Source organism: Streptomyces sp. SCUT-3 (assembly GCF_014083985.1).
GTDB classification, from domain to species: Bacteria; Actinomycetota; Actinomycetes; order Streptomycetales; family Streptomycetaceae; genus Streptomyces_H; species Streptomyces_H thermolineatus.
In genome coordinates, this window is the sequence record NZ_CP046907.1 from 5,716,575 (window position 1) to 5,830,327 (window position 113,753).

The 113,753-nt window shown below is 75.6% G+C and carries 98 protein-coding genes and 7 pseudogenes (1 of these 105 only partly in view); 71 read left to right on the forward strand and 34 right to left on the reverse strand.

The window, feature by feature from the left end; genetic code table 11:
* The 3 genes from GQS52_RS25265 to GQS52_RS25275 all read right to left on the reverse strand — a co-directional run.
* A protein-coding gene (locus GQS52_RS25265; protein WP_182315824.1) for a lycopene cyclase family protein crosses the window boundary here: on the reverse strand, positions 1-793 show its 5' portion. It extends 425 nt beyond the left edge of the window; 793 of the gene's 1,218 nt are visible here — the first part of the coding sequence; the start codon lies at positions 791-793; the stop codon falls past the left edge of the window.
* Positions 794-891: 98 nt separating this feature from the next.
* On the reverse strand, positions 892-1,149 hold the full coding sequence (locus tag GQS52_RS25270) for a DUF5133 domain-containing protein (protein WP_182315826.1): 258 nt from the start codon (positions 1,147-1,149) through the stop codon (positions 892-894).
* Between the two features lie 88 nt (positions 1,150-1,237).
* Positions 1,238-2,668 carry an amino acid permease gene (locus tag GQS52_RS25275; protein WP_182315828.1) on the reverse strand — a complete coding sequence of 477 codons (1,431 nt, stop codon included), beginning with the start codon at positions 2,666-2,668 and terminating at the stop codon, positions 1,238-1,240.
* A 345-nt stretch (positions 2,669-3,013) separates the two neighbouring features.
* On the opposite strand from GQS52_RS25275, the gene GQS52_RS25280 reads away from it, so the two are divergent.
* Complete coding sequence (locus GQS52_RS25280; RefSeq protein ID WP_182316725.1) at positions 3,014-3,742, forward strand: CBS domain-containing protein; 729 nt, start codon at positions 3,014-3,016, stop codon at positions 3,740-3,742.
* An 86-nt stretch (positions 3,743-3,828) separates the two neighbouring features.
* Here GQS52_RS25280 and GQS52_RS25285 read toward each other — a convergent pair whose 3' ends face one another.
* Positions 3,829-4,020, reverse strand: coding sequence for a hypothetical protein (locus tag GQS52_RS25285; protein WP_182315830.1), 192 nt, complete (start codon positions 4,018-4,020; stop codon positions 3,829-3,831).
* Entirely contained in the window at positions 3,987-4,391 is a 405-nt protein-coding gene (locus tag GQS52_RS25290; protein WP_182315831.1) for a flavodoxin domain-containing protein, read from the reverse strand. Before GQS52_RS25290 ends, GQS52_RS25285 begins: the two co-directional genes overlap by 34 nt.
* Before the next feature lie 237 nt (positions 4,392-4,628).
* Here GQS52_RS25290 and GQS52_RS25295 point away from each other — a divergent pair.
* A pseudogene (locus GQS52_RS25295) lies at positions 4,629-4,808 on the forward strand (DUF1918 domain-containing protein); the annotation flags it as partial.
* Positions 4,809-4,905: 97 nt separating this feature from the next.
* Positions 4,906-7,281, forward strand: coding sequence for a phosphoenolpyruvate synthase (ppsA, locus tag GQS52_RS25300; protein ID WP_182315833.1), 2,376 nt, complete (start codon positions 4,906-4,908; stop codon positions 7,279-7,281).
* A 92-nt stretch (positions 7,282-7,373) separates the two neighbouring features.
* Here the strand turns inward: ppsA and GQS52_RS25305 are convergent, their stop codons facing one another.
* The 3 genes from GQS52_RS25305 to GQS52_RS25315 form a co-directional block, all read right to left on the reverse strand.
* The gene (locus GQS52_RS25305; RefSeq protein ID WP_182315835.1) at positions 7,374-7,664 is read right to left on the reverse strand and encodes a dsRBD fold-containing protein; all 291 of its coding nucleotides are present in this window, start codon (positions 7,662-7,664) and stop codon (positions 7,374-7,376) included.
* 41 nt (positions 7,665-7,705) lie between these two features.
* Positions 7,706-8,587: a universal stress protein gene (locus GQS52_RS25310; RefSeq protein WP_182315837.1), complete on the reverse strand. Its 882-nt coding sequence runs from the start codon at positions 8,585-8,587 to the stop codon at positions 7,706-7,708.
* A 132-nt stretch (positions 8,588-8,719) separates the two neighbouring features.
* Positions 8,720-9,598: a universal stress protein gene (locus GQS52_RS25315; RefSeq protein WP_182315839.1), complete on the reverse strand. Its 879-nt coding sequence runs from the start codon at positions 9,596-9,598 to the stop codon at positions 8,720-8,722.
* Between the two features lie 303 nt (positions 9,599-9,901).
* Between GQS52_RS25315 and GQS52_RS25320 the strand changes: the two genes are divergently transcribed.
* From GQS52_RS25320 to GQS52_RS25330, 3 genes and pseudogenes are all read left to right on the forward strand, one after another.
* Complete coding sequence (locus GQS52_RS25320) at positions 9,902-10,906, forward strand: nitroreductase family protein (RefSeq protein WP_182315841.1); 1,005 nt, start codon at positions 9,902-9,904, stop codon at positions 10,904-10,906.
* 63 nt (positions 10,907-10,969) lie between these two features.
* Positions 10,970-11,815, forward strand: coding sequence for a hypothetical protein (locus tag GQS52_RS25325; RefSeq protein WP_182315843.1), 846 nt, complete (start codon positions 10,970-10,972; stop codon positions 11,813-11,815).
* A gap of 201 nt (positions 11,816-12,016) precedes the next feature.
* Positions 12,017-12,769: pseudogene (locus GQS52_RS25330) on the forward strand (Cof-type HAD-IIB family hydrolase); the annotation flags it as partial.
* 173 nt (positions 12,770-12,942) lie between these two features.
* Here the strand turns inward: GQS52_RS25330 and GQS52_RS25335 are convergent.
* Both GQS52_RS25335 and GQS52_RS25340 read right to left on the reverse strand, forming a co-directional pair.
* Positions 12,943-13,476: a GNAT family N-acetyltransferase gene (locus tag GQS52_RS25335; protein ID WP_182315845.1), complete on the reverse strand. Its 534-nt coding sequence runs from the start codon at positions 13,474-13,476 to the stop codon at positions 12,943-12,945.
* 91 nt (positions 13,477-13,567) lie between these two features.
* On the reverse strand, positions 13,568-13,954 hold the full coding sequence (locus tag GQS52_RS25340) for a hypothetical protein (protein ID WP_182315846.1): 387 nt from the start codon (positions 13,952-13,954) through the stop codon (positions 13,568-13,570).
* Positions 13,955-14,242: 288 nt separating this feature from the next.
* On the opposite strand from GQS52_RS25340, the gene GQS52_RS25345 reads away from it, so the two are divergent.
* The 16 genes from GQS52_RS25345 to hypE all read left to right on the forward strand — a co-directional run bounded on the left by GQS52_RS25345 (position 14,243) and on the right by hypE (position 30,951).
* Positions 14,243-16,066, forward strand: coding sequence for a thiamine pyrophosphate-requiring protein (locus tag GQS52_RS25345; RefSeq protein ID WP_182316726.1), 1,824 nt, complete (start codon positions 14,243-14,245; stop codon positions 16,064-16,066).
* Positions 16,067-16,082: 16 nt separating this feature from the next.
* Entirely contained in the window at positions 16,083-16,616 is a 534-nt protein-coding gene (locus GQS52_RS25350; RefSeq protein WP_182315848.1) for a flavodoxin domain-containing protein, read from the forward strand.
* A 141-nt stretch (positions 16,617-16,757) separates the two neighbouring features.
* Entirely contained in the window at positions 16,758-17,249 is a 492-nt protein-coding gene (locus GQS52_RS25355; RefSeq protein ID WP_182315850.1) for a general stress protein, read from the forward strand.
* 180 nt (positions 17,250-17,429) lie between these two features.
* A complete protein-coding gene (locus GQS52_RS25360) occupies positions 17,430-18,518 on the forward strand; it encodes a hydrogenase expression protein HypE (protein WP_182315852.1) in 1,089 nt (362 codons plus the stop codon).
* 85 nt (positions 18,519-18,603) lie between these two features.
* Positions 18,604-20,385 carry a nickel-dependent hydrogenase large subunit gene (locus tag GQS52_RS25365; protein WP_182315854.1) on the forward strand — a complete coding sequence of 594 codons (1,782 nt, stop codon included), beginning with the start codon at positions 18,604-18,606 and terminating at the stop codon, positions 20,383-20,385.
* Positions 20,382-20,990, forward strand: a complete 609-nt coding sequence (locus GQS52_RS25370) for a hypothetical protein (RefSeq protein WP_182315856.1) — start codon at positions 20,382-20,384, stop codon at positions 20,988-20,990. The genes GQS52_RS25365 and GQS52_RS25370 overlap by 4 nt, the downstream gene beginning before the upstream one ends.
* Entirely contained in the window at positions 20,987-21,652 is a 666-nt protein-coding gene (locus GQS52_RS25375) for a DUF5947 family protein (protein WP_182315858.1), read from the forward strand. Before GQS52_RS25370 ends, GQS52_RS25375 begins: the two co-directional genes overlap by 4 nt.
* Complete coding sequence (locus GQS52_RS25380) at positions 21,649-22,305, forward strand: DUF6084 family protein (RefSeq protein WP_182315860.1); 657 nt, start codon at positions 21,649-21,651, stop codon at positions 22,303-22,305. The genes GQS52_RS25375 and GQS52_RS25380 overlap by 4 nt, the downstream gene beginning before the upstream one ends.
* Complete coding sequence (locus GQS52_RS28070; protein WP_259370968.1) at positions 22,302-23,744, forward strand: hypothetical protein; 1,443 nt, start codon at positions 22,302-22,304, stop codon at positions 23,742-23,744. Before GQS52_RS25380 ends, GQS52_RS28070 begins: the two co-directional genes overlap by 4 nt.
* Positions 23,741-24,304, forward strand: a complete 564-nt coding sequence (locus tag GQS52_RS25385) for a hydrogenase maturation protease (protein WP_259370969.1) — start codon at positions 23,741-23,743, stop codon at positions 24,302-24,304. The genes GQS52_RS28070 and GQS52_RS25385 overlap by 4 nt, the downstream gene beginning before the upstream one ends.
* Before the next feature lie 302 nt (positions 24,305-24,606).
* Positions 24,607-25,044, forward strand: coding sequence for a hydrogenase maturation nickel metallochaperone HypA (gene hypA / locus GQS52_RS25390; protein WP_182315863.1), 438 nt, complete (start codon positions 24,607-24,609; stop codon positions 25,042-25,044).
* Between the two features lie 2 nt (positions 25,045-25,046).
* A complete protein-coding gene (hypB, locus tag GQS52_RS25395; protein WP_182315865.1) occupies positions 25,047-25,838 on the forward strand; it encodes a hydrogenase nickel incorporation protein HypB in 792 nt (263 codons plus the stop codon).
* Positions 25,835-28,285 (forward strand): carbamoyltransferase HypF, encoded by a 2,451-nt coding sequence (hypF, locus tag GQS52_RS25400; RefSeq protein WP_182315867.1) that lies wholly within the window; start codon positions 25,835-25,837, stop codon positions 28,283-28,285. The genes hypB and hypF overlap by 4 nt, the downstream gene beginning before the upstream one ends.
* Positions 28,286-28,341: 56 nt before the next feature.
* The gene (locus GQS52_RS25405) at positions 28,342-28,698 is read left to right on the forward strand and encodes a HypC/HybG/HupF family hydrogenase formation chaperone (RefSeq protein ID WP_259370970.1); all 357 of its coding nucleotides are present in this window, start codon (positions 28,342-28,344) and stop codon (positions 28,696-28,698) included.
* Entirely contained in the window at positions 28,695-29,819 is a 1,125-nt protein-coding gene (gene hypD / locus GQS52_RS25410) for a hydrogenase formation protein HypD (RefSeq protein ID WP_182315869.1), read from the forward strand. Before GQS52_RS25405 ends, hypD begins: the two co-directional genes overlap by 4 nt.
* A gap of 142 nt (positions 29,820-29,961) precedes the next feature.
* Positions 29,962-30,951 carry a hydrogenase expression/formation protein HypE gene (gene hypE, locus GQS52_RS25415; protein ID WP_182316727.1) on the forward strand — a complete coding sequence of 330 codons (990 nt, stop codon included), beginning with the start codon at positions 29,962-29,964 and terminating at the stop codon, positions 30,949-30,951.
* A gap of 250 nt (positions 30,952-31,201) precedes the next feature.
* Here the strand turns inward: hypE and GQS52_RS28470 are convergent.
* Positions 31,202-31,615 (reverse strand): annotated as a pseudogene (locus GQS52_RS28470) (transposase); the annotation flags it as partial.
* Positions 31,616-31,717: 102 nt separating this feature from the next.
* A complete protein-coding gene (locus tag GQS52_RS25420) occupies positions 31,718-32,551 on the reverse strand; it encodes an alpha/beta hydrolase (RefSeq protein ID WP_182315871.1) in 834 nt (277 codons plus the stop codon).
* A 62-nt stretch (positions 32,552-32,613) separates the two neighbouring features.
* On the opposite strand from GQS52_RS25420, the gene GQS52_RS25425 reads away from it, so the two are divergent.
* The gene (locus tag GQS52_RS25425; protein WP_182315873.1) at positions 32,614-33,069 is read left to right on the forward strand and encodes a MarR family transcriptional regulator; all 456 of its coding nucleotides are present in this window, start codon (positions 32,614-32,616) and stop codon (positions 33,067-33,069) included.
* Positions 33,070-33,456: 387 nt separating this feature from the next.
* Here GQS52_RS25425 and GQS52_RS25430 read toward each other — a convergent pair whose 3' ends face one another.
* Positions 33,457-34,344: a LysR family transcriptional regulator gene (locus GQS52_RS25430; RefSeq protein ID WP_182315875.1), complete on the reverse strand. Its 888-nt coding sequence runs from the start codon at positions 34,342-34,344 to the stop codon at positions 33,457-33,459.
* 95 nt (positions 34,345-34,439) lie between these two features.
* On the opposite strand from GQS52_RS25430, the gene GQS52_RS25435 reads away from it, so the two are divergent.
* The gene (locus tag GQS52_RS25435; protein WP_259370971.1) at positions 34,440-35,303 is read left to right on the forward strand and encodes a PhzF family phenazine biosynthesis protein; all 864 of its coding nucleotides are present in this window, start codon (positions 34,440-34,442) and stop codon (positions 35,301-35,303) included.
* 148 nt (positions 35,304-35,451) lie between these two features.
* Here GQS52_RS25435 and GQS52_RS25440 read toward each other — a convergent pair whose 3' ends face one another.
* From GQS52_RS25440 to GQS52_RS25450, 3 genes are read right to left on the reverse strand one after another with little or no spacing between them, the layout of a single operon-like run.
* Positions 35,452-38,265: a multicopper oxidase domain-containing protein gene (locus GQS52_RS25440; RefSeq protein WP_220472803.1), complete on the reverse strand. Its 2,814-nt coding sequence runs from the start codon at positions 38,263-38,265 to the stop codon at positions 35,452-35,454.
* A complete protein-coding gene (locus GQS52_RS25445; RefSeq protein ID WP_220472804.1) occupies positions 38,262-39,527 on the reverse strand; it encodes a hypothetical protein in 1,266 nt (421 codons plus the stop codon). Before GQS52_RS25445 ends, GQS52_RS25440 begins: the two co-directional genes overlap by 4 nt.
* Entirely contained in the window at positions 39,524-40,315 is a 792-nt protein-coding gene (locus GQS52_RS25450) for a helix-turn-helix domain-containing protein (protein WP_182315879.1), read from the reverse strand. The genes GQS52_RS25445 and GQS52_RS25450 overlap by 4 nt, the downstream gene beginning before the upstream one ends.
* Before the next feature lie 70 nt (positions 40,316-40,385).
* Between GQS52_RS25450 and GQS52_RS25455 the strand changes: the two genes are divergently transcribed.
* From GQS52_RS25455 to GQS52_RS25500, 10 genes are all read left to right on the forward strand, one after another.
* Positions 40,386-41,204 carry a DUF2249 domain-containing protein gene (locus GQS52_RS25455; protein WP_182315881.1) on the forward strand — a complete coding sequence of 273 codons (819 nt, stop codon included), beginning with the start codon at positions 40,386-40,388 and terminating at the stop codon, positions 41,202-41,204.
* Positions 41,205-41,564: 360 nt separating this feature from the next.
* Positions 41,565-42,011, forward strand: a complete 447-nt coding sequence (locus tag GQS52_RS25460; protein WP_259370972.1) for a hypothetical protein — start codon at positions 41,565-41,567, stop codon at positions 42,009-42,011.
* A gap of 330 nt (positions 42,012-42,341) precedes the next feature.
* Positions 42,342-43,499 (forward strand): MFS transporter, encoded by a 1,158-nt coding sequence (locus tag GQS52_RS25465; protein ID WP_220472868.1) that lies wholly within the window; start codon positions 42,342-42,344, stop codon positions 43,497-43,499.
* A 93-nt stretch (positions 43,500-43,592) separates the two neighbouring features.
* Positions 43,593-44,066 (forward strand): hemerythrin domain-containing protein, encoded by a 474-nt coding sequence (locus GQS52_RS25470; RefSeq protein ID WP_182315885.1) that lies wholly within the window; start codon positions 43,593-43,595, stop codon positions 44,064-44,066.
* Positions 44,067-44,408: 342 nt separating this feature from the next.
* Positions 44,409-48,134, forward strand: coding sequence for a nitrate reductase subunit alpha (locus GQS52_RS25475; RefSeq protein ID WP_182315886.1), 3,726 nt, complete (start codon positions 44,409-44,411; stop codon positions 48,132-48,134).
* Position 48,135: 1 nt separating this feature from the next.
* A complete protein-coding gene (gene narH, locus GQS52_RS25480; protein WP_182315887.1) occupies positions 48,136-49,875 on the forward strand; it encodes a nitrate reductase subunit beta in 1,740 nt (579 codons plus the stop codon).
* Positions 49,872-50,558, forward strand: a complete 687-nt coding sequence (narJ, locus tag GQS52_RS25485; protein WP_182315888.1) for a nitrate reductase molybdenum cofactor assembly chaperone — start codon at positions 49,872-49,874, stop codon at positions 50,556-50,558. Before narH ends, narJ begins: the two co-directional genes overlap by 4 nt.
* Positions 50,555-51,289, forward strand: a complete 735-nt coding sequence (narI, locus tag GQS52_RS25490; protein ID WP_182315889.1) for a respiratory nitrate reductase subunit gamma — start codon at positions 50,555-50,557, stop codon at positions 51,287-51,289. The genes narJ and narI overlap by 4 nt, the downstream gene beginning before the upstream one ends.
* 125 nt (positions 51,290-51,414) lie before the next feature.
* A complete protein-coding gene (locus GQS52_RS25495) occupies positions 51,415-52,413 on the forward strand; it encodes a nitroreductase family protein (protein WP_182315890.1) in 999 nt (332 codons plus the stop codon).
* 110 nt (positions 52,414-52,523) lie between these two features.
* Entirely contained in the window at positions 52,524-54,263 is a 1,740-nt protein-coding gene (locus tag GQS52_RS25500; RefSeq protein WP_182315892.1) for a GAF domain-containing protein, read from the forward strand.
* A gap of 9 nt (positions 54,264-54,272) precedes the next feature.
* On the opposite strand, the gene GQS52_RS25505 is transcribed toward GQS52_RS25500, so the two are convergent.
* Positions 54,273-54,719 carry a YbhB/YbcL family Raf kinase inhibitor-like protein gene (locus GQS52_RS25505; protein ID WP_182315894.1) on the reverse strand — a complete coding sequence of 149 codons (447 nt, stop codon included), beginning with the start codon at positions 54,717-54,719 and terminating at the stop codon, positions 54,273-54,275.
* A gap of 230 nt (positions 54,720-54,949) precedes the next feature.
* Between GQS52_RS25505 and GQS52_RS25510 the strand changes: the two genes are divergently transcribed.
* The gene (locus GQS52_RS25510; RefSeq protein ID WP_182315896.1) at positions 54,950-56,218 is read left to right on the forward strand and encodes a cytochrome P450; all 1,269 of its coding nucleotides are present in this window, start codon (positions 54,950-54,952) and stop codon (positions 56,216-56,218) included.
* On the opposite strand, the gene GQS52_RS28285 is transcribed toward GQS52_RS25510, so the two are convergent.
* On the reverse strand, positions 56,172-58,760 hold the full coding sequence (locus GQS52_RS28285) for a tetratricopeptide repeat protein (protein WP_182315898.1): 2,589 nt from the start codon (positions 58,758-58,760) through the stop codon (positions 56,172-56,174). The two genes, GQS52_RS25510 and GQS52_RS28285, sit on opposite strands and share 47 nt — an antisense overlap.
* Positions 58,761-58,765: 5 nt before the next feature.
* Entirely contained in the window at positions 58,766-59,218 is a 453-nt protein-coding gene (locus GQS52_RS25520; RefSeq protein WP_182315899.1) for a hypothetical protein, read from the reverse strand.
* Between the two features lie 393 nt (positions 59,219-59,611).
* On the opposite strand from GQS52_RS25520, the gene GQS52_RS25525 reads away from it, so the two are divergent.
* Positions 59,612-60,955, forward strand: a complete 1,344-nt coding sequence (locus tag GQS52_RS25525) for a nicotinate phosphoribosyltransferase (protein WP_182315901.1) — start codon at positions 59,612-59,614, stop codon at positions 60,953-60,955.
* A 20-nt stretch (positions 60,956-60,975) separates the two neighbouring features.
* On the opposite strand, the gene fdhF is transcribed toward GQS52_RS25525, so the two are convergent.
* From fdhF to GQS52_RS25535, 3 genes are read right to left on the reverse strand one after another with little or no spacing between them, the layout of a single operon-like run.
* Positions 60,976-63,759 (reverse strand): formate dehydrogenase subunit alpha, encoded by a 2,784-nt coding sequence (fdhF, locus tag GQS52_RS25530; protein ID WP_259370973.1) that lies wholly within the window; start codon positions 63,757-63,759, stop codon positions 60,976-60,978.
* Positions 63,756-64,148 (reverse strand): NADH-ubiquinone oxidoreductase-F iron-sulfur binding region domain-containing protein, encoded by a 393-nt coding sequence (locus tag GQS52_RS28085; protein WP_259370974.1) that lies wholly within the window; start codon positions 64,146-64,148, stop codon positions 63,756-63,758. Before GQS52_RS28085 ends, fdhF begins: the two co-directional genes overlap by 4 nt.
* Entirely contained in the window at positions 64,085-65,476 is a 1,392-nt protein-coding gene (locus GQS52_RS25535; protein WP_259370975.1) for an NAD(P)H-dependent oxidoreductase subunit E, read from the reverse strand. The genes GQS52_RS28085 and GQS52_RS25535 overlap by 64 nt, the downstream gene beginning before the upstream one ends.
* Positions 65,477-65,712: 236 nt before the next feature.
* Between GQS52_RS25535 and acsA the strand changes: the two genes are divergently transcribed.
* Genes acsA through GQS52_RS25565 form a run of 6 tightly spaced genes read left to right on the forward strand, consistent with a single transcriptional unit; the run spans position 65,713 to position 72,273 of the window.
* On the forward strand, positions 65,713-67,506 hold the full coding sequence (gene acsA, locus GQS52_RS25540; RefSeq protein ID WP_182315903.1) for an acetate--CoA ligase: 1,794 nt from the start codon (positions 65,713-65,715) through the stop codon (positions 67,504-67,506).
* Entirely contained in the window at positions 67,503-68,573 is a 1,071-nt protein-coding gene (gene pdhA / locus GQS52_RS25545) for a pyruvate dehydrogenase (acetyl-transferring) E1 component subunit alpha (protein WP_259370976.1), read from the forward strand. The genes acsA and pdhA overlap by 4 nt, the downstream gene beginning before the upstream one ends.
* Positions 68,570-69,601 carry an alpha-ketoacid dehydrogenase subunit beta gene (locus GQS52_RS25550; RefSeq protein ID WP_182315905.1) on the forward strand — a complete coding sequence of 344 codons (1,032 nt, stop codon included), beginning with the start codon at positions 68,570-68,572 and terminating at the stop codon, positions 69,599-69,601. Before pdhA ends, GQS52_RS25550 begins: the two co-directional genes overlap by 4 nt.
* A gap of 2 nt (positions 69,602-69,603) precedes the next feature.
* Positions 69,604-71,298: a 2-oxo acid dehydrogenase subunit E2 gene (locus GQS52_RS25555; protein WP_259370977.1), complete on the forward strand. Its 1,695-nt coding sequence runs from the start codon at positions 69,604-69,606 to the stop codon at positions 71,296-71,298.
* Positions 71,295-71,540, forward strand: a complete 246-nt coding sequence (locus GQS52_RS25560; RefSeq protein WP_182315907.1) for a phosphopantetheine-binding protein — start codon at positions 71,295-71,297, stop codon at positions 71,538-71,540. Before GQS52_RS25555 ends, GQS52_RS25560 begins: the two co-directional genes overlap by 4 nt.
* Positions 71,541-71,580: 40 nt before the next feature.
* Positions 71,581-72,273 carry an alpha/beta hydrolase gene (locus GQS52_RS25565; protein ID WP_182315909.1) on the forward strand — a complete coding sequence of 231 codons (693 nt, stop codon included), beginning with the start codon at positions 71,581-71,583 and terminating at the stop codon, positions 72,271-72,273.
* Positions 72,274-72,322: 49 nt separating this feature from the next.
* Here the strand turns inward: GQS52_RS25565 and GQS52_RS25570 are convergent, their stop codons facing one another.
* Positions 72,323-72,592, reverse strand: coding sequence for a hypothetical protein (locus GQS52_RS25570; RefSeq protein ID WP_182315912.1), 270 nt, complete (start codon positions 72,590-72,592; stop codon positions 72,323-72,325).
* Between the two features lie 14 nt (positions 72,593-72,606).
* Entirely contained in the window at positions 72,607-72,927 is a 321-nt protein-coding gene (locus GQS52_RS25575) for a hypothetical protein (protein WP_182315914.1), read from the reverse strand.
* Positions 72,928-73,169: 242 nt separating this feature from the next.
* On the opposite strand from GQS52_RS25575, the gene GQS52_RS25580 reads away from it, so the two are divergent.
* From GQS52_RS25580 to GQS52_RS25595, 4 genes are all read left to right on the forward strand, one after another.
* The gene (locus GQS52_RS25580; RefSeq protein WP_182315916.1) at positions 73,170-74,189 is read left to right on the forward strand and encodes an NAD-dependent epimerase/dehydratase family protein; all 1,020 of its coding nucleotides are present in this window, start codon (positions 73,170-73,172) and stop codon (positions 74,187-74,189) included.
* Between the two features lie 497 nt (positions 74,190-74,686).
* Positions 74,687-76,450 carry a cytochrome c oxidase subunit I gene (gene ctaD / locus GQS52_RS25585; protein WP_182315918.1) on the forward strand — a complete coding sequence of 588 codons (1,764 nt, stop codon included), beginning with the start codon at positions 74,687-74,689 and terminating at the stop codon, positions 76,448-76,450.
* 39 nt (positions 76,451-76,489) lie between these two features.
* Positions 76,490-76,825 carry a hypothetical protein gene (locus GQS52_RS25590; RefSeq protein WP_182315921.1) on the forward strand — a complete coding sequence of 112 codons (336 nt, stop codon included), beginning with the start codon at positions 76,490-76,492 and terminating at the stop codon, positions 76,823-76,825.
* Positions 76,826-77,110: 285 nt separating this feature from the next.
* Positions 77,111-80,056, forward strand: a complete 2,946-nt coding sequence (locus GQS52_RS25595) for an MXAN_6230/SCO0854 family RING domain-containing protein (protein ID WP_182315923.1) — start codon at positions 77,111-77,113, stop codon at positions 80,054-80,056.
* 79 nt (positions 80,057-80,135) lie between these two features.
* Here the strand turns inward: GQS52_RS25595 and kynU are convergent, their stop codons facing one another.
* Complete coding sequence (gene kynU, locus GQS52_RS25600; RefSeq protein WP_182315925.1) at positions 80,136-81,347, reverse strand: kynureninase; 1,212 nt, start codon at positions 81,345-81,347, stop codon at positions 80,136-80,138.
* 84 nt (positions 81,348-81,431) lie between these two features.
* On the reverse strand, positions 81,432-82,295 hold the full coding sequence (locus GQS52_RS25605; RefSeq protein ID WP_182315926.1) for a tryptophan 2,3-dioxygenase family protein: 864 nt from the start codon (positions 82,293-82,295) through the stop codon (positions 81,432-81,434).
* Positions 82,296-82,432: 137 nt separating this feature from the next.
* Here GQS52_RS25605 and GQS52_RS25610 point away from each other — a divergent pair, with 137 nt between their 5' ends.
* On the forward strand, positions 82,433-82,897 hold the full coding sequence (locus tag GQS52_RS25610) for an Lrp/AsnC family transcriptional regulator (RefSeq protein WP_259370978.1): 465 nt from the start codon (positions 82,433-82,435) through the stop codon (positions 82,895-82,897).
* A 24-nt stretch (positions 82,898-82,921) separates the two neighbouring features.
* Here the strand turns inward: GQS52_RS25610 and GQS52_RS25615 are convergent.
* A pseudogene (locus GQS52_RS25615) lies at positions 82,922-84,092 on the reverse strand (DUF6596 domain-containing protein).
* Positions 84,093-84,100: 8 nt separating this feature from the next.
* Entirely contained in the window at positions 84,101-84,508 is a 408-nt protein-coding gene (locus GQS52_RS25620; protein ID WP_182315928.1) for a YciI family protein, read from the reverse strand.
* Positions 84,509-84,685: 177 nt separating this feature from the next.
* On the opposite strand from GQS52_RS25620, the gene GQS52_RS25625 reads away from it, so the two are divergent.
* Complete coding sequence (locus GQS52_RS25625; protein ID WP_182315929.1) at positions 84,686-85,396, forward strand: TetR/AcrR family transcriptional regulator; 711 nt, start codon at positions 84,686-84,688, stop codon at positions 85,394-85,396.
* Between the two features lie 84 nt (positions 85,397-85,480).
* The gene (locus tag GQS52_RS25630) at positions 85,481-85,915 is read left to right on the forward strand and encodes a VOC family protein (RefSeq protein ID WP_182315930.1); all 435 of its coding nucleotides are present in this window, start codon (positions 85,481-85,483) and stop codon (positions 85,913-85,915) included.
* A 59-nt stretch (positions 85,916-85,974) separates the two neighbouring features.
* Here the strand turns inward: GQS52_RS25630 and GQS52_RS25635 are convergent, their stop codons facing one another.
* Positions 85,975-87,153: a Cmx/CmrA family chloramphenicol efflux MFS transporter gene (locus GQS52_RS25635; RefSeq protein ID WP_182315931.1), complete on the reverse strand. Its 1,179-nt coding sequence runs from the start codon at positions 87,151-87,153 to the stop codon at positions 85,975-85,977.
* A 615-nt stretch (positions 87,154-87,768) separates the two neighbouring features.
* Here GQS52_RS25635 and GQS52_RS25640 point away from each other — a divergent pair.
* The 8 genes and pseudogenes from GQS52_RS25640 to GQS52_RS25675 all read left to right on the forward strand — a co-directional run bounded on the left by GQS52_RS25640 (position 87,769) and on the right by GQS52_RS25675 (position 95,726).
* Positions 87,769-89,283, forward strand: a complete 1,515-nt coding sequence (locus tag GQS52_RS25640) for an ATP-binding protein (RefSeq protein WP_259370979.1) — start codon at positions 87,769-87,771, stop codon at positions 89,281-89,283.
* Positions 89,280-89,678, forward strand: coding sequence for a roadblock/LC7 domain-containing protein (locus GQS52_RS25645; protein ID WP_182315932.1), 399 nt, complete (start codon positions 89,280-89,282; stop codon positions 89,676-89,678). The genes GQS52_RS25640 and GQS52_RS25645 overlap by 4 nt, the downstream gene beginning before the upstream one ends.
* Positions 89,675-90,034, forward strand: coding sequence for a DUF742 domain-containing protein (locus tag GQS52_RS25650; RefSeq protein WP_182315933.1), 360 nt, complete (start codon positions 89,675-89,677; stop codon positions 90,032-90,034). The genes GQS52_RS25645 and GQS52_RS25650 overlap by 4 nt, the downstream gene beginning before the upstream one ends.
* Positions 90,012-90,617 (forward strand): ATP/GTP-binding protein, encoded by a 606-nt coding sequence (locus GQS52_RS25655; protein ID WP_182315934.1) that lies wholly within the window; start codon positions 90,012-90,014, stop codon positions 90,615-90,617. The genes GQS52_RS25650 and GQS52_RS25655 overlap by 23 nt, the downstream gene beginning before the upstream one ends.
* Positions 90,614-91,831, forward strand: coding sequence for a cytochrome P450 (locus GQS52_RS25660; RefSeq protein WP_182315935.1), 1,218 nt, complete (start codon positions 90,614-90,616; stop codon positions 91,829-91,831). The genes GQS52_RS25655 and GQS52_RS25660 overlap by 4 nt, the downstream gene beginning before the upstream one ends.
* Positions 91,832-91,931: 100 nt before the next feature.
* Positions 91,932-93,205, forward strand: a pseudogene (locus GQS52_RS25665) (cytochrome P450).
* A 192-nt stretch (positions 93,206-93,397) separates the two neighbouring features.
* Positions 93,398-93,925: a hypothetical protein gene (locus tag GQS52_RS25670; protein ID WP_182315936.1), complete on the forward strand. Its 528-nt coding sequence runs from the start codon at positions 93,398-93,400 to the stop codon at positions 93,923-93,925.
* A 103-nt stretch (positions 93,926-94,028) separates the two neighbouring features.
* Positions 94,029-95,726 carry an MFS transporter gene (locus GQS52_RS25675; protein WP_182315937.1) on the forward strand — a complete coding sequence of 566 codons (1,698 nt, stop codon included), beginning with the start codon at positions 94,029-94,031 and terminating at the stop codon, positions 95,724-95,726.
* Positions 95,727-95,801: 75 nt separating this feature from the next.
* Here the strand turns inward: GQS52_RS25675 and GQS52_RS25680 are convergent, their stop codons facing one another.
* A complete protein-coding gene (locus GQS52_RS25680) occupies positions 95,802-97,397 on the reverse strand; it encodes a hypothetical protein (RefSeq protein ID WP_182315938.1) in 1,596 nt (531 codons plus the stop codon).
* 297 nt (positions 97,398-97,694) lie between these two features.
* Between GQS52_RS25680 and GQS52_RS25685 the strand changes: the two genes are divergently transcribed.
* The 6 genes from GQS52_RS25685 (at position 97,695) to GQS52_RS25710 (ending at position 102,510) form a co-directional block, all read left to right on the forward strand.
* Complete coding sequence (locus tag GQS52_RS25685; RefSeq protein WP_182315939.1) at positions 97,695-98,378, forward strand: triacylglycerol lipase; 684 nt, start codon at positions 97,695-97,697, stop codon at positions 98,376-98,378.
* A 259-nt stretch (positions 98,379-98,637) separates the two neighbouring features.
* Positions 98,638-99,843 carry an RNA-guided endonuclease TnpB family protein gene (locus GQS52_RS25690; protein WP_182315940.1) on the forward strand — a complete coding sequence of 402 codons (1,206 nt, stop codon included), beginning with the start codon at positions 98,638-98,640 and terminating at the stop codon, positions 99,841-99,843.
* Positions 99,844-99,999: 156 nt separating this feature from the next.
* Positions 100,000-100,389 (forward strand): VOC family protein, encoded by a 390-nt coding sequence (locus GQS52_RS25695; protein ID WP_182315941.1) that lies wholly within the window; start codon positions 100,000-100,002, stop codon positions 100,387-100,389.
* A 192-nt stretch (positions 100,390-100,581) separates the two neighbouring features.
* Complete coding sequence (locus tag GQS52_RS25700; protein ID WP_182315942.1) at positions 100,582-101,403, forward strand: rhomboid family intramembrane serine protease; 822 nt, start codon at positions 100,582-100,584, stop codon at positions 101,401-101,403.
* Positions 101,404-101,581: 178 nt separating this feature from the next.
* Positions 101,582-102,082 (forward strand): GreA/GreB family elongation factor, encoded by a 501-nt coding sequence (locus tag GQS52_RS25705; RefSeq protein WP_182315943.1) that lies wholly within the window; start codon positions 101,582-101,584, stop codon positions 102,080-102,082.
* Positions 102,083-102,117: 35 nt separating this feature from the next.
* Positions 102,118-102,510 carry an RNA-binding S4 domain-containing protein gene (locus GQS52_RS25710; protein ID WP_182315944.1) on the forward strand — a complete coding sequence of 131 codons (393 nt, stop codon included), beginning with the start codon at positions 102,118-102,120 and terminating at the stop codon, positions 102,508-102,510.
* A gap of 36 nt (positions 102,511-102,546) precedes the next feature.
* Here the strand turns inward: GQS52_RS25710 and GQS52_RS25715 are convergent, their stop codons facing one another.
* Positions 102,547-104,034 (reverse strand): ArsR family transcriptional regulator, encoded by a 1,488-nt coding sequence (locus tag GQS52_RS25715; RefSeq protein ID WP_259370980.1) that lies wholly within the window; start codon positions 104,032-104,034, stop codon positions 102,547-102,549.
* A 211-nt stretch (positions 104,035-104,245) separates the two neighbouring features.
* Here GQS52_RS25715 and GQS52_RS25720 point away from each other — a divergent pair, with 211 nt between their 5' ends.
* Together GQS52_RS25720 and GQS52_RS25725 are read left to right on the forward strand one after the other, a co-directional pair.
* Positions 104,246-105,475 (forward strand): GTP-binding protein, encoded by a 1,230-nt coding sequence (locus GQS52_RS25720; protein WP_182315945.1) that lies wholly within the window; start codon positions 104,246-104,248, stop codon positions 105,473-105,475.
* Between the two features lie 67 nt (positions 105,476-105,542).
* A complete protein-coding gene (locus tag GQS52_RS25725) occupies positions 105,543-105,989 on the forward strand; it encodes an SRPBCC family protein (RefSeq protein WP_182315946.1) in 447 nt (148 codons plus the stop codon).
* Positions 105,990-106,092: 103 nt separating this feature from the next.
* On the opposite strand, the gene GQS52_RS25730 is transcribed toward GQS52_RS25725, so the two are convergent.
* Complete coding sequence (locus tag GQS52_RS25730; RefSeq protein ID WP_182315947.1) at positions 106,093-106,896, reverse strand: aminotransferase class IV family protein; 804 nt, start codon at positions 106,894-106,896, stop codon at positions 106,093-106,095.
* A 137-nt stretch (positions 106,897-107,033) separates the two neighbouring features.
* Here GQS52_RS25730 and GQS52_RS25735 point away from each other — a divergent pair, with 137 nt between their 5' ends.
* The gene (locus tag GQS52_RS25735) at positions 107,034-107,378 is read left to right on the forward strand and encodes a MerR family transcriptional regulator (RefSeq protein WP_182315948.1); all 345 of its coding nucleotides are present in this window, start codon (positions 107,034-107,036) and stop codon (positions 107,376-107,378) included.
* Positions 107,379-107,536: 158 nt separating this feature from the next.
* Here the strand turns inward: GQS52_RS25735 and GQS52_RS25740 are convergent, their stop codons facing one another.
* A complete protein-coding gene (locus GQS52_RS25740) occupies positions 107,537-107,848 on the reverse strand; it encodes a hypothetical protein (RefSeq protein WP_259370981.1) in 312 nt (103 codons plus the stop codon).
* The gene (locus tag GQS52_RS25745) at positions 107,845-109,134 is read right to left on the reverse strand and encodes a hypothetical protein (protein WP_259370982.1); all 1,290 of its coding nucleotides are present in this window, start codon (positions 109,132-109,134) and stop codon (positions 107,845-107,847) included. Before GQS52_RS25745 ends, GQS52_RS25740 begins: the two co-directional genes overlap by 4 nt.
* Before the next feature lie 105 nt (positions 109,135-109,239).
* On the opposite strand from GQS52_RS25745, the gene GQS52_RS25750 reads away from it, so the two are divergent.
* The 5 genes and pseudogenes from GQS52_RS25750 (at position 109,240) to amiA (ending at position 113,558) form a co-directional block, all read left to right on the forward strand.
* Positions 109,240-110,238, forward strand: a complete 999-nt coding sequence (locus GQS52_RS25750; RefSeq protein WP_182315949.1) for an ABC transporter substrate-binding protein — start codon at positions 109,240-109,242, stop codon at positions 110,236-110,238.
* A gap of 8 nt (positions 110,239-110,246) precedes the next feature.
* Positions 110,247-111,238, forward strand: a pseudogene (locus tag GQS52_RS25755) (iron chelate uptake ABC transporter family permease subunit); the annotation flags it as partial.
* A 196-nt stretch (positions 111,239-111,434) separates the two neighbouring features.
* Positions 111,435-112,493 (forward strand): iron ABC transporter permease, encoded by a 1,059-nt coding sequence (locus GQS52_RS25760; RefSeq protein ID WP_182315950.1) that lies wholly within the window; start codon positions 111,435-111,437, stop codon positions 112,491-112,493.
* A 98-nt stretch (positions 112,494-112,591) separates the two neighbouring features.
* A pseudogene (locus GQS52_RS25765) lies at positions 112,592-113,385 on the forward strand (ABC transporter ATP-binding protein).
* Between the two features lie 53 nt (positions 113,386-113,438).
* Positions 113,439-113,558: a streptamidine family RiPP gene (gene amiA, locus GQS52_RS28090; protein WP_259370983.1), complete on the forward strand. Its 120-nt coding sequence runs from the start codon at positions 113,439-113,441 to the stop codon at positions 113,556-113,558.
* Positions 113,559-113,753: the final 195 nt, after the last annotated feature.

The window sequence follows — 113,753 nt, forward strand, 5'->3', positions numbered from 1 at the left end:
GCGGGAAGGCGCCGTCCGTCATCGGGACGACGCCCTGCTCGGTGCCGGTCACCGAGAACGGCCCCAGGCCGAGGACCTCGCCGGTGTAGTGCGCCAGCGCGGCCTCGTACTCGTGCTCCTCCAGCGGGGCGCGGGAGAACTCGGTGTACTCCACGAGCGCCTCGCGCGCGCTCCACGGCAGGACGTAGCCGAAGGAGAGCCCGTGCGCCGGCCGGGGGGTGCGGAAGTCCATCAGGGTGGCCGCGCCGGGGTCGAACGCGTCGTGCCCGGTGCGGACGAACCAGCCGCGGAAGTGCTGCAGCAAGGTGGTGCGGGCGGGCGGCAGCGCGGGCAGGGGGCGCGAGTCGAAGACCCACCGGGAGCGCAGGGACACCGCCCCGCCCCCGGGTGCGAGCCCGTGCACCGCCGCGCCGCCTGGGAGGTCCTCCACCGAGGTGACCGCGGCCGTCACCCGGCGCAGCCGGGGCCGCCCGGCGAACCACGACCCCAGCAGCTCCTCGAAGCGGTCGGAGCGGAGCATCTTGTAGCGGAACGGCGCCGGGTCGCCCTCCACGACGGTGCCGTCCGCGGCGACCACCCGCAGCCGCCGCCAGACCGCGGAGGCCGCCTCGTCGTAGGCGCCGCCCTCCGGTTCCCAGAAGCACCAGGTTCGCGGCCCGGGGCCCGTGGAGGGGCCCGGGTCCACGAGGGCGACGGAGGGGGCGGCGGGGCCGTGCGCCGGATCGGTCAGCCGGGCGGCGAGCGACAGGCCGGCCGCGCCGGCGCCGACGATCGCGACATCCACCTCGTTCATCCACGGACCCCTACCCGGTGGGGGGTGCCCGGTAGCGGCGCGGCACCCGGATGGCCTCTTCGCGTCCGCCCGGCGCGCACCGCGGCCCCCGGTGCCGGTCAGGCCGCGGGGCTCCGCCGGACGGCCGGGGCGCCCGGGCGGTCGGCCGTGGCGCCGGCGAGCTCGGGCGCGGCGGCCAGGTGCTTGCGCGCCGCCGCCAGGGCGCTCTCGACGTCCCGGGTGCCGGTGGCCACGCACAGGGTGTAGGCGGTGTCCTCCCGCTCGCGCAGCGCCTGGGGCGTGGTCGCGGTCGCGTTCGCGACGGCTTCCCAGCGGGCCAGCAGCTGCTTCAGGACGAGGGGGTGGGGGGTGAGCACAGGGGGCCTCCAGGGACCGGCGACAGGGACTGATCGTCCTCATGCCCCGCCGACGGCCCGTCACACCGGGCCCCTACGGTGCCGTTCGTCACGGGGGGAGGGTGTCCCCGCCCCCGCTCCGGGCCAGTTCGGACCTGCGGTAGGAGTAGGTGAAGTAGATGACGAGGCCGATCACGAACCACACCACGAACCGCGCCCAGGTCTGCCACTGCAGGAACGTGATCAGCCACAGCGAGAACAGCGCGCCGAGCGCGGGCACCACCGGCATCCCGGGGCAGCGGAAGGTGCGCGGCAGGTCCGGCTGCCTGTACCGCAGCACGATCACCGCGGTGCACACGACCACGAAGGCCAGCAGGATGCCGATGTTGGTCAGCTCCGCGGCCTCGGCGATCGGCAGGAAGCCCGCGATCGCGGCGGAGGAGAAGCCGACGATCCAGGTCACGCGCGTGGGCACGTGGCGCCTCGGGTGGGTCTTGGCGAACCACTTCGGCAGCAGCCCGTCCCGGCTCATCGCGAACCACACCCGGGTCACGCCCAGCATGAAGGTGAACATCACCGTGAGGATGCCGATGATCGCGCCGACCGCGATCACGTCCGCGAGCCCGGTCAGCCCCACGGACTCGAACGCGGAGGAGAAGCCGCTCTCCCGGTCGATGTCCCGGTAGTTCTGCATGCCGGTCAGCACCAGGCAGGCCACCACGTACAGCAGCATGGAGACGGCCAGCGAGTACAGGATCGCCCTGGGCATGTGGCGCTGCGCGTCCTTGGACTCCTCGGCCGCGGTGCTCATCGCGTCGTAGCCGAAGACCGCGAAGAAGACCGTGGCCGCCCCGGTCAGCGCGCCGCCCACCCCGAAGGGGAAGAAGGGCGTGTAGTTGGCGGTGTCGACGTGGAACGCGCCCACGCCGATCACCAGGAGCACCACCGCGACCTTCAGGCCGACCACGACGGTCTCGAAGCGGGCGGCGTTCTTGATGCCCAGGGTCAGCAGGTAGGCGATCAGCAGGCACAGCAGCGCGGCGAACAGGTCGACCCGGTGCCCCGGCCCGCTGCCCGGGGCGCCCAGCATCCACGCCGGCAGGTCCAGCCCCACCGAGCCCAGGAGGAAGGAGAAGTACCCGGAGATGCCGATGGCGACGACGGCCACGATGGCGGTGTACTCCAGCAGCAGGTCCCAGCCGATGAACCAGCCCGCCAGTTCGCCGAGCACCACGTACCCGTAGGTGTAGGCGGACCCGGCCCTCGGGATCAGGCCCGCGAACTCCGCGTAGGAGAAGGCGGCCGCCGCGCTCGCCACGCCCGCGATCAGGAACGAGAGCAGCACGGCGGGTCCGGCGATGCCGTTGGCGACCGCCCCGGCCAGGGTGAAGATGCCGGCGCCGATGATGCCGCCCACGCCGATGGCCGTGAGCTGCCACAGCCCCAGGGAGCGGGTGAGCCGTTCGCTCTCGCCGCCCTCCTCGATCTGTTCGACCGGTTTGCGTCGCAGGACGCCCCGGCCCGTTTCCGACACTGCCATGGCGTGCCCTCCCGCAGGCTCCGTCCCGCCGGCCGGCGGGTGCGGCCGGAAAGCCCGGCGCCGTCCGCTCCTCAGTCTCACCCCGGCCGTTGCGCGCGTCCACCGCGCTGCGGTACGCCTCCCGGCCGCCGCTTCCCGGACGGGACGGGCCTGCGGGGAGGCGTCGGCGCCCGGGGCTCCCCGCAGTTTCGCGAAAGGGACCAAAGGCCCATGCGGGGCCACCGAGGGGCCCTGGCGGAACCGGTCCCGGCCGCCCACCGTGGGACGCGGGGACGACCCGCCGACGGGCCCCGCACGGCGTGCGGCGGCCCTCGGGCCCGCGCGCCGGAAGGGGACCGGGAGATGATGCGGCACCGCCTGGTCGGGGAACTGATGACCCCGGCCGCCGTGAGCGTGCAGCGGGGCACGACCTTCAAGGAGATCGTCCGGCTGCTGGACGAGTACGACATCACCGCCGTCCCGGTCGTCGACGGCGAGGGCCGGCCGGTGGGCGTGGTCTCCGAGGCCGACCTGCTGCGCAAGCAGGCCGGCCGCACCGGGGCGCTGGGCCGCCTGTCCGCACCGCGCCTGCCGCCCGGCGAGCAGGAGAAGGTGGACGCCGGCACGGCGGAGGGGCTGATGAGCAGCCCGGCGGTGTGCGCCCGGCCCGGCTGGACCCTCGTCCAGGCGGCCCGGGTGATGAACAGGCACCGGATCAAGCGCCTCCCGGTCGTCGACGGGACCGGCCGGCTCCTCGGGATCGTCAGCCGCGGCGACCTGCTGCAGGTCTTCCTGCGCCGCGACCGGGCGATCACCGAGGAGATCGTCGAGGACGTCCTGGTCAGGACGCTGGGCCTGAGGCCGTCCGCCGTCGGGGTGGAGACCACCGAGGGCCGGGTCGTCCTCAGCGGCACGGTCGACCGCAGGAGTACCGTCCCGGTCCTGGTGCGGCTGTGCCAGGGGGTGGACGGCGTGGTGGACGTCGAGCCCCGCCTGGCCTGGGCGGTCGACGACACGGGGGAGGAGCACGCCCCCTCCGGCGGTGCGGGCCCCGGGACGGGGACCGGGCGGCGCGCCGGGACGGGCGCGGGATGACCCCCGCAGGGTCCGCCGGGAGGCGGGCCCTGCGGGACCGGTGGAGGGTGCGGGCGTCTGCCGGTGCCGGTGGGCGCGGGGGTCCGTCAGCGACGGCGGCCCGCGGGCGGTTGGGGGCCCCGGGGCAGGCTCCGGGCGATCCCGGCGGCCCAGTCCTCGATCTCCGGCCAGTTGCGGAAGTCGCCGTAGCGGCCGTGCCCGGCCCACCGCAGGAGCCGGCCCGCGGGGCTGAGCTGCCCGGGCATCACGACCCCGGGGAAGAAGCGGTGGTCGCGCACGGGGACGCCTCCGCGCGGGCCGGAGGCGCACCCGGTGCCTTCGGTGCCTTGCCGCCCGTGCCGCCGCGGGCGCCGCCGCGGGTGTCGAGCCGGCCGCCCCGCACGCGGGCCGTCCCGACGCTGAACAGCCACACCGGGCGCCCGGCGAGCACGGCGCGGTTGCGCCGCACGAACCGCGAGCCCTCCTGCAGCCAGCGCCGGCGGCGGACCGCGCTGCCCAGCACGAAGGCGTCGTAGCGGTCCGCGTCCCCGACCTCGGCCATGGGCCGGGCCTCGGCCCGCACTCCCTCGTAGAGCAGGAGGGACGCCACCCGCTCCGCGATCTGGCGGGTGGCCCCGTGCTCGCTCGCGTAACCGACCAGTACGAACATCGCGTCGTCTCCCGCGGCCGTGCAGCCCGCTTCCAGCTTCCGGGCGGGGAAGGCCGCGGAACAGGGGCCGAACGTCCCTGCCCGTCCCGGCGGTGGCGGGGGGCGGACCGGGGGTGTTTCCTGGAAGAGGCGCCGAGGACGGGCCGCGCGCAGCCGCCCGGCCCAGGCGGCCGGTGCGCGGGGCGCGTGGCAGCCCGAGGGCCGCCCGCCGCCGGGACCCGGCGGAAGGAGACGGTGATGAGAGCGAGCGTCGGCGACCGCGTGATCGTGGAGAGCGCCGCCACGGGGCAGCCGCGGAGGGACGGGGAGATCGTCGCCCTCCACCACCCCGACGGCACCCCGCCGTACGACGTGCGCTGGTCCGACACCGGCAGGGTGACCGTGGTCTTCCCCGGCCCCGACGCGCACATCCACCACTTCGCCCACCACGGCGATCCCGGTCCGGAGCAGCCCCCCGCCCCGCCGCGGTGAGCGGGCCGCCGCGCCGCCGGTGACCGCCGGTCCGGGAGGCACCGTGTTGAAGACCCGTCGAATCCTGTGGTTCTCCGACCTCGGCCGCGGCGACGTGGCCCTCGTCGGCGGCAAGAACGCCTCCCTGGGCGAGATGATCCGCCACCTGCGGCCGGCCGGGGTGCGGGTGCCCGGGGGGTTCGCCACCACCGCCGACGCCTACCGGGAGTTCCTGGGGAGCGAGGGCCTCGGGCGGCGGATCGGCGCCCGCCTGGAGGGCCTGGACCGCGGCCGGCCCCTGCCCGAGGTCGGCGCGGCCGTGCGCGCCGAGATCCTGCGAACCCCCCTGCCCGGCCCGCTGGTCCGGGAACTGGCCGACGCCTACGCCGCGCTGGGCCGGGAGACCGGCCGGGAGGCCCCTGCGGTGGCGGTGCGCAGCAGCGCCACCGCCGAGGACCTGCCCGAGGCCAGTTTCGCGGGCCAGCAGGAGTCCTTCCTCAACGTCAGCGGCACGAAGGCGCTCCTGGACGCCTGCCACCGCTGCTTCGCCTCGCTGTTCACCGACCGGGCGATCGACTACCGCAGGCGGCTGGGCTTCGGGCAGCTGGAGGTGGCGCTGTCGGTGGGGGTGCAGCACATGGTGCGCTCGGACGTGGGGAGCGCCGGGGTGGCGTTCTCGATCGACACCGAGACCGGCTTCCCGAACGCGGTCGTCGTCAACGCCGCCTGGGGGCTGGGCGAGACCGTGGTCGGCGGCCGGGTCGACCCCGACGAGTACCAGCTCTTCAAGCCCCTCCTGGACCGGCCGGGCGCGGTGCCCGTCGTCCACGTGCGGATCGGCGCCAAGGACTGCAAGGCGGTCTACGCCGAGGGGGGCCTGACCGACGTCGTCCCCACGGACCCGTGGGAGCGGACCCGGCGGGTCCTCGGCGACGAGGAGCTGCTCCTTCTGGGCCGCTGGGTCGCCGCAGTCGAGAAGCACTACGGCACGGCCGTGGACGTCGAGTGGGCCAAGGACGGGACCACCGGCGAGATCTTCGTCGTCCAGGCTCGCCCGGAGACCGTGCAGTCCCGGCGGCACGTGCCGCTGCTGCACCAGTACCGGCTCACCGGGCGCGGCGAGCGCCTGGTCGACGGACTGGCCGTCGGCGACGCCGTCGCCCGCGGCGACGTGTGCCTGCTGCGCAGCCCGGCGGAGGCCGGCCGCTTCCCCGACGGCGCGGTCCTGGTCACCACCGTCACCGACCCCGACTGGGAGCCGGTGATGAAGCGGGCCGCGGCCGTCGTCACCGACCACGGCGGGCGGACCTCCCACGCCGCCATCGTCAGCCGGGAGCTGGGCGTCCCCGCCCTGGTCGGCACCGAACGCGCCACCGCCGTGCTGCGGCAGGGCAGTCCGGTGACCGTCTCCTGCGCCGAGGGCGAGCGCGGGTACGTCTACGCCGGGGCGGTCGACTACGAGGAGACCGAGACCGACCTCGGCGCGCTGCCGCGCACCCGGACCCGGGTGATGCTCAACCTCGCCGAGCCGTCCGCCGCGCTGCGCTGGTGGCGGCTGCCCGCCGACGGGGTGGGCCTGGCGCGCACGGAGTTCGTCGTCGCCCACGGCATCAAGGTGCACCCCATGGCGCTGGTGCACCGGGACCGGCTCGACGCGGGGGAGCGGCGCCGGGTGGACGCGCTCACCGAGGGGTACGCCGACCGCACGGAGTACTTCACCGAGCGGCTCGCCCGGGGGATCGCCCGCATCGCCGCGTCGCGCTGGCCGGACCCGGTGGTCGTGCGCACCAGCGACTTCAAGACCAACGAGTACGCCCGCCTCGTGGGCGGCCGGCCCTTCGAACCCGTCGAGGCCAACCCGATGATCGGCTGGCGCGGCGCGAGCCGCTACTACGACGAGGGCTACCGCGACGGCTTCGCCCTGGAGTGCCGCGCCCTGCGCCGGGTCCGCGAGCACCTGGGCCTGGACAACGTGGTCGTCATGATCCCGTTCTGCCGCACCCCCGAGGAGGCCGACCGCGTGCTGGCCGTCATGGCGCAGGAGGGGCTGCGCCGGGGCGAGGCCGGGCTGCAGGTGTACGTCATGGCCGAGATCCCCGCCAACGTGATCCTCGCCGAGCGGTTCGCCGAGCGGTTCGACGGCTTCTCGATCGGCAGCAACGACCTCACCCAGCTCACCCTGGGGGTCGACCGCGACTCCGCCGAGCTGTCCCACCTGTTCGACGAGCGGAACGAGGCGGTCACCCGCAGCATCGAGAGCCTGATCGAACGGGCCCACGCGGCCGGCCGCCACGTCGGCCTGTGCGGGCAGCGCCCCAGCGACGACCCGGCCTTCACCCGCTTCCTCGTGGGGGCGGGCATCGACTCGGTCTCGGTGGCCCCGGACAGCTTCTCCGCCGTCAAGCTCAACGTCGCGGCGGCCGAGCGGGAACAGGGGTGACGAGCCGCGCCGCCCACCGCGCGGGCCGGCCCTCCACCCGGCGTCCGGGCAGAGGGCCGGCCCGCGCGGTGGGCGGCGGGGGAGCGGGCCGCTCAGCCGGTGTCGCGGCGGCGCACGCTCTCCACAGCCGCGGAGTCGGCCCTCCCGCTGTGGATCAGGTGCAGGCCGAGGTCGGCCAGCGCCCGGCCCACCGCGAACTCGTCGCCGATCTCGGGGACCGAGGGGTCGTGCGGGTTGCGGCGGGCCTCGCCGAGCCCCTCGATCACGTTGTCCCCGGTGTCGAGCACGGCCCGCGCCCTGGTCAGCGACCCCTCCTCGAAGAGGTGGATGCGCACGGTCCACTCCTTGACGTGCGCCTCGAAGGCGCCGGTGTCGTCACTCATGGTCTCTCCTCCTGCCTCCTGCCGTGACGGAACCGCCCGCCCTACTCGCCCGCGGGGACGACGACCAGCGGGCACCGCGCGCTGTGGACGAGCGTGCGGCCGGTGGAACCCAGCAGCATGCCGCGGAAGCCGCCGCGGCCGCGCGAACCGACCACCAGGCACTGGGCGCCGGTCGCCGCCCGCGTCAGGACGATCGCGGGGCGGCCGCTCAGGACCTCGTGCCGGACCTTGACCTCCGGGAAGCGCTCGCCCTGCCCGGCCAGGGCCTCGGAGATCTCCGCGGAGCCCTCCTCGACGACGCCCTCCACGGCGGTGTCGGACCGCGGCAGCACTTCGACGGCCAGCAGGTCCGTGCCGCGCAGGGCGGCCTCCTCGAAGGCGAAGCGCGCCGCCCGTGCGGCGCCGGGCGAGCCGTCGATGCCGACGACTACGGGCCCGGTGCCCTCCTGCACCCCCGCCCCCGCCCCCGCTTCGGGGTGGCGGACCAGCGCGAGCGGGCAGGGCAGGTGACCGACCAGGGCCGGCCCGACACCACCGGGGGAGAGCAGTTGCTCGAACCCGGCCGGCCGCGTCCCGAGCACCAGCATCGAGGCGTGGTCGGCGGCCTCCCGCAGCACCTGCGCGGGCCGGCCCTCCGCCAGCCGGGTGCTGACCCGCAGGCCGGGGACGCGGGCCGACTCCTCGCGCAGCGCCTCGTCGAGCACGGCCTGCCCGGCCGCCCGGAACTGGGTGGCCCACAGCTCCGCCGGGCGGTCGGAGGCGGCCCGGCGGAGCATTCCCGGGGGCCACTCCTGGGAGTGCAGGATCTCCAGCGGCAGGTGCCGCAGCCGGGCCTCCTTCGCGGCCCACACCAGGGCGGGCCGGGAGGACCCGGAACGTGTGACACCCACGACGACGGGCCTGCCGGTTCCGTTCTCGGGCATCATGGCCTCCTTCCGGGGCGCCGGCGCGTTCCGGGCCCCTCGTGGCAAAGGTCGCGCGCGGACCGGCGGAGGGCCAGAGGCTCATGGCCCGGGGGACCGGGCCGCAGGTCCCTGCCGCCGGCGCGCCCGGCGTCAGTCGTGGGCCACGACGGCCACCGGGCACTCGGAGTGGTGCAGCACGGCGTGCGTGACCGGGCCGACCCGCACGCCCAGGGGCACCCGGTGGATCCGCCGGCCGACCACCACCAGTCCGGCGTCCGCCGCGGCGCCGAGCAGGCCGCGGGCCCTGTCGCCGCGCACCACGCTCTCCTCCAGCCGCAGCTCCGGGTGCCTCTCGGCCCACGGCCGCACCACCTCGTGCAGGTCCTCCCGGACCCTCTCCTCCATCTGCGCCACGGCCCGCGGGTCGACGGTGGCGGGGTCGTACGCCAGCATCGGCGGCGGCTGCCAGACGTGCACGGCGCGCAGCGGCACCTCGCGCCGCAGCGCCTCGTCCACGGCGAAGCCGATCAGGGGGTCGCAGCGGTGGCTCACGTCCAGGCCGACCACCACCGGGGCCCCTCCGCCCGGGGTGCCGTCCTCCTCCGCGGCCCGCGCCGTGGCGCGCACCAGCACCACGGGCCGGCGGGCGCGGGCGAGCACGCCCGCGCTGACCGAGCCGAGGAGGAACCCGGAGACGGCCCCCATCCCCGTGGACCCGAGGACCATCACCTCCGACTCGTCGGCCGCCCCGGAGAGCACCCGCACGGGGACGCCGGAGACCTGCTCGGTGGTCACCCGCAGGCCGCGGTGGCGCTTCTCCAGGTCGGCCCGGGTGTTGAGCAGTGTCTCCTGGACCCAGATCCCCGAGGGGCCCCCGCCGACCGCGCCCACCGGTATCTGCGGGGGCCACTGCCAGACGTTGACCAGTCGCAGCGGCAGGTCGCGCAGAACCGCCTCGCCCGCCGCCCACTGGGCCGCGGCCAGGCTTTCGGGGGAGCCGTCGACACCGACGGTCAGGGGACGGGGCATGGGCTCACCTCTCGGAGGACGGCGGCAGTCCGGGGACCGGCACGGACCGGTGGGGGCCGGTGGGGCCCGGTGGGGCCCGCACGTCCCGGATGCTGCCCGGGGAGCCGCCTTTCACCCGAGGTTTCACCCCTGAAGCACCTAATAGACCTGAAAATCGACTATCCGTCCGGTTTACTCCGTTCGGGGACGGGCAGGGAAAGGGGCCAAGAGCCCCTGCCCGAAGGCACCCCTTCGGGCCCACGTGGACCCACACCGGGGCGAGCAGGGCACAGCGTCCGCGGCGAGGACGAGGAGGAGAGCCCCATGCGAACCTGGCAGCCCCTCGGAGAAGCCGCTCTGCGGAAACTGGTCCTGGCTGCCGAGGCCGCACCGTCGATCCACAACTCCCAGCCGTGGCGCTTCCGCTACCACCCCGACACCGGCGCGCTGACCGTGCACTCGGTGGAGGAGCGCGTCCTGCCCCACCTCGACCCGCTCGGCCACGCCCTGCACCTCTCGATCGGCGCGGCCCTGTTCAACCTCTGCGTGGCGGCCCGCCACCTGGGCCACGAGCCCGTCGTGCGCCTGCTGCCCGACCCGGCCTCGCCCCACCTGCTCGCCTCCGTCCACATGACCGGCCATCCGGAGGCCGGCGCGCGGGCCGGCCCCGACCTGTACGCGGTCATCCCCGAACGCCACACCAGTCGGGTCCCCTTCGACGACGAGCCGGTCCCCGGGGAGGTCCTGGCCGAGCTGGTGGAGGCCGCGCGGGAGGAGGACGCGACCCTCCACTTCCCCGAGCCGCAGGAGAAGCAGCGCCTGCTGGCCCTCACCTCGGAGGCGGACCGGCGCACCACCATGGACCCCGACCGGACGGAGGAGAGCCGCCGCTGGGTGCACGCGCCCGACAGGAGCGGGGCGGGCATGCCGCAGGAGGTGCTGGGCGCGCGCGACACCGGTGCCCACCTGCCGATGCGGGACTTCACCGGCCTCGCCCCCGACACCCTCCCTCCCCGCCGCGCCTTCGAGCGGAACCCCACCATCGGCCTGCTGGCCACCAGGAACGACCATCCCGAGGACTGGCTGCGCGCCGGAATGGCCCTGGAGCACGTGCTGCTCCTGGCCACCGCCCACGGCCTGCGCGCCTCCCTGATGCACCAGGCCATGGAGTGGCCCGACCTGCGATGGGCCCTGCGGGACCCCGAGCGCGGAATCCTGAACGCGCACATGCTGATCCGGATGGGCCGCGCGGACACCCACCCGGGCACCCCCCGCAGGCCGCTGCGGGAGGTCCTGGAGACCGGGGCCCTCCAGGAACGCTCCCCCTGACACCCGATCCGCGGTCCGCCGGCCCGTCGGCGACCGGCACGGGCGAAGCACGAGGACCCTGTCATGGCAGATTCCGGCGAGAGGCCCCCGGACGCCGGGCCGACGGCGGCGGGGGGACAGGGGGCCGCGCGGCCTGCGTGGACCGGGGGCAGGGTGTCCGCGGCGGTCGTGGGGGCGCTGCTGGCCGTGGCCGCCGTCGGCTTCCTGGCCGGCGGCGGCGTGCTGCTGTGGGCCGACCGCACCCAGCGGGAGGACGGCTACCTGACCACGGAGCCCCGGTACTACGAGACCGGCGGGTACGCGCTGGTCGCCGACGCGGTGCGGCTGGACTCCGGCCCCGGCGCCCTCGGCGCCCGGATGCTCGGCGACGTCCGGGTCCGCGCCACAGGGATCGACCCGCAGGAAGCGGTCTTCGTGGGCATCGGCAGGGACGAGCAGGTGCACGGGTACCTGGCCGGGGTGCGGCGCAGCATCCTGGGGCAGGACCCCGAGAACTCCCCCTACGCGTCCCCGCGGCCCGGGGGCGCCCCGACCGTGCGGCCGGCCGACGCCGGCGTGTGGACCGAGCAGTCCCGGGGGCGGGGGACCCGGACGCTGGTGTGGCCGGCCCGTGACGGCCACTGGTGGATCGTGGCGATGAACGCGGACGGCTCCCCCGGGGTCGGGGTCGAGGCGGACGTGGGCGCCACCGTGCCGGCCCTGCCGTGGATCGCCGCGGGCCTGCTGGCCGGCGGCACGGTCCTGCTGGCCGTCGGCGCCGGGACGATCGCCGTACCGGTCCGGCGCGCCTCCCGCTCCTCCCGCGCCGGCCCCGGCGACCCCGGACCGGGCGGTCCCGGTTCCGGTTCTGCCGACCCCGGTCCCGGACCCGGCCCTGCCCGATCCGGCGGCCACGGCGGCCCGGCCTGACGGCCCGTCCCGTCCGGCCCGCGGACCGGTGTGACACCGGCCGCGGAGGTTGCCTATGATCCGGACCGCGCGCCGTCCGCGGTCGCGGCGCGCCGGTCGCACGGGACCGCTCCGGGACGGACCGGGCACACGGGGGAGCGGGTCGGCGTGGACGCGGGACAGCACGGTGCGCTGCGGCACGGCGCGGGCGGGTTCCGCGTCGTGGCCACCGACCTGGACGGAACGCTGCTGCGCAGCGACACCACGGTCTCCCCCCGCACCCGGCACGTGCTGCGCCGGGCGGCGGACCTGGGCGTGCACCACGTCGTCGTCACCGGCCGCTCCGCCTCCGGGTGCCGGCCGATCCTGGACGCCCTCGGCTACCGGGGGCTCGCCGTGTGCGGGCAGGGCGCGCAGGTCTACGACTCGGGTGCGCACCGCCTGCTGTCCTCCGCGACGCTGGACCCGGTCCCCGCGCGCACGCTGGTGGAGCGCGTCGCCGCGCTGACCGGGCCGCTCGACCTGGCCGTCGCCACCTCGGGCCTCGACGGCGAGTTCGTCGTGACCGAGGGGTTCCCCAGGGGCGACGAGGCCGCCCTGACGCCCTTCCGGACGGTGCCGGGGCACCGGCTGTGGGAGCGCCCCGTCGACAAGGTCTTCCTGCGCCACGCCACGCTCCCCGACGAGGAACTCGTGGCCGTGGCCTCCCGGCTGTGCGACACCACCGTCACCGTCACGCACTCCGGCCCGCGGATGGTGGAGGTGCTGCCGGCGGGTGTCGACAAGGCGGTCGGCCTGGCCCGCGTGGTGCACGGCCTGGGGCTTCGCAGCTTTGACGTCGTCGCCTTCGGAGACATGCCCAACGACATCCCCATGCTCGACTGGGCCGGGCACGCGGTCGCCATGGGCAACTGCCACCCCGGGCTGAAGGAGGTGGCGGACGAGGTCGCACGGTCCAACGACGAGGACGGCGTGGCCGTGGTCCTCGCACGGCTGCTCGGCATCCCTCTGCCCGCCGAGGACGCCGACCCCGGAGACCCCGGTCCCGAGGACCCCGACCCCGGTGAGCCGGCCGCCGTCGCGCCCGGCGCCGGGCTGCCCGGCCCCCGGCGGGCCGACGCCGTGCACGGCGGGGCGGGGGAGCCGCTCTACCAGACGTCGCCGTCGCGCCAGTCGCAGACCAGCCCGCCCGACAGGTCCAGCGGGACCGCCGGCGCGAAGACGTGGACACAGCCGTCCTCGTCCGCGGTGCGCACCACCCCGTCCGGGGTGAGGGCGGATGTCGGCCCCCGCCACCGCTGCCAGCCGCGGGACGCGTAGAACTCCGCGGCCCCGTCGGCGGCGGCCAGCGCGCCCAGGTCGTACGCGCCGCGCACCACCCGCTCCAGCGCCTCCATCACGGCCGCGCCGTGGCCCCGGCCGCGCCGGTCCGCGCGCACGCCGACGGCCTCGACGTAGCCCGTCCGCAGCGCCCGCCCGCCGTGCAGCAGCCGCCGCTGGACCAGCGAGGCGTGCCCGACCAGCTCGGTGCCCTCCCACACCAGGGCGTGCACCCCGCCCAGGGCGTGCTCCCAGTCGTGGTCGTCCAGGTCCCCCTCGAAGACGTCGTGGAGCAGGACCCGTGCCTCGTCGAGGACGGCGGCGTCCAGGTCGGCGGTGTGCGCGGTGCGTAGCTCGGCCATGCGGGCCATCCTGGCACCCGGCGGGCGCGTGCGTCCCCCGGAGGGCGGATCCCGGGGGCGCGGCCGCGGACCCGGCTCCCCGGCGGCGGGGTCAGCCGCGGTCCCAGGAGGCGAGCCGGTACATCTGCAGCACCGCGATGGGCAGTTCCGCGGTCGCGGGCGAGCCGTCCGCGCGGACGCGGACCCGCGGTGGGTCGGTCAGGCGGTCCCGGATGTCGAGGGTCTCGCCGGGCGCCCTCTCGGGATCGGCGCCCTCGCGCAGGGTCCAGGTCTGCCGGCTGGCGGCGAGGACGACCGGGTCGCCCTCGGCGGCCCGCTCGCACACGATCTCGTGCGCGTGGTCGGGGTCGAGGCAGTCCAGGGCGGCCATCTCGACCGCGCGGTACTCCAGGAACTCCCCGGCCTCCCGGGGGCCGATGACGGGGTCCAGCGCGGTCGGCGGGTGCGGGCGGCTGTGGTGGTGGTCGGGTACCGGCATCGGAGGTCTCCGGGTCGGGCGGCACCGGGCCGGCGCCACGGAGCGGACGGTCTTCCTCCACGACCCCTGCCCGGTTCCGGCCGGCCTCACCCCGCCGGACGGGTGCACCGGGCCCCGAGGGGGAGCGGCGGGACGGGCCCGCGCGGCGCGGGATCCGCCGGAGCCTCCCCGCGTCCGCTTCACCCGCTCGCCGGGTTTCCCCGCGCCCCCGGCGGTAAGCCGGTCAGGAGGCCGTACGGAGGCGGGACCGCGTACGGAGGCCAGTACCGCGATCGGAGGGCCGTGTCCGTGAAGGTGTCCGACTACATCCTGCAGCGGCTGCGCGAGTGGGGGGTGGAGCACGTCTTCGGCTATCCGGGGGACGGGATCAACGGCCTGCTGGCGGCGTGGGGGCGGGCGGGGAACCGGCCGAGGTTCGTCCAGGCCCGGCACGAGGAGATGGCGGCCTTCCAGGCCGTCGGCTACGCGAAGTTCTCCGGGCGGGTGGGGGTGTGCGCGGCCACCTCCGGCCCGGGCGCGATCCACCTGCTCAACGGCCTGTACGACGCCAAGCTCGACCACGTGCCCGTGGTCGCGATCGTCGGGCAGACCGACCGCAGCGCGATGGGCGGCTCCTACCAGCAGGAGGTGGACCTGCTGAGCCTGTTCAAGGACGTCGCCGCCGACTTCTGCGAGATGGCGACGGTGCCCGAGCAGCTGCCCAACCTCGTCGACCGGGCGGTGCGCACCGCGTACGCCCGCCGCACGGTCACCGCGGTGATCGTGCCGGGAGACGTCCAGGACCTGGAGTGGTCCCCGCCCACGCACGCCTTCAAGATGGTGCCCTCCAGCCTGGGGGTGGCGCAGGCCGCGCCGGTCCCCGCGGACGGGGACCTCGAGCGCGCCGCGCAGGTGCTCAACGCCGGGGAGAAGGTGGCCGTCCTGGTCGGCCAGGGTGCCCGCGGCGCCCGCGAGGAGGTCGAGCTGGCCGCCGAGGTGCTGGGCGCCGGAGTGGCCAAGGCGCTGCTGGGCAAGGACGTCCTCCCCGACGACCTGCCCTTCGTCACCGGCTCGATCGGGCTGCTGGGCACTCGCCCCTCGTACGAGATGATGCGCGACTGCGACACGCTGCTGGTGGTCGGCTCCAGCTTCCCCTACACGCAGTTCCTCCCCGAGCTGGACCAGGCCCGCGCGGTGCAGATCGACATCGACCCGTTCATGGTCGGACTGCGCTACCCGTTCGAGGTAAACCTCGTCGGGGACGCCCGCGCCACGCTGGAGCGCCTGCTGCCGCTGCTGCAGCGCAAGACCGACCGCTCCTGGCGCAGGACGATCGAGGCCGGCACCGCCCGCTGGTGGGAGGTGATGCAGCGGCGCGCGGCCGTGGAGGCGCGCCCGGTCAACCCCGAGCACGTGGTCCACGCCCTGGACGCGCTGCTGCCCGACGACGCGATCGTCACCGCCGACTCCGGCTCGGCCGCCAACTGGTACGCCCGCCACCTGCGGCTGCGCGGCCGCATGCGCGGCTCGCTGTCCGGCACCCTGGCCACCATGGGCCCGGGCGTGCCGTACGCGATCGGGGCGAAGTTCGCCCACCCCGACCGCCCGGCGATCGCCCTGGTCGGCGACGGCGCCATGCAGATGAACGGCATGGCCGAGATGATCACCGCGGCCAAGTACCACCGCGAGTGGGCCGACCCCCGGCTGGTCGTGGCGGTCCTGAACAACCAGGACCTCAACCAGGTCACCTGGGAGATGCGCGCCATGGAGGGGGCCCCTCGGTTCGAGGAGTCCCAGCACATTCCCGACTTCCCCTACGCCGACGTCGCGGCCGCCTTCGGCCTGGGCGGCATCCGGGTGGAGGGCCCGCAGGGGGTCGAGTCGGCCTGGCGGCAGGCGCTGTCGGCCGACCGGCCCTTCGTCGTCGACTTCCGCACCGACCCCGCCGTGCCGCCGATCCCCCCGCACGCGGACTGGGACCAGATCCAGGCCGCCGCCTCCGCGGTGCTGCGGGGCGACAGCGACCGCGCGGGCATGCTCCGCCAGGGGGTCATGGCCAAGGTCCAGGAGTTCCTCCCCGGGGGCGGCGGGCGGCGGAACGGCCCGGACGGCCCCGGCGACGAGGGCCGGTGAAGGACGGAGGCACGCCATGACCGTACTGGTGGGACACGCGGGCCGGCACGGTTCCACCCGCGGCATCGCCGAACGGATCGGGGAGCGGCTCGCCGGGCACGGCGAACGGGTCGAGGTCCGCCCGCTGGACGGGGCCGTGGACCCCGGAGGCTACGAGGCGTTCGTCCTCGGCAGCGCGGTGTACGACATGGCCTGGCTGCCGGAGGCCGCCGACTTCGTGCGCCGCGGCTTCGGGGCGGGGCGGACGCCCCCGGTGTGGCTGTTCAGCGTCGGCGCGGCGGACGCCCTGGGCCTTCCGCTGCGGTCGTACGCGGCACGCAAGGAGGAGGGGCGCCTCTTCGCGTACCTGACCGGGCTGCGGCCTGGCCTGCACCCCCGCAGCGTCCGGTTGTTCTCCGGCGCCGTCGCACGGGAGCACCTCCCGCCCGCCGGGCGCCTGTTCCTCAGGGCGACGGGGGGCCGCTACGGCGACCACCGCAACTGGCCGGAGATCGACGCCTGGGCCGACTCCGTCGCCCGGGAACTGGCGGCCGGGGCGGCCCGGCCCTGACCGGCCCGGACGCAGGGCTCCGGACGCGGGGCTCCGGACGCAGGGTCCCGGACCCCACCACGCAGCCCCGCCCCGACGCAGCCCCGCCTCGACGCAGCCGCCCCACCGCGCAGCCCGCCCCACGACGAAGGGAGCCGTTCCATGGCCCAGTACCCGTCCCAGTACCCGTCCCCGTCGGCGCTCGCCCGCCCGGTCGTCGGCTCGTACCCGACGTACCCCGGCGCCCAGCGGGCCGTCGACTTCCTGTCCGACAGCAAGTTCCCGGTGGAACGCACCGCGATCATCGGCTCGGACCTGCGCATGGTCGAGACCGTGCTCGGCCGGCTCACCCGGGGCCGGGCCGCGCTCGCCGGCGCCGGGGCCGGAGCCTGGTTCGGGCTGCTGGTGGCCCTGCTGCTGGCGGTGTTCGCCGCGGGCGGGGTCAACGTGCTGCTGCTGGTGCTCAGCGGGCTCGCCTACGGTGCGGTCTTCGGCGCGGTGTTCGGCTTCGCCGGCCACGCGATGAGCGGGGGGCAGCGCGACTTCGCCTCGCGCAGCCAGATCGTGGCCGCCCGCTACGACGTCGTCGCCGACGAGGAGGTCGCCGACGAGGCCAAGAACCTGCTGATCAAGCTCGCCTGGCGGGAGGACTGAAGCCTCCCGGCAGCCGTCCTCCCCACGCGCCCCGCACGGCGGCCCCCCGTCCGCGCGGGGCGCGCGCACGTCACCGTATCGGCCGCACATGACACCGCACCGGGACCGCAGGACTGCTACCAAGGGCAGTGAGGGCCGTCCCACGGGTCCTCACCGCACACCTCCCGAGGAGGTACCCCCATGGAAGCAGCACCGTCGACCGCGGCAGGCACCGCGGACGCCCCCGCCCCGGCGGACGGCGAGGAGCCCGTGATCCACATCCTCTGGATCAACGCGGGGCTGAGCTGCGACGGCGACTCGGTGTCGCTGACGGCCGCGATGCAGCCGAGCATCGAGCAGATCGCGCTCGGAGCCCTGCCCGGCCTGCCCCGGATCGCCGTGCACTGGCCGCTGATCGACTTCGAGTGCGGCCCCGTGCAGGGCGCGGACACCTTCATCGAATGGTTCTTCAAGGGGGAGCGCGGCGAGATCGACCCCTTCGTCCTGGTCGTCGAGGGCTCGATCCCCAACGAGGCGATCAAGCCCGAGGGCTACTGGTGCGGCTTCGGGGACGACCCGGAGACGGGCCAGCCGATCACCACCAGCGAGTGGATCGACCGGCTCGCCCCCAAGGCCCTGGCCGTCGTCGCCATCGGCACCTGCGCCACCTACGGCGGCATCCACGCGATGGCCGGCAACCCCACCGGCGCCATGGGCGTGCCCGACTACCTCGGGTGGGACTGGAAGTCCAAGGCCGGCATCCCCATCGTGTGCGTGCCCGGCTGCCCCATCCAGCCCGACAACTTCGCCGAGACCCTGACCTACCTGCTCCACCAGGCCGCCGGGTCCGCCCCGATGATCCCGCTGGACGACAAGCTGCGACCCACCTGGCTGTTCGGCGCCACCGTCCACGAGGGCTGCGACCGCGCCGGCTACTACGAGCAGGGCCAGTTCGCGACCGTCTACGACTCGCCCAAGTGCCTGGTCAGGCTCGGCTGCTGGGGGCCCGTCGTCCGGTGCAACGTCCCCAAGCGGGGCTGGATGAACGGCATCGGCGGCTGCCCCAACGTCGGCGGCATCTGCATCGCCTGCACCATGCCCGGCTTCCCCGACAAGTTCATGCCGTTCATGGACGAGCCCCCCGGCGGCAAGCTCTCCAGCGCCGTCAGCTCCGCCTACGGGGGGGTCATGCGCAAACTGCGCTCGATCACCGCCGAGACCGTGGACAAGGAGCCCAAGTGGCGCCGCAGGGGCGACGAACTGACCACCGGTTACCGGCCGCCGTGGTGAACGCCCCCGCCGCGCCCCCGCCGCGGTCCGCACCTCTTTGCTCGACACCCCGACCCACGGTCTGAAGAAGGGCACGGCACACACGATGGCAGCACCGACGCAGGCGGCCGGAGACGGCAGCGGCCTGGTGGAGATGGCCTGGGACCCGATCACCCGGATCGTGGGCAGCCTCGGCATCCACACGAAGATCGACTTCAAGCAGAAGAGGGTCGCCGAGTGCTACAGCACGTCCTCGGTCTTCCGCGGCTACAGCGTCTTCATGCGCGGCAAGGACCCCAGGGACGCGCACTTCATCACCAGCCGCATCTGCGGCATCTGCGGGGACAACCACGCCACCTGCTCGGTGTACGCGCAGAACATGGCCTACGGGGTGCGGCCGCCGCACCTCGCCGAGTGGATCATCAACCTCGGCGAGGCCGCCGAGTACATGTTCGACCACAACATCTTCCAGGAGAACCTGGTCGGGGTCGACTACTGCGAGAAGATGGTCCGCGAGACCAACCCGGGCGTGCTCGAGCTGGCCGAACGCACCGAGGCGCCGCACGCCGGCGACCACGGCTACCGCACGATCGCCGACATCATGCGCTCGCTCAACCCCCTCGAGGGCGAGTTCTACCGCGAGGCGCTCCAGGTGAGCCGCTACACGCGGGAGATGTTCTGCCTCATGGAGGGCCGCCACGTGCACCCCTCCACGCTGTACCCGGGCGGGGTGGGCACGATCGCCTCCGTCCAGCTGTTCACCGACTACCTCAGCCGGCTGACGCGCTACGTGGAGTTCATGAAGCGCGTCGTCCCCCTGCACGACGACCTGTTCGACTTCTTCTACGAGGCGCTGCCCGGCTACGAGGAGGTCGGCCGGCGCCGCGTCATGCTCGCCTGCTGGGGCGCGCTCAACGACCCCGAGCACTGCGACTTCACCTACCGCAACATGACCGACTGGGGCCGGCGGATGTTCGTCACCCCGGGCATCGTCGTCGACGGCGAGCTGGTCACCAGCGACCTCACCGAGATCAACCTCGGCATCCGCATCCTGCTCGGCAGCTCCTACTACGAGGACTGGGAGGGCCGGGAGCTGTTCGTCGAGCGCGACCCGCTGGGCAACCCGGTCGACCCCCGCCACCCGTGGAACCAGCACACCGTCCCCGCCCCCCAGAAGCGGGACTTCGACGGCAAGTACAGCTGGGTGATGTCCCCGCGCTGGTTCGACGGCAAGGAGCACCTGGCGCTGGACACCGGCGGCGGCCCCCTGGCCCGCCTGTGGTCCACCGCCCTGTCCGGCCTGGTCGACACCGGATACGTCAAGGCCACCGGCCACAGCGTCGTCATCAACCTGCCGCGCACCATGACCCGGCCGGAGACCACCTTCGAGTGGAGGATCCCGCGCTGGAGCAACGCCCTGGAGCGCAACCGCGCCCGCACCTACTTCCAGGCCTACACCGCCGCCCTGGCCCTGCACTTCGCCGAGAAGGGCCTGGAGGAGGTGCGGGCCGGGCGCACCCAGACCTGGGAGAGGTTCGAGGTGCCCGACGAAGCCGTCGGCGTCGGCTTCACCGAGGCGGTGCGCGGCGTGCTCTCCCACCACATGGTGATCCGCGACGGGAAGATCGCCAACTACCACCCGTACCCGCCGACCCCGTGGAACGCCAGCGTCCGCGACAGCTACGGAACCCCCGGCCCCTACGAGGACGCAGTGCAGAACACCCCGATCTTCGAGGAGAACCCGCCCGAGGACTTCAAGGGCATCGACATCATGCGGGCCGTGCGCAGCTTCGACCCCTGCCTGCCGTGCGGCGTCCACATGTACGTCGGCGGCAGGACCGTGCAGACGATGCACGTGCCCACCGGACTGAGCGGCCTGGCCGGATGAGCGCGGTGACGGACACCGCCCCGCGCAGGGACGCGGCGGCGGACGCGGCACGGACCGGCCGGCGCGTCGAGGAGGTCCTGGACCGCCTGGCGGCGGACGGCGACCGGCGGGCGTGCGAGGCCGCCGAGGAACTGGTGCGCGTCCTGATGGACTTCTACGGCGCCGGACTGGCCCGCATCCTCGCCCTGCTCGACGGGGACGGCGGCGGCGCCCCGGCGGCGCCCGGCGGCAGCCCCCTGGACCGCCTGCTGGGCGACGAACTGGCCGGCGGGCTGCTGGCCCTGCACGGCCTGCACCCCGAGGACGTCCGGACCCGCATCGGGCGGGCCCTGGAGAGCGCCGGGAGCCCCCTGGAGGCGGCGGGGTTCGACGAGCCCACCGGCACGCTGCGCCTGCGGTCCTCCGCCGTCGGCTGCGGGTGCCCGGGCAGCACGCAGGCGGCCCTGCGGGCCGTCGAGGACGCACTGGCCTGCTTCGCCCCGGAGGTGACCTCGGTGGAGACGGAGCCGCGGGCCTCCGGCCCGGCGGAACCGCCGCTGCTGCAGATCACCGCCCGCCCGCCCGACGGCGCGCCGGGCCCGGGCGGAACGGGGGAACGGCCGTGACCGGCGCGTCCCGCACGGCGTCCGACCGCCCCGCGGCCGCCCCCCGGGGCCTGCGGAGGTTCACCGGCCCGCGCCCCCCGCGGCAGGAGCGGTGCGAACTGTGCACCGCGCCGCTGGCCGACGGCGGCCACCGCCACCTGGTGGACACCGCGAACCGGGCGCTGGCGTGCACCTGCACCCCGTGCGCCCTGCTGTTCGACCGGCCGGGCGCCGCCGGCGGCCGCTTCCGCACGGTCCCCGAGCGGTACCTCGCCGACCCGGACCACGGCCTCGACGACAGCACGTGGGAGGCACTGGGGATCCCGGTCGGCGTCGCCTTCCTCTTCCGCAACAGCGCCCTGGACCGGACGGTCGCCCTCTGCCCGAGCCCGGCCGGCGCCACCGAGAGCGAACCGTCCCCCTCGGCCTGGCGGGACGTGCTCCGCGCCACCCGCCTGGCCGGGACGATGGAACCGGACGTGGAGGCACTGCTGCTGCGCCGCACGGACGGACGCACCGAGTGCTACCTGGCGCCGGTCGACGTCTGCTACGAACTGGTGGGCCTGATGCGCCTGCACTGGCGGGGCTTCGACGGCGGGCAGCAGGCGCGGGCGGGCCTGGAGTCCGTCTTCGACCGCGTCCGCGCACGGGCCCGGCACGTGCGGAAGGAGCGCATGCCGTGACCAGGTTCTCCTTCGCCTGCACCGGCGTGCGCGCGGACCGGTACGCGGCCGGCCCCACCCTTGTCCTGCGCCTGCGGATCACCGCCTCCCCGGGGAAGCGGGTCCACGCGATGGTCCTGCACTGCCAGATCCGCGTCGAACCGGCCCTGCGCGGCTACGCGGACTCCGAGGCCGCCCGGCTGGCCGACCTGTTCGGCGAGCGCTCCCGCTGGGGCAGCACGCTCAAGCCGCTGCAGTTCGCGCAGGTCTCCCTCACCGTCCCGGCCTTCACCGGCGAGACGGAGGCCGACCTCGCGGTGCCCTGCACCTACGACACCGATGTCGCCGCCTCCCGCTACTTCGAGGCCCTCGAGGACGGCGAGGTGCCCCTGCTCCTGCTCTTCTCCGGGACGGCGTTCACCGGCGCCGCCGGATTCCGGGTGGAACCGGTCCCCTGGGACCGGGAGGCCACCTGCCGGATGCCGGTGGCGGTGTGGCGGGAGATGATCGAGCAGCACTTCCCCGGCGCCGGCTGGATCCGCCTGTCCCGCGACGCCATGGACGCCCTGCTCGGCTTCCGCTCGCGAAGGGCGCTGCCCTCCTGGGAGGCGACCGTGCGGGCACTGCTGGAGGACGCCGGCGCACCGCCGGCCGCCGGGAGGGTGCCGCGATGACGGCGACCGCACCGACGCACCCCGGATTCGCCGCCGCCCGCCAGGTGGCCGACGCCCTGCTGTTCGAGGGCTACGTGCTCTACCCGTACCGGGCCTCCGCCGCCAAGAACCGGCTGCGCTGGCAGTTCGGGGTGCTCGTGCCGCCCGGGTGGGGCGCCGACAGCGGCGAGCACGACTTCCAGAGCACGCAGGTCCTGATGGAGCCGCGGCGCGGTGCCACGCTCTTCGTCCGGCTGCGCTTCCTGCACGTCCGGCGGCGCACCGTGCAGCGGCTCCGCCCCGGCGGCCGGTTCGAGACCGTCCCCGCCCTGGAACTCGAGGACCGGGTCCTCACCCCCTGGGACGAGGGGGTCGAGGAGCAGGTCGAGGTGGCCGTGCCGGCGGAGGAACTGGCCGGCGCGGGCCGCTCGCTGCCCTTCGACCGGCCGGCCCGCGAGGAGACCGAGGCCGTGCACGACGCGGACGGGCGCACGGTGGGCCGCCTGGTGCACCGGCGCGAGCGGGTCACCGGCCTCCTGCGGCTGTCCGCGGACCCGCTCGCGGGCCCGTACGCGGCGGTGCGGCTGACCGCACGGGTGGAGAACACCGGCGGCCTGCCGCCGGGAGGGCCCGCCGCCCGCCGCGAGGACGTCCTGCCGCGCTCACTGGTCGCCGCCCACCTGCTGCTGGGCCTGGACGCGGGGGCGTTCCTGTCCGCGGCCGACCCGCCCGAGTGGGCCCGGGCGGCCGCCGCGCAGTGCGAGAACCTGCACACCTGGCCGGTGCTCGCGGGACCCTCCGGCGGCGCGGACGTCGTGCTGTCGTCCCCCATCGTCGTGGAGGACCACCCGGCCGTCGCGCCCGAGAGCCCCGGCGCCCTCTACGACGCCACCGAGATCGACGAGATCCTCGCCCTGCGCACCGCCGCCCTGACCGACGAGGAGAAGCGGCAGGCGCGCGGCACCGACGCACGGGCGGCCGCCGTGATCGACCTGGCCGACTCGATGCCCCCCGAGGTCCTGGAACGGCTGCACGGCGCCGTGCGCTCCCTGCGGGAGGTCACCGCGGCGGACCGCGCCACCGAGGCGGACCGCGCCACCGAGGCGGACCGGACGGGCACCGGCTCCGGTCCGGGCGCCCCCTCCGCCCCGGACACCCCCTGGTGGGACCCCGCCGCGGACCGGGACGTCGACCCCGTGCGCGACCGGGTCCTGGTGGACGGCCGGCCGGTGGGCGCCGGCAGCCGCGTGCTGCTGCGGCCGGGACCGCGGCGCACCGACGCGCAGGACCTGTTCCTGCACGGGCGGAGCGCGCGGGTCGAGGCGGTGCTCCACGACGTCGACGGCGGGGTGCACCTGGCCGTGACCGTGGAGGGCGACCCCGGGACGGACCTGCGCCGCGAGCAGGGCCGGTTCTGGTACTTCCAGCCCGACGAGGTCGCACCCCTGGAGGACGCGTGAGCACCGCCGGCCCGCCCGCCGCCCCCCGGGGGCGCGTCCTGGTCGCGGGGGTGGGCAACGTCTTCCTCGGCGACGACGGCTTCGGGGTGGAGGTCGTCCGCCGCCTGTCCGCGCACCCGCTCCCCGAGGGCGTCGAGGTCGTGGACACCGGCGTCCGCGGACTCCACCTCGCCTACCGGATGCTGGACGGCTACCGCACGGTGCTGCTGGTGGACGCCACCGCGCGCGGGGGCGCACCCGGCACCCTCTACCTCGTCGACGCCACCGGCGGGGGCCCGGGCGGCCCCGGCGGCGCGGTGCTCGACGGGCACCGCATGACCCCGGACACCGTGCTCGCCCTGCTGGACACGCTCAGCGCGGGCACCGGCGCCGACCGCCCGGGGCGGGTCCTGGTCGTCGGCTGCGAACCGGCCCGCACCGAGGAGGGCATCGGGCTCAGCCCGCCGGTCGAGGCGGCGGTGGAGGAGGCGGTGCGGCTGGTCCTGCGCACCGTGCGGGAGGACGGGGGACCGCGGACGGCGCCGCCGGACGCGGCGGAACCGGTGGCCGGCAACCAGTGAGACCGGCAACCAGTGAGAGGAGACACCACCATGCGCAGGACCATCGCGGTCGCGGTCGTGGCCGCACTCGTAGCGGCCTTCGTGCAGGCACTGCCCGACATCAGGCGCTACCTGCGGATCCGCTCGATGTGAGGGCGGCCGTCCCGTACCGTCCGTCCGCCCTGTACCGCGTCCGTCCGCCCCGCGCCGCCCCGCCCCCGAACGGGGCACACCGCACCGCGGCGGCGGCGCGGCTGAACGGCCGCGTCCCGGCCCGGCCGTTCAATGGGGCCGGGCGGACGGGCCGCACCGGAGAGAGACCGATGCATGAGATGTCCATCGCGCTGGCGGTCGTGGAACAGGTGGAGCAGGCGGCACGGGCCGGCGGCGCCACCGGGGTGGCCGGCGTGCGGCTGCGGATCGGCGAACTCGCCGGAGTGGTCCCCGACGCGCTGAGCTTCTGCTTCGAACTGGCCTGCGCAGGAACCCTGCTGGAGGGCGCCGAACTGGAGGCGGAACAGGTGCCGGCCCGGGCCCGGTGCGGGCCGTGCGCCGACGAGTGGGCGGTCGGAATGCCGCCGCAACTGTGCTGCCCCCGCTGCGGCACGGCCGCCGCCGGACTGCTCTCCGGCCGGGAACTGCACATCGCCGCAGTGCACTGGGCGGACGGGGACGTCCCGCCGCACGGAAGGACCCCCGGGGACGGCCCCGGGGGAACAGGAGGGGGAACGGCCCCCGTACCGCCCCGCGAGGAGTGTTGAGCATGTGCCGTGTCACCGACCTGCAGCAGGCCGTACTCGCCAAGAACGACGCCTGCGCCCACGCGCTCCGCGCGAACCTGGCGCAACGCGGGACCGCGGTGGTCAACCTGCTGTCCAGCCCGGGCAGCGGGAAGACCGCCCTGCTCGAACGGGAACTGGTCCTGGCCCGGGAGCGGGGAGTGCCGGTGGTCGCGCTGACCGCCGACCTGGCCACCGAGAACGACGCCGTCCGCCTGGCCCGGTCGGGCGTCCCGGTCAAGCAGGTGCTCACCGACGGGCTGTGCCACCTGGAGGCGGGGATGCTGGGCAGCCACCTGACCGGCTGGCTGCCCGGGGACACCCGGCTGCTGTTCGTCGAGAACGTCGGCAACCTGGTCTGCCCCGCCTCCTACGACCTCGGCGAGTCCCTGAGGGTGGTGCTGGCCTCGGTCACCGAGGGGGAGGACAAGCCGCTGAAGTACCCGACGGCCTTCGGAACGGCCCACCTGGTGGTGGTGACCAAGACCGACATCGCCGCCGCCGTCGGCTTCGACGAGGACGCCTTCCGCGCCCACGTCGAACAGGTGAACCCCGGGGTGGAGGTGCTGCTGACCTCCGCCCGCACCGGGGAGGGGGCCGGCCTCCTGCTGGAGCGGGCCCTGGCGGCAGGCGACGGCGGCCCCGTCCACGCCCCGGTCATGGCCGGGCCACCGCAGCACCACGGGCACGACCACGGCGGGCACGACCACCACGACCACCACGGGCCGGTCGCCGGTGCCGCGTCCCGCCGCGGCGCGGAGGGGACCGGGGAGTGACGGCCGGCCAGGAGGGCACCGCGGTCGCCGAGGCGGTGCAGCGGCGCCGCGTCACGGTGCGGGGCGTGGTCCAGGGGGTCGGGTTCCGCCCGTTCGTCCACGCGCTCGCCACCGGACTGGGCCTGGCCGGGCACGTGGCCAACACCGGCGAGGGCGTCGTCGCGGAGGTCGAGGGCCCGCCCGGTGCCGTGGCCGCCTTCTGCGACCGGCTCGCCGCCCAGGCGCCGCCGCTGGCCGTCGTGGAGTCCGTCGACCACCGGGAGGTCGCCGCCACCGGCGGCACCGGCTTCGCCATCCTCGCCTCCCGGGCGGGCGGCGCGGGCCGCACGCTGGTGCCCCCGGACACGGCCACCTGCGGCGACTGCCTGGCCGAACTGGCCGACCCGGCCGACCGCCGCCACCGCCACCCCTTCATCACCTGCACCCACTGCGGGCCGCGCTTCACCATCGTCACCGGGCTGCCCTACGACCGGGCCAACACCACCATGGCCCGCTTCCCGATGTGCCCGGACTGCTCCCGCGAGTACGCCGACCCCGCCGACCGCCGCTTCCACGCCCAGCCGGTGTCCTGCCACACCTGCGGCCCCCGCCTGCGCCTGCTGGTGCGCGGCGCGCGCCCCGGCGGCGCCCCCCGGCAGGAGACCGGGCCGGACCCGGTGGCCCGGGCCCGGCGCCTGCTCGCGGACGGCGCGGTCCTCGCGGTCAAGGGGTTGGGCGGCTACCACCTCGCCTGCGACGCGGAGAACGCCGGCGCCGTCACCCTGCTGCGCCGCCGCAAGGCCCGCGGGGACAAGCCGTTCGCCCTGATGGCCCGCGAGGTGTCCGACGTTGCGCACCTGGTGCACGCGGGCCCGCAGGAGCGGGCCCTGCTCACCGGCACCGTCAGACCCGTCGTCCTGCTGCGCCGCCGCACGGGCACCGGCCCCCGGGGCGGCATGAACGGCACGAACGGCACGAACGGGCCGGCCCCGCGGCCGGCCGACGCCGTCGCCCCGGCCGCGCCGGACCTGGGCGTCATGCTGCCCTACACGCCGCTGCACCACCTCCTCCTCGGGCTTCCCGGCGACCCGCCCGGGCCGCGCCTGCTCGTCATGACCAGCGGGAACCTGGCCGGTGAGCCGATCGTCACCGACGACGCGGAGGCGCTGGAGCGGCTGGCCCCGCTGGCCGACGCCTGGCTCGCGCACGACCGCGGGATCCACGTCCCGTGCGACGACTCGGTGGTGCGCGTGTGCGACGGCGAGGTGCTGCCGGTGCGCCGCTCGCGCGGCTACGTCCCCTCCCCGCTGGAACTGCCCGTACCGGTGCGGGCGTCGCTGTCCGTCGGCGGGGACCTGAAGAACACCTTCTGCCTGGCCCGGGGACGCCGCGCCTGGTTGTCCGGGCACGTCGGAGACATGGACGACCTGGCGACGCAGACCGGGTTCGAGCGCGCCGAACGCCAACTGGAGGCGATCACCGGGGTGGTGCCGGAGGTCCTGGCCGCCGACCGGCACCCCGGCTACCGCTCCGGGCAGTGGGCGCGGCGCCGGGCCGGCGGCCGTCCGGTCCTGGGCGTGCAGCACCACCACGCGCACGTCGCCGCCGCCATGGCCGAGCACGGCCTCGACGGCAGCCGCCCGGTGATCGGCGTCGCGTTCGACGGCACCGGCTACGGCGACGACGGCGCGGTGTGGGGCGGCGAGGTCCTGGTGGCGGACTACGACGGGTTCCGCCGGCACCTGCAGCTCGCCTACGTGCCGCTGCCCGGCGGCGACGCCTGCGTACGCCTCCCGTACCGCACGGCCCTGGCGCACCTGCGCGCCGCGGGGATCGACTGGGCGGACGACCTGCCCTGCACCGCCGCCTGCCCCGGGCCCGAACGCCGGCTCCTGGCCCGCCAGCTCGCACGGGGCCTCAACTGCGTGCCCGCCTCCAGCATGGGCCGGCTGTTCGACGCGGTGTCCTCGCTGGCCGGGGTGTGCCACAGGGCCGGGTACGAGGCCCAGGCCGCCGTCGAACTGGAAGCCGCGGCGCTGGCCGCGCCCGGCGACGACGCGCCCGGCTACACCTTCGCGCTGCGGCCCGCGTCCCCCGGCGCCGGTGCGGCCGGTGCGGCCGACCTGGTCGCGGACCCGGCGCCGCTGCTGTCGGCGGTCGTCGCCGACCTGCGGGCGGGCGCCGGAGCGGCCCGGATCGCGGCGCGCTTCCACCGCGCGGTGGCCGGCCTCGTCCGCAGCGCCTGCGCCGCGGCGCGCGAGCGGCACGGCGTGGAGACCGTCGCGCTGACCGGGGGAGTGTTCGCCAACGCCCTGCTCTCCTCGGCCTGCGCCGGTGCGCTGCGCCGGGACGGCTTCACGGTCCTGCGCCACCGCCTCGTACCGCCCAACGACGGAGGACTGGCCCTCGGCCAGGCCGTGGTCGCAGCCCGGGCCGGCGCCCCGCCGGCGGGCGGGCGGGCCCCCTGACCGCGGACCCGCGGCAGGAGCGGCGGACCGGACCCACCGAGCAGAGGAGGACCCTTATGTGCCTGGCCGTACCGGGCAAGGTTGTGGAGATCGGGGAGCGGGACGGAACCCGAACGGCCACCGTCGACTTCGGCGGCGTGGTCAAGGAGGTGTGCCTGGAGTACCTGCCGGACCTGCGGGTGGGCGAGTACGCCATCGTCCACGTGGGGTTCGCCCTGCAGCGGCTGGACGAGGAGTCGGCCCGGCGCACCCTCGCCCTGTTCGAGGAACTCGGGATGCTCCAGGAGGAGTTCGGCGACCCCTGGGAGGCGGCCGCCGGGACGGACGGCGCGCCGCCCTCCCCGGCCGGCGGCGCCGGCGGCGAAGCGGGCGGCGGAGACGGAAACGGCACGACCGAGGAGGCACGGCAGTGAAGTACGTGGAGGAGTTCCAGAACCCCGAGGCGGCCCGGCGCCTGCTCGACGACATCCACGCCACCGTGACACGCCCGTGGGCGCTGATGGAGGTGTGCGGGGGCCAGACCCACAGCATCATCCGGCACGGCATCGACCAACTCCTGCCCGACGAGGTGGAACTGATCCACGGTCCGGGCTGCCCGGTGTGCGTGACCCCGCTGGAGGTCATCGACAAGGCCCTGGAGATCGCGTCCCGGCCCGGGGTGATCTTCTGCTCCTTCGGCGACATGCTGCGGGTGCCCGGCAGCGACCGGGACCTGTTCCGGGTCCGCGGCGAGGGCGGCGACGTGCGCGTCGTCTACTCCCCGCTGGACGCGGTGCGCATCGCGCAGGAGAACCCGCGGCACGAGGTGGTGTTCTTCGGCATCGGCTTCGAGACCACCGCGCCGCCCAACGCCATGACGGTCCTCCAGGCCCGCCGGCTCGGCGTCACCAACTTCAGCATGCTGGTCTCCCACGTCAGGGTCCCCCCGGCCATCGAGGCGATCATGCGCTCGCCGGAGTGCCGGGTGCAGGCGTTCCTCGCCGCCGGGCACGTGTGCAGCGTGATGGGCACCGGCGAGTACCCGGACCTCGCCGACCGGTTCGGGGTGCCGATCGTGGTGACCGGCTTCGAGCCGCTGGACGTCCTCGAGGGGGTCCGCCGCGCCGTCCGCCAGTTGGAACGGGGGGAGCACACGGTGGACAACGCCTACCCGCGGGCGGTGCGCCCGGAGGGCAACCCCGCCGCGCGGGCCGTGCTGGAGGACGTCTTCGAGGTGACGGACCGCTCCTGGCGCGGCATCGGCGTCATCCCCGGCAGCGGCTGGCGGCTGTCCCCCCGCTACAGCGAGTTCGACGCGGAGCACCGCTTCCCGGTGTCCGGCATCGCCACCCGCGAGCCCGCGGCCTGCCGCAGCGGCGAGGTCCTGCAGGGCCTGCTGAAACCGCACGAGTGCGAGGCGTTCGGCACCGCGTGCACCCCGCGCACCCCCCTCGGGGCCACCATGGTCTCCAGCGAGGGGGCGTGCGCCGCCTACTACCTCTACCGCCGCCTCGGCGGCACCCCGGCACCCCTGGAGGCGAGCCCCGTTGCCTGAGACCACTTCCGGCGCCGCACCCGGCGCCACCACCCTCCCCCCGGACGCCGCCCTCCTTCCGGACGACGGCGGCGCGCGGCCCGCCCCGGACTTCTCGGGCTGGACCTGCCCCGCCCCGCTGCGGGACCACCCCCGCGTGGTCATGGGCCACGGCGGGGGCGGCGCGATGTCCGCGGAGCTGGTCGAGCACGTCTTCGCCCCCGCCTTCGGCGGCCGGGTGCTGTCCGAACTGGGCGACGCCGCGGTCGTCCCGCTGGGCGGGGCGCGCCTGGCGTTCTCCACCGACTCCTTCGTGGTGCGGCCGCTGTTCTTCCCCGGCGGCAGCATCGGCGACCTCGCCGTCAACGGCACCGTCAACGACCTCGCCATGCGCGGTGCGCGGGCCGCCTACCTGTCCTGCGGATTCGTCCTCGAGGAGGGCGTGGAGATGGCGACGGTGGCCCGGGTGGCCGAGGCGCTGGGCGCGGCCGCCCGCGCCGCCGGCGTCGAGGTGGCGACCGGCGACACCAAGGTGGTCGAGGCCGGCCACGGGGACGGCGTCTACGTCAACACCGCGGGGATCGGGCTCGTCCCGGAGGGCGTCGACCTGCGGCCCCAGCGCGTCGTGCCGGGGGACGTGGTGATCGTCAGCGGCGCGATCGGCGTCCACGGCGTGGCGATCATGAGCGTCCGGGACGGCCTGGAGTTCGGGGTGGAGGTCGTCAGCGACTGCGCTGCCCTGGGCGGGCTGGTGGAGGCCGTGCTGGCGGTCACCCCCGACCTGCACGTACTGCGCGACCCGACGCGCGGCGGGCTCGCCGCCGCGCTCAACGAGATCGCGGCGGCCTCCGGCACCGGCGTGGTACTTCAGGAGCGCAGCATCCCGGTCCCCCCGGCCGTGGCCAACGCCTGCGCCGTGCTGGGACTGGACCCGATGCAGGTGGCCAACGAGGGCAAGCTCGTGGCGTTCGTGCCGCGCGAGCACGCCGACGCGGTGCTGGCCGCGATGCGGGAGCACCCCCTCGGCAGGGACGCCGCCGTCATCGGGGAGGCCGTGGAGGCGCACCCGGGCATGGTGGTGGCCCGCACCGGCCTGGGCGGCACCCGGGTGGTCGACCTGCCGGTCGGCGAGCAGCTGCCGCGCATCTGCTGACCCGCACGGGACATCCCGAGCGCGGAGGAGCGGCGGCCCCGGAACCGGGGCCGCCGCTCCTCCGCGCCGCGGCCGCGCTGGGTCAGCCGGGCCTGCGGTCGGCGGAGGAGTCCTGCGGGTCGACGCCGGTGAAGGCCGAGGACTTCTTTCCGCCGGGGGCCGCCGCCGTCCGGTGAAGCCGCCCGGTGGCGCCGGCTGCGGTCCGGCTCGTGCCGGTGGCCGAGCGCCTGGCCGCGCAGCCAGTGCCGCATCAGGCAGCGTTTGCCCTGTCGGCGACAGCGTGTGGGCGCCGGTCGTCGGCGTGGTCGGTGCCGTCGAGGGCGAAGTGGCGCAGGGCGGTGAACCGGGCTTCGATCCGGTTGAGCCAGGAGCTGTTGGTGGGGGTGCAGGCGATCCCGACGTTGTTCGCCGTCGCCCGGGTACCGACCCGCCGGCACTTCTTCGTCGTCAGGTGCGGGGAGAAGTTGTCACAGGCGATCGCGATGCGGACCTCGGGCGGGCAGAGGCTGCGCAGGCAGCGGCAGGACTCCAGGAACCGGGTGCGCTTCTTGACCGGTTTGATGTGGCCGTAGAGCTTGTCCTTGGTCGGTTCCGGGGCGGCGAACAGGTGCCGTGTTCCGCCGTGGCGGTTGTAGGCCGCCCGCCGCCTGCGACGTGGTTGGCGACCTTGCCGAGACCGGCTGATGATCCGCCAGGCGCGCGGCTCCCTCCGTGCGGTGGTCGGATCGCCGCCCGGGAGACGTAACAGCCGTAACGTCCGGCACTGTCAGCCCAGGAAGTCCGTCAGGCGGTCGTTCAGCTGCATCGGCGCGGTGAGTGGCAGGGAGTGGTGGGTGGCTCCGGGGAGCAGTGCCACCTCGCCCTGCGAGAGCGTCCGGCGGGCCCTGTCGGCGACCTTGACGGCATGGTGGGCGCGGCTGTGCTCCGCGAGCAGGACCAGCACCGGCATGCAGAGGTCGGCGGCCCGCGGCCGGCCACCGACGACGAGCTTGCGGCCGGGAACGGTCGTGGCCAGCGAATAAAGGCGCTGCCAGGTCTCGTCCAGGTTGATGTCTGCCGTCTCCCAGGCCAGGAAGGCGCGAGCGCGGGCCTCGCTCGGGCGGATCAGGGTGGGCAGTGCGCGCAGCAGGTAGCCGGGGCGGAACCCGGCGAAGACCTGGGTGGGGTCGACAAGGGCGAGGCGGCCGACCCGCTGCGGTGCATGCAGTGCGTACCTGACAGCCAGCCAGGCGCCGTACGAGTGCCCGCACAGGTGTGTGCGGGCGAGCCCAAGCCCGTCCAGCAGCGCATCCAGCCAGGCCGTCAGGTCGTCGCCGCTCTTCAACGGTGTGCCCCGGCGTTCGGTGCGGCCGGCGTCACCCACCAGGTCAACCGCATGGACCCGGTACCGCTCGCCGAGTGCCGGTGCGTTGGCGAACCAGACCAGGCCTGTGGCGGAGCCGCCGGGCAGCAGCACCAGTGGGCTGCCGTCTGCCTGGCCGTACACATGGACGCGGGTGCGCCCGTACGGCGTGGCGACATCGCGTTCCTCGGTGGACTCGGGCCAGCGGGCGCGAAGCTCGTTGTAGGCAAGGTCGAAGGCGGACAGGGACACGGGCATTCCTCTCGCTGAGCGATAATCTCGGTCAGCGAGATATTATGCAGGGGGCCGAGGGAGCGTGTATGGACGATCAGAGCCCGGGGATGCGGTTGGTTCACTTGCTGCGCGCGGTCACTGTGGAGTTTGAGCTGCTCGGCGCCGAGTTCGCCGCGCGCCACGGGCTGCATCCCACCGATGTTCGCGCGCTGATCCACTTGCTGGACGCGGCACGGGCCGGTACCCGTGCCACGCCCGGGTGGCTCGGCGAGCAACTGCGCCTGAACTCTGCCGGGACCACCGCCCTTGTGGATCGGCTGGAGCGGCTCGGACTGGTCCGGCGCAGCAGGGACACTGCCGACCGGCGACGCGTGCTTCTCGAGGTCGAGGAGAAGGCCGTGAAACTCGGGTGGACCTTCTTCGGGCCAGTGATCGGCGAGGTGGTGGCGGCCGCGGAAGGTTTCGAGGCGGGCGAGTTGGAGACGGTGCGTCGCTTTCTGACCGCAGTACTGGAGTCCGCCGGGCGGGCGCGTTCGGTTTGACAGGGCTTTGGTCCCGGCAGTTCGACGGTCCGCCGATGTCGAGAGGGGCGGCAGCACGTGACCTACTCCTCGTCCTCCTCGTCCTCATCGTCCTCGGCGGCGTCCGGGGCGCGCAGTGGGCGCAGGCCCCGGCCGGGGGCGCCGGCCCTGATGCCGAACAGGTAGCGGCCCGGGAAGTTGACGTGCCGGTCCTTGAACGGGGAGAGCCGGTCGACGGCTCCCCGGGCGTCCCGGTGGTCCCGGTCCAGCGCAAGGCTCGCCGCGAGTACGAGAACCGGGTCGGCACGCTCACGCCCTGACCATGATCGTTCTCGGCGCCAACCGCTGTACCGATGTTCCCCGAGGCCGAAGCCGCCCGGTGGTGTCGCGCCGCAGGCGTCGGGGCCCTCAGGTCCGGAACTGCCGCACCAGCTCGTCCGCGACCGCGCGGGCGGCGGGGGAGAGCAGGCGCCTGCGGTGGCGTGCCAGCTGCACCGGCACGTCCGGAACCGGCGGCCCGGGCACGACCGCCAGGCGGCCGGCGTGCAGCGCCTCCTCGACGGTCGCGCGCGGCAGCAGGGTGAGGCCGAGCCCGGCGGCCACGCACGCCCGGGCGGCCTCGATGCTGCCGAACCGGGTCAGCCGCGTCCGCCCGTCGGTGACCGCCAACAGCTCGTGCGCGAACCGGTCGCTGTAGGAGCAGCCCTGCTCGTGCAGGAAGAAGCTCTCCCGGGCCAGTTCTTCCCAGTCGGCCGGTTGTTCCCGTCCGGCCAGCGGATGCCCGGCGGCGCAGACGAGGACCAGCGGTTCGCGGGCGATGCGCTCGGCGGTGACACCGGCGAAGGCGGCCTGCTCCTCCAGCAGCAGGGCGAGGTCCAGCCGGCCGGAGCGGAGCCCCTCGACGGCGGCCGAGGTGCCCGCGGGGTGCAGGCCCACGTCCACGTCGGGGTGCGTGCGGCGCAGGGCGGCCACCACGCCCGGCAGGCGCGTCGAGCACAGCGTCTCGCCCGCGCCGACGACGACCCGCCCGCGCACCGGGCCGCCCTCGGCGGCGGCCGCGCGCAGCCGCGACTCCGCCTCCAGCACTTCCTCGGCCTCGGCCAGCAGGCGCCGCCCGGCCTCGGTGACGAGCGCGCCCCTGGGCAGCCGGTCGAAGAGCCGGACGCCCAGCTCCTTCTCCAGGGTCCGGACCTGCACGGTGACCGTGGACTGCGCGAGGTGGAGCTCGGCCGCCGCGGCGGTGAAACTGCCGGTCCTGGCGAGGGTGACGAAGGTGCGCAGCAGCCGGGTGTCCACGGGGCCGAAGCCTAGACGCGCCGATCGGATTTCTCGATGGACCGGATCAAGATCAATCGTTTGTCGTGATGGATCGTGGATGGGAGCGTGGAGCCATGACTGCAGAACTCTCGACCGATGTCCTGCGCTACGCGGCGTTCACCTCCGGCCACGAGGGCGGGAACCCGGCCGGCGTCGTCCTCGACGCCTCGGCGCTCGACGGACCGGGCATGCTCGCCGTGGCCGCGGAGGTGGGGTACTCCGAGACGGCGTTCGTCACGGTCCGCGACGACGAGCGGCGCCGTTTCTCGCTGCGCTACTACAGTCCTCTCGCCGAGGTCGCGTTCTGCGGGCACGCGACCGTCGCGACGGCCGTGGCGCTCGCCGAGCGCATCGGCCCCGGCCCCCTGCTCCTCGACACGCGCGCCGGGGAGGTCGCGGTGGACACGGCGGTCGACGGCACGGGCGCCGTGCGGGCCACCCTCACCAGCGTCCCCACCCGCTCCCGCCCGGCCTCCGACGCCGAGGTGGACGCGGCGCTCGACCGCCTGGGCTGGGTGCGGGAGGACCTCGACCCGGAACTGCCCCCGCACGTCGCCTTCGCCGGAGTGGAGCACCTCGTCCTGGCGGCGGCCTCCCGCGCCCGGCTGGCCGACCTGGATTACGACTTCGACGGCCTCGCCGAGGTCATGCGCCGGCACGGCTGGACCACGGTGCACCTGGTGTGGCGCGAGGCGCCGGACCGGTTCCACGCGAGGGACCCGTTCCCGGTCGGCGGCGTGGTGGAGGACCCGGCGACAGGAGCGGCCGCGGCCGCTTTCGGCGGCTACCTGCGGACGATCGGCCTGGTGCGGGAGCGGACCGCGTTCACCGTCCGCCAGGGCGAGGACATGGGCCGCCCGAGCGACCTGCTCGTCGAGGTGGACCCGGACGGCGAGCGCGTGCGGGTCACCGGCCGGGCGGTGCCCGTGGGGGACTGAGCGCCGCCGGCCGGGCCGTCGCCGTCCCCGCCCCGCCGGCCCGCGGGGTGCCGCCGGCCGGGCGCCAGAAGGGCCCGCCGGGGACCGGGGTCCCGTCCCCGGCGGGCGTCCGGCCGGGGCGGCGCCGCCCCGGCCGGACGCCCCGCCCTCAGCGGGTGACCGCGAAGGCGCCGAGGGCGCCGCGCTCGGCGTCCGCCATGACGTGCGAGACGAACGGGTAGGTCCCGGTCTCGGGGAAGAACAGCTCGACGAAGCCGCCCGAGGCGGGTGCCAGACCGAGGACCTGCGCGCCGCCGCTCCCGGGGCCGTCCGGCCGCAGCCGGTAGGCGCCCTCCTCGTACACGGTGTCGAACTGCCCGCCGACGACGTGGAAGGCGCTGGAGCGGTTCGGCCCGGCGTCCAGCACCCACACGCGCACCCGCTCGCCGACTCGGGCGGTCAGCGGGTCGTGGGAGTACTGGCCCGCGTAGCCGTTGAAGACGACCGCGTCGGGCTCCTCCGCGCCCAGTTTGTCCGCGTCGGCGGTCCCGCCCTGCCGGCCGAGGTACATCTCCGACTGCACGAGCAGGTACTCGCGGTCGACGGACGGCAGGCCCGGCGGGTCGACGACGACGGCCCCGAACATGCCGTTGGCGATGTGCAGGGACATCGGCATCGTCGAGCAGTGGTACATCCACACGCCGCTGCGGGTCGCGGTGAACCGGTAGGTCAGCGACCGCCCCGGCCCGATGGTGCGCATCGGCCGGTCCGGGGCCAGCGCCCCGGCGTGGAAGTCGACCGAGTGGCCGATCGACCCGTCGTTGACCAGCGTGATCTCGAACGTGTCGCCGACGCGTCCGCGCAGCACCGGGCCGGGCGCGGTGCCGCCGAAGGTCCACAGGGTCTGCCGGACCCCGGGCGCGACCTCCCGCTCCACCTCCTCGACGGTCAGGGTCCGCCGGTGCACGCGCGGGCCGGGCCCGCCGGCCGCGGGCGGCAGTTGCGCGTCGCGGGCGGTGAAGCCTGCGGCCGGCTCCGCCATGGGGTCGAACGCCCCGGCCGCGGACCCCGCGGACCCCGCGGCGCCCCGGGGGGCCGTGCCGCCGGTGCCGTGACCGCCGTGACCGCCGTGACCGTCCGCGCCCCCGCCCCCTGTGTCCCCGCCTCCTGCGCCCCCGCCTCCGGGGCCGGTGGCCCGTACGGCGAGGACCATGCCGGCCTGCCGGTGTCCGACCACCGAGCACCAGCCCTCCAGGTCGCGGCCGACGACTCCCGCGTCCAGGCTCTGCCGTTCTCCCGGATCCAGCCGGCCGGTGCGGGCGCCGGTCTCCAGTACCAGGTCGTGGCGGTCGGTCCCGGCGTTGCGGACCTCGATCACCAGGCGGTTCCCCGCGGGGACCTCGACGGTGTCCGGGGAGAACCGCATGCCGCGCACCGTGACGGTGACGGTGGTCGTACGGCCCGTCGGCGCCACCCCGGCACTGCCCGCGCCGTCCGCGCCGTCCGCGGCCGCCCGGGGGAGCGCGGGCAGGGAGCGCACGTCGACCGCGCCGCCTGCCGCGACGGCCAGCACGACGGCCGCCAGCCCCGCCGCCGCGCCGCCGAGGACGCGGTGCCGGTCCGGCCCGGCGGGCCGGGGCCGCGGCGCGGCCTGCGGCGCGGCCCCGGCCGGTGCAGCACCCCGGCGTCCCCGGCCTCCCCGGCGTTCCCGTCGGCCGCGCACGGCCGCGCGGGCCAGCAGCACCAGGAAGGCCACCAGCGTCGCCAGGAGCACCGTCGAGGCGACGACACGCACCGTCCCCGGCACGGGGAGCACGCACACCAGCAGGGCCGCGTCGGCCGCGACCAGGCGGGCGACCCACGCCCGGTCCAGCTCCGCGGCGGCCGCCCGCACGGCGGCGGGGCCGCCGCCGAGGACGACGGGCGCCAGGAAGGAGAGCGCGCCCAGCAGCACCTGGGCGATCCAGCCGGCGGCCAGCGGGGCGGTCAGCGACGGCACGCGCTCCGCCACCGCCGCCCACGACGGGGCCGTCAGCAGGATCCCGGTCAGGGCCGCCAGCGACCCGGCGAGCCAGGCGCAGCCGGCCGCCACCGACCAGGTGGCGAAGGAGCGCGGCGGCCTGGCCCGGGCCTCGCGCACCCACGGGGCCGCCGCGACCGCGAGCCCGGCCGCGTAGGCCGCCACCCCGGCCGCGGCCAGCGGCGGCGGCCCGGTGAGCGCGGCGCCCACGGCCGCGGCCAGCCCGGCCACCAGTACCGGAAGGGCGGTCCGCGCGGCTTTCTCGGCGCCGTCCGCCACGCGGGTGCGCAGCATCGTCGGCCACAGGGTCACCAGGGTCCCGGCCACGGTCAGGCCGACCCAGCCGAGCAGGTTGACCATTTCGTGCGCCACCAGCAGGCGGGCCGCGGAACCGCCGGACAGGCCGCCCCGTGCCATGACGACGCCCAGCGCGGCGCCCGCGGGCAGCAGCGCGGAGGCCGCGACGTAGTAGCGCACCGTCGCCGAGAACCGGGCCGGCAGGGCCCGGCGCAGCAGCCGGACCAGATGCACGGCGTGGGCCGCGACCGCGCCCGCGACGACGGTGCCGCCCACCAGCACCGCGGGCCACGCCCCGGCGAGCATCCCGCCGATCACGGCCACGGCCCCGGCGTTGAGGAGGGCCAGCCGCAGCACGGCCGGGGTCCCCCGGTCCGACTCCGGGAGCCGCAGCACCGACGCGGCGAAGTGCCCCGACCAGATCACGGCGGCGTTGCTGACGGCCCCGAGCAGCAGCAGGTGGACCAGGAGCCAGCGGGCCGCCGGTACGAACGGGTGGACGAGGGTGCCCGCGACGAACAGGGCGAGCCAGGCCGCCACGACCGCGTTCGCACCCAGGTGCCAGGCGGCGCGCGGGGAGGGCGCGCCGGACGGCGCGGCCCCCCGGCCCCGGGGGGAGGCGGGGTCCTGCGGGGAGGGGCCGTGGCCGGTGGGGAGGGTGGTCACCGCGGGTCCTCCGGACGGTCGGGTGCGGGCCGCGCGGCGGGCGCGGCGACGGGGACGGCGGTGGGGGCGGAGGCAGCCGGGCCGGCGGAGGGCGCAGGGCCGGCGGGCGCGGCGGGGGCGGCGCCCCCGGGGGTTCCTGCGGTCCCGGAGGCCGTTCCCCTTCGGGCGGCCCGGCCGGCCCCCGCGGACAGGGCCGCGGCCGTCAGCACGAACAGCAGGACGGCGGCGACGTTGAGCGCCCCGCCGAGCCGCCAGGCCCACTCGGTGTCCCGCAGGTCCCCGACCAGCACACGCAGGGCCAGGGAGGCGTGCAGCAGCCAGGCCGGCGCGGCGAGCACCGGCCGGTACGGCAGGGGACGGCGCAGCACCGCGGGCAGGATCACCGGGGCGTGCGCCATGATCATCGACAGGACGAACCCCAGGAAGACGGAGTGCACGACCGCGTCGTAGGGGCGGCCCCCGGCGACCGGGCCGCCCACGAGCCACAGCGCGCCCGCCAGGCCCAGCCAGGCGTACCCGGCCAGCAGGCACGCGGCGGTGAACCGGGGCAGCCCGGTGGAGCGCAGCAGGCGGCGGGCGACGTCGTGCACGGCGAGCCACGCGGTCAGGGCGAGCAGCGCCGCCCCGAGCAGCACGGTCCCCGGCGCGGGCCACAGCAGGGTGGCGACGACACCGGCGAGCACGGCCCCGACGCAGCCGAGGAAGGCGTTCTCGGCCCGGGGCTCCAGGAGCGCCACGCGGGCCAGGTCCAGGCGCTCCCCGGCGACGGTCAGGACCAGGAAGGCGGACAGCCACGGCAGCAGCCGGGGCACGTCGAGGCCGCCGAGCCACAGCAGGGAGGCGCCCAGCGCCGACACCGCCCCCGCGGCCTGGGCGAGCAGGGCGGGGTCCGGCCTGCGGCGCCAGAAACGGGTGTACGCGGCGACCAGGACGGCGGTGCCAGCCACGAGCAGCAGCCGGCCGGCCGCAGCGCCGGCGGGCGCGAGCAGCAGCAGGCCGCCGGCGCCGAGACAGGCGGGGGAGAGGTACGCCCACCGGCTGCCCAGGGCGACCGCCCGCTCCAGCGCCACCAGCGTCCCGGCGAAGCCGAGCACCAGCAGCACCCCGTGCACCTCGGGCAGCCGGGCGGTGGTGACCGGGGCGGGCAGGCCGAGCAGCAGCAGGGCGGCGTCGAGTCCGGCGAGCAGGGCGAGGCCCGCGGGCAGCAGCAGGACGGCCCGGCGCGCGCCCGTCCGGCGGGCCGTGCCCTCCGCGGGGGTCACCGCGGTTCCCCGGGGCGGTCGGTCCCGCCGGATGCGCCGGTCCCGCCGGGTGTGCCGGGGCGGGTGGGAACGGCGGGGACGGCGGGGCCGCCGGGTGCGTCCGGCCCGTCCGGCGCGGCGTCGAGCAGCAGCCGGCAGGCGCCCGGTTCGGCGAAGGGGTGCAGTGCCACCCGCTCGGCCTCGCCGCCGAGGGCGGCCAGGCCGGCCCGGGCCAGTCCGGCGTGGACGTTGCAGATCACGCCGGGGTGCTCGCGGGCCGCCTCGACGAACGGGCAGCGCGGCAGCCGGGCCTCGCGCGCGTCCTCGTCGGCCTCCGGGGCGAAGCCGATCTCGCCGAGCAGTGCCAGCACCCGTCCGCGCGCCTCCTTCGGGGTCCGTGCGGGCTCCTGCCCGGCGACCAGGGCGCGGCCCCACTCCTCGCCGGCGGCGAGGGCGTCGGCGTGCGGGTCGGCACTGGACCGGGCGATCTGCCCGGCGAGCACGGTGGCCAGGCCGGCGTACTCGCGCACGGCGGACTGCTGGGGCGGCCGGGCCCGGTAGAGCCACGCGGGGCGGCCGCGCCCGGCGGCGGGAGCCCGCTCGCGGTCCGCCAGCCCCGCGTCCACCAGCGCGTCGAGGTGCTCGCGGACCGTGTTGGAGTGCAGGCCGCACTCCTGCGCCAGTGCGGCGACCGTGACGGCCCCGGCCCGGCCGCGCAGGTGCTGCAGGACCGCGCGGCGCTGCCGGGACAGGGGCGGGTGGTCGTCCGACCCGCCGCCCGGAAGAGGGCCATTATTTTTCACGGACATGTCCGGAGTATATTGCAGCCATCGGCCACCCGGTCCCCCGACCGGCCGTCAAACACCGGGAGAACCCGCCATGAGCACTCTCACCGTCGCCTCGGACCCGCAGGACGCCGCGGCAGTCGAAGCCGTCGAGTCCCACCACACCCACCTGGCCGGCGAGCTGGCCGGCCAGGTCTCGATGCTGCTCGATGCCGCCGTCCGCGACCCCGGGGGCGCCGACGGCGTCCGCACCGGCCTGGTCGCCTTCTGCGACCGCGAACTCCTGCCGCACGCCGCGGCCGAGGAGTCCGTCCTCTACCCGGCCGCGCACGGCACCACCGAGGCGCGTCTGCTCGTCGACGGCATGCTCGCCGAGCACCGCCGGATCGAGGCGCTCGTCGGCGCCCTGCGCGCTGCACCCACCGCGGTGCACGCGGCGGTCGAGGCCAAGGCGCTGCAGGTGCTCTTCGAGGAGCACCTGCGGAAGGAGAACACCCTCGTGCTGCCGCTGCTCGCCGCCTCGCCCGACGTCTCCCTGGCCGGACTCCTCGAGGGCATGCACGACCTTCTCGGCGGTCACGAGCACGCCGAGGGCCCCGAGGGCGCCGGGCACGCCGAGGGCGAGGAGGCGCCGGAGCGGTCCGGCGGCTGCGGAGGGGGCTGCGCCTGCGGCGGCCCGGACGCCGGGGAAGCCCCCGAGCTCGACGTGCGGGAGGTCCCGCACGCCCTGCGCCACGCCACGGTCTTCGGCGCGCTGGGCGCCGTCCCCGCGGGCCGGGCGATGGTGCTCGTCGCCCCGCACGACCCGCTGCCCCTGCTGGCGCAGATCGAGGACCGCGACCCCGGGGTGTTCTCGGTGGAGTACCTCGAGCGCGGCCCGCAGGCCTGGCGGCTCCGGCTCACCCGGCGCTGACGCCCCGTCCGGCGTGTCCCACGGGCGGGTGCGCCGGCGCACGGGCGGGCGTGTCGACGGGCAAGTGTCCCCGCACGTGCCCGGAACACCAGGAACGCCGGATCGAAGGTCCCGGCCCCCGGGGCGGAAGAGGATCGAAGGTCCCGCACCGCAGGGACCTCCGCCGCCCGGGCCCGGGCGCCCGCCGGGGGAAGAATCGGGCCGGCCCCTGCCCGTCACCGGGGAGCCGCCCGCCGGCTCCCCGGGGGCTCCGTCCGGGCCGTTCCCGGGGGGCGGACGGCTGTGACCGCCGGCCGCCGGGGCCGGCTGTGGGATCGAGGCGCGCCGGGGAGGTGTCCGCGGCGCGGTGGAGGTGGAGCCTTGTTCGGAATCGGCCTGTGGGCGCTGGTGCGGTTCGCCCACGTGGCGGGAGCCGCCCTGTGGGTCGGCGGGCAGCTGGCCCTGTCGCTGGTGGTCCTGCCGCTGGCCCGCAGGACGCTCGACCCCGAGGCCCGCGGGCGGTTCGCCCGGGAGGCCGGGCGCAGGTTCGGGGTGCTGACCGCGGCGGTGTTCCTGCCGGTCCAGCTGGGCACCGGCGTGGCGATGGCGTGGCACAAGGGGGTCACCTGGTCCTCGCTGGCCGAGCCCGGCTACGGGCGGACCCTGGCCGCCAAGCTCGCCCTGTTCACGGCGGTGATGATCGCCGCCGCCCTCCACGGCTGGGCCCACGGCCGGGGCCGGCCCGGTCTCGCCCGGGCCCTGGCGGTCGGCTCGCTGGCCGGCTCGCTGGGCGTGGTGCTCCTGGCGGCCGCGCTGCCGGTCACCTGACCGCCGGTGCGGACGGCCGGCCCGGGGGACGGGCCGACGGTCCCGCGGACGGCCCCGGACGGCCCATTCCCGCGGGTGCGGGGAGGCGGGCGCCCCCGGGAGCCGGAAGGGTGGAACCCGCGGCGGCGGGCATGCGCGAAGTGTCCGCCGGGCACGGGGCCGCAGGGCCGCACCGTCGGCCCGCCGGGCGGGGATGCCATGAGCACACCGGACCAGGACAGGGGCGCGGAGGCCGCCGTGGACGAACAGCAGGCACCGGGTACGACCGTTCCCGCGGGCACCGCCGGCGGCACCGCCGCGTCACCGGCCCGGACCGGCCGGCCGGGCCTGATGCTGGCCCTGGCCACCGCCGGGTTCGCCCTGAACTTCTGGGCGTGGGCGCTGCTGAGCCCGCTGGCCCCCGGGTTCAAGGAGGCCCTGGGGCTGTCCTCCTTCGAGCAGTCGCTGCTCGTCGCGGTGCCCGTGGTCGTCGGCTCGCTGGGCCGCATCCCCGTGGGAGCACTGACCGACCGCTACGGGGGCCGGGTGATGTTCCCCCTGGTCTCCGCGGCCACCGTCGTCCCCGTGCTCTACCTCGGCCTGGCCGGGCACTCCTCCTTCGCCGCGCTCCTGGTCGGCGGGTTCTTCCTCGGCATCGGCGGCACCGCCTTCGCGATCGGGGTGCCCTTCGTCAACGCCTGGTTCCCGCCCGAGCGGCGCGGCCTGGCCGTCGGCGTGTTCGGGGCGGGCATGGGCGGCACCGCGATCAGCGCCCTGACGACCGTGCCGCTGGCCGACGCGCGGGGGACGGCGGCCCCGTTCGTCATCACCGCCGTCGTGCTGGTCCTCTACGCCGCGGTGGCGGCCGTGCTGCTGCGCGACGCTCCCGGGCGGACGGTGCCCTCCCAGTCCCTCGGGCGCAGGCTCGCCGCCGCCGCCCGCCTCGGAATCACCTGGCAGGCGTCTGCGTTGTACGCGGTGGCGTTCGGCGGCTACGTCGCCTTCTCCGTCTACCTGCCGGTCTACCTCAGGACGGCCTACGGGCTCGAACAGGCCGACGCGGCGAACCGGATGGCAGGGTTCGTGGTGCTGGCGGTGCTGATGCGCCCGGTCGGCGGATGGCTCTCCGACCGCTCGGGCCCGGTGCGTGTGCTGGCCGTGTCCCTGGCGGCCGTGGCCGTCTGCGCCCTGCTCCAGGTGTCCACCCCGCCTCTGGCGCCGCTGGGCACGGCCGCGTTCCTGCTGATGGCGGCCGCCCTGGGCGCCGGCAGCGGGGCCACGTTCGCACTGGTCTCCCTGGTCACTCCGGCGGACAGGGTCGGCTCGGTCACCGGGGTCGTGGGCGCGGCCGGGGGCCTGGGCGGGTTCCTGCCCCCGCTGGTGATGGGCGCGGTCTACGGCACCACCGGCTCGTACGCCGTGGGGCTGGGGCTGCTGGCCCTGGTGGCCACCGCGGCGCTGGTGTTCACCGTGACCCGGGTGCGCAGGGCGGTGGGCGCCGCCGCCTGACGCCCCGCCGGCCGGTCCGGGGCGCGGAGGCGGGGAACGGCCGGGGGAGGACGGCCGGGGGACGGTACGGGCAACGGAGCGAGGAGTGAGGACATGTGCGAGTACTGCGGCTGCCAGTCCCTGGAGGCCGTCGGGGAGTTGACCCGCGAGCACGACGCGGTCGTCAACCTGATCGGTGACGTGCGGGCGGCCCGCCGGGACGGCGACGTGCCGGCGATGGCCGGGGCCGCCCGGCGCATCGCCGAGGTCCTGGCCCCGCACACCCGGGTCGAGGAGGAGGGCCTGTTCCCGGCGCTCGCGGAGGAGTTCCCCGGGCACATCGAGGCGCTGGAGGCCGAGCACCGCCGCATCGAGGCCGTGCTCGGAGAGGCGTCCGACGCCGTGCCGGCCGACCCTTCCTGGCCGCAGCGGCTCCAGGAGGTGCTGGAGGTGCTGCGCGAGCACATCCTCAAGGAGCAGGACGGGGTCTTCCCCGCTGCCCTGTCGGCCCTGGGGCCCGAGGAGTGGGAGGCGGTCGAGGCCGTCCGGGCCCGTGTCGGCACGCGCCTCGCCCGCACCGGCGCCTGACCGCCACCGCCCCGACCCGGCCCGGCCCGTCCGCAGCCGGGCCGCGGTCGGGCCGCGACCCGGCCGCAGACCCACCGCGGTTCCCGCGACGCGACCGCGTCACCGGGTCGGCCCCGCCGCCGGACGCGGCCCCTCCCGGCGGCGGGCCCCCGCGTTCCGTACGTGTCGCCCGCCCCGCTCCGGGCAGGCGACGCCGGACGCAGGCTGTCCCGGACGCCCCGGAAACACGCGCCTCCCGCCTTGCGCGAGGGCACGATGTGGCGTTGGTTTGGTGACAAAACCGGACTGACCGGACCACCTGGGGTGCGGGCCCGTGATCGGGAGTGGTGCCGTGTGGCGAACATGAGGAAAGAGGGACCGGCCGCGGAGGCGCGGCGGCCCGGCCCGGACGGCGGGCTGGCGGACGCCCTGGTGGGCACCCGCCGGTTCTTCACCCGGGCCGAGGTCTCCGGGGACCGGCGGGCCCTGTACCGGATCGGCGGCCGGGCCGCCGACGAGTTCTACCGGGACCGCTGGTCCCACGACAAGGTGGTGCGCTCCACCCACGGGGTCAACTGCACCGGCTCGTGCTCGTGGAAGGTGTACGTCAAGGACGGCATCATCACCTGGGAGGCCCAACAGACCGACTACCCGTCCGTCGGCCCCGACCGCCCCGAGTACGAGCCGCGCGGCTGCCCGCGCGGCGCGGCGTTCTCCTGGTACACCTACTCGCCCACCCGGGTGCGGTACCCGTACGTGCGCGGGGTGCTGCTCCAGATGTACCGGGAGGCCAGGGCCCGGCTCGGCGACCCGGTGCTGGCCTGGGCGGACGTGGTCTCCGACCCGGAGCGGGCCCGCCGCTACAAGGAGGCCCGCGGCAGGGGCGGGCTGGTGCGGGCCGGCTGGGACGAGGCCGCGGAGATGATCGCCGCCGCGCACGTGCACACCATCAAGGAGTACGGCCCGGACCGACTGGCCGGCTTCTCGCCGATCCCGGCGATGTCGATGGTCTCCCACGCGGCCGGGGCGCGGTTCTACTCGCTGCTCGGCGGGGCGATGCTGTCGTTCTACGACTGGTACGCCGACCTGCCCGTGGCCTCCCCGCAGGTCTTCGGGGACCAGACGGACGTGCCCGAGTCCGGCGACTGGTGGGACGCCGGCTATCTGATCATGTGGGGCTCCAACCTGCCGGTGACCCGCACCCCGGACGCCCACTGGATGGCGGAGGCCCGCTACCGGGGGCAGAAGGTGGTCGCCGTCGCCCCGGACTACGCCGACAACGTCAAGTTCGCCGACGAGTGGCTGCCCGCGCAGCCGGGCACCGACGGCGCGCTGGCGATGGCGATGGGGCACGTCGTCCTCAAGGAGTTCTTCGTCGACCGGCGGACCCCCCGCTTCGCCGACTACGTCAAGCGCTACACCGACCTGCCGTTCCTGGTCACCCTCCGGCGGCTCGGCGAGGGGCCGGACGCCCCGTACGCGCCCGGCCGGTTCCTGACCGCCGCCGACCTGGGCGGGCAGGAGGCCGGGGCGGAGAACGCGGCGTTCAAGACCGTCCTGCTGGACGCCGCCGACGGGCGGCCGGTGGTGCCCGGCGGCTCCCTCGGCCACCGGTGGGGCGAGTCCGGCGCCGGGAAGTGGAACCTCGACCTCGGCGGCGTCGACCCGCTGCTGACCGCCGCGGACGGCGGCGAGGCCCCGGTGGAGGTGGAACTGCCCCGGTTCGACGCCCCGGACGGGTCGGCCGGCGCGGTGCGGCGCGGCGTCCCCGTCCGCCGCGTCGCCGGGCAGCTGGTCACCACCGTCTTCGACCTGCTGCTGGCCCAGTACGGGGTGGGCCGCGAGGGCCTGCCCGGGCAGTGGCCCGCCGGCTACGACGACCCGGACCAGCCGTACACCCCGGCCTGGCAGGCCGCGATCACCGGGATCCCGGCGGACAGGGCGGCCCGGATCGCCCGCGAGTTCGCCGCCAACGCCGAGGAGTCCGGCGGCCGCTCCATGATCGTCATGGGGGCCGGCGCCAACCACTGGTTCCACGCCGACACCATCTACCGGGCCCTGCTGACCCTGACCACGATCACCGGCTGCCAGGGCGTCAACGGAGGGGGCTGGGCGCACTACGTCGGGCAGGAGAAGGTCCGCCCGATCACCGGCTACTCGGCCCTGGCCACGGCCGCGGACTGGAACCGCCCGGCCCGGCAGATGATCCAGACCGCCTACTGGTACCTGCACACCGACCAGTTCCGCTACGACCACTTCGGCGCCGACACCCTCGCCGCGGCCTCCTCCACCGGTGCGTTCGCGGGCATGACCACGGCCGACGTCGTCGCGCAGTCCGCCCGCATGGGCTGGATGCCCTCCTACCCGACCTTCGACCGCAACCCGGTCGCCCTCGCCGAGGAAGCCGCGGCCTCCGGCCGCGACACGGGGGAGTACGTCGTCGACGAGCTGAAGGCCGGCCGCCTGCGCTTCGCCGCCGAGGACCCGGACGACCCGGCCAACTTCCCCCGCGTGCTGACGATGTGGCGGGCCAACCTGCTCGGCTCCTCCGCCAAGGGCAACGAGTACTTCCTCAAGCACCTGCTCGGCACGGGCTCCTCGGTCAGCGCCACCGAGGCGCCTCCGCACGCGCGCCCCCGCGACGTGGTCTGGCGCGAGCAGGCCCCCACGGGCAAGCTCGACCTGCTGCTCACCCTCGACTTCCGGATGACCAGCTCCACCCTCTGCTCCGACATCGTCCTGCCGGCCGCCACCTGGTACGAGAAGCACGACCTGTCCAGCACGGACATGCACCCCTTCGTGCACGCCTTCAACCCGGCCATCCCGCCGCCGTGGCAGACCCGCACCGACTGGGACGCCTTCAACACGATCGCGAAGGAGTTCAGCCGCCAGGCCGCCCGCCACCTCGGGAAGGTCAAGGACGTGGTGGCCGCGCCCCTGCTGCACGACACCCCCGACGAGATGGCGACCCCGCACGGCCGCGTCCTGGACTGGAGGGCCGGCGAGTGCGAACCGGTACCGGGACGGACCATGCCCAAACTGGTGACCGTCGAACGCGACTACCCGGCCGTGGCGGAGAGGATGACCGCCCTCGGCCCCCTGCTGGACACCCTGGGCGCCACCACCAAGGGCGTCACGTTCGACGTCGGGCGGGAACTGGAGTACCTGCGGCACAAGAACGGCACGGTCCGCGGCGGACCCGCCGACGGCCGCCCCTCGATCGCCCGGGACGCGCAGGCCTGCGAGGCGATCCTCGCCCTGTCCGGCACCACCAACGGCAGGCTGGCCGTCCAGGGGTTCCGCACCCTGGAGAAGCGCACCGGCACCGAACTGGCGGACCTGGCCGCCGAGCACGAGGGCAAGCAGGTCGCCTTCGCCGACACCCAGGCCGGCCCCGTGCCGGTGATCACCTCCCCGGAGTGGTCCGGCTCGGAGTCCGGCGGGCGCCGCTACTCCCCGTTCACCGTCAACGTCGAGCGGCTCAAGCCCTGGCACACCCTCACCGGACGGCAGCACTTCTTCCTCGACCACGACTGGATGGCCGAACTCGGCGAGCAGCTGCCGGTCTACCGGCCGCCGCTGAACATGCACGCCCTCTTCGGCGAGCCCGAACTCGGGGAGCACGGCGGACTCGGCATCACGGTGCGCTACCTCACGCCGCACAACAAGTGGTCCATCCACTCCGAGTACCAGGACAACCTGTTCATGCTCTCCCTCTCCCGCGGCGGGCCGACGATCTGGATGAGCAAGGAGGACGCGGAGAAGATCGGCGTCCACGACAACGACTGGATCGAGGCGGTCAACCGCAACGGCGTCGTCGTCGCCCGCGCCGTGGTGTCCCACCGGATGCCCGAGGGCACCGTCTACATGCACCACGCCCAGGACCGCCTCATCGACGTCCCCCGCAGCGAGACCACCGGGCGCCGCGGCGGCATCCACAACTCCCTGACCCGCCTGCTGGTCAAGCCCAGCCACCTGATCGGCGGCTACGCCCAGCTGTCGTTCGCCTTCAACTACCTCGGCCCCACCGGCAACCAGCGCGACGAGGTCACGGTCGTGCGCCGCCGCTCCCAGGAGGTGACGTACTGACATGCCCCGCAGCGAAGCGCCCGTCGGCCGGGTCATGGCCCAGATGGCCATGGTGATGAACCTCGACAAGTGCATCGGCTGCCACACCTGCTCGGTCACCTGCAAGCAGGCGTGGACCAACCGCAGCGGCGTCGAGTACGTGTGGTTCAACAACGTCGAGACCCGCCCCGGCCAGGGATACCCGCGCCGGTACGAGGACCAGGACACCTGGCGCGGCGGCTGGGGGCTCAACCGGCGCGGACGCCTGGCGCTCAAGGCCGGGGGCCGGTTCAAGAAGCTCCTGAGCATCTTCTCCAACCCCAAGCTGCCCGCGCTCGACGACTACTACGAACCGTGGACGTACGACTACGAGACGCTGACCGACGCGCCGCTGCAGGAGCACAGCCCCGTCGCCCGCCCCAAGTCCCTGATCACCGGCAAGGACATGAAGATCTCCTGGTCGGCCAATTGGGACGACGACCTCGGCGGGTCCCCCGACCACGGCGACAAGGACGTGCTGCTGGCCGGCGTCGCGGAGAAGGTGAAGTTCGAGTTCGAGCAGACCTTCATGTTCTACCTGCCGCGCATCTGCGAGCACTGCCTCAACCCGTCCTGCGCCGCCTCCTGCCCCTCCGGGGCGATCTACAAGCGCACCGAGGACGGCATCGTCCTGGTCGACCAGGACCGCTGCCGCGGCTGGCGGATGTGCGTCTCCGGATGCCCGTACAAGAAGGTCTACTTCAACCACCGCACCGGCAAGGCCGAGAAGTGCACCTTCTGCTTCCCCCGCGTCGAGGTCGGCATCCCCACCGTGTGCTCGGAGACCTGCGTGGGCCGGCTGCGCTACATCGGCCTGGTGCTCTACGACGCCGACCGGGTGCTCGAGGCCGCGTCCGTCCCCGACGACACCGACCTGTACGAGGCGCAGCGGCAGGTCCTCCTCGACCCGAACGACCCGCGGGTGGTCGCCGCCGCCGAGCGGGAGGGCATCCCCCGGGACTGGATCGAGGCCGCGCAGCGCTCCCCGGTCCACGCCCTGATCAACACCTACAAGGTGGCCCTGCCCCTGCACCCGGAGTACCGCACCATGCCCATGGTCTGGTACGTGCCGCCGCTGTCACCGGTGGTCGACGCCGTCCGCGACACCGGCCACGACGCGGAGGACCGGGACAACCTCTTCGCCGCCGTCGACGCCCTGCGCATCCCCGTCGACTACCTCGCGCAGCTGTTCACCGCCGGCGACCCCGCCCCGGTCGACGCCGTGCTGCGCCGGCTGGCCGCCATGCGCAGCTACATGCGCGACATCAACCTCGGCCGCGAACCGGACGAGTCGATCCCCGCCGGCGTCGGGATGGCCGGCGAGCAGATGTACGACATGTACCGGCTGCTGGCCCTGGCCAAGTACGACGAGCGCTACGTCATCCCGCCCGCCCACGCCGAACAGGCCCACCGGCTGGAGGAACTGGCCACCGAGTGCAGCCTCGACCGCGAGGGCGGCCCCGGCATGGGGGGCAGCGGCCCCTTCGGGGAGTCCTCGGGGGGCACCTCGCCGATCGCGGTGGAGAACTTCCGGATGCTGCAGACCCGGCAGACCTCCGACACCCTCGCCGCACCCGACGACAAGGCGGCCCGGGTCAACCTCCTCAACTGGGACGGCAAGGGCCGCCCCGAGGGCCTCTTCCCGCCCGAGCGCCACCACGACGCCGATCCCCGCGACACCGACTCCCACGACCCCGGCCAGGAGAGCGAGCCCCAGCCGTGAAACGCCCAGCCGTCAAACGCCCGGCCGCCGGGCGCCGGGCCGCGGACACCGCGGAAGCCTGGCACCCCGTCGCCTGGCAGACCCAGTCCCTCCTGCTGGCCTACCCCGACGAACAGCTGCTGCGGCACGCCCCGCTGGCCCGCCGGGCCGCCGCAGCCCTGCCCGCACCCGCCGGCCGGCCCCTGGACCGCTTCCTGGACCACCTCGCCCGCACCCCCCTGCCGGAACTGGCCGCCGACTACGTCGCCACCTTCGACCACCGCAAACGCTGCTGCCCCTACCTGACCTACTACGCCCACGGGGACACCCGCAGGCGCGGCGTCGCCCTGCTGCGCCTGAAGCAGACCTACGCCGCCGCCGGCCTGCGGCCGCCCGACGACGAACTGCCCGACCACCTCGCCGTGGTCCTGGAGTTCGCCGCCACCGGCGACCCCGCGGCCGGACGGCGGCTGCTGCTGGAGCACCGCGCCGGCCTGGAGGTGCTGCGCCTGGCGCTGCGCGACGAACGCTCGGCGTGGGCCGACGTCCTCGAATCGGTGTCGGCGACACTGCCCCCGCTGGGAGGAGACGAACGCGGGGCCGTCGCCGCGCTCGCCGCACAGGGCCCGCCGGAGGAGCAGGTCGGCCTGGACCCGTACGCGCCCCCGCAACCCGCCCCCCACCCGTCAGGAGGCCGCCGATGACCCCGCCCGGCGCACTCGGCACGGTCCTGTGGGTGATCCTGCCCTACGTGGCGCTCGTCACCTTCGTGCTGGGCCACGTGTGGCGCTACCGCTACGACAAGTTCGGCTGGACCACCCGCTCCTCCCAGCTGTACGAGTCGCGGCTGCTGCGGATCGGCAGCCCCGTGTTCCACTTCGGGATCCTGGTGGTGCTCGTCGGCCACGTGATGGGCCTGCTGGTGCCCGCGAGCTGGACCGCGGCGGCGGGGATCACGGAGCACGCCTACCACGTGACGGCCGTCGCCCTGGGCACGGTCGCCGGCGTGTGCACCCTCGGCGGGCTGGCCGTCCTGATCTACCGCCGGCGCACCGTCGGCCCCGTGTTCAGCGCCACCACGGCCAACGACAAGCTGATGTACGCGGTGCTGACCCTGGTGATCGTCCTCGGACTGGCCGCCACGGTGGCCGCCAACATCGCCGGAGGGGGGTACGACTACCGGGCCACCATCTCCCCCTGGTTCCGGTCGGTCTTCTACCTGCGGCCCGACCCCGCCCTGATGGCCGGCGCGCCGGTGCTCTTCCAACTGCACGCGCTCAGCGCCCTCGTGCTGTTCGCCCTGTGGCCGTTCACCCGGCTGGTCCACATGCTCACCGCGCCCGTGGGCTACCTCACCCGCCCCTACATCGTCTACCGCAGCAGGGACGTGCAACTGGGCGCCCACGCCCCCCGCCGCGGCTGGGAACGCACCTGAGACCTCCCGACCGTCCCTTCGGGGACCACGGACGGGCAGGTCAGGGCCGATCGGCCCTGCCGGATCCGTGTCGGGTGTTCCTACTGTTGCCAGTGAGCCGACAGACCCCCACCAGGAGGCGCGCGATGACCGTTCCGGCGTTGACCCGGGAACAGCTGGAGACCCTCGTCGAGGCAGGGCTCGCCGCGCCCTCGGTGCACAACATGCAGCCGTGGAGGTTCCGCACGGCCGCCGGCAGCCGCGTCCTGCGGGTGTACGCGGACCCGGAGCGGACGCTGCCGGTCGCGGACCCCCGGGGCCGCACGCTGTACATGTCCGTGGGGGCCGCGCTGTTCAACGTCCGGGTGGCCGCGGCCCACCTGGGCCTCGAAACGGAGGTCCGGCTCCTGCCGGACCCGGACGACCCGATGCTGGCGGCCGAGGTGGAGGTCACCGGACCGGCCCCGACCCGCACCCCCTACGGCCGCGACCTCTTCCCGGCGATCCGGGAACGCCGCTCCAGCCGGCTGCCGTACACCAACCGGGACGTGCCCGAGACGGCGCTCGGGGAGCTGATGGAGGCCGCCGCGGCCGAGGGCGCGGTCCTGCTCCCCCTGGAGGAGGACGGGATGCGCCGGGTGATGGACCTGACCGACGAGGCCGAGCGGCGCAACAGCAGCGACCCCGCGCGCCGCGAGGAGGTGCGGCACTGGCTGCGGCGGGAGGGCGACGACGCACGGGACGGCCTCCCCGCCGCCGCGCTGGGCCCGATGGACGCGGAGGCCCACGTGCCGATGCGCAATTTCACCGGGGCGCCCGTCGCCCCCGTCGTCCCGCCCGCCCGCTTCGAGCCCCTCCCGGGCCTGGCCACCCTGTCCACCGTCGGCGACACGCCCGCCGACTGGCTCCGCGCCGGGCAGGCACTGGAGCGCGTGCTGCTGGTGGCCACGCTCCACGGGCTGCGCGCGTCCCTGCTCCACCAGGCCATGGAGTGGCAGGACCTGCGCTGGGCCCTGCGCGACCCCGAGGGAGGGCCGGCCCACGTCCAGATGGTGCTGCGCGTCGGCTACGGCCCGCCCGGCCCCGCGACGCCCCGCCGCCCGGTCTCGGAGGTCCTGGAGGTGGAGGACCGCGCGGCACGCTGAGCGAACGGCGTGCCGTGCGGACGGCGCGCCGCCCGCACGGCGCGGTGAGTGCGCCCCGCGCCGGCGGGCGCGGGGCGGTGCACGGCAGGGACGGGGGGAGGGAGCAGACGGTGGGGAGCACCGAGGAGAGCAGCCAGGTGCGGCTGCCGCAACTGAGGCTGGACGACCTCCTCGAGGAGTTGCAGAGCCGGATCGACACGGCGCGCGGCACCTGGGACCGGCTGCACAGCCTGCTGGAGGCCGTGCTGTCGGTCGGCAGCGAACTGGACCTGGAGCAGGTGCTGCAACGCATCGTCGAGGCGGCCGCGACGCTGGTCGACGCCGAGTACGCGGCCCTGGGCGTGCTCGGCCCGGACGGCCCGGACGGCCCGGGCGGGCAGCGGATCGTGCAGTTCCTGACCGTGGGACTGACCGACGAGGAGATCGCCGCCATAGGCCCCTACCCGTCGGGCCACGGCACCCTGGGCGAACTGGTCCGCAACCCCGAGCCGCTGCGGCTGGCCGAACTGTCCGCGCACCCCGTCTCCCACGGCTTCCCGCCCGGCCACCCGCCGATGCGCACCTTCCTCGGCGCACCGCTGCGGGTGCGCGACCAGGTCTTCGGCAACCTCTACCTCACGGAGAAGCGCGGCGGGGCGCAGTTCGACGCCGAGGACGAGGCGGTGCTGCTGACCCTGGCCGTGGCCGCCGGCGTGGCGATCGACAACGCCCGTCTGTACGAGGAGTCCAGGAGGCGCGAACGCTGGCTGCGGGCGACCACGCAGGTCACCCACAGCCTGCTGTCCGGCAGCCCGCACGCCGAGGTGCTCGCCCTGATCGCCGAGCACGCCCGGGAGATCACCGGCGCCGACCTGGCCGTCGTCGCGCTGCCCGTGGGCGACGGCGAGAACCTGGCGGTGGAGCTGGCCATCGGCCGGGAGGCGGACAAGCACCGCGGCCTGGTGATGCCGGTGGGCGGCAGCCTCAGCGGTGCGGCGTTCCGCGGGGGCGTGCCGGTCACCAGCCCGGACGTCTCCCGCGACGCACGGGTCTCCGCGGGGCCCCCGCGGTTCGCCGAACTGGGCCCGGCGGTGGCGGTGCCCGTCGGGACGACCACCGGAGTGCGCGGAGTCCTCTTCCTGGCCCGCGCCCTCGGCCAGCCGGACTTCACCGGACCGGACACCGAGCCCCTGCTGGGCTTCGCGGGCCAGGCGGCGGTGGCGATGGAACTGGCCGAACGGCAGCACGCCGCCGAGCAGGTCGCCCTGCTGGAGGAACGCGACCGGATCGCCCGGGACCTGCACGACCTGGCCGTCCAGCGGATCTTCGCGACCGGCATGACGCTGCAGAGCGCGGCGCGCTTCATCGACGACGGCACCGCGTCGGAGCGGGTGCTGCGCGCCGTCGGCGACCTGGACGAGACCATCGGCATCATCCGGGCGACCGTCTTCGGCACGCCGCCGGGAGCGGGCGAGGAGGAGCACGACCTGCGCGCCCGCGTCGTCCGGGCGGCCGGGGCCGCCGCCGGCCCGCTGGGCTTCGCCCCGAGCCTGAGCATGGAGGGCGTGCTCGACGCGGAGGTCCCCGAGGAGGTCGCCGACCACATGGTGGCGGTCCTCGGCGAGGCCCTGACCAACGTCGCCCGGCACGCGCACGCCTCCCGCGCGGAGGTCATCCTGGGCACGACCGGCTCGGAGGCGGTGCTCACCGTCGCCGACGACGGGGTCGGAATCCGCCCCGGAGGCCGCCGCAGCGGCCTGCGCAACCTCGCCGAGCGGGCCGAGCGGCTCGGCGGCTCGCTGGAGCTGTCCGCCCCGCCCGGCGGCGGCACCGTCCTCGTCTGGCGCGTCCCCCTGGAGCGGCCCTGCTGACCCCGCCGGTCAGCGCTGGTACAGGCCGACGAGGGTGCCGGAGGCGGTGGCGAGGTGCGCGGCGCGGCTGCGGATCTCCTTCTCCGGCACGTCCCGCGGCAGCGGCTCGGGCAGGGCGTACAGGCGGAAGAAGTAGCGGTGCGCCGGGTCGCCCGCGGGGGGCCGGGGCCCGCCCCAGCCCGTGTCGCCGTAGCCGTTGCGCCGGGGCGTTCCGCCGGCCGGGGTCCCGCCCGCGGCCACCCCGTCGCTGTCGGGGGAGATGCCGGTCACCAGCCAGTGCAGGAAGTCTCCCGAGGGCGCGTCGGGGTCCTCGCACACCAGCACCAGCTCGGCGGTGCCGTCGGGGATCCCGGACCAGGTCAGCGGCGGCGAGACGTCGTCCCCGTCCTTGGAGTACCGCCGGGGGACGATGTCGTGGTCCGCGAACGCGGAGCTCTTCAGCTCGATACCGCTCATGCGGCCCGGGTACCCCTGCGACCGGCGTGCATGCGGAGCGGCCGCCGCCGTGCGGCGGAAGCACGCGGATGGAGCAGCGGACGGCGGCGGCCTCCGCCCCGCACCCCGGTCACCCCCGGGGAGAAGTGCGCGACGGGCGGGCCGTCCGGCGCGGGCAGCCCGGCCCGCAGCCCCCTCCGGCGGCCCCGCCCGCCAGTTTCGGCGCACGGGCCGGGGGCACGCGCGCATCCATGAGCGAACAGCACCGCCCCCTGCCGGACAGCACCCTGTCCCTGCTGGCCGAAGGCTACGCCTGGCTGCCCGACCGCCGGCGCCGCACCGCGGGCCCAGCGGTGCGGGCCCGGGTGACGGGCCGGCGCACGACGGCCCTGCGCGGCCCGGAGGCGGTGCGGTTCTTCTACGACGAACGGCACGTGCACCGGCACGGCGCCCTCCCCGAGGCGGTGCGGGGCACGCTGTTCGGGCACGGCGCGGTGCACACCCTCGACGGCGAGGCGCACCGCGTCCGCAAGGCGATGTTCACTGCCCTGCTCACCGACCCCGGGAACGTCGCCGCCCTGACGGAGAGCGTCGCCGGGGCGTGGGACGAGGCGGCCGCCTCGTGGCCGGACCGCCGGCAGGTGGTGCTGTTCGACGAGGCGGCCCGGGTGCTCACCCGGGGGGTGTGCCGGTGGGCCGGCGTGCCCCTGGAGGAGGACGCGGCCCGGGGCACGGCCCGCGACCTGGTGGCCATGGTCGACGGCTTCGCGACCCTCGGCCCGCGCCACTGGCGCGCCCGCCGGGCGCGCGGACGGCACGAGAGGCGGCTGGCGCGCCTGGTGGGGGCCGTGCGCGACGGCACGGCCCCCGTGCCGCAGGGGTCGGCGGTGGACGCGGTGGCCCGCCACCGCGACGCCGACGGCGAGCCGCTGGCCCCGCACCCCGCCGCGGTGGAGCTGCTCAACGTCCTGCGCCCCACCGTCGCGGTCTGCTGGTTCACAGCCTTCGCCGCGCACGCCCTGCACCGGTGGCCGCAGCACCGCGGGCCGCTGCGCGGCGGCGACACCGCGTACGCGGAGGCGTTCGCCCACGAGGTGCGCCGCTTCTACCCGTTCGCGCCGTTCGTCGGCGGCCTGGCGTCGCGGGACCTGTCGTGGCGCGGCGAACGGATCCCCGCCCGCTCGCTCGTCCTCCTGGACCTGTACGGGCAGAACCACGACGACGCCCTGTGGGACGAGCCGTACCGCTTCGACCCCGGACGCTTCCTGGGCCGGGCCCCCGGCCGCGACGAACTGGTCCCGCAGGGCGGCGGCGACCCGCGCACCGGCCACCGCTGCCCGGGCGAGGACGTCACCGTCTCCCTCCTGCGGACCCTGGCGGTGCGGCTGGCCCGGCTGGAGTACGACGTGCCGCCGCAGGACCTGCGGATCCCGCTGCGCCGCGTCCCGACGCGCCCGCGCAGCGGCTTCGTCCTCACCGCCGTCCGTCCGCCCGCGGGCCGCCGCCCGGCTGCCTCCTGACCCTGCCTCCCGACCGCCCCGACCGCCCCGACCGTCCCTCGCGGCGCAGGGCGCCGCGCAGGTTGTGCAGGGCCAGGCCCTCGAGGTGACTGTCGCCGGTTTCCCGGAAGGCGGCGAGCGCCTTCCGCTGGGCGTCGACGGCCTCCTCGAACCGTCCCGCCTTCGACAGAGTGGCGCCGAGGTTGTGCAGGGCCAGGCCCTCACCGTGGCGGTCGCGGAGATCGCGGTAGACGGTGACGGCCCGGGTGTGGGCGTCGACGGCCTCGCTCAACCGCCCCACCTCGCCCAGGGGCCGGCCGAGGTTGTTCAGGGCCCGGCCTTCACTGTGGCGGTCACCGGTCTCGCCGAAAACAGCGGCGGCCCGGGTGTGGGCGTCGACGGCCTCGTCGAACCGTCCCAGCTCGACCAGGGCCAGGCCGAGGTTGTCCAGCGCAAGGCCTTCTCGGTGGAGATCGCCGGTCCCACGGTAGATCGCGGCGGCTTCGGTGTGGAAATCGACGGCTTGGTCGAACCGCCGCAGCCCGACCAGGGCCCGGCCGAGGTTGTTGAGCGAGATCGCCTCACCGTGGCGGTCACCGAGGGTGCGGTAGACGGCGACAGCCGCCGTATGGGCCTTGAGGGCCAGGTCGAACTGCCGCACCTCGGTCAGGACGCCGCCGAGGTTGTTCAGCGCGAGGCCCGCATGCCGGCGGTCGCCGGTCCCGCGGAGAACGGCGACCGCCCGGGAATGGGCTTTCAGGGCGTCGTCGAACCGCCGCAGCTTGGTCAGGACGTTGCCGAGGTTGCCGAGCGCACCCCCTTCACCCTGAACGTCGCCGGTCCCGCGGAAAACGGCGGCCGCCCGGGAAAGGACGTCGACGGCGTCGTCGAACCGCCGCAGCTCGGTCAGCGCGCTGCCGAGATTCGTCAGCGCCCCTGCTTCACCGTTGCGGTCCCCCGTGCCGCGGTGGACGGTTGCGGCCTCGTCGTGGGCGTCGGCGGCCTCGCCGAACCGCCGCAACCCGGCGAGGGCGAGACCGAGCTGGTTCAGCGCCGCCGCCTCGCCGCGGCGGTCGCCGGACTCGCGGCAGACGGCCAGGGCCGTCGTCGTGACGGTCACCCAGTCGTCGAAGGCATGGCGGTCGTGGAGGTACCGGCTGAGGGCGTCCGCGAGGTCGAGGCCGGTTTCCCCGAGGCCGAACCGCGGTGCCGCGGTGACGGTGGCAACGAGGTTGGAGCGTTCGTCGTCCAGCCAGGCCAGCGCGCCGTCGCGGTCCGGGAAACGGGTCGAGGCGGTGCCGCGTGCCGCGTCCAGGTGGGTGCCGGCGGCCTCCGCGGTGGTCCGGTAGTGGACGAAGAGGCGGGTGCGTGCGGCGTCGCGTTCGTCGCTGCCGGCGTGGAGGCGTCCCTTCTCGTCGGCGTACAGGCGCACGAGGTCGTGCAGCCGCCAGCGGCCCCAGACGTGTGCGGGTTCGAGCAGGTGGGCGCGGGCCAGGTCCTGAAGGAGTTCCTCCACCTCGTACAGGTCGCCGTCGGCGAGGCCGGCGGCGGCTTCGGTGGAGAGGTCGTCACCGGGGTTGAGCGACAGCAGCCGGAACAGGCGGGCGTGCCGGTGGCCGAGGCGGTCGTGGGAGAGGTCGAAGGCGGCGCGCACCGCGCGCTCCTCCCGGCGGAGCCGGTCCAGTCGGCGGTGCTCCGCCTCGAGGGCCCGCGCCAGGGAGGCCAACGGCCGCCCGGGGACGTCGGCGAGCAGGGCGGCCGCGATGCGCAGGGCCAGCGGCAGGCCGGCGCAGAGCCGGGCGACGGCCTGCGCGTGCTCCGGCTCGTCCCGCACACGGGTGTCGCCGGGGCCGAGGGCGTTGTGCAGGGCCTGCTCGAGCAACTCGACGGAGGACCGCGCGTCGAGGACGTCGAGGTCGTGCAGGCGGGCGCCGACGTCCAGGGTGTGACGGGAGGTGAGCAGAGCCGCGGTGGTGCCGTCCGCGGGCAGCAGCGGACGGGCCTGCTCCTCGTCGGAGGCGTTGTCGACGACGACCAGTATCCGTCGCCCCTGCTCCGCGAACGCGGCCAGCACGCTGCGGTAGAGCCGCGCACGGTCCTGCAGGCCGTCGGGGATGTGCTCGCCGGGCATTCCCAGAGCCCGTAACAGGCCGTCCAGGGCGTGGCCCGGGGACAGCCGGCGTTCGCTGTCGTAGCCGAACAGGTCGACGAACAGCACGCCGCCGGGAAACCAGCCCGGCTCCTTCAACGCCCGGGTGGCCGTCTGCACGACCAGCTCGGTCTTGCCGACCCCGGCCAGCCCCGCCACCGCCGCCACCGGCGGCGCCTTCCGCTGCTCCGTGCCGGGCGCGAGGCCCGCGAGCAACGCCTCCACCTGCTCCTCACGGCCGGTGAAGGCGGCGGACGCCGGGGGGAGCCCGGACAGCGCCGGAGTGACCTGCGGCGGCAACCGCACGGTGATGTCCCGGCCCTGGATCACGGCGTGGAAGAACACACCGCCGTTGACCGTGTTCGACACCGCCCCGCCCGCGCCGTCCCGCCCGCCGGCGTCCGCCCCGGCCATGCCGCTCAGCCCCGTGTCGACGGTGCGCCGGTGCCGGGCGTGTCCGGCGGCGGGTGCGGGCTCGTGAACGAGATGCCGGTGAAGTCCCGGCCCTGCAGCACGGGGGCGGAGAAAGTGCCGTTGCCGATCGTGTTGCGGACGTCCCCCCCGCCGGTGGGCGCCTGCTTCGCCTGTTCGTGCCAGCGCTGCAGTTCGGCGCGGAACTGCGCGTCCAGCGCGGCCCGCACCGCCAAGGCCGTGCTCAGCGCGTGAGCGCGCGCCGGATCGTCCGGCGTCTCCTCCAGTCCGGCGAGCTCCGCCTCTCCGGAACCCGGCTCCGGCGCATCGGGGGAATCGCCCGCGCTGCGCCGGAACGGGGTCCGCGCCAGTGCGCCCAGCCACGCCCACGCCTGCCGCCCGAGCTCGCCACCGGCGCCGCCGGCCAGCGCCGCCAGCAGCGCCGTCGATATCGGCTCCATCCCGCATCACCCCGTCGGCACATCGGTTGCTCACCGGAGCGGACACGATACGGGCTGCCGCAGCCCGCCGAGAAGCCTTTCGTCGCCATCCGGCCATCCGGCCATCCGGCCATCCGGCCATCCGGCCATCCGGCCATCCGGCCATCCGGCCATCCGGCCATCCGGCCATCCGGCCATCCGGCCATCCGGCCATCCGGCCATCCGGCAGGACGGCCGCGCCGCGATCATTCCGGTCGACCCGGGCCGGGCAGGAGCGTGTTCGGCAGGCGGTCCCGGGGCGGCCCCCGGGACCTTCGGCCCTCCCCGGACGGGAGCGGCGCGGCGACCATGGAAGGGCGGGACGCCCAGCGGCGGGGCACGGAGCGGATGCCCGGCCGCCGGGAGGAGGCATCCATGTCGCTCGCCACCACGACCGACCTGTACGAAGTGACGATGGCCCTGTCGTACCTGCGGGAGGGTATGCGCGCACCGGCCGTCTTCAGCCTGTTCACCCGCGACCTGCCGCCCGGGCGGGGGTTCCTGGTCGCCGCGGGGCTCGAACCCGCACTGGACTTCCTGGCCGGCTACCGGATCGGCCCCGAGGACGTCGACGACTTCGCGGCCGCGCTGCACCGGCCCCGGCGGGACCTGGAGCCCCTGCTGGGCCTGGAGTTCGAGGGGGAGGTCCGGGCGGTCCCCGAGGGCCGGGTCGTCCTGCCCGGCGAACCCCTGCTGGAGGTGACCGCGCCGCTGCCCCAGGCGCAGCTGGTGGAGACGTTCCTGCTCAACCAGGTCAGCCACCAGACCGCGGTCGCCTCGAAGGCGGCGCGCTGCGTGATCGCGGCGGCCGGCCGCCCGGTGGTGGACTTCTCGCTGCGGCGCACCCACGGCCTCCAGGCCGGCATGCAGGCCGCCCGGCTCGGCGCGATGACGGGCTTCGCCGCGACGAGCAACGTCGCCGCGGCCGCCGCGTACGGCATCACAGCCACCGGCACCATGGCCCACTCCTACATCGAGGCGTTCCCCGGCGAGGAGGAGGCCTTCCGGGCCTTCGCCCGCGCCCACCCCGGCCCGGTGACCCTCCTGGTCGACACCTACGACACCGAGGCCGGGACGAGGACGGCGGCGCGGGTGCTGCGGGAGCTGGGGCTCGAACAGGGGTGCGCGGTCCGGCTGGACAGCGGCGACCTGGCGGACCTCGCGGTGCGCGCCCGGCGGATCCTCGACGACGCGGGGCTGGAGCAGGTGCGGATCGTGGCCAGCGGCGGCCTGGACGAGTACGGGGTCGACGACCTGGTGCGCGCCGGGGCGCCGATCGACGTCTTCGCGGTCGGCACCCGCGTCGGCGTCGCGGCCGACGCGCCGTACCTGGACTCGGCGTACAAGCTCGTGGAGTACGACGGCCGGCCGGTGATGAAGCTGTCCTCGGCGAAGGTGACCGCACCCGCGCCCAAACAGGTCCACCGCCGCCCCGGGCACCCCGACGTGATCGCCCTGCGGGACGAGGAGCCGCCGCCCGGGAGCTCCCCGCTGCTGGAGACGGTGATGCGCGACGGCAGGCGCACCGGCCCGCCGGACACGCTGGACGCCGCGCGGGAGCGGCTCGCCGCCGACCTGGCCGCGCTGCCGGAGGAGGCCCTGCGCGTCCGCGGCCCCCGGCCCCCCCGCCCGGTGGTCTCCGACCGCCTGGCCGAGCTGACGCGGACGGTGCGGCACCGGATCGAGGACGCCGTCCTGCGGCACCCGCCGCAGCGGTGAGCGTCCCTTTGGGCCCGGTGTCAGGGACCGGGGCGGCCCGGGCGCAGGCGCACCGCGACGACCTTGTACTCCGGGCAGGAGGTGACGGTGTCGCCCCGGTCGGAGACGAGGTTGTTCACCCCTCCCGAGGGGAAGTGGAAGGCGCAGAACACCTGCCCCGGGGGCACGTCGCCGCTGGTCCGGGCGGTGAGCGCGGCCCGGCCGCGGCGGCTCTCGACGGTCAGCGGGTCGCCGTCGCGCAGGCCGAGGCGGGCGGCGTCGTCGGGGTGCAGGTCGAGCCGTTCGGCGTCCTCGATCCGCAGGTTGTCCGTGCGCCGGGTCATGCTGCCGGAGTTGTAGTGGGGCCAGCGCCGCCCGGTGACCAGCAGCAGCGGGTATTCGTCGTCCGGCTCCTCCCCGGGCGGCAGGTAGGGGGGCGCCGCGAGGCGGGCGAGCCCGTCGGGGGTGGCGAACCGCTCCCGGTACAGCGCGGCCGTGCCCGGGCGGCCGGGGTCCGGGCACGGCCAGTGCACCGCCCCCTCCCGGTCCAGCCGCCCGTGGGAGATCCCGGCGAACAGCGGCGCGACGCGCGCGCACTCGTCCAGGGCGGCGGCGGGGGAGGGGCAGCCCAGGTCGGTGCCGAGCGCCGCGGCGACGGCGTGCACGGCGTCGAAGTCGCTGCGCACCCCCGGCGGGGCGGCGACGGCGGGGCGCACGCGCTGGAAGCGGCGGTCGAAGTTGACGAACGTGCCGTCCTTCTCCGGCCAGGCGGCGGCCGGCAGGACGACGTCGGCGCGGCGGGCGGTCTCCGACAGGAACAGCTCGCTGCACACGACCAGCGGGCAGGCGTCCAGCGCCTCGGCGACCCGGGAGGAGTCCGGGTCGGTGGCGCACACGTCCTCCCCGACCACCCACAGGGCCCGCAGCCGGCCCTCCCGCGCGGCGGCGAACATCTGCGGGATGCGCAGCCCGGGGCGGTCGGGGACCTCCGCGCCCCACACCCGCCCGGCACGCCGGCGCGCGGCCGGATCGGCGATCCTCCCGCTGCCGGGCAGCGCGTCGGGCAGCGCCCCCATGTCGGAGGCGCCCTGGACGTTGTTCTGGCCGCGCAGCGGGCTGATCCCGAAGCCGCGCCCGGTGCCGACGGCCCCGCGCAGGATCGCCAGGTTGGCCAGGGAACGCACCCCGTCGGTGCCGTGCAGGTGCTCGGTGACGCCGAGCCCGTACAGGATCGCCGGGCGCTCGGCGGTCCCGTACAGCCGGGCGGCGCGGACCACGTCGCCGGCCGGCACCCCGGTGATCCCCTCGACGCGGTCGGGCGGGTGGTCGGCGAGCAGCGCGGTCAGCTCCTCCACCCCGGACGCCCGGTGGCGCAGGAAGTCGCCGTCGACCAGGCCCTCGGCGACCAGCACGTGGGCGAGCCCGTGGAACAGGGCGACGTTGGTGCCCGGCCGGGGCCGCAGGTGCACGTCGGCGTGGCGGGCCAGTCCGACCCTGCGCGGGTCGGCGACGACCAGCCGCGCCCCGCGCAGGGCGCGCTGCAGCAGCCGCGCCCCGACGACCGGGTGGGCCTCGACGGGGTTGGCGCCGACCACCAGCAGGCAGTCGGCCCGCTCGACGTCGTCGAAGGAGTCGGTGCCGCCGGGCAGCCCGAAGGAGGCGGTGAGCCCCGCGGCCGACGGGGCGTGGCACAGGCGGGAGCAGTTGTCGACGTTGTTGGTGCCGATCGCCACCCTCATGAACTTCTGCAGCAGGTAGTTCTCCTCGTTGGTGGCGCGGGCCGAGGAGATCGCCGCCACGCTGTCGGGGCCGCCCCCGCGCACGGCCTCCCGCAGCCCGCGGGCGACGTGCTCGACGGCCTCGTCCCAGCCGGCCGGCTCCAGCCGGCCGCCGCGGCGCAGCAGGGGGCGGACGATCCGCTCCGGGGAGGTCAGGAACCCGTGGGCGAAGCGGCCCTTGGCGCAGGCGTGCCCGCGGTTGACCGGGCCGTCCGGGGCGGGGGAGACCACCGTGACCCGCCCGTCGACGGCGTGGACGTCCAGGGCGCAGCCGACCCCGCAGTAGCCGCAGGTGGTGCGGGTGACCGTCCGCCGGGGCCCGGCCGGGACGGCGGACTGCCCGGTACCGCCGGCCTGTCCGGTCCCGGGGATTCCGGCGTCCCCGGCGTCCCCGGTGGCTGTGAGCAGTCCGGCGGCCAGGGCCTGCCCGGGCTCGGTGAGCGCCCCGCTGGGGCAGGTGTCGACGCAGCCGCCGCAGGCCACGCAGTCCGAGTCGGCCCACGCGCCGCCGGTGCCGGGGGCGACCACCGTCTCCGCGCCCCGGCCGGACATGGTGATGGCGAAGGTGCCCTGGACCTCGGCGCACATGCGCACGCACCGGCCGCAGGCGATGCACAGGTCCCGGTCCAGGTGCACGTACGGGTGGGAGTCGTCCCGGCCCCGCCCGCCCGCGCCGCGGGCCGCCCCGGGGCCGATCCCCAGTTCCCCGCAGACCCGCGCCAGCTCCTGCCCGCCGGGCAGGCCGGGCGACAGGGCCCGGGGCGGGAGGGCCGACACGATCAGCTCCACGGCGTCGCGGCGCAGTCCGTGCAGCTCCTCGCCCCCGGTCTCCACCCGCGTCCCGGCCGCGGCCGGGGTCACGCAGGCCGCGACCGTCCGGCCGTCGGCCCGAACCAGGCAGGTCCGGCACGACCCCGCCGGGGTCAGCCGGTCGTCGTGGCACAGCGCCGGCAGGCCGATGCCGGCCGCGCGCGCCGCGGCCAGCAGCGAGGCGCCCTCCTCCACCGTGACGGCGGTGCCGTCGACCTCCATCCGGATCCGGGTCAACGTCCCTCCCAGCCGGCGAGCCGGTCCCCGTAGGCGCGGGCGAGGCTGCGCACCGCGTCGGGGACCCGGCGGCCGAACGCGCACAGGCTCGCGCCTGCCATCAGCCGCAGCATCCGCCCGTACTCCGGGCCCGGCGGCGTGCCCGCCGCCGCGTGCTCCAGGCCCCGGCGGGAGCCGACCCGGCAGGGCGAGCACGCCCCGCAGCTCTCGGCGTCGGCGAACTCCCACACATGCCGGAGCACCCGCAGCGGCTCCACGTCCCGGTCGAAGGCGACCAGGCCCGCGTGGCCCATGGCCGCGCCCCGGGCCGCCAGTGCGCGCTCGCTCAGCGGCACGTCCAGGTCGTCGGCGGCCAGGAAGCCGCCCAGCGGCCCGCCGACCTGCACCACGGCCGGCTCCGAGCCGGGCCGCGGCCCGCCGCCGAGGTCCTGGACGATCCGCGACAGCGGGTGCCCAGTTCGACCTCGTAGCAGCCCGGCCGGGCGAACCGCTCCGACAGGCAGACCAGCTTCGTGCCGGGCTCGCCCGGCACGCCCCGCCGGGCCCAGGCGGCGCCGCCGCGCCGCACGATCCAGGGCAGCGCCGCCAGCGTCTCGACGTTGTTGACCACGGTCGGGGCGTCCCACAGGCCGGCCCGCGTCGGGTACGGCGGCCGCGGGCGGGCGCACCCGCGGCCGCCCTCCAGCCCGGCGATCAGGGCGGTCTCCTCGCCCGCCACGTAGGACCCGGCGCCCTCGGCGACCCCGACGTCCAGGTCCGTCCCGCTGCCGTGGACGTCCCGGCCCAGGTGCCCGTCGGCGTACGCCCGCCGAACCTGCTCGCGCATCGCGGCCAGCGCCCGCGGGTACTCCGACCGGACGAGCACGACGCCGCGGCGGGCACCGCAGGCGAAGCAGGCCAGCGCCAGGCCCTCCAGGACCCGCCCGGGGTCGGACTCCATCAGCAGCCGGTCGGCGTAGGAGCCGGGGTCGCCCTCGTCGCCGTTGGCGACCACCACGGTCCCCGGCGACCCGCCGGCCGCCGCCCACTTGGCGGCCACCGGGAACCCGGCCCCGCCCCGCCCGCGCAGCCCGGCCACCGACACCTCGGCCCGCACCTGCTCCGGCGTGCCGCAGGAGACGGTGCGCGGCCACACCTGCCATGCCGCCTCCCCGGCGACGACACCGCCCAGCAGGGCCGGGTCGCCGGTGGCGTCGGCGGCCGGCACGGGCGGCGCGGCGGGCGCGGGCGGTGCGGCGGGCCGTCCGCCGCCCCCGGCGGCCTGCGCGGCGAGCCGCCCGGCCAGGTCCGGCCCGGTGAGCACGGTGCCGCCGTCGAGGCAGGCGGGCGCCGCGTAGCAGTGGCCGAGGCAGCGCACGGCCTGCAGCGAGACCGAGCCGTCCGCCGCCGCGGCGCCCGTACGGACCCCCAGCGCCTCCTCGACCCCGTCCGGGGGCCGGCCGCCCCGCGCGGCGAAGCACGCGGCCCCGGTGCACACCCGCACGTGGCGGCGCCCGTGCGGGGCGGCCAGGTCCGCGTAGTAGTCGGCCGGCCCGAGGCCGGCGGCCGCCGGCAGCCCCAGGGCCCCGGCCACCGCGGGCGCCCACGCGGCGGTCGGGCCGGTGCTGCGGGCCCGCGCCCGGCGCAGGGCCTCCAGCAGCACGCCGTCGGCGCCCCTGCTGCGTCCGACCAGGGCGCGCAGCGCGTCGAAGTGTTCGGCCGAGTCCGCGGGATCCATGGGATCCAGCCTGCGACCGGTCCCGCCGCCCCGCATCCGGGCCCGCCCCGCATCCGGGCCCGTCCCGGCCGGCCCCTCCGCCCGGTCGCGGCCCTCCCGGGGCACCCGGAGAATGGGCGCAGGAGACATGTTCGTGCACGGGTGCGGCGGCGGGAACGCCGCGGTACCGCCTCGGGGCGCAGCACGGCGTCCGCCCGGCCGCCCCGGCCGGGCGGCCGACCACGGAGGCCGAATCCATGGCGCACGAGGTCATCCGCAAGACCGCCGCCCCGGCCGTGGCCCCCAACCTGGCCGACTACGACCGGGCCCGCGCCTCGTTCGACTGGCAGCAGGCCCGGGACGGGCTCGCCGGGCTGCCGGACGGCAGGGGCGTCAACATCGCCCACGAGGCCGTGGACCGGCACGTCGCGGAGGGCCGGGGCGACCGCACCGCGCTGCGCTGCGTGGGCCGCGACGACCGGGTGCGGCCGGTCACCTACGCCGGGCTGGCCCGCCGCTCCGCACGGTTCGCCAACGTCCTGCGCGGCCTGGGGGTCGGCCGCGGCGACCGCGTCTTCACCCTCCTGGGGCGCTGCCCGGAGCTGTACGAGACCGCGCTGGGCACGCTGAAGAACACCAGCGTGCTGTGCCCTCTGTTCTCCGCCTTCGGACCGGAGCCGGTGCGGCAGCGGATGCGGCTGGGCGGCGCCCGCGTCCTGGTCACCACCGGGGAGCTGTACCGGCGCAAGGTCGCCGGGATCCGGCAGGAACTGCCCGGCCTGGAGCACGTCCTCCTCGTCGGCCCGGAGGACGAGCCGCCACCCGGCACCTCCTCCTACGAGGAGCTGACGGACGCGGCGCCGCAGGACTTCACGATCCCGCCCACCGACGGCGAGGACACGGCGCTGCTGCACTTCACCAGCGGCACCACCGGGACCCCCAAGGGCGCCGTCCACGTCCACGGGGCCGTCGCCGCCCACCGGGCCACCGCCGCCTTCGCCCTCGACCTGCACCCGGACGACGTGTTCTGGTGCACCGCCGACCCCGGATGGGTCACCGGCACCTCCTACGGCATCGTCGCCCCGCTCGCCCTGGGCGCGACCGTCGTGGTCGACGAGGGCGACTTCGACGCCCGGCGCTGGTACCGCATCCTGGCCGACGAGCACGTCACCGTCTGGTACACCGCCCCCACCGCGGTGCGGATGCTGATGCGCGCCACCCCCCGGCAGGGCCCCCACGACCTGCCGCGCGGCTACGACCTGTCCCGCCTGCGCTTCGTCGCCAGCGTCGGCGAACCCCTCAACCCCGAGGCCGTGCTGTGGGGCCGGGACGTGCTCGGCCTGCCGGTGCACGACAACTGGTGGCAGACCGAGACCGGCTGCATCATGATCGCCAACTTCGCGGCGTGCGACATCCGCCCCGGCTCCATGGGCCGCCCGCTGCCCGGCGTGGAGGCGGCGGTCCTGGAGTGCGGCGAGGACGGCCGCGCCCTGGTCGTCGGAGGCCGCGTCACCGTCCTGGAGCGGCCGGACGCCGACGGCGAACTGGCGCTGCGCCCCGGATGGCCGTCGATGTTCCGCGGCTACCTGGACGACGAGGCCCGCACGGCGGCCTGCTTCGCCGACGGCTGGTACCTCACCGGAGACCTGGCGCGCCGCGACGCGGACGGGTACTTCTGGTTCGTCGGGCGCGCCGACGACGTCATCAAGTCCGCCGGGCACCTCATCGGCCCGTTCGAGGTGGAGAGCGCCCTGATGGAGCACCCGGCGGTCGCCGAGGCCGGGGTGATCGGCCGCCCCGACGAGGTCGCGGGCACCGTCGTCAAGGCCTTCGTGTCGCTGCGGCCGGGCGTGGAACCGGGGCCCGGCCTGCAGCGCGAACTCCTCGCCTTCGCCCGCCGCAGGCTCGGCCCGGCCGTCGCGCCCCGCGAGATCGCCTTCGACCAGGACCTCCCCAGGACCCGCAGCGGCAAGGTCGTGCGCCGCCTGCTGCGCGCCCGCGAACTCGGCCTCCCCGAAGGCGACGTGTCCACGTTGGAAGGAACACCGTGACCCCCGCCCGCCAGTCCCCGCCCCGTCCCGGCCGCAGGAACGCGCGCGCCGCCGCCCCGGCGGCCCCCGCCCCTCCGGCGGCCCCCGCCGTCACGCCGCCCGCGCCGACCCGCCTGGACCTGCTGCGCACGATGCTGCTCGTGCGCCACTTCGAGGAGCGCTGCTTCGAGCTCTACAGCGGCCGGGAGATCCGCGGCTTCCTCCACCTGTACACGGGGGAGGAGGCCGTCGCAGCCGGCGTCACCGCGGCCCTCGCCCCGGACGACGCCGTGGTCTCCACCTACCGCGACCACGGCCACGCCCTGGCCCGCGGCGTCCCGGCCGACGCCGTGATGGCCGAGATGTTCGGGAAGGCCACCGGTACCAGCGGGGGCCGCGGGGGCTCGATGCACATCTTCGACGTGTCCCGGCGCTTCTACGGCGGCAACGCCATCGTCGGCGGCGGGCTCCCCCTGGCCGCGGGCCTCGCCCTCGCCGACCGCATGCGCGACACCGGCCGCGTCACCTGCTGCTTCTTCGGCGACGGGGCCTTCGCCGAGGGCGAGTTCCACGAGACCGCCAACCTCGCCGCCCTGTGGCGGCTGCCGCTGCTCCTCGCCTGCGAGAACAACCTCTACGCCATGGGGACGAAACTCGCCCACGAGCACGCCGTCACCGACCTGGCGCTGCGCGCCGCCTCCTACGGCATGCCCGCCTGGTCGGTCGACGGCATGGACGCCACCGCCGTGGCCCTGGCCGCCCGGCAGGCCGTCGACGGCGTCCGCGGCGGCGGCGGGCCGTACTTCCTGGAACTGCGCACCTACCGCTTCCGCGCCCACTCGATGTACGACCCGGACCGGTACCGCAGCAAGGAGGAGATCGCCCGCTGGCGCGCCCGCGACCCCGTCACCGCCCTGGCCGCCCGCATGCGCGTCGACGGCGAACTCGACGACGACGCGCTCAAGAAACTGGAGGACCTGGCCGCCCGCGAGGTCGAGGACGCGGTGGAGGCCGCCCGGGCCGCCCCCGAGGAGCCGGCGGCCGACCTGCTGCGCCACGTGGTGTCCCCGGCGGAGGAGCCGGCATGACCGGCCCGGGCACCCTCACCGGCGGCGGCCCCGGCGCCCCGCCCTCCGGCGCCCCCCGGACGGTCACCTACCGCGAGGCGCTGCGGGAGGCGCTGCGCGAGGCGCTCGCCGCCGACGACCGGGTCTTCCTGATGGGCGAGGACGTGGGGGAGTACGGGGGCGGATTCGGGGTGAGCCTGGGCCTGCTGGAGGAGTTCGGGCCCGAACGCGTCCGCGACACCCCGCTGTCGGAGTCGGCCTTCACCGGCGCGGGCATCGGCGCCGCACTGGGCGGGATGCGGCCGATCGTGGAGATCATGACGGTCAACTTCAGCATGCTGGCGCTCGACCAGATCCTCAACAACGCCGCCACGCTGCTGCACATGTCCGGCGGCCAGTGCCCGGTGCCCCTGGTGATCAGGATGACCACCGGCGCCGGACGGCAGCTGGCCGCCCAGCACTCCCACAGCCTGGAGAACTGGTACGCCCACATCCCCGGCCTGCGCGTCCTCGCCCCGGCCACCGTCGAGGACGCCCGCCACATGCTGGCCCCCGCCCTCGCCGACCCCGACCCGGTCCTGATCTTCGAGCACGGCAGCCTCTACAACACCTCCGGCGAGCTCGCCCCGGACGCCGGCCCCGTCGGCCTGGACCGGGCCGCGGTCCGCCGCGAGGGCCGGGACGTCACCCTCGTCACCCACGGGGGCTGCCTCCCCAAGGTGCTCGAGGCGGCCGGCGCCCTCGCGGCGGACGGCGTCTCCGCCGAGGTGGTCGACCTGCGCACGCTGCGCCCCCTCGACGACGCCACCGTCGTGGAGTCGGTCGCCCGCACCCACCGCGTGGTCCTCGTCGACGAGGGATGGCGCAGCGGCAGCCTGGCCGCCGAGGTCGCCGCCCGCATCGGCGAGCAGGCCTTCTACGAGTTGGACGCGCCGGTGGAACGGGTGTGCAGCGCCGAGGTGCCTGTCCCGTACGCGCACCACCTGGAGCAGGCCGCGCTGCCCCAGGCCGCCGACGTCGTCGCCGCGGCGCGCCGGGCGGTGGGGTGACCGTGCCCGAGTTCACGATGCCGGCGCTCGGCGCGGACATGGAGGAGGGCACCCTCCTCGAATGGCTCGTGCACCCCGGGGACCGGGTGCACCGGGGCGAGGTGGTCGCGGTCATCGAGACGGCGAAGTCCACGGTCGAGATCGAGTCCTTCGACGAGGGGACGGTCGAGCGGCTGCTGGTCGGACCCGGCACGAGGGTGCCCGTGGGCGCGCCCCTGGCGGTCATCGCCCCCGGCGCCGCCGCAGGCGCCCCGCCGGAGCCGCCGAGCCCGGCCGGGCCGGCCCGCGCGGCCGAACCCGCACACACGGCAGAACCCGCCCGCGGCGCCGGCCCGGCCGAGCAGCGGGAGCGGCGCGGGCCGAGCGGCCCGGCTGCCGAGCCGGTCGGGCAGGCCGAGCCGGCCGGGCAGGCCGAGCCGGCCGGGCAGGCCGAGCCGGCCGGGCGGCCCCTGCCCGGCGGCCGCCCTGCCGCCGCCGAGCCCGCGGTACCCGCCGCCGGACTCCCGGGACCCGCTTCCGGACCCGCGCACGCCCCGGCCCCGGGGGCCGGGGCGACGTTCTCCCCGCTGGTGCGCCACCTCGCCGAGCAGGAACGCGTGGACCTGTCGGCCGTCCGCGGCACCGGCAGGGGCGGGAGGGTCACCCGGTCCGACGTCCGCCACGCCGCCCGCACCGGGGCGCGCCCGCGCGTGACGCCGTTCGCCCGCCGCCTCGCGGCCGAACTCGGCGTCGACCCGGCCAAAGTCCGCGGCACCGGCCCGGACGGAGCCGTCCGCGCCGACGACGTCCGGCGCGCCGCCGCCCGCACGTCCGCCGCCCGCACGTCCGCCGCCCGCACGTCCGCGGACCGGCCCGCCCGGCCCGCCTCCGCACCGACGGAGGCCCCGGCCCCCGCGCCGGAGGCCCCGGCCGTCGTCCCTCCGGCGCCGGAGCGGCCCGGGGCCGTCGCAGGGGGAGAGTGGGAACCAGGACCGGAAGCGGCCCCCGCCGCACCCGCCCCCGCACCCGCCCCCGCACCCGCCTCCGCCGACCGGCAGGCCGCCCTGCGGCGGGCCGTCGGCGCGCTGATGAGCCGGTCCAAGCACGAGATCCCGCACTACTACCTGTCCACGACCGTCGACCTCGCCGCCGCCGTGGCGTGGATGCGCGACCACAACCGCGCCTGCCCGGTGGCCGAGCGGCTCGTCCCGGCGGCCCTGCTGCTCAAGGCGGCGGCGCTCGGCGCCCGCGAGGTGCCCGAGGTCAACGGCTTCTGGACCGACGACCGCTTCGTGCCGGGCGGCGGCGTCCACCTGGGAGTGGCGGTGTCGCTGCGCGGCGGCGGCCTGCTGGCCCCCGCCCTGCGCGACGCCGACACCCTTCCGCTGCCCCGGCTGATGTCCGCCCTGCGGGACCTGGTCGCGCGGGCCCGCACCGGACGGCTGCGCGGCTCCGAGGCCGGCGACCCCACGATCACGGTGACCAACCTCGGGGACCAGGGAGTGGAGGCCGTCTTCGGCGTGATCTACCCGCCGCAGGTCGCCCTCGTCGGCTTCGGCAGGGTCACCGAGCGCCCCGTCGCGGTCGACGGGATGCTCGGGGTGCGCCCCGCGGTCACCGCCACCCTCTCCGCCGACCACCGCGCGGGCGACGGCGCGGTCGGCGCCCGCTACCTGTCCGCCGTGGACCGCCTGCTGCAGAAACCGGAGGAGCTTTGACCGAGAAAGAGGCGCTGGACGTGGTCAAGGACGCCGTGCGCGGCATCGTCCCCGACGCGGACTTCACCCGCATCGCCCCGGACGACCGCTTCCGCGACGCCCTGGAACTGGACTCCCTCGACTTCCTCACCCTCGTCGAGGACCTCGTGAACCGCACCGGCTGCCGCATCGACGAGGACGACTACCCGAGGCTGGCCACTCTTGCCGGGGCGGCCGCCCTCCTGGCCGAACGGGCCCCCTGAGGTTCCCCCGGCTGTCGGACCCTTCCACTACGGTGCCGGGATGGCTGAATTCGTACTCGTGGCGGGCGCGTGGCTCGGAGCGTGGGCGTGGGACGACGTCGTCCCGGAGCTGCGGGCGGCCGGGCACGGAGCGCACGCGCTGACGCTGTCCGGGCTCGCGGAGCGACGGGGCGTGCCCGCGGGGCAGCAGACCCATGTGCAGGACGTCGTGGGGGAGGTGGAGAGGCTCGGGCTGCGGGACGTCGTCCTCGTCGGGCACAGCTACTCGGGCATCCCCGTCGGGCAGGCCGCCGAGCGGATCGGCGACCGACTGAACCGGATCGTGTTCGTCGACTCCTCCGTGCCGGCACACGGGGAGTCGATGGCCTCCGCCTGGTGGCAGGGGCAGGCGGTCCTCGAAGCGGCGCTCGCCGGGAACGGCGGCGACTGGGCGCCCGTCACCGCGCCCGAGTGCGAGGGGCAGGGCCTCACCGACGAGCAGATCGCCCGTTTCGTCGGCGGCTGCACTCCGCACCCGGGCGCGACGCTCACCGAGCCGGCCGTCCTGGAGCGGCCGCTGGGCGACCTCCCGGCGACGTACGTCAAGTGCCTGCTGGACGGGCCCGAACCGACCGACGACGTCGCCGGGCTGCTGGAGAGCGATCACTGGCGGCTGGTCGAGATGGACACCGGGCACTGGCCGATGTTCTCGCAGCCGCGCGAACTCGCCCGGATCCTGGTGCAGCAGGTCTGACGCGGCACCGGGCCCGGCGCACGGCACCGGGCCCGGCCCTCCCGCGGTCTCACCTGACGCTGAAGTAGTCGTTCCAGGCGTCCACGAGTTTCTGCCGGACCGCCTGCGAGGCGTGCTGCGCCGCCTGGTTGAACGTCCCGGTGACGCCGTAGTAGTAGTACAGGCCGTTGTCCGTGGCCACGTGGTCCTGGCCGGGGTTGTCCACGTGGCGGCTCATGTGCAGGCCTGCGAAGGCCGCGATCCCGGTGCAGGCGTAGTAGACCCAGTTGCCGGTGAGGTTCTCCATCGCCCCGGTGATCGTCCAGTCCGACATCGACATCTTCAAGCTCCCGGTCAGTTCTCGCGGACGGTGATGTCGCCGGTGGGGCTGACGGTCATGGCGTAGTCCTGAGGGCTGCGGCGGACCTGGGCCAGCACGAACTCGCCGGAGCCGTCGTCCCACTGGCCCTTGATCTTCCAGTCGTCGTCCCAGAGGATGCACCGGCCCCGGCCCGTCTGGACGCTCAGCGGCCGGTCCCTGTGCTGCGAGATCCAGGCGTAGACGTCCCCGAAGGACCTCGGGCCGACGGTCTGGCTGTCCGCCGCGTGCTCCTGGTTGACGAACGAGACGTGGGCGTTGGACTGGTTGTCGCATCCCCTGATTCCTGTGGTCATTCCCGATCCCTCCCGACAGGGCCGTGCCACGGGGCCCGTGTGCACGGCACGCGATTGCTGCGGAGTCCCGCTCGCGGAACGACTGTCGCAACCGGCAGCCCCCGGATCCGCCGAACGGCTTTCAATCCACCCCGTGGGGTGATGAGGAGTGCGCCGGGCCCGTACGGTCCCCGCCGCACGCGGGGGTTCCGCTGCCGGTGAACCCGGCCGGGCGCCCGGTGGCGCGGTGCTTGGGTGGCGGGATGGAGATTCTGGTTCTGGGCGGGACGGCATGGGTGGGCCGCGAGGTGTCGCGGCAGGCGGTCGGGCGCGGTCACCGGGTGACGTGCCTGGCCCGCGGTGAGAGCGGGGGCGTCGCCGACGGGGCGACGCTGGTGGCCGCGGACCGGCGCGACCCGTCGGCGTACGAACCGCTGCTCGGCCGCGAGTGGGACGCGGTCGTGGAGGTGTCGTGGCAGCCGGGCTTCGTCCGCGGGGCGCTCGGCGCGCTGGGGGACAGGGCCGGGCACTGGGCCTACGTCTCCTCCCTCAACGCCTACGCCTCCCACGCCGTGCCGGGTGCGGACGAGTCCGCTGCCCTCCTCGCCCCGACCGACCGGGACGAGGCGGACCGCGCGTCGTACGGAGAGGCCAAGGTCGCCTGCGAGCAGGCGTCGGTGGCCGCCGTGGGGGACCGCCTGCTGGTCGCACGCGCCGGTCTCATCGGCGGCCCGGGCGACCACAGCGGGCGTTCCGGCTACTGGGCGGCCCGCGCCGCGCGCGGTCCGCGGGAGCCGATGCTGGTCCCCGGCACGCCGGACCTGCCGACCCAGGTCGTCGACGCGCGGGACCTCGCCGCCTGGCTGCTCGACGCCGCGGAGGCCGGGACCACCGGCACCTACGACGCCGTCGGTCCGACCGTTCCGTTCGGGGAGTGGATCGAGCTGTCCCGCGCTGCCGGCGGGCACACCGGCCCGGTGGTCGCCGCCGATTCGGAGTGGCTCCTGGCGAACGGCGTGGCCCAGTACATGGGGGACGAGTCGCTGCCGATGTGGTTGGTCGAGCCGGGCTCGGAAGGGTGGTCGGCACGCAGCGGGTCCGCGGCGCGCGCCGCGGGACTCCGGCACCGCCCCCGGACGGAGCTGCTGGCCGACACCCTGCGCTGGGAACGCGAGCAGGGCCTGGACCGGACGCGGCGGGCCGGCCTGAGCGCCCGGCGCGAGCGCGAGCTGCTCGACGCCCTCGCCCGGCGGACGGCGCCCGCGGCACGTCAGCGGGACTGAGCGCGCGCCCGGGCCGGCCGGTGTGCCGCGGCCCCTGCGGGCCAGCGGCACGCCGCCGCCCCTGCTCCCTTTTGTCGTCAATCGCACCTTCTGTGGTGGTTCCCCGTTGCCTCCCGGGTACGGCGGCTGGCCGGAGGGCGCGGCCGGTCGTACGGTCGGCGTGTGGCGTCGTCACGCCCGTGGCCTCAGGTTTTGCCATTGAGGCAATTGTTTTGCCCGATCGGCAACCAATCTCCTATACCTGGACCATGACCTCCTCCTCCCCGGGGGCGGCGCGCCGCAGGTACGCCGTCCCCGTGCGACCGCGCGCCCGGAACCGCACGGGCTGAGCGGACGGGGCCGGCCCGCCTCCACGGCGCCTCGTCGGCACGGCCCCGCCCCGCGCGTCGCACACGCGCCGCCCCCGACCGGCCACCGGCCGCCGGACGGCGCACCCGGAACCGACAACAGCCGCAGGGCGTCTGCGGGCGCCCGTGCGGCGGGAAGAACGAGCAGCGATGACGACATCGATCGACCGGCCGTCACCCGCGGCCGGCCCGGAGCCGATACCCCCGTCACGGACGGGCGGCCGGACCCGGCCCCGCAAGGCCCCGGGCAACGCGGTGGTGGCCTGGCTGACCACCACCGACCACAAGAAGATCGGGTCGATGTACCTGGTCACCTCCTTCGCGTTCTTCTGCGTCGGAGGCCTGCTGGCGCTGGTGCTGCGGGCGGAACTGGCCCGCCCGGGCAACCAGATGCTGTCGAACGAGCAGTTCAACCAGGCGTTCACCATGCACGGCGGCATCATGCTGCTGATGTTCGCCACCCCGGTCTTCGCCGGCTTCGCCAACTGGATCGTGCCGCTGCAGATCGGCGCGCCCGACGTGGCGTTCCCGCGGCTGAACATGTTCGCCTACTGGCTCTACCTGTTCGGCTCGCTCATCGCGGCAGGTAGCTTCCTCACCCCGCAGGGCGCCCCGGACTTCGGCTGGACCAGCTACACCCCGCTGTCCAACAGCGTCTACAGCCCGGGGCTGGGAGCGGACCTGTGGATCATGGGGCTGATCCTGTCCGGCTTCGGCACCATCCTGGGCGCGGTCAACTTCATCACCACGATCGTCACCATGCGCGCGCCGGGCATGACCATGTTCCGGATGTCGATCTTCACCTGGAACGTGCTGCTGACCAGCGTGCTGATCCTGCTGACCTTCCCGATCCTGGCGGCGGCCCTGGCCGCGCTGGAGTACGACCGCAAGTTCGGCGGGCACATCTTCGACTCCGCCAACGGCGGGGCGCTGCTGTGGCAGCACCTGTTCTGGTTCTTCGGCCACCCCGAGGTGTACATCCTGGCGCTGCCGTTCTTCGGCATCGTCAGTGAGGTCGTCCCGGTCTTCTCCCGCAAGCCGATGTTCGGCTACATCGGCCTGATCGGCGCCACCCTGGCCATCACCGGCCTGTCGATGTCGGTGTGGGCGCACCACATGTTCGCCACCGGCGGGGTCCTGCTGCCGTTCTTCTCCTTCCTGTCCCTGCTCATCGCGGTGCCCACGGGAGTGAAGTTCTTCAACTGGATCGGCACCATGTGGCGCGGCTCGCTCAGCTTCGAGACCCCGATGCTGTGGTCGACCGGTTTCATGGCCACGTTCCTCTTCGGCGGCCTGACCGGCATCATGCTGGCCTCCCCGCCGATGGACTTCCACGTCCACGACACGTATTTCGTGGTCGCCCACTTCCACTACGTGCTCTTCGGCACCGTCGTCTTCGCCATGTTCGCCGGATTCCACTTCTGGTGGCCCAAGTTCACCGGCAGGATGCTCGACGAGCGCCTGGGCAAGATCACCTTCTGGACCCTGTTCATCGGCTTCCACGCCACCTTCCTCGTCCAGCACTGGCTCGGCGTCGAGGGCATGCCCCGCCGCTACGCCGACTACCTGGCCGCCGACGGCTTCACCCTGCTCAACACCATCTCCACCATGGGCTCGTTCCTCCTCGGCCTGTCCTTCCTGCCGTTCTTCTACAACGTGTGGAAGACCGCCAAGTACGCGCCCAAGGTCGAGGTCGACGACCCCTGGGGCTTCGGCCGCTCGCTGGAGTGGGCCACCTCCTGCCCGCCCCCGCGGCACAACTTCGCCAGCCTGCCGCGGATCCGCTCCGAATCCCCGGCGTTCGACCTGCACCACCCCGACGTCGTCGCCGCGGAGAAGGCGGGCAAGGACATCGACGCCGCCCTCCGGTCGCAGAACGCCCTGGCGGCCCCGGCCGGTCCCACCACCCGCTAGCCGACAGTCCGTCCACTGTCGAGAAAGGCTCAGTCCGCCATGTCCGTCATCCGACACGAAGCATCCGACGGCATCAACCAACTGGAGGGCTACCTGCTGCTGGAGGCCGAGCGCAGCAGCGCCCGCCGCGACGCCGAGGAGTTCGCCTCCCGCATGCCCTGGCTCGGCTACGGGGAGCGCGAGGAACTGGTGCGCCTGTACACCGAGGACCGCAGCCGCCTGACCCGCCAGACCCTGGAACGCGTCAGCGACCGGGCCGCCGAACTGCGCCGCGAGTACGGCGCGCGCTACCGGCAGCTGCGCCTGGCCACCTGGTGCACCGCCGCGTCCCTGGCCCCGGCCGTGGCCGTGCTCGGCGCGGTGCTCTCCCGCTGAGCGGCCGCCGCACCCCGGCGCCCGGGGCGCCCGCCGGTGGAGGCGGGCGCCCCGGGCGCCCGCCTCCACCGGCGGGCGCCCCGGGCGCCCCCGTACCGCGCCCCGGCGCACCGGAAACCCCCTCGCGCCTTTGGGAACAGGCGTACTAGGGTGAGCGCCGCGGGGGCGGCTCCGCGGCGTGCTTCCTTCTCCCTTTCTTTCTGTTAAAAAGATTCCTGAGTGCGCCCACTCTCCGCCCCCGCGCCGTTTTCTCCGGGGGATCCAAGAACTGTGCAGGTGGGGGACATGGGCCGCACGCGTGCCACGGACCGCACGACGGTCACGACGGCGACCGCAGCCGACGACCTCGAGGGGCTGCTGCTGCGGCGCCTCGGAACCGTTTACGTCGACGCACCCGGGAACGCACCCGGGGATGCATCCGCCGAGGCCGATGCCGTGTCCGAGGCCGCCGCCGGAGCGGACGTCACCGCCGCCGGGCTGACCGCGCTGGAGGCGGACCTCGCACTCCGCGGGTACGTCCTCACCAGCGGGCTGCGCGCCGCCCTCGCCCGGCTCGCCCCGGCCGACCTGGCGGTGCACGGCATCCGCCTCCTCGGCCGGATCGACTCCCTCCTCGGCGCGGACCGCCGGCACGTCCCGCTCTTCCGCGGCTTCCCCGAAGCGGTCCCCGACTTCGCGCACAGCCTCTACTCCGAGCGCATCCTCGCCTTCCTCCTCGCCCAGCCCCACCAGCCGTGCGTGCACTGCGGCCGCACCGGCGACATCGGCGCCCTCGCCCCCTGCGCGCACCTGGTGTGCTCGGAGTGCCTGCGCGGGCCCGGCGAGCAGGACCCGCAGGACGGACAGGACCCGCAGGGACACCGTGACCTCGTGTGCCCGGTGTGCGGCACCGGCGTCGACGACCGGGACGCCCCCTGCCTCGACCCGGCCGGGGCGCGTACGCGGCGCGGCACGCGCCGCCGGAAGGCCGAGGCGGACGCGCCGGAGCCGTCCGGCACGCTGCGGCCGCTGCGCCTGGGCGAGGGGCCCGGCCCGGACTGCGGGGCCGCGGCGGTACTGGCCGACCTGCTGGCCCGCCGCACCCCGCTGCCGCCGCAGGACCGCGCCGACCTGGCCACGGTCCTGCCCCGTGCCGACCCTGGCCTGGAGTGGCTGCCCGAGCGGATCCCGGTGCGCGAGACCAGGGCCGTGGTGCTCGCCGCGCTGCTGCGCGACCCGCGCACCGCGGACGCGGCACGCGACCTGCTGCCCGGGCGGCTCGACACCGCGACCGACGTCCTGCGGCTGCTGTGGGCGTGGTCCGGCGGAGAGCCGGACCTGCTCGCGCCCCCGCGCCTGCGCTCCGTGCCGCGCGCCCTGCGCCGCACCCTGCTCGGGGTGCTCGACGCCCTGCCGCCCGGCTCCGTCGCGGAGGACGTGCTGAGGCACCGCCAGTCGTGGAAGCGCGCCGGCGAGGTGCTGCACCCCTTCGAGCACCGCGCCCGGTTCCCGCGGGCCGCGGTGGCCTTCGCCGCCCTCCGGGGCACGGACCTGTCCGCCGACGCCGCCGCACCGCTGCTGGACGCTGCCGCGGAGGCCGGAGACCGGGTGCGCCTGACGGGCGGCAGCCCCGACGGCCCCGTCCGCCTCGCGGTGCGCACCTTCGCCTCCGAGGCCGAGGAACTGCTCGCCACCGGCGACACCGCGGCGGCCATCGCGCTGCTCGCCCGCCGCCCCGGCGAACTGGTGCGCCGTCTGCACCACCTGCTGCGCGCGCACGGCGCCTGGAACGCGGGGGACGCGAGTGCACCGGTCCTGCCGCGCGGTCTGCCCGGCCTGCTTCCCGGCGCGCTGCGGCAGGTGGCGCCGGGCCCGCTGCTGGGCGCCTGGTCACGGCTGCGGACACCGCACGCGGCGGGGGAGCGGCGGGTGTTCTTCCCGCGCGGCCGGACGTCGCTGGCGCACGGCGTCGACGACCACGCCCCGCCGGTGCCGCCCGCCGCGGCCGCCCAGGTGTGCGCCCTGCTGGAGGACGAACTGCTGCGCCGCGCCGCCGCCGCGGCCGGACAGGACCGGGGACGGGCCCCCGTCCCCGGGCAGGATCCCGGGCAGGCCCGCGAGCCGCGTGCCGCCGTCGTCGACGCCGGGCTGGCCGACCTGCCGGTGCCGTTCGCCGAGCGGGCGGCCTCCCGCGCCCTGGTGGCCGTCCCGCGCGGCAGCCGGCAGCCGGCCCCCGACGGCGGGCGGCTGCGGCTGTTCCTGCACTGGACGGAGCCCAAGGGCCGGCGTGCCGACCTGGACCTGTCGGTGGCGCTGTACGACGACCGGTGGAACTTCGTCGGCCTGTGCGACTACACGCACCTGCGGTTCGGCGGCGACGCGGCCGTCCACTCGGGCGACTTCACCTCCGCCCCGCCGCCGCACGGGTCCACGGAGTTCGTCGACCTGGACGCGGAGGCGCTGGCGCGGGCCGGCGCGCGGTACGCCGTGACCGTCGTGTTCAGCTACAACGACGTGCCCTTCGACGAGCTCACCGACGCCTTCGCCGGCTTCATGCCGCTCGGGGCGCACGCCGCGGCCGGCACGGCCCGCAGCCGTGCTGCCCGCCGCACGGCGGCCGGCGCGGGGGCGCTGTACGACCCGAGGAGGGTCGCCCAGCGCTTCGACCTGGCCGGTGAGGCCCGGGTGAGCGCGCCCATGGTGCTCGACCTGGCGGAACGCAGCGTCCTGTGGACCGACATGAACCTGTCCTCCGCCGGCGGCCTGCACAACGTGTACCGGCACCGGGGGCGCCTGGGTCAGCTCGTCCGCGACGTGGACGCGCACTTCGCGCCGGGGAGCCGGGCCACCGTGTGGGACCTCGCCGCCCGCCTGGCCGCGGCCGGCTGCGACGAGGTGCACGTGCGCTCGCGCGACGGGCGGTCCGCCGCCCGCTACCTGCGCGGCGCCGACGAGTCGGTGGAGCGGTACGCGGCGCGCGTCCTCGGGGGCCGGGAGCACGACGGGCTGCACACGGGCACGGCGGAGGAGACCGCCCGCGTCCTCGCGGACGTGGCGCACGAGCGGGGCCGGTTCCTCGCCCTCGTGCACGGCGACCTCCCCGCGTCCTCGCTCGACGCCGACCTCGGCCTGTACCGCCTGTACCCCGGCCCCCTCGACGCCGCCGCGGGCCCGTCGGCGCGCCTGCTCACCGCGGGCGACCTGGTCGCCCGCTTCGCCCCGGCGGAGCCCGGAGACCCGGACACCCCGTGACGGCCCGCCGCCCGTGACGTCCCGTCACTTGTGACGACCGCGCCGCCCGTGACGTGCGGTCACGGGCGGCGCGGCCGCCTCACGCCCGCCCGGCCGGCGGGGCGCCGAGGACGTCGGCCAGGGCGAGGGCGGCCCGGGCTGCGTCGGCGTGGCTGTTGTACAGGGGCGCGAAGCCGAAGCGCAGCACGTCGGGGGTGCGGAAGTCGCCGATCACCTCGCGGTCGACCAGTTCCGCCATGACGGCCTCGGCCCGGTCGTGCCGCAGCGACACCTGGTGGCCGCGCGGCCCGTCCATCGGGGTGACCACCTCGACGGTGCCCGGCGGCAGCAGCCGTGCCACGCACGCGGCGAAGAACCCGGTCAGGGACAGCCCCTTGGCCCGCACCTCGGCCAGGTCGACGCCCTCCCACACCTCCAGGGCGGCCTCCAGGGCGAGCAGGGACAGGATGTCGGGGGTGCCGCAGCGGGCGCGGGCGATGCCCGGCGCGGGCCGGTACCCGGGCTCCATGGCGAACGGCTCGCGGTGGCCGCCCCAGCCGGAGAGCGGCTGGTCGAAGGAGTCCTGCAGGCGGGAGGGCACGTACAGGAAGGCGGGGGCGCCGGGGCCGCCGTTGAGGAACTTGTAGGTGCAGCCCACCGCCGCGTCCACGCCGAGGGCGTCCAGCTCGATCGGCAGCACGCCCACGCTGTGGCACAGGTCCCACACCACGCGCGCCCCGGCGGCGTGCACGAGGGCGGTGGTCCCGGCCATGTCGTGCATGCGGCCGGTGCGGTAGTCGACGTGGTTGAGCAGGACGACGGCGGTCCGGTCGCCGAGCGCGGACTCCAGGGCGTCGACGGGCACGGGGCGCAGCACTGCGCCGGTCAGCTCGGCGACGGAGGCGGCGATGTACCCGTCGGTGGGGAAGGTGTCCGTGTCGACCACGATCTCGCGGCGCCCCGGCGGCGCCGTGCGCACCGCCGCGGTGAGGGCCTTGAAGATGTTCACGCTGGTGGAGTCGGCCACCACGACCTGCCCCGGGGCCGCGCCGACCAGCGGGGCGATCCGCTCGCCGACCCGCTCCGGTGCGGTCCACCAGCCCTCGGACCACGACCGGATCAGGCGGCCGCCCCACTGCTGCCCGACGACCTGCGCCATGCGCCCGGCGACCCGGCGCGGCGGGGCGCCCAGGGAGTTGCCGTCCAGGTAGACCGTGCCGGCGGGGAGGTCGAACTCCTCGCGCATGCGTGCCAGCGGGTCCGCCGCGTCCAGCTTCGCGGCGTGCTCGAGCAGTTCTTCGTGCAGGTCCATGCGGGGGTGCCTTCCGGGTGGCGGGGTCGGTCGGACGACGGGTTCGGTCGGGGCGCGGGGGGCCGGGGAGGGGCAGGGGGCCGGTCAGACGTGGGAGCGGGCGGTCCACAGCTCGGGGAAGACGGTGCGCTGCGCGCGCTTCTCCAGCCACGCCACCCCGGCGGAGCCGCCGGTGCCCGCCTTGGCTCCCATGGCGCGGCGCGTGGCCAGCAGGTGGTCGTGGCGCCAGCGGGTGAACTCCTCGGCCACGTCGGTGAGGGCCTCGCCCAGCTCGGTCAGCTCGCCGGGTTCGGCGGAGTAGACGCCGGCCCAGACCGCCTCCACCCCGGGGGAGGGGACGTACGCGCCGGCCGGGTCGCGGTCGAGGACCTCGGCGGGCACCGGGTGGCCGCGGCGCGCGAGGAGGGTCAGGGCCTCGTCGTACAGGCTGGGCTCGGCCAGGGCCGCGGTCAGCTCGGCGTGCAGGGCGGGCACCGCGCGGTGCGGGACGAGCATCGAGGCGGACTTCTCGCCGAGCAGGAACTCCAGGTGACGGTAGGCGCCGGACTGGAACCCGGAGCCCTCGCCCAGCGAGTCGCGGAAGGAGTTGAACTCGCGCGGTGTCATCCGGGAGATCGGCCGCCAGGCGGCGCGCAGGGCCTGGAGCTGCCCGGTGCTGCGCCGCAGGGCGGCGACCGCGCCGGGCACGTCGTCGTGGCGCAGCCGCTCGCGGGCGTGCCGCCACTCGAAGGAGATCAGCCCGAAGTACAGCTCCATGACCTGGGTGACGACGAGGAACGACATCTCCAGGGGTTCCTTGGTGGCAGTCCTCTGGAGGGAGTGCAGCACCGAGGCGTGCACGTAGTCCTCGTAGGGGGTGGTGCCGCCGAAGTCGAGCTTCGGGTTCGGGTCGGACGGCGCGGCCGGGGCGGCCGTCACCGGACAACCGTGGTGCTGGTCGGCCGTCATGTTCGCTCACTTCCTTCGGGGGAGTCGGACGACAGCCATTGTGCGAAGCGGTGCGGCGATTGCGAATGGCCGGTGCCCCGGCGAACGGGCCTGTGATCTTACGACCGCGAACGAATCCCGCGGATAGGCTGACGATCGTGAAAATCACTCTGGACGCCCTCGACCGGGCCCTGCTGGACGCCCTCCAGGCGGACGCCCGCCTGTCGTTCAACGAGCTGGCCCGCAGGGTCCACCTGTCCCCGCCGACCGTCGCCCAGCGGGTGCGCCGCATGGAGGAGGCCGGGGTGATCACCGGCTACCGGGCGCAGGTCGACCCCGTCGCGGCCGGGCTGCCGGTCGTGGCCCACGTGCGGATGAAGTGCTACGGGGCGCGCTGCATCACCGTCCACCCCGAGCTGCTGGAGGACCTGCCCGAGGTGGTGGAGGTCTCCCGGCTCACCGGCGACATCTGCTCGATGGCCAAGGTCGTGACGGAGTCGGTCATGGAGCTGGAACGGGTGCTGGAGCGGCTGGCCTCCTACGGCGGCACCTCCTCCGCCATGGTGCTGTCCACGCCGATCGCCTGGCGTCCGCTGCCCCACCCTTCCGCGGACCGCGGCTGAGCCCCCGGGCGCGGCCCGCCCGGCTCAACACCCGCGGGCGTTGAGCCGGGCGGCCCGGCGCGTCAGGTGGTCGCGCTCGGCGAGGTCGGTCGCCTTCCGGGCCGCCTCGGCGTACAGCCGTGCCGCCGTGACCGGGTCGCCGTCGCGCTCGTGGAGGTACGCGGCCACCGCGGTGCGGCGGGGCACCGATGCGTCCAGTTCGGCGAGCGCGGCCAGGCCGGCGCGCGGCCCGTCGGCCTCGCCGACGGCCACCGCGTGGTTGAGCCGGACGACCGGGCTGCCGGTCAGGCGCACGAGCTCGTCGTACCACTCGACGATCTGCACCCAGTCGGTCTCCTCGGCGGTGGGCGCGTCGGCGTGGAGCGCCGCGACGGCGGCCTGGGCCTGGAACTCGCCCAGCCGGTCGCGGGCGAGCGCCGCCTTCAGGATCCCGACGCCCTCGGCGATCGCCCCGGTGTCCCACAGCCCGCGGTCCTGCTCGGCGAGCGGCACCAGGCTGCCGTCGGGCGCGGTCCGGGCGGCGCGCCGGGCGTGGTGGAGCAGCATGAGGGCGAGCAGCCCCGCCACCTCGGGGTGGTCGATCACGGCCGCGAGCTGCCGGGTGAGGCGGACGGCCTCGGCCGCGAGGTCGACGTCGCCGGAGTAGCCCTCGTTGAAGACCAGGTAGAGGACGCGCAGCACGGTGGCGACGTCGCCGGGCCGGTCGAACCGCACACCGGAGACGGTGCGCTTGGCCCGGCTGATCCTCCCCCAGCCTTCGGCCGGGGGGGACCCCCAGCGCCATGGTCGCCTCGGGCACCAGGTAGGCCCGGGCGATCTGGCGGGTGGTCAGCCCGCCGACGGCGCGCAGCGTGAGCGCGACCGCGGACGACGGCGTCAGCGACGGGTGGGCGCACAGGAAGTAGAGCCGGAGCGTGTCGTCCACCGCGGGCACGGGCCCGGGCGCCGGCTCCTCGTCGACGAGGTCCTCGCGCCGGCGGCGGGCGGCGTCGGACCGGGCCGCGTCGAGGAACCGGCGCCAGGCCACGGTGACCAGCCAGCCCTTCGGGTCCCGCGGCTGCCCGGCCGGCCGGACGCGGACCGCCTCGACCAGCGCGTCCTGCACGGCGTCCTCGGCCGCCGCGAAGTCGGCCCCGCGGCGGACGAGGACCCCGAGCACGCCCGGCACGAGGCTCCGGAGCAGGAGCTCGTCCATGCCGGAGCTCACTCCGTGACGGTGGGCGGGGCGGTCAGGAACGGGCGCACCTCGAGCCACTCGTGGATCGGCCTCCCGCCCGCCCCGGGGGCGGCCGACAGCTCCCCGGCCAGCTCGACGGCGCGCTCCCGGCTGTCGACGTCGATCACCATCCAGCCGGCGACGAGGTCCTTGGTCTCGGCGAACGGGCCGTCGGTGACCGGCGGGCGGTCCTCGCCGCCGTACTGCACCCACATCCCCTCGGGGGCGAGCGCCTGGCCGTCGACGAACTCGCCGGTCTCCTCGAGCCGGGCCGCGAAGTCGCTCATGTACTGCATGTGCGCCGAGATCTCCTCCGGAGTCCACCGGTCCATGGGCACGTCGTTGACCGGAGCCGGGGCGCCGCGGTAGTGCTTCAGCAGCAGGTACTTGGCCATCGCATTTCTCCTCGGTGCTGGTGCAACCCATTGTGGTCGCCTTCACCCCGGGGACGGAGCCGGTCACGGGTTCTCGACATCGCCGACCGAAGTTTCCCTCGTTTCCCTCCGAAGTCGCCGTCCGAGCGCCTCGGGGAGCACCGGGCACTCCAATAATGCGACGGGTGTTGCATTAGGATGCCGGCGCGACACCCTCCCTCCGAGCAGACGGATAGGCCAGTGACGACTCCCGCAGTTCCAGGCCCGGAAGGCCCCCGGCCGGCACCGGCCCGGCGCCGACCCGGGGGCCGTACCGCCCGTGTCCGTGCGCAGGTGCTCGACGCGGTCCTCGCCGAGCTCGGCGAACACGGTTACGACGGGCTCACCGTGGACGGCGTCGCCGCCCGCGCGGGCGTGCACCGCGCCACGGTGTACCGGCGCTGGGGGGACGTCGGCGGCCTGCTCGCCGACGTCCTCGACGCGGCGGGCGACGACGACTGGCAGCCGCCGGACACCGGCTCACTGGAAGGCGACCTGGCGGCACTGAACCAGGAGATCCAGGAGGCACTGACCGCGCGGCCGCCGATCGTGGCAGCACTGATCGCCGCCTCGTTCCGCTCCGAGAAGGCCGCCCACGCCCAGCAGCGGTTCTGGGAGGACCGGTACGCCCGCTGCGGGACCGTCGTCGACCGGGCCGTCCGGCGCGGCGAGCTCCCGCCGCAGACCGACGCCCGGCGGCTGCTCGTCGCCGCCACCGCGCCGCTCTACCACCAGCTGGTGCTCCTCCGCACGCCCTCCGACCCGCGAATGCCCGGCGACGCCGCCAGGGCCGCCGCCCTCGCCGCGGCCGCCGGAGCCTTCGCCGGATCCCCGTCGGCGGGCGACGCCCGAGGGGCGTCCCGCAACTGACCCTCGGCACGGGGACGGCTGCGGCCGACAGGCTTGCCCAAAAAGGGATACGGGCAACAGGGTTCCCCCTGCTACGGTGCGCCGATGTCGTCGATCAAGCAGTTCCAAGTCACCTTCGACTGCGCAGAACCTGCGCGCCTCGCCGGTTTCTGGTGCGAGGTGCTGGGGTACGTCGTACCGCCGGTCCCGGAGGGGTTCGCCACGTGGGAGGACTACCACCGCTCGCTGCCGCCCGAGGAGCAGGTCGTCTACTTCGCGTGCACCGATCCCTCGGGCACGGGCCCGCGTCTGCTCTTCCAGCGCGTTCCCGAGGGGAAGGCCGTCAAGAACCGGGTGCATCTCGACGTGCGGGCCGGCACCGGACTCGTGGGCGCGGAGCGCCTCGCCGTGCTGGAGGCCGAGTGCGCACGACTGGTCGCGCTCGGTGCGGTACACGTGCGAACGCTGCTCGCCGACGACGACAACGAGTCGTGCATCCTGATGCAGGACATCGAGGGCAACGAATTCTGTCTCGACTGAGCGGCGGTGCTCGGTGAGCCCCCGGCGTCCCCGGGTGTCCGAGGGAGCGTTCTCGTACGTCACCGGAGCACCTCGGTGCTTCGGCCGGCCGCGACCACGGCGCGGAAGGGGAACGCGACGAGCAGTGCGATCGCCACCAGGAGCCCGCTCGCCCACAACGGCCCGAGGTTCCCGGCCGTGGTGCCGAGGGTCGTCGCGGCGACGAGGGGGCCGGTGGCGGCGCCGACGTTGAGCGCCGCGGTCGCGTACGACCCGGCCATGGAGGGGGCTTCCGCGGCCTCGTGGAGGACCCGTGCGATCAGGGTGCTGCCCAGCGCGAACGACAGGCCGCCCTGCACGAACACGAGGGCGAGCAGGGCGGCCGGCTCGTCGGCCAGTACGGCGAGGGCCGGCCAGCCGAGGAGCAGCAGGGGGCCGCCGACCGCGACGACCGAACCGGGACGCCGGTCGGACAGCCGGCCGGCGACGGTGACCCCGGCGAAGGAACCGGCGCCGAAGAGCACCAGGACGACGGAGATCCACAACTCGCCCAGCCCGGCGGTGTCGGTCACGACGGGGGCGAGGAAGGTGAAGCTTCCGAACGTCGCCGCGTTCACCAGCGCGCCGAGCAGCATCACCAGGATCAACGGCGGCCTCGTGAGTTGGGCGAGCTCCGCCCGCAGGGCGGGCCCGCCGGCCGCCTCTCCCTGCGCGCGTCCCGCCGGGACCGCCTTCAGGATGCCGAGGGCGGCGGGCAGGCAGAGAGCGGCGACGGCCCAGAACACGGCCCGCCAGCCGAGCGCCGTGCCGAGTACCGACCCGCCGGGGACACCGGCGACCGTGGCCACCGTCGTGCCCGACAGCAGCACGGCCAGCGCGCGTCCCTTCCTGTCGGGCGGGACCAGTGCGGCGGCAGCCGTCAGAGCGACGGCGAGGAACCCCGCGTTCGCGAGCGCGGCGACGACCCGGGTGGCGAACAGGACCGGGAAGCTCGTGGTGACGGCGCCCACGGCGTGAGCCGCCGCGAAGGCGAGGACGAACCCGAGAAGACCGGAGCGCCGGGGCCAGTTGCGGGCAAGCGCGGCCACAAGAGGGGCACCGACGACCATGCCGACCGCGAAGGCCGAGGTGAGCGTGCCTGCCGCCCCGACGGTGACGTCGAGGTCCGAGGCGATGTCCGGCAGGAGGCCGGCGAGCATGAACTCCGAGGTGCCCATGGCGAAGACCGCCAGGGCAAGCAGATACAGCGGGAGAGGCATCGAGTGGCTCCGAGGTGAGGGAGAAGCACGAGAAGGTCGTCCCGTCACCGCGGCCGGCCCCCGGGGGCACAGCCGTCCCACCGCATGACGCGGCACGACGACAGGGCTACGGGTTCAGTGCTTCAGGGGGCTGACGGCGTGACCGAAAGCCCCCACCGTGTCCGACTCAGGACTCGACATGGCCCGTACGGTACCCGACCGGTGACCCCGGAACACTCCGTTTCCACCGGCATCGGCCTGTGCCGCCGACGCCGTGTCCGGCGGTCCCGGGCGCCGGGCGCACCCGCCGCGGCGGGGGTGGTGCGCCCGGTCCGGGCCGATCCGCGAAGAGCCCCTTTTCCCGCAGGGGCCCCGGCGTACGGCCGACGTGTTCACCGGAAATTCCCTTTTCTGCAAACCCGCGTCGGTGGATTCCTTCAGCAACCCGTCCGACCTGCGACGCAGCGATGGCCGAATTGTCGTCGGCATGTGCGGCAACTGGCCGAAAACAATCGGCGGTCTGCGGAAAATCCCCGGTTGACCCTAGGCTTCCCCCTGGCCGGGGCAGGGGTTGGTCCCCGGCCGCCCTTTCCTTTTCCTCCTTTTGCCGACCGCTTCGTTTCCGGGGGTTGTTCCGTGGCTCGTTCCCCGTCAGCCGTTTCGCTGCCGCGCGCGGACAGGGTGCTGTGGCCGGCCGCTCTGGCGGGAACCGCCTGCCTCCTCCTGGCGGCCCCGTTCGCGGGCGACGCGGGCACCGGCTGGACCGCGGCGTGGGGCGGGGCGGCACTGGCCGTGCTGGTGCTCCTGGACCGGCTGCGCCGCAGGCACCGCGGCGCCGCGGCGGAGGCCGCCCGGGCTGCGGAGCAGGCCCGGCGGGCCGACGCCGACCGGCGCGCCCGGCTGGAGACGCAGGCCGCCCTGGTGCGGGAGGAGGCCGAGTACCTGGTCCGGACGCGGATCGCGGCGGTGCTGGACGGGGAACCGGTGCCGCCCCCGCTCCACGGCGGCCTGCTCGACGAGGGCGTGGCCCGCGAGCTGGAGCGGGTGCTCGACGTGGCGGCGGACGCGGTGGAGGAGGGCCGGGAGCGGCGCGAGAGCCTGCGGCTGGCGGTGGTGGCGCTCGCCCGGCGGGTGCAGGCCGCGGCGCACCGCATCCAGGAGGAGGCGTCGCTGATGGCGGACCGGCACCCGGGGAATGCCGACGTCCTCGCGACGAGCATGGGGGTCGACCACTCGGCGGCCCAGCAGGCACGCCTCGCGCAGAGCCTCGCGGTGCTGTGCGGGGAGGGGCCGGGACAGCAGTGGCAGGAACCCCTGGCCCTGGTGGACGTGGTGCGGGCGGCCTCGGGGCGGATCACCGCCTACCGGCGGGTGGAGGTCTCGGGCGACCCGGACGTGGCGGCCGCGGCGCAGGTCGTCGAGCCCCTGATCCACCTGGTCGCGGAACTGCTGGCCAACGCCACGCAGTCCTCGCCGCCCGCCACCGCCGTGACGGTGACGGTGCGCCCCGTGCAGCGCGGCGCGGTCGTCGAGATCGACGACGGCGGAGTGGGCATGGACGACCACGCGCTGGAGCAGGCCCGCGAGGTGGTCTCCGGCCGCCGCGAGCTGGGGATCGGCGAGGTCGGGGAGGTCCCGCAGACGGGCCTGGCGGTCGTCGGCCGGTACGCGCGCCGCCACGGCTTCGGGGCCGACCTGATGCCCTCGCCGTACGGCGGGGTGCGGGCGGTGGTCCTGGTGCCCGCCGAGGCGGTGGAGATGCTGGAGCCTGCCGGGACCGTGCCCGTGGAGCGCGACCGCCCCCGGCCGGCCGCCATCGCCGGGACGCCCGCGGCGGACGGCTCCCGGACCGCGGCCGCAGGAGGCCCGTCCGCCGCACCCGCAGGAGGCGCGTCCGCCGCACCCGCCGGGGGAGCGGGCGGCCCGCATCTGCCCCAGCGCCGTTCCCTGCGCGGCCGTCCCGCCACCGGCACCGACCGGGACCGCGGGCAGGAGGCGGCCGAGCCCGGAGGACACCGGGCCGCGCCGACCCCGCAGCAGGCGGGGGAGTGGATGGCCGCCTACTTCCGGGGGTCGCAGGGCGCCGTCACCGGTGCCCGTGACGACAAGGACCACACGGACGACACGGACGACACGAAAGAAGGCCGATGATGCAGGACCAGAGCTGGATGGTCGCGGACGTCACCTCCGTCAGGGGCGTGCGGCACGCCGTGGTGCTCAGCTCGGACGGCCTGCCGGTGGTCAGGTCCCGGGACACCGACGCCGAGACCGCCGACCGGCTGGCTGCCGCCTGCTCCGGGCTGCAGTCCCTGGGCCGCAGCCTTGCCCAGGAGTTCGGCCGGGGCAGCGGGACCGTGCACCAGCAGATGGTGGAGTGGGACGGCGGCTTCCTCTTCGTGCGCTCCGCGGGCACCGGCTCCCACCTGGCCGTGGTGACCGAGGCGGTCGTGGACCCGGCCCTGGTCGCCCAGCAGATGCAGGCCCAGATACTCAAGATCGGGGAGCGGGCCCTGTCCACACCGGCGCGGCAGGGAACCGGGGCATGAGCAGCCCCGGGGAGTACCACGACAGCCCGCTGCGGCCGTACGTGATCACCCGGGGGCGTTCCCGCCCGACCCGCAACACCCTCAGGGTCGACACCCTGCTGCTGGCCGACCCGGACAGGCCGCTGCCGGCGTCGGCCGGCCGCCAGGAACGGGCACTGCACCGGATGTGCGTTCGGCTGCTGTCCCTGGCCGAGGCCGCCGTCCACCTGGAACTGCCGGTCAGCGTCGTCACCATCCTGGCATCCGACCTGGTCGACTCCGGGCACCTGCAGGCGCGTTCGGGCATACCCGCCGCGGCCCGCCCGGACCGCGAACTACTCCTGGAGGTACTGCATGGTCTCCGAAGCCTGCGCTGACCGCTACCTGCCCGAGACCGTGCAGCAGCCGGTGAAGATCCTCGTCGTCGGCGCGCTGGGCGTGGGAAAGACCACGCTGGTCGGCTCGGTCAGCGAGATCCGGCCGCTGCGCACCGAGGAGACCATGACCGAGGCCGGCGCCGGGGTGGACCGGCTGGCCGGCCTGCCGGACAAGAACACCACCACGGTCGCGATGGACTTCGGCCGCGTGACCCTCAACGACCGTGTGGTGCTGTACCTGTTCGGCGCCCCGGGCCAGCGGCGGTTCTGGAACATGTGGGAGGGCCTGGCCGAAGGGGCGGTCGGCGTGCTCGTCCTCGTGGACACCCGCCGCCTGGAGGACAGCTTCGAGGTGCTGGACCAGCTCGAACTGCGCGCGGACACCCCCTTCGCCGTCGCGGTCAACCACTTCCCCGACACCCACCCGCACGGCGAGGAGGAACTGCGCCGGGCCCTGGACCTGCTGCCCACCACCCCGGTCGTCGACTGCGACGCCCGCGACCGCACCTCGTCCCTGGACGCCCTGATCGCCCTCGTCGAGCACGCGACCGAGGACCTCGCCGCCCGGGAGGCCGCATCATGACCGACCCGACCCCGCTGTCCGCCATCACCTCCTCCCCGGACCCGCACGGCGTCTACCGCCGGCTGCGCGAGGAGTGGGGGGAGGTGGCGCGGGTGGAACTGGAACCGGGCGTGCACGCCTGGCTCGTCATGGGATACCGGGAACTGCTGACGATCACCCGCAACGAGCACCTGTACTCCCGGGACGCGCGCAACTGGCGGGACTTCCAGGACGGCACGGTCGCCCCCGACTCCGGCCTCGGACCGATGATGTTCTGGCGGGCCAACGTCATCGGGGCCGACGGCCCCGAGCACCGGCGGCTGCGCAGGCCCCTGGACGACGGCGTCACCTCGATCCACCAGCGCAGGATGCGGCGCTCGGTCGAGGCCATCTGCGAGGAGCTGATCTCCTCCTTCGCCGGCCGCGGCAGCGCGGACCTGGTGGCCGAGTACGCCCAGGCGGTGCCGCTGCTGGCCGTCGCCGCACTCTTCGGCCTGGACGCCGCCGAGGGACACGAACTGCTGCGGGCCCTGGCCGCCCTGTTCGGCTCCGCCGACGACTCCCAGGCCGGCAACCGCCGGTTCGAGGAGATCCTCGCCGACGTCATGCACGCCCGCCGGGCCGAGCCCGCCGCGGACCTCACCAGCGGCTTCATCGCCCACCCCGACCTGCACACCGACGACGAGGTCCTGCAGTCCATGGTGGTGATGGTCTCCGCGGGCCAGGAGACCACCACCTCGTGGATCGCCCAGACCCTGCGCCTGATGCTCACCGACCCGCGCTTCTCCGGACGGCTGCGCGGCGGGCGCCTCGGCGTGGACGACGCCCTGGACGAGGTCCTGTGGCGCGACCCGCCCATGACCCACATGCCCGCCCGCTACGCACTGCGCGACACCGAACTGGGCGGACGCCAGGTCCGCCGGGGCGACGCCCTGATCCTCGGCCTCGCCGCGGCCAACGACGACCCCCGCGTCCACACCGGCGACCCCGCCGCGGAGCTGGGCAACCGCGCCCACCTGGCCTGGAGCGCCGGACCGCACGCCTGCCCCGCCCGGGTCCCCGCCCGCCTGATCGCCCGCACCGCCGTCGACACCGCCCTGCAGCGCCTGCCCGGGGTGCGGCTGGCCGTCGGCGCCGACGAGGTGGTCCCCCGCCCCTCGCCGTGGACGCGCTGCCCGGCCTCCCTGCCCGTGCACTTCACCACGCCGCTGCCCCCGCCCGGCGGCGGCCGGTGACGCCGGTCCGCCGCCCCGCGCACCGCCCCGGCACCCCCGCCGGGCCCGCCCCCGCCCCGTCCTCCTCCCCGCACCCCTCCCCGCACCCCGGAGAACGCACATGACCGTTCAGGACGCCCCCGCCCAGCAAGTCCCCCTGGTCCGGCTGGACCCGACAGGAGCCGACCACCACGGCGAGGCCGCCCGGCTGCGCGAGCTGGGCCCGGTCGTCCGCGTCGAGCTGCCCGGCGGCGTCCGCGCCTGGGCCGTCACCCGCCACCGGCACCTCGCCGACCTGGTGGCCGATCCCCGCGTCAGCAAGGACTGGCACCGCTGGAACGCGATCAGGGACGGGGAGATACCCGACGACTGGCCCCTGACCGGCATGGTCAAGGTCACCAACATGGTCACCGCCGACGGCGCCGAGCACCACCGGCTGCGCCGCCTGGTCACCCGCACCCTCACCCCCCGCCGCGTCCAGGACCTGCGCCCGCGCATCACCGCCGTCGTCGACGGCCTGCTGGACGCGCTCCCCGGGCACGCCGGACCGGACGGGACGGTCGACCTGCGGCAGCACTTCGCCTACCCGGTCCCCATGCAGGTGATCTGCGAACTGGCCGGCGTGCCCGAGCACGAACGCCCCCGGATGCGCGAGCTGGTGGACAGCATCTTCCGCTCCACCGCCGGCCCGGAGGAGGTGCTGCGGACCCAGCACGACATCCACGAGCTCCTCGGCCGCGTCGTCGACGCACGGCGCCGGGACCCCGGCGACGACCTCACCAGCGCCCTGATCGCCGCACGGGACGAGGACCCGGACGCCCTCAGCGAGGAGGAACTGGTCGGCACCCTGTGGCTGATGGTCTCCGCCGGCCACGAGACCACCCTCAGCCTGATCGTCAACGCGGTCCGCGCCCTGCTCACCCACCCCGACCAGCGGGCCCTCGCCCTCGCCGGGGACGACGGCACCTGGGCCGCCGTCGTGGAGGAGACCCTGCGCTGGGACGCCCCCATCGGCAACTTCCTGGCCCGCTACCCGGTCGAGGACATCGAGATCGCCGGGTCACCGTTCCCGCGGGCGAAGCCGTCCTCGCCCCCTACAGCGCCGTCGGCCGCGACGGCGACCAGCACGGCCCGGACGCCGGCCGCTTCGACATCACCCGCGAGCAGCGCAGGCACCTGGCGTTCGGCGGCGGCCCCCACATCTGCCTCGGCGCGCCCCTGGCCCGGCTCGAGGCGACGATCGCCCTCCCGGCGCTCTTCGCCCGCCACCGCGACCTCGCCCTGGCGGTCGACCCGGGCGAACTGGTCCCCGTCCCCTCCCTGATCTCCAACTCCGTCCGGACCCTGCCCGTCCGCCTGGGCACGCCGGCCGCCACCCGCCCCGTCGGGCCCTGACACCCGGCCCGCCCGGCCCCGTTCGACCCCGCTCCGTTCGACCCCGCTCCGTTCGACCCCGCCCCGTTCGACCCCGCCCCGTTCGGCCCCGCGCCGCCCGGACGGCGCGGGGCCGAACGCGTGCCGTTCCGCTTCGCCCGCGCCCCGCCGGGCAGGGGAAGCAGCAGGAACGGGACGACAGCGGGAGACACCATGGAGCGCACCGGCAGGGCACCCGCCCGCAGCGGCGGCCGCACGAGGCCGATCGACGTCTACCTCAACGACCACCTGGCCGGGGCCACCGGCGGGGTGGGGCTCGCCCGCCGTATCGCCGGCGCCCAGCAGGGCTCGCCGGCGGGCCCCACCCTGCGGGAACTGGCCCGCGAGGTGGCGCGGGACCGCGACTCCCTGCTGGAGGTGATGGCGCAGCTGGGCGTCGAGCCGCGACGCTACAAAGTGCTGGCAGCCTGGGTGGGGGAGAAGGCCGCCCGGCTGAAGTCCAACGGCCGCCTGGTCCGCCGCTCCCCGCTGAGCACACTGGTCGAGCTGGAGGCCATGCACCTGGGCGTCGAGGGCAAGGCGTCCCTGTGGCGCGCCCTGCGGGCGCTGGCCGACCGCGATCCGCGCCTGTCCGCGTCCGCGCTGGACGCGCTGCTGGAGCGGGCGCGGCGGCAGGCGGAAACCCTGGAGGAGCTGCGCCTGCGGCAGGCCGTCGCCGTCCTCACCGCCCGCCGGACGTGAGCGCGGGGCCCGGCGGGCGCCCGGACCGCCCGGACCGCCCGGACCGCCCGGTCCGGGCGGCGGGGCCCGCGGCGGAGAGCCGGACGGCCCGCGGGGCGGGGCCGTGAGCCGGCGGGACAGGACGGAGCGGGCCGGCCGGGCCCGCACGCTCTACCTCGGCACGCTGTTCCTCCCCCTCGCCCTGCAGAACTTCCTGCTGACCTACAACTCGACCGCCATGAACGTGGCGCTGTCGGCGATCCTCGACGACCTGGGCACGACGCTGACCGGCGTGCAGGCGGCGATCTCGCTGTACTCCCTGGTGGTGGCCGCGTTCCTGATCACCGGCAGCAAGCTCGGCGCACGCCACGGGCACCGGCGGGTCTTCGTCCTCGGCGCGGAGGTCTTCGTGCTGGGCACGCTGCTCACCGCCTTCGGCCCGAACCTGGCGTACATGCTGGTCGGCTGGTCGCTGGTCCAGGGGATCGGCGTGGCGCTGATGCTCCCGGCGCTGCTGTCCCTGATCACCCGGGAGTTCACCGGGGCCGACCGGACCAGGGCCCTGTCGGCCCTGGGGACGGTCGGGGGAATCGGCGCGGCGGTCGGGCCGCTCCTGGGCGGTGTGTTCACCCACTACGTGAGCTGGCGCGCGTCGTTCCTCATGGGCACCGTGATCACGACGGTCGTGGTACTCGCCCTGCGGCGGACGCCCGGCCCCGGGCCGGACCCCGCGGCGTCGAAGGGCCCCCGGGAGCCCTTCGACGCCGCGGGGTCCGTACTGTCCGCCGCAGGGGTCGGGCTGCTCGTCGTCGCCACGCTGCTCGCCGGGCGGTACGGCCTGGTCCGGGCCCGGCAGGACTTCGAGGTGTTCGGCCACGTGCTGTTCCACCGGGGCGGCCCGTCTCCCGTGCCCTTCCTCGCAGGCGCCGGACTGGTGGTCCTCGCCGTGTTCGCCGTGCGGGAGCGCCGCCTCGTCAGGAGCGGCAGGGACCCGCTGGTACGGCTGTCGGTGCTGCGCAACCGCACGGTGCGTACCGGGTCGGAGACCCAGGCGATGCAGTACCTGGTGCCCAACGGCATCGTCTTCCTCGTGCCCGTCTTCCTGCAGACGACCCTCGGTTTCGACGCACTGTGGTGCGGGATCACGCTCGTTGCGACGACGCTGGGGCTCATGACGGCCGCCCCGGTGGCCGCCGGGCTCGTCGGCGGGGGGCGGGTGACCCACCGCGCCGCCCAGACGGGGTCGTTCCTGCTCATGGCGGCCGGCTGCGTCGTGATCGCCGCCACGTTCGACCCGCAGGTGCGGGACGAGACGACCACGGGCCTGGCGTTCGCGCCGGGGCTCTTCCTCCTGGGCCTGGGCCAGGGACTGGCCACGACGGTGACCGACCTCATCCAGTCGGCCCCGTCGCCGGACGAGGTGGACGACGTGACCGGGCTGTCGCGCAGCGGCACCTACCTGGGGAGTTCGCTCGGAGTCGCGCTGGCCGGTGCGTTCATGGCGGTGGCGCTGCTCCACTCCTTCGAGGCCGGGGCGAACGGCAGCACCGTCCTGACACCCGCCCAGAAGCAGCTCGTCACACGGACGGTCGAGGAGCAGGTCCAGCTCACCGCGGCGAGCGACGAAGAGATCCGCGCCGAACTCGGCTCCCGGGGCGTGACGGGCGCCGCGGCCGGCGAACTCGTGCGGATCAACGCCCGCGCCAGGGAGCAGGCACTGGCCTGGGCGGGCGGCTCCATGGCCGTGCTGGCGCTCTGCGGGTGCCTGGTGGCGGGCCGGATCCCCCGCACCCGGACCCCCGGCCCGCCGCCGCCCGAATAGGCCCGTCCGGGCCGGGCGGGGGGCGGGGCGAGCGGGCCGCGTGGGGCAGGCGTCCGGGCCGCGCGGGGCGGGGGCTCAGGGCACGGCGCCGGCCTCCAGCGCCTCCTGTCGGCGGCGGGCGGTGGGCAGGTGCCGCGGGTCCAGGGCGGGCAGCTGCCGCAGCAGGCCGATCAGGTGCGGTCCCAGCTCACGGGCCTTCGCCGGCTGGTCGGTGATGTGCTCCCAGCAGTAGTGCGCGCCGCGGGCGGCCAGCAGGACCTCGGGGGCGTCCGCGGGTTGGTGGGCCAGCCGGGCGCGGCAGGAGGCGATCCACAGCTCGGTGGCCAGGCCGTAGTTGCCCGCCATCCGGGCCAGGTCGGCCCGGATCTCCGCCCAGTGGGTCGCCTCCAGGCTGTTGGGGCCGTACTGGCGCATGACCTGCTGTTCCCACACCGCGGCCATGGAGGCGGCCTCGTGGTGCCGGCCCGCCTCGGCGGCCTCCCGGATCAGCGGCCGGGGATCGCCCGGCGCGGCGGCGGGCACGCCCGGCACGCCCGGAACGCCCGGAACGCCCGACGCTGCGGGCGGGGCGGCGGGGGCCGGGGGGACAGGCGGAGCCGCCGGGACGGGCGGCGCCCCCGCGGGCGGCGTGTGCACCACCTGGGTGTGCGCCGGTGTCTGGACCGGGACCATCGGCGGCATCGGCGTGGAGAAACGTCCCCCGGACGGCGGCGCCGGGGCGGTGGTGACCGCGGCCGTCCGGAACCCGGGAGGCGGGGAGACCGCGGTGACGGGCGAGGGCCGGTGGAGCGGCGGCGCGTCCGGGCGGACCGGCACGTCCTGCACCACAGCCACGCCCCGCACCGTCGTCACGCCCCGCACTGTCGTCATGCCCTGCACCGGTGCCGGTTCCTGCGCCGCTGCCGCGCCCTGCGGCACCGGCGTTCCCCGGACACCCGCCGTGCCCGGTGCCGCCGGTACGTCCGGGGAGGCCGGCGGGTCCCAGTGGTGCGCGGTCGCGGTGAGGGCCCGCGGCACGGGCAGCACCACGGTGCCGGGCGGAAGGTCCGCCGACGCGACGGCCGCCGCGTGCAGTTGGGCGGTGCCCGGCCGGGAGCGGCCGTGCCGCAGCTGCTCGACCAGCCGGCGGGTGTACGGGCCGGGGCCGGCCGGGACCGGCCCGGCGGCGGCGACCGTGCCGTACAGGGGCAGCCCGAGGCCCAGGGCCTCCGGGTCCTGCCGCACCTGGAGCCAGGCGGCCTTGTCGGCGACCAGGTCGGCCAGGAGCGTGGTGGTCCCGGCGGGCCGGATCCGCAGCTCGTTGTGCAGCCAGGACCACGGCAGGGCGGTGTAGCGCACGGTCGAGGCGGTGGTGCCGCCCAGGGCCAGGTGCAGCCGGTGCTGCTTGCGGTCGCTGGTGAGCTGTCCGGTCAGGTACACCAGCAGCGGCCCGCCGGCCGCGGCGGCGGCCCGCAGCCGCAGCAGGACGGTGTTGGGGTCGCGCAGCCCGTCGAGGTGGACGACGTCGGTGGGCACCGTGCTGCCGAGCAGGATGTGGGACGGGACTGCGGCGAGCGCGGCGAGGTTGGCGGTGGGAGTGGGCTGCGCGCGACGCCGGTGCACGGCTCCGGCCCCGGCGACCAGGAGGACGTGGCCGCGCTGATCCGTCGTCTGCTCCCCGGTGATCTGCATGGATGCACGGTACCGACACCGGCGCCGCTCCCGCGCGGACCGGCGGCCGACGCCGCACCAATCTCTTGCCCGTAGGCAAGAGTTGTTCGTGCACGACCCTTGACCTCCGGCGTGTACCTGTCAGTAACCTTGCGTCACTCCGCACGGGGGCGGACACCCCGCCCACGCGGCCCGGAACGGGGCCCGTTCCTCCGCCGCGCCCGCCTCCCTGGCCATTCCGTGACCCGGAACGGCGTGACCGGACACCACTCCCGGCGCCCCCACGCGCCTCCCCCCAGCACACCGTGAGGTCGTCCAGTGAAGAAGACCCTGCTCGTGGCCGCCGTCGCCGGCCTTCTCCTCCCCCTCCAGACGCCGTCCTCCGCCGGCGCGGCGAGCGCGTCCGCCTTCGGGCCGTCCAGCCACCCGGTCATGTTCGTCCACGGCTACTCCGGCAGCGGTTCCAACTGGAACACCATGGCGGACCGGTTCAGGAACGACGGCTGGCCCTCGAGTCACCTCAAGCAGTGGAGCTACGACTCGAGCCAGTCCAACGCCGTCACCGCGCAGCAGCTCGCCACCCAGATCGACCAACTGCTCGCCGCCACCGGTGCTTCGCAGGTCGACGTCGTCACCCACTCCATGGGCGGCCTCTCCTCGCGTTACTACGCCAAGAACCTCGGAGGCGCCTCCAGGATCGACACCTGGGTCTCCCTCGGCGGGCCGAACCACGGCACCGACTGGGCCAACGCCTGCGCCGACACCTCCTGCCGCGAGATGCGGGTCGGCTCGGACTTCCTGACCGCCCTCAACTCCGGGGACGAGACCCCCGGTTCCCCCCGCTACGCGACCTGGTGGTCGCCGTGCGACACCATCATCAACCCCGACAGCAGCGTCTCCCTGTCGGGGGCGGCCAACACGCGCACCGCCTGCCTGAGCCACAGCGGGCTGCTCACCGACGCCACCGTCTACGCCCAGGTCCGGGACACGGTCAACGGCTGATCCCGCACCCCGCGGACCCCGGACCGGTGGCCCAGCACGGGGGCGGCACGCCCCGCACGCGGCCCGGGGACCGCGGGTGCGCACTGTGCCGGGCAGGCGGAGCCGCGGCTGTTCACTGACTTCTCCCAGGATGCCCTGGCCTTCAGGCCGGGGAGGAATGGGTCCTTGGCACGGAGCCGCGAAGCGGCGGAGTCCTGGGCGCATCTGTTCCGGCCTGGGCTTTCTTCCGTTGTCAGTGGAGGGGGCTAGGTTTCCGGCCATGACGACAGCAGCGGTGGCGGTCGGCGGTGTGGCGGGGTGTGCCCGGTACACGTACCGGTTGCGGGTGTCGTCGACCGCGCTCGCCCGGTTGGAGGCGGAGTGGGCGCGGTGCCGGTGGGTGTGGAACGAGTGCGTGGCCGTCTCCCGCAGGATCCACGCCTTGAACAAGGCGTCCGGGGGGAGGGCCACGTGCGGTCCGGCGCAGCTGGACAGGATGCTGACCGCGGCCCGCGCCCAGCTGCCGTGGCTGCGCGAGGGCGCCTCCGTCCCGCAGCAGCAGACGGTGCGGGACTTCGCCGCCTCCCGCGCCAAGGCGCTCAAGGACATCCGGGCGGGGTTGCCGGTGCGGCGCAGGGCCGGGCTGCCGCGGCACAGGAAGAAGCGCGAGGCCGATCCGACCTTGAACTACACCGTCCGGGGCTTCCGGCTCAGGGACGGCCGGTTGCATCTGGCCGGGGGGATCGTGCTGACCGTGGTGTGGTCCCGGGACCTGCCTGCCGATCCGACGAGCGTGCGCATCTACCGGGACGGTCTGGGGCACTGGTACGCCTCGTTCGTCGTGGCCGCCGCGGTGCAGCCGCTGCCCGCCACCGGCCGAGTGCTCGGCGTCGACTGGGGCGTGGCGGTGATCGCCACCACCACCTCCGACGCGCACGACCTGCCGCACCCCGGGCACGGCAAGGCCGCAGCGCAGCGGCTGGCCCGCTATCAGCAGATGATGGCCCGGCGCCGCCCGGCGCGCGGGCAGGCCGCCTCCGCCGGATACCGGACCGCGCGGCGCCGGGCCGCGCGGCTGCACAAGAAGGTGGCGCGGCAGCGCACTGACACCGCCCGCAAGTGGGCCAAGCGCGTCGTCCGGGACCATGACGCGGTCGCGGTGGAGGACTTCCGCCCGAGGTTCCTCGCCAGGACCACGATGGCGCGGAAGGCGGCCGACGCCGCGATCGGCGCGACGAAGGCGGCGCTGGTGGAGATGGGCCGCAAGCACGGCCGGGACGTGCACCTGGTGCATCCCGCGCACACCACCACGGACTGCGCCCGGTGCGGAGCGAGAACCAAGCACGCACTCCCGCTGTCCGAGCGAACCTACACGTGCACCATGTGCGGAGCCGTCTCGCCCAGGGACAAGAACTCCGCACGCGTGATGCTCGTCCGGGCCGGTCTCGACCCGGCCGGCGCTGATCTCGTAAGACCTGCCACCTGATAGGTGCCGGGCGGAGTGAGCCAGGAATCCTCCTCGTTCACGAGGAGGAGGAGTCAAAACGCGGGCCGCAACGGCTAGGATTCACGGCGACATCGCGTGTCGGTCACCGGTCGGGTGAGGCATGGAGGTGTCGGGAGATGCCTTCGGAGGCATTCCTTGTCGGTCGAGTTGAACCACACGATCATCCATGCCCGGGACAACCGGGAATCCGCGGAGTTCTTCGCGGACCTGCTGGGCCTCGAGATCACAGCCGAGTGGGGCCCGTTCGTCGCCGTCGGCCTGAGCAACGGCGTCACGCTGGACTTCGCCGCGATCCCCGCGGACAGGATCACCCCCCAGCACTACGCCTTCCTGGTCTCCGAGGAGGAGTTCGACGCGGCGTACGCCCGGATCAGGCTGCGCGGCATCGAGCACTACGCCGACCCGCACCGGAAACACCCCGGCGCGATCAACCACAACGACGGCGGCCGCGGCGTGTACTTCATGGACCCGGCGGGCCACGCCATGGAACTCATCACCGTGCCGTACGGCGGCCGGACCGCGTAGGCGCATGCGCCGCGGGGGCCGCACTCCGCACCCTGCCGCCGAGACGAGCCGGGGTGGCAAACCGCAGAAGAAACAAGGGCGAAACGGGCAGGTTTTCTGCGGTTTGCCACCCCGTTCGCCCGAGCGAGTGCCGCTTGCCGAGGCGTGCGGGACGGTCGGCTTCAACGGCGCCGATGCGGGGAGGGTCGGGATGTGGTCATTCCCGTTCATGATGTCGACAACCCGGTGCGCCGCACCCCGTGGGTCACCTACGCGCTGATCGCCGTCAACGTGGTGGTGTTCCTGCGCACCCCCGGGGTGGTGGACTCCCTCACGGGCGAGACCGGTCTCGCCCATCTGTGCCGGCTCCAGGCGTTCCTGGAGCACTGGGGCGCGGTCCCGCGGGAGCTGGTGAGCAACGACCCGCCCACGCAGGTCCCGACGGGGAGCACCGCGGTCGGCCCGCGGGGCCCCGGGTGCCTGGTCGGGCCGCCCGGGTACGAGAAGTCGCCGCCGCTGTCGGTGCTGACCGCGATGTTCCTGCACGCGGGCTGGCTGCACCTGCTGGGCAACATGCTGTTCCTGTGGATCTTCGGCAACAACATCGAGGACCGGCTGGGCCGGGTGCGCTTCCTGCTGTTCTACCTGGTCTGCGGGTACGTGGCCGGGTACGGCTTCGCCCTGGTCAACCCCGGGTCCGCCGAGCCGCTGGTCGGGGCCTCCGGGGCGGTCGCGGGCGTACTGGGCGCCTACCTGGTGCTCTATCCGCGGGTGCGGGTGTGGGCCCTGGTGCCGTTCTTCTTCTTCGTCCCGCTGCGGCTGCCGGCATGGGCGGTGCTGGGGCTGTGGTTCGTCCTGCAGGCGCTGTACTCGGCCGGGTACGGGGTGTCCGGTGCGGCGAGCGTCGCCTATCCGGCGCACGTGGCCGGGTTCGTGACGGGAGCGCTGCTGGCCCTGCCGCTGCGCCCCGGCACCCCGCCGCCCCCCGCCGCCCCGCCGCCCCGCCGGGGACGCCCGGTGGGGCCGCAGTGGTGACCGCCCCGGCGCCCCCGCCGGCCCGGCGCGCGGTGGGTGCCCGTGCCGGGGAGTACGTACGCTGGGTGCGGGACCTGCGGCACCGGGACCGGGCGGCACCGGCGCCGCGCCCGCGGCCCGTCCGGCCGTCGTGACCGGACGGAGCGGCCGCCCGCAGCCCGTCATCCAGGAGACGCCCATGAGCACCAACGAGTACGACCCCGCCAGGGCCCCGCTCACCCCGGCGGCACGGCGGGGGCTCGAGGACGAGCTGGAGCAGTTGCGCCGGCAGCGGGACGAGGTCGCGAGGATCCTGGCGGGCGGCACCGACTCCCCGGGGGACAGCGTCGACCAGGCCCGGACCATCGAGGCCATGGACCGGCTCGCCTGGCTCGAGGACCGCATCAGGGAGGTCTCCGACCGGCTCGAGGCGGCCCGCTCCGCCCCGGCGCCCGGCCCGGCGCAGCCCGGGGACGTCGTCACCGTGGGCAGCACGGTCACCCTGGAGTACTCCGACGGCACCACGGCCACCCTGCGCGTGGGGGACATCGCCGAGGACCTGGGGGAGGGGAACCTGATCACCCCGGACAGCCCCCTCGGCCTGGCGCTCCTCGGCCGCCGGACCGGCGAGACCGTCGGCTACGACGCACCGGAGGGCAGGCTCAGCGTCCGGGTGCTGGAGACCGCCCGAAACGGGTAGGCGCCCCGGGCGCCGCAGGCTCTAGAGTCAAAGGCATGACGTCGCAGGAGGGAACCGCCCGGGTCGACAGCTGGATCTGGTCGGTCCGGCTGGTGAAGACCCGCTCCATGGCCGCCGCCGCCTGCCGCGCAGGCCACGTCCGGGTCAACGGCGACCGGGTCAAGCCCGCCCAGCCGGTGAAGGCCGGGGACCAGGTGAGGCTGTACCACGCGGGCCGCGAGAGGATAGTCGTCGTCTCGCGCCCGATCAGCAAGCGGGTCGGTGCGGCCGTCGCCGCGGAGTGCTTCGTCGACAACAGCCCGCCGCCCCCGCCGCGCGAGGAGAGGGCGGCGATCGGCCTGCGCGACCGCGGGGCGGGCCGCCCGACCAAGCGCGACCGCCGCGAACTGGACAGGCTGTACGGCCGCGGGGCGGAGACGCCCCGCTGAGCGGGGCGGGGCCGTGGTGCGCAGACGCCCCGCGGGTCAGCTCCCCCGGTAGAGCCGGTCGAGGTCGACCAGGACCACCTCGCCGCGTTCCCCGGCGGCGCGGAGCTCCGGGGTGAAGCCGGCGCCGCCGTAGCAGGCGGGCCGGGCGCGGCCGACGTCCTCGCCGCGGTCGGCGAGCAGCGCCAGCAGGCGGCGGATCCGCTCCAGGTGGCGCACGTCCATGACCTCGTCCCAGCACGTCCGCCCGACCGACAGCAGAGCCCCCCGGCGGGTGCCGGCGCCCGCCCGCAGGACCACCTCGGCGTCGAGGCGGGCGTGCTGTTCCGGATCGGTCAGGGAACCGCAGGACACGGCGCCGGGGGCCACGCCGAAGGTCTCCGGCGCGGCGAACCCCGCGGCCCAGTCCCGGCACACCTGGGCGAAGTGCGGGCCGGCCACCGCGGAGTCGAAGACGGCGCGGGCCCGCTTCCAGACGCCGACGGCGTCCTCCTGCTCCAGCGCGGAGCGGTGGGGGGCGGCGACGGCGTGCTCGAAGGCCAGCAGCGGCTCGGTGATCCGGTAGCGCGTCAGGGCCGGCCGGAAGGCGTCCGGCTCCCCGCACAGCAGACCGCAGTCCTGCAGGACCACCAGGGCGTGGGAGACGTCCGGCAGGGGCCGGTCCAGCCGTTCGGCGATCTCGCCGCGGGTCGAGCACCCCGAGGTGACGGCGGTCATCGCCGAGTGGCACAGGGCGCGGTCCCAGTGGTCCATCTCCTCCTGGAGCAGGTGCCGCGCCTCGCGGAACAGGGGCGTGCGGGGGTTCAGGACGGTCCTGCACACCCAGGCGTCGAAGTCCTCCGGGCCCGAGGGGGCCTCCTCGCACGCGTAGTCGTACCGGTACGCCGGGGTCCCGCCCACGACGGCGTGCACCAGCAGGGCCAGGCGCGGGTCCTCGATACCCCACAGCCGGGCGGCCCGCCGGAAGTCCAGGGTGTGCACCGCGAGCTCCAGACCGGCCAGCCCGTGCAGGGGTGAGGGCCTGTTGAACAGCCGGCTCATCACGGACACGGCGCTGCCGCACAGCAGCAGGCGCGAGCGGTTGTGCGGCCGCTCCCGGCGCACGCGGTGGTAGGCGCCCTCGACCACGGAGGGCAGCGCGGGGCTCTGCCGGACGAGGTCGGGGAACTCGTCCAGGACCACCGGCAGCGGCTCCCGGTCCCCCAGGGCCAGCAGGGCGTCGACGGCGTCCTCCCAGCGCGGCAGCGGCACCGGGGACGACGCCCCGGTGCGGCGGGCGAGGTCCTCGCCCAGACGGCGCAGGGACTCCGCCTCCGTCGCCTCCTGCGCACCGAAGTAGAAGCCGCCCACCGCCCGGGTCAGGGCCTCCAGCAGGTACGTCTTCCCCTGCCGGAGGCGGCCGGACACGACCCCGAGGGCGGGCCCGGGACGGGGGTCGCACGCGAAGGCCACCAGGGCCTCCCACTCGGCCTCCCGGTCGAACATCGCCCCGGGCCGGGCGTGGTCCACGGCATCGGGCTGCGCCACGGGCCGCTCCCCTCGTTCGGCACCCTCCTCCTGCTTCCGGCACCTCCAGTACACCTCTGAACCCGCGCCCGCGCCCGCCGCCGGCCGTGCGCGGCCGCAGGGCGGAAAAGGGGAGGGAGCGGGGCCCCGGGGGTGGGGCGGGCCGAGGGGGAGGGGCGGGGGCCGCGGTCGGCTACGATCGCAGCCGTCCCCGCACCCTGGAGGCGCCCCCTTGGCGACGAAGCAGATCCCGGTCATCGTGCTCGCGGGCTTCCTGGGAGCCGGCAAGACCACCTTGCTCAACCACCTCCTCGCCCGCAGCGGCGGTACCCGGGTCGCCGTGGTCGTCAACGACTTCGGCAGCATCGAGATCGACGCGATGACGGTGGCCGGCCAGGTCGACTCCATGGTCTCGCTCGGCAACGGCTGCCTGTGCTGCGCAGTCGACACCGACGACCTGGACGACATGCTGGAGCGGCTCACGCGGGAACCGGACCGCGTCGACGTGATCGTGATCGAGGCGAGCGGACTCGCCGAGCCGGAGACCCTGGTCAGGATGCTGCTGGCCGGCGGCAACCCGCGGACCGTGTACGGCGGCCTGGTCGAGGTCGTCGACGCCGCGGAGTTCGACGCCACCCGTGAGCGCCACCCCGGGATCGACCGCCACGTGCGCATCGCGGACCTGGTGGTCCTCAACAAGGCGGACCGCGTCGCGCCGGAGGAACTGGACCGGCTGCTCGCCGTGCTCGGCGAGCTCGCCCACGGGGCCCCGGTCGTCCCCGCCGTCCACGGCCGCGTCGACCCCGGGCTGCTGTTCGACCGCAGGCCGCGGGAGGAGGCGGACGGGCCGCGCCAGCTGTCCTTCGCCGACCTGCTCCACGACCCGGAGGAGGACGGGCACGGCGAGGACGGGCACGACGGCCACGTCCACGCCGCCTACGACAGCGTGGAGTTCACCGCGCACGAGCCGCTCGACCCGCGTCGCCTCATGGAGTTCCTCGAGCACCGGCCGGACGGCCTGTACCGCATCAAGGGCTTCGTGCACTTCGACGCGGCCGGACACCCCGAGAAGTACCTCCTGCACGCGGTCGGCCGGTTCCTGCGCTTCCACCCCGTACCCCCGGAGCCCGGGGAGCCCGGCCACACCCGCCTCGTGCTGATCGGCTCCGGCATCGACGCCGGGGCCCTGCACGACGCGCTCGCCTCCTGCGTCCGCACCGGGTCCGCGCAGGAGCGGGAGGCGGACCCGCAGGCCATGTGGGGGGTGCTGCGCTTCGTGCAGGAGGACGGCCCGGCGGCACCCCCGCAGCCGCGCGGGGAGGACGGCGCCCGGCCCGCGGAGGCCGGGCAGGACGGTGCGGAACGCGCCGACGCCGGGTACGAGGAGTACGCCGGGTACGAGGGGTACGAGGAGGACGCCGGGTACGCCGAGTACCCCGACGAGGACGCCGCGCTCCGCTGACGGTCCCGGCCGTGCCGACCGGCGGGTCCGCCGTGCCGCCCGGCCGGGGGCGATCTACGATCGCGCCGTGGCACTGATCCGGATCGAACGCGCGTCGAGACTGTCCCCCCGCGATGCCTGGCAGCGCCTGACCGACTGGGAGCGCCACGCGGCGCACGTGCCCCTGACCGGCATCGACGTCACGACGCCGCCGCCGACGGGCGTGGGCACGGTCTTCGTCGCGCGCACCGGGATCGGCCGGCTCCGGTTCGACGACCCCATGGAGGTCGTGCGCTGGGAGCCCCCGCGGGACGGCCGGCCGGGGCACTGCCGCATGGAGAAGCGCGGCCGCGTCGTCACCGGCTGGGCCGAGATCGAGGTGGCTCCCCGCGGCCCGGGGTCGTGGATCGTCTGGCGCGAGGAGGCGCGGGTGGAGCGGCTCCCGCGGCTGTTCGACCCGGTGACCGCCCTGTCCGGCCGTCTGCTCTTCGGCCGCGTGGTCACCGGTCTGCTCGCGGACGCCCCCGCGGAGTAGGGCGTCGCCCGACCGCGTGCCGCCCGGCCGGTGCACCCGCCCCCGGGAGCGGCCTCGCGGCCGTCGCCCGTGCGGTGCGGGGACGCGGCCGGACCGGCCCCCCTCACGGCCGGGTGAGCGGTTCGGCCCGGTGGGCCCGGTGGAGGAGGTCCAGGAAGGACGGCGCCCCGGGCAGGGGCACGGAGCCGATCCTGCTCACCGCCACACCAGGCGTCCACGAGTTCATGACCACGGCCCCGGCCGACGCCGACAGGTCGGCGGGAGTGATCTCCCGGACGCGCTGGGGGACGCCGAGGCGGTCCAGCTGCCGGCGGACGATGCCCATCGTGGTCCCCTCCAGCATCCTTGCGGCCGGCCACACCACCGAGGCGCCGTCCCAGAAGGCCAGGTTCCAGATCGTCCCCTCGCCGATCCGGCCCCGGCGGTCGACGAGGACGGCGTCGTCGAAGCCCTGCGCGACGGCCCGGCGGAGGAGGTACGTCTTGGCCACCTCGCCGACGTGCTTCACGGCCGGCAGGAACCGTTCGTGCTCGACCACCGCCAGCGCCAGCGGGCCCTCCGGGCCGGACGCGGGCGGCCCGGTGCGGACCAGCACGTCGAGTTCCGCGTCGGCCCCGCCCGCGGTGAACTCGCCCGACGGCGAGTACACCGCGGCCGTCAGCGAGAGGTCGGCCGGGCCGGCCTCCAGCGCCGCCCGCAGAAAGGACCGCACGCGGTCGTCGGGCAGTGCCCGGCCGAACAGCTCCACCGAGGCGGAGCGCAGCCGCTCCAGGTGGAGGTCGAGGCCCCGGAGCATGCCCCCGCGCACCTGCACGGCGGTGAAGTGGGCATGGCCCGCGAAGGCGAGCGGCGCCAACTCCTCGGCGGTCGCGGCCCGGCCGTTGAGCTGGGCGACGAAAGAGGTCATGAGTCACTCCTGTGTCACGGGATCGGGTGGACGGAACGACGGGACCGGCCGCGGCGGCCGTGTGCGGAATGCCGTCCCGCGGCGCGACGTTAGGGCCTCACACCGGTGTGAAGGTCAACCTCGGACGGGGTGGGGAGATGCTGATCGGGGAGTTGTCCCGGCGTACCGGGGTCAGCCCGCGGATGCTGCGGTACTACGAGGAGCAGGGGCTGCTCGAGGCCGGGCGCGGCCCGAACGGTTACCGCGACTACGACGAGGACTCGGTCCTGACCGTGCGGCAGGTCCGTGCCCTGCTGGGTGCGGGCCTGTCCACCGGGGTGATCCGTTCGGTGCTGCCGTGCGTCCGCGGTGAGCGGCCGGAGTTCGAGATGTGCCCGGACGTGCGGGCCGTCCTGGAAGGTGAGTTGGCGGCCGTGGACGAGCGTGTCGAAGAACTCCGGCGCAGCCGCAGCGCCCTCGCCGGCTACCTGGCACAGCCCTGACGCACCGCACGCCGCCCCCGCCGGCGGGGTGACAGGTGTGGGCCCGCCCGGAACGACGGGGGGAACGTCCCGGGCGGGCCCGGACGAACGCATGCCCGCCCCCGGGGAGTTCACACCTCCTGGGTGCGTCCTCGCGCCGACGGGGGCGTCCGTTCCGGTCAGGCGGCGAGTGCGGCTTCGAGCATCCGCCGGACCACCGCGGTCAGCTCGGTCGCATCGGGCAGCGGGCGGGTCCCGGCCAGTGCGCCGGCGAGCCGGTCGTACATCAGTCCGTCGGCCCAGGCCACGAGCAGATCCGCCGCCGGAGCCGGACGGGGAGCCCCGAGCGCCTCCGGCAGGGCTGCGGCCCCGGACCGCGCGGCGAGGCCGGCGGCCTGCAGATCGGCGCGCAGTTCCGGCCGGCGCGCCTGCGGCGGAGTCCAGGTCCGGGCGGCCGTGGTCCGTTTCCCGGCGGTCCGGGTGTCGGTCAACGCCCGATCGTGTCGCCCTCCGCCCCGTCGTCCTTCGCGACCAGCGCCAGGTGCCCGCCCTCGTCGAGCGGGGTCGGGGTGGTGACGGTGCGCAGGAAGGCGCCGCAGGAGGCGTCGTACAGGTGTATCTCGCCGTGCCCGCCCCGGCTGACCGCGACCGGGTCGGCGGCGGGCGAGGCCGCGACGGCCCGCCGCTGCACGCCGTCCCACGGGGTGCAGCCCTCCCGCGGGGCACCGTCCATCGGCGGGAGGGGGAGGCGGGCCCGCACGCGCGGCCCGTGCGGGCCCGTGGTGTCCCGGTCGACGAGGACCAGTTCGTCGCCGGAGGGGTGGATCCGGGTGAACGCCGCCCGGGTGCGTGACAGGGCCAGCCGGAAGACCAGTCCCGGGCCGAGGTCGAGCCGTCCGGTGCGGCCCTCGTCGATCCGGTGCCACCAGGCGTGGTTGGTCCACCGCGGCCACTGGTCCGGCTCGGGCGGGCCGCCACGGACCGTGCTCCACAGGGTGCGGCGGGCCGGGTCGAGCCTCAGGAAATAGCCGCGCCCGCCCTCGCGCCCGCCCTCGCGCCCACCCTCGCGCCCGTCCCCGTCCCCGTCCCCGTCCCCGTGCCAGGCCAGGGACGGGCCGGCGGTCAGTGACCGGCCGTCGCGCACGGCGACGGCCACGCCGTCCTCGGTGGCGGTGAAGACCCGCCCGGTGGCCGGGTCCGCGGCGTCGCCGTGCCCGTCGTCGGGCAGGGGCAGGCGGGCCGAGGGCTCGACGGCCGGACAGCCGGGGCCCGCGGCCAGGAGGCCGGTGAGGCGGTGGACGGCCAGCGCGCCGGGCATCCGTTCCCGGACCACCAGCAGGGGGTCGTCGGCCGGGCCGAGGACGGCCACGCCCGGTTCGCCGGTCCGGGTGCGCACGCGGACGGCCCGCGGCTGCGGCGCGGCGGCCAGGTCCACGACGGTCAGCAGGTCGCTCCAGGGTTCCGGGGAACGCCCGCAGCCCGTGCTGACGGCCAGGAAGCGCCCGGTCGGATCGGCCGCGAGGTGCTCGCCCGGCACGGCCACCGGGACCGTCACCGGCACCGCGGGCCGGCCTTCCCCGGCGAACGGGTCCAGGACGACCAGCGCGCCCGCCAGGTCGTCCACGAACGCCACCCGTCCGCCGCGCAGCCGGAGGAACCCGGCGTGCTCGGAGAGATGACGACCGGTCAGGGAGGCGATCGGGCGGCCTTCCTGAGGGTCGTGCACATGGACGGCGCCGGCGACCTGGTCGGCCGCGACGAGGCGCAACTGCGGCATGGGGACTCCCTGGGTGACGAACCGTTTAAAGAAAATGATTATCATCATGCTTAGGGTTGCCGAGACAACCCCGCCCCACCGGCCGCGATCCGAGGAGTCCCGACGATGTCCCGCCCCCTGACCACCGCCCTGCGCAGACTGGCCGCACTGGCCGCCGCAGGAGCCCTGCTCGCCGCGTGCGGGCAGGGAACGCCCGCGGACCCCGGCCGGGAGGACCGCGCCGACGGCGCCTCCGCGGCGGAGGGCCTCCCGGTGAAGCCCGTCGCCCCCGCCGACTCCGTCACCGACGCGCGCGGCGTCGAGGTCGCCCCGGGGAAGAAGCCGGAGCGCATCGTCTGCCTGGTCGCCCTCTGCGACGACATGCTGGCCGAGCTCGGCATGCGGCCCACGGCCACCAACTCCGCCCTCCTGTCCCACCCGGAGTTCCTGGGCGGGAAGGAGGCGGAGAAGGTCCCGGTGGTCCCCGGAGGCTTCCTCAGCCCCGAGGTCGAGGCGATCCTCTCCCACGAACCGGACCTGGTCATCGGCCTGGAGGACACCCACGGCAAGCTCGCCCCGGCCCTGAAGGGCGCCACCACCTTCTGGCCCGTGCAGCCGGAGACGTGGCAGGACAGCATCGGCTACCTGCGCGACCTCGCCGCGCTCACCGGGCGCGGCGAGCAGGCGGCGGCCGCGGAGACGAGGTTCAGGGAGAAGCTCGCCGACGCCCGGAGGGCCAGGAGCGGCCGGACGGCGCTGGTCGTCTTCGGCAGCGACGAGAACTTCGGCGTGGCCACCCCCGGCAGCGACGTCGCGGCCGGGCTCTTCCCGGAGATCGCCGACTACCCGTGGAAGAGCCGCGGAGTGGAGGGCACGTACAGCCTGGAGGAGATCCTGGCCCGGGACGTCGACGTCCTCTTCGTCGAGACCATCTCCTTCGGCGGGCCGGGGGAGAAGCTGTCCGAGAAGATGGCGAAGAACCCGCTGTGGGCGCAGATACCGGCGGTCAGGAACGGCGACGTCGTCGAGGTCGACCCCGAGGTGTGGGCCAAGGGGCGCGGCACGCGCTCGCTCGGCATCGTCCTGGACGAGGCGACGGCCGCGCTGCGGCGAGCAGGGCGATGAACAGGGCGATGAGCGCGCGACTGCCCATGGTGGCGGGCCTGCTGCTGGTGGCCGCCGCCCTGGGGGCCCTGTGCCTCGGCACGCCCGTCGTCGCCCCGTCGCGGCTGCCGGACCTCCTCGCCGGGGGCGGCGCCGGCGCCGGAACCACCGGGGCCGGAGCCCTGGACGCGGTCGTCGTGCGGGAGATCCGGCTTCCCCGGCTGCTGCTGGCGGCCGCCGCCGGGGCCTGTCTGGGGGCGGCGGGGCTGGTGCTGCAGGAGGCGCTGCGCAACCCGCTGGCCGTCCCCGAGATGCTCGGCGTCTCCTCCGGCGCGGCGCTCGGGGTGGCCGCGCCCCTGGTGCTCGTACTGCCGCTGCCCGGGTGGGCCCACCCCCTGCTCGCCGTGGGGGGAGCGGCCCTCGGCGGCCTGCTGACCCTGGCCGCCGCCGGTTTCGGGCGCAGCCCCTCGGCGGTCCTGCTCACCGGTGCGGCCGTCGCCGCCGCACTCCAGGCGGGACTGCTCGTGATGATGGTGATGGCCGACCGGCTCGACCTCCAGTTGATCTTCCGCTACCTGATGGGGAGCCTGTCCGGGCGGGGCTGGGACGCCTGGGGCGGGTCTGGCCGTGGGCGGCCGCCGCGGTGCCGCTGCTCGTCCTGTGCCTGCCGGTGCTCGCGGTGCTGCGGCTGGGCGACGCGGACGCCGGCGCGCTCGGCGTGCGGGTGCACCGGGCCAGGCTGGCGGCGCTCGCCGTCGCCGTCCTGCTCATCGCGCCGGTCGTCGCGGTGTGCGGCCCGGTGGCGTGGATCGGCTTCCTCGCGCCCCACCTCGCCAGGAGGCTGCGGCCCGGCGCGGACGTGGTGGGGTGGCTGCCGTGGGCCGCGGCCTGGGGCGCGGTCGTGACCGTGTGGGCGGACCTGGCGGCCCGGCTGGCCCTGGCCCCGGTCGAGACGCCGGTGGGGGCCTGGACGGCGCTGGTGGGAGTGCCCGCCGGTGTGCTCCTGATGCGGTCCGGCCGCACCGGCCCCCGCGCAGCCGTCGCCACCGCCACCGCCGCTGCCGGTACCGCCACCGCCGCCGCCGCGGATACCGGCCACGGCGGGGACCCGCCCCCGGAGGGGAGCGGGGCGGGGCCGCGCGGACCCGTCCGTCCGGGGGCCCCGCCCCCCGCGAGCAGCGGGAGTCCGCAGGCACGCAGCAGAAGGGCGGTTCCTCATGACCGCATCCGTGACGCGGGGGAGGGCCGCGGGCGCGCTCCGCGGCCGTGCCGTGCGGCTCGCCCCGTACCTGCTGCCGGTGGCGGTGCTCGCCGTCGCCGCGGGGGACCTGCTGGCAGGGCGTGCGCTGACCGCCGACCAGGTCTGGGCCGTGCTCGCCGGCGGGTCCGCGGACCCGCTCGCGGAGCACCTCCTGTGGCAGGTGCGCCTGCCGCGCACCCTCGTGGCGCTCGGTGCCGGCGCCTGCCTCGCGGTCGCCGGTCTCGTCCTGCAGGCCGCGCTGCGCAACCCCCTGGCCGGCCCCGAGGTCACCGGCGTCACCCCGGGGGCCGCGCTGGGTGCGGTGGCCGCCACCGGGGCGGGGCTGGCCGGCTGGGCCTCGCCCGCCGCGGTCGTCGTCGCGGCGGTCGTCGGCGGCTTCACCGGGGCCGGACTGCTGTGGCTGCTGGTGGGTCGCGAGCGGTCCGACCCGGCGTCCACGGCCGTGCACGGCGTGCTCGTCTCGGCCGTCCTGGGCGGCTCCACGTCCGTCGTCCTGCTGGTGGCGCCCGGCGAGATCGGCAGCGTCGTGCAGTGGATGATCGGCACGACCGAGGCCCGCACCTGGGCGCACTGGCACCTGCTGTGGCCGTGGGCCCTGTTCTGGGGAGCCGCCGCCTGGCTGTCGTCCGCGCCCCTGATGCTGCTGCGCTGCGGCGAGGGCGTCGCACAGGCGGCCGGTCTGGCGCCGGCCCGTGCCCGCGCGGGCGCCCTGCTGTGCGCGGTGGCGCTGACGGCGGGTGCGGTCGCGGCCGTGGGCGCCCTCGGCTTCGTCGGGCTGCTGGTGCCGCACGTGGCGCTCGCGCTGTTCGGCGCGGACCTGCGCACCACCCTGCCGGGCGCCGCGGCGCTGGGGGCGGTGACGGTCTGCGGGGCCGACGCCGTCGCACAGCTCGCCTCCCGCGCGGCCGGGGGCCTGGACGCCGACCGGCTGGTCGTCCCGGTCGGCGCGGTGACGGCCTTCGCCGGTGCCGCGGTCCTGCTGGCCGTCGCCCGCCGCCACACCACCGATCAGTGAAGGAGTCAGCCATGGCAGATCCCGTCCCCGCGGTGCCGGCGCCCGCCGGGGCCCCGGCCTCCCGTCCGTCCCCGCCCCGCTCCCCGTACGCGCTCGAGATGGACCGGGTCCGGTTCGCCCGCCCGGGCCGCCTCGTCCTCGACGAGGTGGTCCTGCGGATCGCCCCGGGGGAGCTGGTCGCCCTGGTGGGCCTGAACGGCTGCGGCAAGAGCACCCTGCTCCAACTCGCCTCGGGGGTGCTCGGGCCGCAGGCCGGGGCCGTCCGGGTCGGGGGGAAGACATCGCCCGGCTGTCCCGCAGGCAGGCGGCGCGGAAGGTGGCGCTGATGCACCAGTCGGCCCCCCTCGTGCCCGGACTGACGGTGCGGCAGCTCGTGCGCCAGGGCCGCTACGCGGCGCGCGGGCCGCTGGGGATGCTCCGCGACGGGGACGACGCCACCAGCCGCCGGGCCCTGCGCGACGTGGGCGTCGAGGAATGGGCCGACCGGCCGGTGGACGCACTCTCCGGCGGGGAGCGGCAGCGGGTCCGGCTGGCCCTGGCCCTGGCCCAGGAGACCCCGGTGCTGCTGCTCGACGAGCCCACGACCTACCTGGACCTGCGTCACCAGCTGGAGGTGCTGCAACTGGTGGCCCGGCTCCGCGCGGAGCGGGGGCTGACCGTGCTGATGGTGCTCCACGACCTGGGGCTGGCGGCACGGTTCGCCGAGCGGCTGGTGGCTCTGCGGGACGGCCGCGTAGCGGCGGACGGGCCGCCCGCCGAGGTCGTGACGCCAGCCCTGCTGCGCGGTGTCTTCGGTGTCGAGGGGCGGGTGGGCCGGGACGAGGAGGGCGGCTGGCCGGTCTGTCATCCCGACCACCCGATCCCCTTGCAAAACGATAATCATATTCATTAGAGTGATCGCAGACGCCCGAACGGGTGTCAGAAACAACCCACTTGGAGGCATTCATGGAGCAGGAGCAGCACTCGGTGTTCAGCCCGATCGTCGAGCCGGGCCAGCTGGCCCACGCCTCGGCCACCCACTCCAACGCCCTCGTCGAGAACCCCTTCGACGACGACCAGGAGTAATCCCCTGCGGGTGGGCCCGCACCCCCGGCCGGGGGTGCGGGCCCACCCGTCGCCCGGCACCCGACAGGAGACCGTTGCCCCCCTTGCCCCGCCCCCGGCTCGCCCCCGGCGTCGAGATCGTGACCGTCCCCGGACATCCCGCGGCGGTCCGCACCCAGGACGGCGACTTCCTGCGCATCAACGCCGACCAGGAGG

Coding starts and splice junctions, on each gene's coding strand:
- GQS52_RS25275 (WP_182315828.1), bottom strand. CDS start 2,668: ATGGCAGTGTCGGAAACGGGCCGGGGCGTCCTGCGACGCAAACCGGTC.
- GQS52_RS25280 (WP_182316725.1), top strand. CDS start 3,014: ATGCGGCACCGCCTGGTCGGGGAACTGATGACCCCGGCCGCCGTGAGC.
- GQS52_RS25290 (WP_182315831.1), bottom strand. CDS start 4,391: ATGTTCGTACTGGTCGGTTACGCGAGCGAGCACGGGGCCACCCGCCAG.
- GQS52_RS25305 (WP_182315835.1), bottom strand. CDS start 7,664: ATGAGTGACGACACCGGCGCCTTCGAGGCGCACGTCAAGGAGTGGACC.
- GQS52_RS25310 (WP_182315837.1), bottom strand. CDS start 8,587: ATGCCCGAGAACGGAACCGGCAGGCCCGTCGTCGTGGGTGTCACACGT.
- GQS52_RS25315 (WP_182315839.1), bottom strand. CDS start 9,598: ATGCCCCGTCCCCTGACCGTCGGTGTCGACGGCTCCCCCGAAAGCCTG.
- GQS52_RS25320 (WP_182315841.1), top strand. CDS start 9,902: ATGCGAACCTGGCAGCCCCTCGGAGAAGCCGCTCTGCGGAAACTGGTC.
- GQS52_RS25325 (WP_182315843.1), top strand. CDS start 10,970: ATGGCAGATTCCGGCGAGAGGCCCCCGGACGCCGGGCCGACGGCGGCG.
- GQS52_RS25335 (WP_182315845.1), bottom strand. CDS start 13,476: ATGGCCGAGCTACGCACCGCGCACACCGCCGACCTGGACGCCGCCGTC.
- GQS52_RS25340 (WP_182315846.1), bottom strand. CDS start 13,954: ATGCCGGTACCCGACCACCACCACAGCCGCCCGCACCCGCCGACCGCG.
- GQS52_RS25350 (WP_182315848.1), top strand. CDS start 16,083: ATGACCGTACTGGTGGGACACGCGGGCCGGCACGGTTCCACCCGCGGC.
- GQS52_RS25355 (WP_182315850.1), top strand. CDS start 16,758: ATGGCCCAGTACCCGTCCCAGTACCCGTCCCCGTCGGCGCTCGCCCGC.
- GQS52_RS25360 (WP_182315852.1), top strand. CDS start 17,430: ATGGAAGCAGCACCGTCGACCGCGGCAGGCACCGCGGACGCCCCCGCC.
- GQS52_RS25365 (WP_182315854.1), top strand. CDS start 18,604: ATGGCAGCACCGACGCAGGCGGCCGGAGACGGCAGCGGCCTGGTGGAG.
- GQS52_RS25370 (WP_182315856.1), top strand. CDS start 20,382: ATGAGCGCGGTGACGGACACCGCCCCGCGCAGGGACGCGGCGGCGGAC.
- GQS52_RS28070 (WP_259370968.1), top strand. CDS start 22,302: ATGACGGCGACCGCACCGACGCACCCCGGATTCGCCGCCGCCCGCCAG.
- hypA (WP_182315863.1), top strand. CDS start 24,607: ATGCATGAGATGTCCATCGCGCTGGCGGTCGTGGAACAGGTGGAGCAG.
- hypB (WP_182315865.1), top strand. CDS start 25,047: ATGTGCCGTGTCACCGACCTGCAGCAGGCCGTACTCGCCAAGAACGAC.
- GQS52_RS25405 (WP_259370970.1), top strand. CDS start 28,342: ATGTGCCTGGCCGTACCGGGCAAGGTTGTGGAGATCGGGGAGCGGGAC.
- hypE (WP_182316727.1), top strand. CDS start 29,962: ATGGGCCACGGCGGGGGCGGCGCGATGTCCGCGGAGCTGGTCGAGCAC.
- GQS52_RS25420 (WP_182315871.1), bottom strand. CDS start 32,551: ATGCCCGTGTCCCTGTCCGCCTTCGACCTTGCCTACAACGAGCTTCGC.
- GQS52_RS25425 (WP_182315873.1), top strand. CDS start 32,614: ATGGACGATCAGAGCCCGGGGATGCGGTTGGTTCACTTGCTGCGCGCG.
- GQS52_RS25435 (WP_259370971.1), top strand. CDS start 34,440: ATGACTGCAGAACTCTCGACCGATGTCCTGCGCTACGCGGCGTTCACC.
- GQS52_RS25450 (WP_182315879.1), bottom strand. CDS start 40,315: ATGTCCGTGAAAAATAATGGCCCTCTTCCGGGCGGCGGGTCGGACGAC.
- GQS52_RS25455 (WP_182315881.1), top strand. CDS start 40,386: ATGAGCACTCTCACCGTCGCCTCGGACCCGCAGGACGCCGCGGCAGTC.
- GQS52_RS25465 (WP_220472868.1), top strand. CDS start 42,342: ATGCTGGCCCTGGCCACCGCCGGGTTCGCCCTGAACTTCTGGGCGTGG.
- GQS52_RS25470 (WP_182315885.1), top strand. CDS start 43,593: ATGTGCGAGTACTGCGGCTGCCAGTCCCTGGAGGCCGTCGGGGAGTTG.
- GQS52_RS25475 (WP_182315886.1), top strand. CDS start 44,409: ATGAGGAAAGAGGGACCGGCCGCGGAGGCGCGGCGGCCCGGCCCGGAC.
- narH (WP_182315887.1), top strand. CDS start 48,136: ATGCCCCGCAGCGAAGCGCCCGTCGGCCGGGTCATGGCCCAGATGGCC.
- narI (WP_182315889.1), top strand. CDS start 50,555: ATGACCCCGCCCGGCGCACTCGGCACGGTCCTGTGGGTGATCCTGCCC.
- GQS52_RS25495 (WP_182315890.1), top strand. CDS start 51,415: ATGACCGTTCCGGCGTTGACCCGGGAACAGCTGGAGACCCTCGTCGAG.
- GQS52_RS25505 (WP_182315894.1), bottom strand. CDS start 54,719: ATGAGCGGTATCGAGCTGAAGAGCTCCGCGTTCGCGGACCACGACATC.
- GQS52_RS25510 (WP_182315896.1), top strand. CDS start 54,950: ATGAGCGAACAGCACCGCCCCCTGCCGGACAGCACCCTGTCCCTGCTG.
- GQS52_RS28285 (WP_182315898.1), bottom strand. CDS start 58,760: ATGGCCGGGGCGGACGCCGGCGGGCGGGACGGCGCGGGCGGGGCGGTG.
- GQS52_RS25520 (WP_182315899.1), bottom strand. CDS start 59,218: ATGGAGCCGATATCGACGGCGCTGCTGGCGGCGCTGGCCGGCGGCGCC.
- GQS52_RS25525 (WP_182315901.1), top strand. CDS start 59,612: ATGTCGCTCGCCACCACGACCGACCTGTACGAAGTGACGATGGCCCTG.
- GQS52_RS25535 (WP_259370975.1), bottom strand. CDS start 65,476: ATGGATCCCGCGGACTCGGCCGAACACTTCGACGCGCTGCGCGCCCTG.
- acsA (WP_182315903.1), top strand. CDS start 65,713: ATGGCGCACGAGGTCATCCGCAAGACCGCCGCCCCGGCCGTGGCCCCC.
- GQS52_RS25550 (WP_182315905.1), top strand. CDS start 68,570: ATGACCGGCCCGGGCACCCTCACCGGCGGCGGCCCCGGCGCCCCGCCC.
- GQS52_RS25565 (WP_182315909.1), top strand. CDS start 71,581: ATGGCTGAATTCGTACTCGTGGCGGGCGCGTGGCTCGGAGCGTGGGCG.
- GQS52_RS25570 (WP_182315912.1), bottom strand. CDS start 72,592: ATGTCGATGTCGGACTGGACGATCACCGGGGCGATGGAGAACCTCACC.
- GQS52_RS25575 (WP_182315914.1), bottom strand. CDS start 72,927: ATGACCACAGGAATCAGGGGATGCGACAACCAGTCCAACGCCCACGTC.
- GQS52_RS25580 (WP_182315916.1), top strand. CDS start 73,170: ATGGAGATTCTGGTTCTGGGCGGGACGGCATGGGTGGGCCGCGAGGTG.
- ctaD (WP_182315918.1), top strand. CDS start 74,687: ATGACGACATCGATCGACCGGCCGTCACCCGCGGCCGGCCCGGAGCCG.
- GQS52_RS25590 (WP_182315921.1), top strand. CDS start 76,490: ATGTCCGTCATCCGACACGAAGCATCCGACGGCATCAACCAACTGGAG.
- GQS52_RS25595 (WP_182315923.1), top strand. CDS start 77,111: ATGGGCCGCACGCGTGCCACGGACCGCACGACGGTCACGACGGCGACC.
- kynU (WP_182315925.1), bottom strand. CDS start 81,347: ATGGACCTGCACGAAGAACTGCTCGAGCACGCCGCGAAGCTGGACGCG.
- GQS52_RS25605 (WP_182315926.1), bottom strand. CDS start 82,295: ATGACGGCCGACCAGCACCACGGTTGTCCGGTGACGGCCGCCCCGGCC.
- GQS52_RS25620 (WP_182315928.1), bottom strand. CDS start 84,508: ATGGCCAAGTACCTGCTGCTGAAGCACTACCGCGGCGCCCCGGCTCCG.
- GQS52_RS25625 (WP_182315929.1), top strand. CDS start 84,686: ATGCCGGCGCGACACCCTCCCTCCGAGCAGACGGATAGGCCAGTGACG.
- GQS52_RS25630 (WP_182315930.1), top strand. CDS start 85,481: ATGTCGTCGATCAAGCAGTTCCAAGTCACCTTCGACTGCGCAGAACCT.
- GQS52_RS25635 (WP_182315931.1), bottom strand. CDS start 87,153: ATGCCTCTCCCGCTGTATCTGCTTGCCCTGGCGGTCTTCGCCATGGGC.
- GQS52_RS25645 (WP_182315932.1), top strand. CDS start 89,280: ATGATGCAGGACCAGAGCTGGATGGTCGCGGACGTCACCTCCGTCAGG.
- GQS52_RS25650 (WP_182315933.1), top strand. CDS start 89,675: ATGAGCAGCCCCGGGGAGTACCACGACAGCCCGCTGCGGCCGTACGTG.
- GQS52_RS25655 (WP_182315934.1), top strand. CDS start 90,012: ATGGTCTCCGAAGCCTGCGCTGACCGCTACCTGCCCGAGACCGTGCAG.
- GQS52_RS25660 (WP_182315935.1), top strand. CDS start 90,614: ATGACCGACCCGACCCCGCTGTCCGCCATCACCTCCTCCCCGGACCCG.
- GQS52_RS25670 (WP_182315936.1), top strand. CDS start 93,398: ATGGAGCGCACCGGCAGGGCACCCGCCCGCAGCGGCGGCCGCACGAGG.
- GQS52_RS25680 (WP_182315938.1), bottom strand. CDS start 97,397: ATGCAGATCACCGGGGAGCAGACGACGGATCAGCGCGGCCACGTCCTC.
- GQS52_RS25690 (WP_182315940.1), top strand. CDS start 98,638: ATGACGACAGCAGCGGTGGCGGTCGGCGGTGTGGCGGGGTGTGCCCGG.
- GQS52_RS25705 (WP_182315943.1), top strand. CDS start 101,582: ATGAGCACCAACGAGTACGACCCCGCCAGGGCCCCGCTCACCCCGGCG.
- GQS52_RS25710 (WP_182315944.1), top strand. CDS start 102,118: ATGACGTCGCAGGAGGGAACCGCCCGGGTCGACAGCTGGATCTGGTCG.
- GQS52_RS25730 (WP_182315947.1), bottom strand. CDS start 106,896: ATGACCTCTTTCGTCGCCCAGCTCAACGGCCGGGCCGCGACCGCCGAG.
- GQS52_RS25735 (WP_182315948.1), top strand. CDS start 107,034: ATGCTGATCGGGGAGTTGTCCCGGCGTACCGGGGTCAGCCCGCGGATG.
- GQS52_RS25745 (WP_259370982.1), bottom strand. CDS start 109,134: ATGCCGCAGTTGCGCCTCGTCGCGGCCGACCAGGTCGCCGGCGCCGTC.
- GQS52_RS25750 (WP_182315949.1), top strand. CDS start 109,240: ATGTCCCGCCCCCTGACCACCGCCCTGCGCAGACTGGCCGCACTGGCC.
- GQS52_RS25760 (WP_182315950.1), top strand. CDS start 111,435: ATGACCGCATCCGTGACGCGGGGGAGGGCCGCGGGCGCGCTCCGCGGC.
- amiA (WP_259370983.1), top strand. CDS start 113,439: ATGGAGCAGGAGCAGCACTCGGTGTTCAGCCCGATCGTCGAGCCGGGC.